General features: G+C 74.5%; 83 protein-coding genes and 4 pseudogenes (1 of these 87 running past the window's edge). 49 read left to right on the top strand and 38 right to left on the bottom strand.

Translation table 11 applies throughout. The features are described 5' to 3' along the window. Positions 1–184 precede the first annotated feature (184 nt). From PUR56_RS12255 to PUR56_RS12195, 13 genes and pseudogenes are all read left to right on the top strand, one after another. A complete protein-coding gene (locus PUR56_RS12255) occupies positions 185–1,072 on the top strand; it encodes a 2-hydroxy-3-oxopropionate reductase (RefSeq protein ID WP_329948904.1) in 888 nt (295 codons plus the stop codon). Between the two features lie 366 nt (positions 1,073–1,438). Continuing rightward, complete coding sequence (locus PUR56_RS12250) at positions 1,439–2,581, top strand: glycerate kinase (RefSeq protein ID WP_329948903.1); 1,143 nt, start codon at positions 1,439–1,441, stop codon at positions 2,579–2,581. 111 nt (positions 2,582–2,692) lie between these two features. Continuing rightward, positions 2,693–4,138 (top strand): allantoinase AllB, encoded by a 1,446-nt coding sequence (gene allB, locus PUR56_RS12245; RefSeq protein WP_329948902.1) that lies wholly within the window; start codon positions 2,693–2,695, stop codon positions 4,136–4,138. Further along, a pseudogene (gene alc / locus PUR56_RS12240) lies at positions 4,135–5,190 on the top strand (allantoicase); the annotation flags it as partial. The gene allB and the pseudogene alc, both read left to right, overlap by 4 nt. Positions 5,191–5,605: 415 nt before the next feature. Beyond that, positions 5,606–7,066, top strand: coding sequence for a catalase (locus tag PUR56_RS12235; RefSeq protein ID WP_329948900.1), 1,461 nt, complete (start codon positions 5,606–5,608; stop codon positions 7,064–7,066). A 347-nt stretch (positions 7,067–7,413) separates the two neighbouring features. Further along, a complete protein-coding gene (locus PUR56_RS12230) occupies positions 7,414–8,193 on the top strand; it encodes an IclR family transcriptional regulator (RefSeq protein WP_329948899.1) in 780 nt (259 codons plus the stop codon). Positions 8,194–8,426: 233 nt separating this feature from the next. After that, a complete protein-coding gene (locus PUR56_RS12225; protein WP_329880486.1) occupies positions 8,427–9,341 on the top strand; it encodes a metal-dependent hydrolase in 915 nt (304 codons plus the stop codon). Between the two features lie 96 nt (positions 9,342–9,437). Continuing rightward, positions 9,438–10,571 carry a PDR/VanB family oxidoreductase gene (locus PUR56_RS12220; protein WP_329880484.1) on the top strand — a complete coding sequence of 378 codons (1,134 nt, stop codon included), beginning with the start codon at positions 9,438–9,440 and terminating at the stop codon, positions 10,569–10,571. Between the two features lie 30 nt (positions 10,572–10,601). Beyond that, the gene (locus tag PUR56_RS12215; RefSeq protein ID WP_329948898.1) at positions 10,602–11,498 is read left to right on the top strand and encodes a M24 family metallopeptidase; all 897 of its coding nucleotides are present in this window, start codon (positions 10,602–10,604) and stop codon (positions 11,496–11,498) included. Further along, complete coding sequence (locus tag PUR56_RS12210; RefSeq protein ID WP_329948897.1) at positions 11,495–13,291, top strand: SDR family oxidoreductase; 1,797 nt, start codon at positions 11,495–11,497, stop codon at positions 13,289–13,291. Before PUR56_RS12215 ends, PUR56_RS12210 begins: the two co-directional genes overlap by 4 nt. Before the next feature lie 72 nt (positions 13,292–13,363). Then, complete coding sequence (locus PUR56_RS12205) at positions 13,364–13,561, top strand: type II toxin-antitoxin system VapB family antitoxin (RefSeq protein ID WP_329880480.1); 198 nt, start codon at positions 13,364–13,366, stop codon at positions 13,559–13,561. Between the two features lie 58 nt (positions 13,562–13,619). Then, complete coding sequence (locus PUR56_RS12200) at positions 13,620–13,751, top strand: hypothetical protein (RefSeq protein WP_329948896.1); 132 nt, start codon at positions 13,620–13,622, stop codon at positions 13,749–13,751. A gap of 100 nt (positions 13,752–13,851) precedes the next feature. After that, entirely contained in the window at positions 13,852–14,481 is a 630-nt protein-coding gene (locus tag PUR56_RS12195) for a LysE family translocator (RefSeq protein WP_329880477.1), read from the top strand. Positions 14,482–14,491: 10 nt separating this feature from the next. Here PUR56_RS12195 and PUR56_RS12190 read toward each other — a convergent pair whose 3' ends face one another. Next, the gene (locus PUR56_RS12190) at positions 14,492–14,785 is read right to left on the bottom strand and encodes a hypothetical protein (RefSeq protein WP_329948895.1); all 294 of its coding nucleotides are present in this window, start codon (positions 14,783–14,785) and stop codon (positions 14,492–14,494) included. A 158-nt stretch (positions 14,786–14,943) separates the two neighbouring features. On the opposite strand from PUR56_RS12190, the gene PUR56_RS12185 reads away from it, so the two are divergent. Further along, positions 14,944–15,240, top strand: coding sequence for a hypothetical protein (locus PUR56_RS12185; protein WP_329880474.1), 297 nt, complete (start codon positions 14,944–14,946; stop codon positions 15,238–15,240). Positions 15,241–15,300: 60 nt separating this feature from the next. On the opposite strand, the gene PUR56_RS12180 is transcribed toward PUR56_RS12185, so the two are convergent. The 5 genes from PUR56_RS12180 to PUR56_RS12160 all read right to left on the bottom strand — a co-directional run bounded on the left by PUR56_RS12180 (position 15,301) and on the right by PUR56_RS12160 (position 22,196). Then, positions 15,301–16,500 carry an XdhC family protein gene (locus PUR56_RS12180; protein WP_329948894.1) on the bottom strand — a complete coding sequence of 400 codons (1,200 nt, stop codon included), beginning with the start codon at positions 16,498–16,500 and terminating at the stop codon, positions 15,301–15,303. Between the two features lie 151 nt (positions 16,501–16,651). Beyond that, the gene (locus PUR56_RS12175; protein ID WP_329948893.1) at positions 16,652–18,142 is read right to left on the bottom strand and encodes an NCS2 family permease; all 1,491 of its coding nucleotides are present in this window, start codon (positions 18,140–18,142) and stop codon (positions 16,652–16,654) included. Positions 18,143–18,430: 288 nt separating this feature from the next. Then, complete coding sequence (gene pucD / locus PUR56_RS12170; protein WP_329948892.1) at positions 18,431–20,827, bottom strand: xanthine dehydrogenase subunit D; 2,397 nt, start codon at positions 20,825–20,827, stop codon at positions 18,431–18,433. Then, complete coding sequence (locus PUR56_RS12165; protein ID WP_329880469.1) at positions 20,824–21,312, bottom strand: (2Fe-2S)-binding protein; 489 nt, start codon at positions 21,310–21,312, stop codon at positions 20,824–20,826. Before PUR56_RS12165 ends, pucD begins: the two co-directional genes overlap by 4 nt. After that, entirely contained in the window at positions 21,309–22,196 is an 888-nt protein-coding gene (locus PUR56_RS12160) for an FAD binding domain-containing protein (RefSeq protein WP_329948891.1), read from the bottom strand. The genes PUR56_RS12165 and PUR56_RS12160 overlap by 4 nt, the downstream gene beginning before the upstream one ends. Positions 22,197–22,617: 421 nt before the next feature. Here PUR56_RS12160 and PUR56_RS12155 point away from each other — a divergent pair, with 421 nt between their 5' ends. Next, the gene (locus PUR56_RS12155) at positions 22,618–24,210 is read left to right on the top strand and encodes a PucR family transcriptional regulator (RefSeq protein WP_329948890.1); all 1,593 of its coding nucleotides are present in this window, start codon (positions 22,618–22,620) and stop codon (positions 24,208–24,210) included. Positions 24,211–24,351: 141 nt separating this feature from the next. Here PUR56_RS12155 and PUR56_RS12150 read toward each other — a convergent pair whose 3' ends face one another. Further along, complete coding sequence (locus PUR56_RS12150; protein ID WP_329948889.1) at positions 24,352–25,479, bottom strand: alpha/beta hydrolase; 1,128 nt, start codon at positions 25,477–25,479, stop codon at positions 24,352–24,354. A 355-nt stretch (positions 25,480–25,834) separates the two neighbouring features. On the opposite strand from PUR56_RS12150, the gene PUR56_RS12145 reads away from it, so the two are divergent. From PUR56_RS12145 to PUR56_RS12115, 7 genes are all read left to right on the top strand, one after another. After that, complete coding sequence (locus tag PUR56_RS12145) at positions 25,835–26,851, top strand: substrate-binding domain-containing protein (RefSeq protein WP_329948888.1); 1,017 nt, start codon at positions 25,835–25,837, stop codon at positions 26,849–26,851. Further along, positions 26,848–27,879: an ABC transporter permease gene (locus PUR56_RS12140; RefSeq protein ID WP_329948887.1), complete on the top strand. Its 1,032-nt coding sequence runs from the start codon at positions 26,848–26,850 to the stop codon at positions 27,877–27,879. Before PUR56_RS12145 ends, PUR56_RS12140 begins: the two co-directional genes overlap by 4 nt. Beyond that, entirely contained in the window at positions 27,876–28,838 is a 963-nt protein-coding gene (locus PUR56_RS12135; RefSeq protein WP_329948886.1) for an ATP-binding cassette domain-containing protein, read from the top strand. The genes PUR56_RS12140 and PUR56_RS12135 overlap by 4 nt, the downstream gene beginning before the upstream one ends. Beyond that, entirely contained in the window at positions 28,835–29,941 is a 1,107-nt protein-coding gene (locus PUR56_RS12130; RefSeq protein WP_380519551.1) for an ROK family glucokinase, read from the top strand. Before PUR56_RS12135 ends, PUR56_RS12130 begins: the two co-directional genes overlap by 4 nt. A gap of 463 nt (positions 29,942–30,404) precedes the next feature. Next, a complete protein-coding gene (ggt, locus tag PUR56_RS12125; protein WP_329948885.1) occupies positions 30,405–32,207 on the top strand; it encodes a gamma-glutamyltransferase in 1,803 nt (600 codons plus the stop codon). A gap of 151 nt (positions 32,208–32,358) precedes the next feature. Then, entirely contained in the window at positions 32,359–33,162 is an 804-nt protein-coding gene (locus PUR56_RS12120; RefSeq protein WP_329880456.1) for an exodeoxyribonuclease III, read from the top strand. 153 nt (positions 33,163–33,315) lie between these two features. Continuing rightward, positions 33,316–33,930 carry a hypothetical protein gene (locus PUR56_RS12115; protein WP_329948884.1) on the top strand — a complete coding sequence of 205 codons (615 nt, stop codon included), beginning with the start codon at positions 33,316–33,318 and terminating at the stop codon, positions 33,928–33,930. 101 nt (positions 33,931–34,031) lie between these two features. Here the strand turns inward: PUR56_RS12115 and PUR56_RS12110 are convergent, their stop codons facing one another. Continuing rightward, complete coding sequence (locus tag PUR56_RS12110; protein ID WP_329948883.1) at positions 34,032–34,793, bottom strand: lysoplasmalogenase; 762 nt, start codon at positions 34,791–34,793, stop codon at positions 34,032–34,034. Between the two features lie 222 nt (positions 34,794–35,015). Between PUR56_RS12110 and PUR56_RS12105 the strand changes: the two genes are divergently transcribed. Then, on the top strand, positions 35,016–36,929 hold the full coding sequence (locus PUR56_RS12105; protein WP_329948882.1) for a DUF2398 family protein: 1,914 nt from the start codon (positions 35,016–35,018) through the stop codon (positions 36,927–36,929). A 174-nt stretch (positions 36,930–37,103) separates the two neighbouring features. Here the strand turns inward: PUR56_RS12105 and PUR56_RS12100 are convergent, their stop codons facing one another. The 4 genes from PUR56_RS12100 to PUR56_RS12085 all read right to left on the bottom strand — a co-directional run bounded on the left by PUR56_RS12100 (position 37,104) and on the right by PUR56_RS12085 (position 40,592). Then, positions 37,104–37,283, bottom strand: coding sequence for a hypothetical protein (locus PUR56_RS12100; protein ID WP_329880451.1), 180 nt, complete (start codon positions 37,281–37,283; stop codon positions 37,104–37,106). A 148-nt stretch (positions 37,284–37,431) separates the two neighbouring features. Next, a complete protein-coding gene (locus tag PUR56_RS12095; RefSeq protein WP_329948881.1) occupies positions 37,432–39,075 on the bottom strand; it encodes a BCCT family transporter in 1,644 nt (547 codons plus the stop codon). A gap of 194 nt (positions 39,076–39,269) precedes the next feature. Further along, positions 39,270–39,644, bottom strand: a complete 375-nt coding sequence (locus tag PUR56_RS12090; protein WP_329948880.1) for a MerR family transcriptional regulator — start codon at positions 39,642–39,644, stop codon at positions 39,270–39,272. Positions 39,645–39,794: 150 nt separating this feature from the next. Then, the gene (locus PUR56_RS12085; protein ID WP_329948879.1) at positions 39,795–40,592 is read right to left on the bottom strand and encodes an alpha/beta fold hydrolase; all 798 of its coding nucleotides are present in this window, start codon (positions 40,590–40,592) and stop codon (positions 39,795–39,797) included. 591 nt (positions 40,593–41,183) lie between these two features. Between PUR56_RS12085 and PUR56_RS12080 the strand changes: the two genes are divergently transcribed. Then, positions 41,184–42,557 carry a sulfite oxidase gene (locus PUR56_RS12080; protein ID WP_329948878.1) on the top strand — a complete coding sequence of 458 codons (1,374 nt, stop codon included), beginning with the start codon at positions 41,184–41,186 and terminating at the stop codon, positions 42,555–42,557. Between the two features lie 37 nt (positions 42,558–42,594). Here PUR56_RS12080 and PUR56_RS12075 read toward each other — a convergent pair whose 3' ends face one another. Beyond that, entirely contained in the window at positions 42,595–43,245 is a 651-nt protein-coding gene (locus PUR56_RS12075) for a TetR/AcrR family transcriptional regulator (RefSeq protein WP_329948877.1), read from the bottom strand. Positions 43,246–43,383: 138 nt separating this feature from the next. Continuing rightward, positions 43,384–44,292: an acyl-CoA thioesterase gene (locus PUR56_RS12070; protein WP_329948876.1), complete on the bottom strand. Its 909-nt coding sequence runs from the start codon at positions 44,290–44,292 to the stop codon at positions 43,384–43,386. A 159-nt stretch (positions 44,293–44,451) separates the two neighbouring features. Between PUR56_RS12070 and PUR56_RS12065 the strand changes: the two genes are divergently transcribed. The 5 genes from PUR56_RS12065 (at position 44,452) to PUR56_RS12045 (ending at position 50,912) form a co-directional block, all read left to right on the top strand. Next, positions 44,452–45,936 (top strand): SWIM zinc finger family protein, encoded by a 1,485-nt coding sequence (locus PUR56_RS12065; RefSeq protein ID WP_329948875.1) that lies wholly within the window; start codon positions 44,452–44,454, stop codon positions 45,934–45,936. Next, positions 45,933–48,698: a DUF7824 domain-containing protein gene (locus tag PUR56_RS12060; RefSeq protein WP_329948874.1), complete on the top strand. Its 2,766-nt coding sequence runs from the start codon at positions 45,933–45,935 to the stop codon at positions 48,696–48,698. Before PUR56_RS12065 ends, PUR56_RS12060 begins: the two co-directional genes overlap by 4 nt. Positions 48,699–48,773: 75 nt before the next feature. Beyond that, positions 48,774–49,361: a TetR/AcrR family transcriptional regulator gene (locus PUR56_RS12055; RefSeq protein WP_329948873.1), complete on the top strand. Its 588-nt coding sequence runs from the start codon at positions 48,774–48,776 to the stop codon at positions 49,359–49,361. A gap of 58 nt (positions 49,362–49,419) precedes the next feature. Then, positions 49,420–49,776, top strand: coding sequence for a hypothetical protein (locus tag PUR56_RS12050; RefSeq protein ID WP_329880434.1), 357 nt, complete (start codon positions 49,420–49,422; stop codon positions 49,774–49,776). Between the two features lie 182 nt (positions 49,777–49,958). Continuing rightward, entirely contained in the window at positions 49,959–50,912 is a 954-nt protein-coding gene (locus PUR56_RS12045) for a DUF389 domain-containing protein (protein ID WP_329948872.1), read from the top strand. 108 nt (positions 50,913–51,020) lie between these two features. Here PUR56_RS12045 and PUR56_RS12040 read toward each other — a convergent pair whose 3' ends face one another. The 3 genes from PUR56_RS12040 to PUR56_RS12030 form a co-directional block, all read right to left on the bottom strand. Further along, positions 51,021–52,280: an MBL fold metallo-hydrolase gene (locus PUR56_RS12040; protein ID WP_329948910.1), complete on the bottom strand. Its 1,260-nt coding sequence runs from the start codon at positions 52,278–52,280 to the stop codon at positions 51,021–51,023. A gap of 338 nt (positions 52,281–52,618) precedes the next feature. After that, on the bottom strand, positions 52,619–53,071 hold the full coding sequence (locus PUR56_RS12035) for a MaoC family dehydratase (RefSeq protein WP_329880431.1): 453 nt from the start codon (positions 53,069–53,071) through the stop codon (positions 52,619–52,621). Between the two features lie 205 nt (positions 53,072–53,276). Next, entirely contained in the window at positions 53,277–53,708 is a 432-nt protein-coding gene (locus PUR56_RS12030; protein WP_329880430.1) for a pyridoxamine 5'-phosphate oxidase family protein, read from the bottom strand. 244 nt (positions 53,709–53,952) lie between these two features. Here PUR56_RS12030 and PUR56_RS12025 point away from each other — a divergent pair, with 244 nt between their 5' ends. From PUR56_RS12025 to PUR56_RS11950, 16 genes are all read left to right on the top strand, one after another. Further along, positions 53,953–54,915: a hypothetical protein gene (locus PUR56_RS12025; RefSeq protein ID WP_329948871.1), complete on the top strand. Its 963-nt coding sequence runs from the start codon at positions 53,953–53,955 to the stop codon at positions 54,913–54,915. A 138-nt stretch (positions 54,916–55,053) separates the two neighbouring features. After that, complete coding sequence (locus PUR56_RS12020; RefSeq protein WP_329948870.1) at positions 55,054–55,677, top strand: hypothetical protein; 624 nt, start codon at positions 55,054–55,056, stop codon at positions 55,675–55,677. 233 nt (positions 55,678–55,910) lie between these two features. Continuing rightward, complete coding sequence (locus PUR56_RS12015; RefSeq protein WP_329948869.1) at positions 55,911–56,612, top strand: hypothetical protein; 702 nt, start codon at positions 55,911–55,913, stop codon at positions 56,610–56,612. Between the two features lie 135 nt (positions 56,613–56,747). Beyond that, entirely contained in the window at positions 56,748–57,644 is an 897-nt protein-coding gene (locus PUR56_RS12010; protein ID WP_329948868.1) for an SAF domain-containing protein, read from the top strand. Between the two features lies 1 nt (position 57,645). Further along, the gene (locus PUR56_RS12005; protein WP_329948867.1) at positions 57,646–59,127 is read left to right on the top strand and encodes a hypothetical protein; all 1,482 of its coding nucleotides are present in this window, start codon (positions 57,646–57,648) and stop codon (positions 59,125–59,127) included. A 70-nt stretch (positions 59,128–59,197) separates the two neighbouring features. Beyond that, positions 59,198–60,757: a CpaF family protein gene (locus PUR56_RS12000; protein ID WP_443034481.1), complete on the top strand. Its 1,560-nt coding sequence runs from the start codon at positions 59,198–59,200 to the stop codon at positions 60,755–60,757. Continuing rightward, complete coding sequence (locus PUR56_RS11995; RefSeq protein WP_329880422.1) at positions 60,754–61,809, top strand: type II secretion system F family protein; 1,056 nt, start codon at positions 60,754–60,756, stop codon at positions 61,807–61,809. The genes PUR56_RS12000 and PUR56_RS11995 overlap by 4 nt, the downstream gene beginning before the upstream one ends. Beyond that, on the top strand, positions 61,806–62,684 hold the full coding sequence (locus tag PUR56_RS11990) for a type II secretion system F family protein (protein ID WP_329880421.1): 879 nt from the start codon (positions 61,806–61,808) through the stop codon (positions 62,682–62,684). Before PUR56_RS11995 ends, PUR56_RS11990 begins: the two co-directional genes overlap by 4 nt. Positions 62,685–62,742: 58 nt before the next feature. After that, positions 62,743–63,021 (top strand): hypothetical protein, encoded by a 279-nt coding sequence (locus PUR56_RS11985; protein ID WP_329880419.1) that lies wholly within the window; start codon positions 62,743–62,745, stop codon positions 63,019–63,021. Between the two features lie 38 nt (positions 63,022–63,059). Next, positions 63,060–63,437 (top strand): TadE family protein, encoded by a 378-nt coding sequence (locus PUR56_RS11980; RefSeq protein ID WP_329880418.1) that lies wholly within the window; start codon positions 63,060–63,062, stop codon positions 63,435–63,437. Continuing rightward, complete coding sequence (locus tag PUR56_RS11975) at positions 63,434–63,967, top strand: TadE/TadG family type IV pilus assembly protein (protein WP_329948866.1); 534 nt, start codon at positions 63,434–63,436, stop codon at positions 63,965–63,967. The genes PUR56_RS11980 and PUR56_RS11975 overlap by 4 nt, the downstream gene beginning before the upstream one ends. A gap of 192 nt (positions 63,968–64,159) precedes the next feature. After that, complete coding sequence (locus PUR56_RS11970; protein ID WP_329880416.1) at positions 64,160–64,609, top strand: hypothetical protein; 450 nt, start codon at positions 64,160–64,162, stop codon at positions 64,607–64,609. Beyond that, entirely contained in the window at positions 64,609–68,610 is a 4,002-nt protein-coding gene (locus PUR56_RS11965; protein ID WP_329948865.1) for a LysM peptidoglycan-binding domain-containing protein, read from the top strand. Before PUR56_RS11970 ends, PUR56_RS11965 begins: the two co-directional genes overlap by 1 nt. A 93-nt stretch (positions 68,611–68,703) precedes the next feature. Then, on the top strand, positions 68,704–68,955 hold the full coding sequence (locus tag PUR56_RS11960) for a hypothetical protein (RefSeq protein ID WP_329948864.1): 252 nt from the start codon (positions 68,704–68,706) through the stop codon (positions 68,953–68,955). Positions 68,956–69,288: 333 nt separating this feature from the next. Continuing rightward, a complete protein-coding gene (locus PUR56_RS11955; protein ID WP_329948863.1) occupies positions 69,289–71,475 on the top strand; it encodes a hypothetical protein in 2,187 nt (728 codons plus the stop codon). 113 nt (positions 71,476–71,588) lie between these two features. Continuing rightward, on the top strand, positions 71,589–72,215 hold the full coding sequence (locus tag PUR56_RS11950) for a hypothetical protein (protein ID WP_329948862.1): 627 nt from the start codon (positions 71,589–71,591) through the stop codon (positions 72,213–72,215). Positions 72,216–72,329: 114 nt separating this feature from the next. On the opposite strand, the gene fabG is transcribed toward PUR56_RS11950, so the two are convergent. The 3 genes from fabG to PUR56_RS11935 form a co-directional block, all read right to left on the bottom strand. Beyond that, a complete protein-coding gene (gene fabG, locus PUR56_RS11945) occupies positions 72,330–73,088 on the bottom strand; it encodes a 3-oxoacyl-ACP reductase FabG (protein ID WP_329948861.1) in 759 nt (252 codons plus the stop codon). Between the two features lie 158 nt (positions 73,089–73,246). Beyond that, positions 73,247–74,434, bottom strand: coding sequence for a thiolase family protein (locus PUR56_RS11940; protein WP_329880405.1), 1,188 nt, complete (start codon positions 74,432–74,434; stop codon positions 73,247–73,249). Between the two features lie 108 nt (positions 74,435–74,542). After that, positions 74,543–75,706, bottom strand: coding sequence for an acyl-CoA dehydrogenase family protein (locus tag PUR56_RS11935; RefSeq protein WP_329880403.1), 1,164 nt, complete (start codon positions 75,704–75,706; stop codon positions 74,543–74,545). A 123-nt stretch (positions 75,707–75,829) separates the two neighbouring features. On the opposite strand from PUR56_RS11935, the pseudogene PUR56_RS11930 reads away from it, so the two are divergent. Then, positions 75,830–76,453 (top strand): annotated as a pseudogene (locus tag PUR56_RS11930) (TetR/AcrR family transcriptional regulator); the annotation flags it as partial. Between the two features lie 122 nt (positions 76,454–76,575). On the opposite strand, the gene PUR56_RS11925 reads toward PUR56_RS11930, so the two are convergent. The 7 genes from PUR56_RS11925 to PUR56_RS11895 all read right to left on the bottom strand — a co-directional run bounded on the left by PUR56_RS11925 (position 76,576) and on the right by PUR56_RS11895 (position 85,048). After that, positions 76,576–77,928 carry a nitric oxide synthase oxygenase gene (locus PUR56_RS11925; protein WP_329948860.1) on the bottom strand — a complete coding sequence of 451 codons (1,353 nt, stop codon included), beginning with the start codon at positions 77,926–77,928 and terminating at the stop codon, positions 76,576–76,578. A 119-nt stretch (positions 77,929–78,047) separates the two neighbouring features. Then, entirely contained in the window at positions 78,048–79,484 is a 1,437-nt protein-coding gene (locus PUR56_RS11920) for a sugar porter family MFS transporter (RefSeq protein WP_380353366.1), read from the bottom strand. Between the two features lie 146 nt (positions 79,485–79,630). After that, entirely contained in the window at positions 79,631–80,602 is a 972-nt protein-coding gene (gene egtD, locus PUR56_RS11915) for an L-histidine N(alpha)-methyltransferase (protein ID WP_329948858.1), read from the bottom strand. Between the two features lie 90 nt (positions 80,603–80,692). Then, on the bottom strand, positions 80,693–81,442 hold the full coding sequence (egtC, locus tag PUR56_RS11910) for an ergothioneine biosynthesis protein EgtC (protein ID WP_329948857.1): 750 nt from the start codon (positions 81,440–81,442) through the stop codon (positions 80,693–80,695). Continuing rightward, entirely contained in the window at positions 81,442–82,941 is a 1,500-nt protein-coding gene (egtB, locus tag PUR56_RS11905) for an ergothioneine biosynthesis protein EgtB (RefSeq protein WP_329948856.1), read from the bottom strand. The genes egtC and egtB overlap by 1 nt, the downstream gene beginning before the upstream one ends. Further along, positions 82,938–84,227 (bottom strand): ergothioneine biosynthesis glutamate--cysteine ligase EgtA, encoded by a 1,290-nt coding sequence (gene egtA / locus PUR56_RS11900; protein WP_329948855.1) that lies wholly within the window; start codon positions 84,225–84,227, stop codon positions 82,938–82,940. Before egtA ends, egtB begins: the two co-directional genes overlap by 4 nt. Before the next feature lie 356 nt (positions 84,228–84,583). Beyond that, positions 84,584–85,048, bottom strand: coding sequence for an SRPBCC family protein (locus PUR56_RS11895; protein WP_329948854.1), 465 nt, complete (start codon positions 85,046–85,048; stop codon positions 84,584–84,586). 218 nt (positions 85,049–85,266) lie between these two features. On the opposite strand from PUR56_RS11895, the gene PUR56_RS11890 reads away from it, so the two are divergent. Together PUR56_RS11890 and PUR56_RS11885 are read left to right on the top strand one after the other, a co-directional pair. Further along, a complete protein-coding gene (locus PUR56_RS11890; protein WP_329880389.1) occupies positions 85,267–86,073 on the top strand; it encodes an SAM-dependent methyltransferase in 807 nt (268 codons plus the stop codon). Next, positions 86,070–88,190, top strand: coding sequence for a putative bifunctional diguanylate cyclase/phosphodiesterase (locus PUR56_RS11885; RefSeq protein ID WP_329880388.1), 2,121 nt, complete (start codon positions 86,070–86,072; stop codon positions 88,188–88,190). Before PUR56_RS11890 ends, PUR56_RS11885 begins: the two co-directional genes overlap by 4 nt. 130 nt (positions 88,191–88,320) lie before the next feature. Here PUR56_RS11885 and PUR56_RS11880 read toward each other — a convergent pair. The 11 genes and pseudogenes from PUR56_RS11880 to PUR56_RS11830 all read right to left on the bottom strand — a co-directional run. Next, positions 88,321–88,650, bottom strand: a pseudogene (locus PUR56_RS11880) (GTP cyclohydrolase); the annotation flags it as partial. Positions 88,651–88,972: 322 nt separating this feature from the next. Further along, positions 88,973–89,362 (bottom strand): hypothetical protein, encoded by a 390-nt coding sequence (locus tag PUR56_RS11875; RefSeq protein WP_329948853.1) that lies wholly within the window; start codon positions 89,360–89,362, stop codon positions 88,973–88,975. A gap of 59 nt (positions 89,363–89,421) precedes the next feature. Beyond that, entirely contained in the window at positions 89,422–89,982 is a 561-nt protein-coding gene (locus tag PUR56_RS11870) for a hypothetical protein (RefSeq protein ID WP_329948852.1), read from the bottom strand. Positions 89,983–90,497: 515 nt separating this feature from the next. Then, positions 90,498–90,734 carry a hypothetical protein gene (locus tag PUR56_RS11865; protein ID WP_329880386.1) on the bottom strand — a complete coding sequence of 79 codons (237 nt, stop codon included), beginning with the start codon at positions 90,732–90,734 and terminating at the stop codon, positions 90,498–90,500. Next, positions 90,727–90,927 (bottom strand): hypothetical protein, encoded by a 201-nt coding sequence (locus PUR56_RS11860; RefSeq protein WP_329880385.1) that lies wholly within the window; start codon positions 90,925–90,927, stop codon positions 90,727–90,729. Before PUR56_RS11860 ends, PUR56_RS11865 begins: the two co-directional genes overlap by 8 nt. A 246-nt stretch (positions 90,928–91,173) precedes the next feature. Beyond that, the gene (locus PUR56_RS11855) at positions 91,174–92,022 is read right to left on the bottom strand and encodes a helix-turn-helix domain-containing protein (RefSeq protein WP_329880383.1); all 849 of its coding nucleotides are present in this window, start codon (positions 92,020–92,022) and stop codon (positions 91,174–91,176) included. A 13-nt stretch (positions 92,023–92,035) separates the two neighbouring features. After that, positions 92,036–92,554, bottom strand: coding sequence for a DUF6879 family protein (locus PUR56_RS11850; protein ID WP_443034480.1), 519 nt, complete (start codon positions 92,552–92,554; stop codon positions 92,036–92,038). Beyond that, positions 92,535–92,804, bottom strand: a complete 270-nt coding sequence (locus PUR56_RS11845) for a hypothetical protein (protein WP_329880381.1) — start codon at positions 92,802–92,804, stop codon at positions 92,535–92,537. The genes PUR56_RS11850 and PUR56_RS11845 overlap by 20 nt, the downstream gene beginning before the upstream one ends. A 119-nt stretch (positions 92,805–92,923) precedes the next feature. Then, positions 92,924–93,256: a hypothetical protein gene (locus PUR56_RS11840; protein ID WP_329880379.1), complete on the bottom strand. Its 333-nt coding sequence runs from the start codon at positions 93,254–93,256 to the stop codon at positions 92,924–92,926. A gap of 16 nt (positions 93,257–93,272) precedes the next feature. Further along, entirely contained in the window at positions 93,273–93,740 is a 468-nt protein-coding gene (locus tag PUR56_RS11835) for a helix-turn-helix transcriptional regulator (protein ID WP_329948851.1), read from the bottom strand. A 186-nt stretch (positions 93,741–93,926) separates the two neighbouring features. Further along, positions 93,927–94,337, bottom strand: a pseudogene (locus PUR56_RS11830) (hypothetical protein); the annotation flags it as partial. Between the two features lie 408 nt (positions 94,338–94,745). Between PUR56_RS11830 and gdhA the strand changes: the two are divergent. After that, on the top strand, positions 94,746–95,593 hold the 5' portion of the coding sequence (gene gdhA / locus PUR56_RS11825) for an NADP-specific glutamate dehydrogenase (protein WP_329948850.1). It continues 532 nt past the right edge of the window; 848 of the gene's 1,380 nt are visible here — the first part of the coding sequence; its start codon is at positions 94,746–94,748; its stop codon lies beyond the right edge, outside the window.

Raw genomic sequence — 95,593 nt, 5'->3', positions numbered from 1 at the left:
CTTCGCCCGGCTCACCGCCGCCGGCTACACCGGCCCGATCGGCCTCGAGTACCGCCCGTCCACCGGCGTCAGCGCCGACAGCTTCGGGTGGCTCCCGCGCGAGCACCGCGCAGCCTAGGCCGTGCCCGGCCGCGCCGGCCGCCCACCCCACCCTCCCCGCTCCACGGACAGAAGGAACGACGCGATGAGCCGCAAGATCGCCTTCATCGGCCTCGGCATCATGGGAAGCCCGATGGCCGCCAACCTGGTCGGCGCCGGCCACCACGTCACCGGCTACAACCTCACCCGGCCGCAGATCGACGCCCTGGTCGCGGCCGGGGGCCACGGCGCCACCAGCATCGCGGACGCGGTGCGGGACGCCGAGGTCGTGATCACCATGGTCCCGGCCGACCCGCAGGTCGAGCAGGCCGTCCTCGGCGAGGGCGGCGTCCTGGAGAACGTCCGGCCCGGCACGCTCGTCATCGACATGTCGAGCATCACCCCGCAGACCTCGATCAGGGTCGAGGCCGCCGCCCGGGAGAAGGGCGTCCGTGCGCTGGACGCCCCGGTCTCCGGTGGCGAGGCGGGCGCGGTCGAGGCCGTTCTCTCGATCATGGTCGGCGGCGCCGCCGAGGACTTCGCCGAGGCCAAGCCGCTGTTCGACGTGCTCGGCACCACGGTGGTCCACGTCGGCCCGGCCGGGGCCGGCCAGACGGTCAAGGCCGCCAACCAGCTGATCGTCGCCGTCAACATCCAGGCCGTGGCCGAGGCCGTGGTCTTCCTGGAGAACGCCGGCGTCGACCTCGGGGCCGCGCTGGACGTGCTCGGCGGCGGCCTGGCGGGCTCGACCGTGCTGAACCGCAAGAAGACCAACATGCTGAACCGCGAGTTCGCCCCCGGCTTCCGCATCGACCTGCACCACAAGGACATGGGGATCGTCACCGAGGCCGCCCGCGCCGTCGGCGCCGCCCTCCCGGTCGGCGCGGTCGTCGCCCAGCTGGTCGCCTCCGCCCGTGCCAACGGCGACGGCTCCCTCGACCACTCGGCGCTGCTGCGCGGCGTCGAGCGGCTCTCCGGCCGCGAGGTGAAGTAGCCCTCCCGGCCCCTCGACTCCTCCCGGTGGCGTGTACCTGTCCGGTCGTGCCCGCGCCACCGGGAGGTCGCCACCTGCCGCTCCGGCCGCGTGCGCACCCGTGCGGCCGGGGCGGCGACCGGCCCGACCGGCGGGCGGTGCGGGGCTCATCCGCCCGCCCGCCGGTCGACCGGACGGTGACGCGCCCACCCTCCAGGGGCACTCCGGTCGTGCCGAGCGGCGCGTCGCCCGGCTCCCTCCCCCGTCGAGGGGAGTCCCTCGCCCTCCGGAAGCGGGACGAGGGGAACGGCGGGGAGGGAGCCGCCCCGGGCCTGCCGGGGCCCATGCTTGACGGACCATCGCCAGACCAGAAGTGAGGCCCACGCCATGCCCCCCACCTCCCACCAGGGCCATGTGGTCGTAGCTCCCGACAAGTTCAAGGGCACCCTGGAGGCCGCCGAGGCCGCCGCCCGGATCGCCGCCGGCATCCGCCGTGCCGCCCCCGGTACCGAGGTCCGCGAACTGCCCGTCGCCGACGGCGGCGAGGGGACCCTGGCCGCCGCGCTCGCGGCCGGCTTCGCCCGCGTTCCCGCCAAGGTGGCCGGCCCGACCGGCCTGCCGGTGGACGCCGCGCTCGCCGTCCGGGGCGACACCGCCGTGGTCGAGCTGGCCCAGGCCTCCGGGCTGGCCCGGCTCCCCGGCGGCCGGACCGCCCCGCTCGCGGCCGGCTCCTACGGGGTCGGCCAGCTGATCGGCCGGGCCGTCGGGCTCGGGGCGAAGCGGATCGTGCTCGGCCTCGGCGGAAGCGCCTGCACCGACGGCGGGGCCGGGATGGTCCAGGCGCTCGGCGTCTCGCTGCTCGACGGCGAAGGCGTCGAACTCCCGCCCGGTGGAGCGGCGTTGAGGCGCCTGGAGCGGATCGACCCCGGACGGCTCGCCGGCACCCTGGCGGGCGTCGAGATCGTGGTCGCCTGCGACGTCGACAACCCGCTGCTCGGTCCGCGCGGCGCGACGGCCGTCTACGGCCCGCAGAAGGGCGCGAGCGGGGAGGACCTGCTGGTCCTGGAGGAAGCTCTGACCCGGTTCGCCGACGCGGTCGGCGCGACGGTCGGCCGCGAGGTGCGCGACGCCCCCGGCGCGGGGGCCGCGGGCGGGGTCGGCTTCGCGGCGCTCGCCCTGCTGGGCGCCACCATGCGACCCGGCATCGAGCTCCTGCTCGACCTGCTGGGTTTCGACGCGGCCGTGCGTGGGGCACGCCTCGTCGTCACCGGCGAGGGCTGCCTGGACGCGCAGACGCTCCACGGCAAGGCCCCCGCCGGCGTCGCGGCGGCCGCCGCCCGGGCGGGGGTCCGGGTGGCCGCCGTGGCGGGACGGGTGGAACTGTCCGAACGCGAGTGGCGGGCGGCCGGCTTCGCCGCCGCGTACGCGCTCAGCGAGTTGGGCGAGCAGCCCGGTGACGGCCTGACCAGGGCGGGAGAGCTCGCCGAGGTCGCGGGGGAGCGACTGGCGGCGGAGTTCCTCCACCGGTGACCGGCGCGGACCCTCGTAGTTTCCTCCATTGACGATTTGTTGAAGGCGGCCCTAGGCTCCGGGCCATCCTTCGGCGCACCCCACCCCTCGACCAGGTTTCGGAGGTCCCCCATGCCCATCAGCGAGACCGCGGTGATCCGCTCCCGCCGGGTGGTCCTGCCGGACGGCGAGCGCCCCGCGGACGTGCTGGTCCGGGACGGGAGGATCGCGCGGATCGCCGCGCACGGCTCCCTCCCCGCCGGTGGCCACGCGCTCACCGACCTCGGTGACACCGCGCTGCTCCCCGGCCTGGTCGACACCCACGTGCACGTCAACGAACCCGGCCGCACCGAGTGGGAGGGCTTCGCCACCGCCACCCGGGCGGCCGCCGCCGGCGGTGTCACCACCGTCATCGACATGCCGCTCAACTCGGTGCCGCCCACCACCACCCCGGCCGGGCTGGAGGTCAAACGGAAGACCGCGGAGGGTCAGGCCTGGGTCGACCTCGGCTTCTGGGGCGGGGCCGTGCCCGGAAACCTCGCCGACCTCGAACCCCTGCACCGTGCGGGCGTGTTCGGCTTCAAGTCCTTCCTGGCACCGAGCGGGGTCGACGAGTTCCCGCACCTCGAACAGGCCGATCTGGAGGCCGCCCTCGCCGAACAGGCCCGAATCGGCGCGCTCGCCATCATCCACGCCGAGGACCCGGCCGTCCTCTCCGCCGCACCGCAGCAACCCGGCGTCCACTACCGGGACTTCCTCGCCTCCCGACCCGCCGGTGCGGAGACCGCCGCGGTGGCCCGGCTGCTCGACACCGCCCGGCGCACCGGCGCCCGGGTGCACGTCCTGCACGTCTCCTCGGCCGCCGTGCTGCCGCTGCTCCGCCGGGCCCGCGCGGACGGTGTCGAGGTCACCGCCGAGACCTGCCCGCACTACCTGACCCTCACCGCCGAGCAGGTCCCGGACGGCGGCACCGCGTTCAAGTGCTGTCCGCCGATCCGTGACGAGGCCAATCGCGACGCCCTCTGGGAGGCCCTGGCCGCAGGGGAGTTCGCCGCGGTCGTCTCCGACCACTCGCCGTCCACCCCCGACCTCAAGCTGCTGCCCGAGCGCGGCGGCAGCGGGGACTTCGCGGCCGCCTGGGGCGGCATCGCCTCGCTCCAGCTGGGCCTGCCCGCGGTCTGGACCGAGGCCCGGCGGCGCGGTCACACCCTCTCCGACGTGGTCCGCTGGATGTCCGCCGGCCCGGCCGGGCTGGCCGGCCTCACCGGGACGAAGGGCGCCGTCGCCGTCGGCCACGACGCCGACCTGGTGGCCTTCGACCCCGACGGCCGCTTCGCCGTGCACGCCGCCGACCTGCACCACCGCAACCCCGTCACCCCGTACGCGGGCCGGACGCTCACCGGCGCCGTCCGCACCACCTGGCTGCGCGGCCGGGTCGTCGACGTCGCCGGCGAGCCGTTCGGCGTCCAGCTCACCCGCCCGCGGCCCACCGGCTCCGGGCCCACCGGCCCCGTGTCCACCGGTCCCGGGCCCGCCCGGTCCACCCGTCCGACCCCCGGCCCCGAGGAGTCGCAGTGACCACCGTCCCCACCCCGAACGCCCCGTTCACCGAGCTGGTCGACCTGGCCTCCCGCCGGCTCGGCGCCGGTGTCGTCGCCACCAACGAGGACACCTTCGCCGACGCCGAGAACCTGCTGGTCGCCGAGGCCGCCGTGTTCCGCCCGCACACCTTCGGCCACAAGGGCCAGATCATGGACGGCTGGGAGTCCCGGCGGCGCCGGGGCACGGGTGCCGAACAGCCGCACCCCACCGACGAGGACCACGACTGGGCGGTCGTCCGGCTCGGCGCCGCCGGAGTGATCCGCGGCCTGGTCGTCGACACCGCGCACTTCACCGGGAACTACCCGGAGAGCGCCTCCGTCGAGGCCGCCTCGATACCCGGCCACCCCTCGCCCGCCGAGGTCGCGGCCGCCGCGTGGGTGGAGATCCTGCCGCGCACCCCGCTGCGGGGCGACACCGCCCACGCGTTCGAGGTGAGCAGCGCCACCCGGTTCACCCACGTACGGCTCAACATCTTCCCGGACGGCGGTGTCGCCCGGCTCCGCGTCCACGGCGAGGTGCTTCCCGACCCGCGCGAGCTGGACGGCCTCACCTTCGACCTGGCCGCCCAGGAGCACGGCGGTGTCGCGGAGGCCGCCTCCGACCGCTACTTCTCCTCCCCGCACAACCTGAACGCTCCCGGCCGCGCCTCCGTCATGGGTGAGGGCTGGGAGACCCGGCGTCGGCGTGACAAGGCCAACGACTGGGTGCGGATCGCCCTGGCCGGGGGCGGCGAGGTCCTGGCCGCCGAGGTGGACACCACCCACTTCGTCGCCAACGCCCCCGGCTGGGCCGACCTGGTCGGCTACGACGCCTCCGCCGGCGGTGACCCCGCCGCCGACCCGGACGGCTGGTTCGCGCTCCTGCCGCGCACCCGCCTCCAGCCCGACACCCGGCACCGCTTCCGGCTGGACCCGGCCCGCCCGGTGACCCATGTGCGGATCAACGTGTACCCCGACGGTGGCCTCGCCCGCCTCCGCCTCACCGGCCGCCCGACCGAGGCGGGCCGGGCCGGTCTCGCGCTGCGCTGGTTCGACGCCGTCCCGGTCGACGAGGCCGCCGCGGCCCTCGTCGAGGCCGGTCTCACCGCCGGGGAGGCCGCCGAACTGGCCGCGGCCCGCCCGCTGGTGGACGCCGACGCCGCCCGCACCGCCGTCGCCGCGCTCAGCCCGGCCGACGGCCCCGACGGCGAGCACTCCTCCCGCCGCCGCTCGGCCGCCTGGCGCCTGCTCGGCATCTGAACCGGCGCCCGAGCCGGCGTCCCGACCGGCGCCCGAGCCGGCGTCCCGACCGGCGCCGGAGCCCGTGTCCCGACCGGCGCCGCCGCAGGCCGGGGGCCGCGGCCGCGGTGGCTCCGCGCCACCCGCGGAGCCCTCCGGCCGCGGCCCGGGGCGGCGCCGCATTCCCCCAAGCGTCACACCCTTATCGACATCCGAAGGACCCGTCATGTCCAAGATCCTGACCACGGAGTCCGGCGCCCCGGTCGCCGACAACCAGAACTCGGCCTCGGCCGGCGCCTACGGTCCGCTGCTGGTCCAGGACCAGCACCTGCTGGAGAAGCTCGCCCGGTTCAACCGTGAGCGCATCCCGGAGCGCGTCGTGCACGCCCGCGGTTCCGGCGCGTACGGCTACTTCGAGGTCACGGACGAGGTCTCGCCGTACACCCGGGCCGCCTTCCTCGGCGAGGTCGGCAGGCGCACCGAGGTGTTCCTCCGCTTCTCCACGGTCGCGGGCAACCTGGGCTCGAACGACGCCGTCCGCGACCCGCGCGGCTTCGCGCTCAAGTTCTACACCGAGGAGGGCAACTACGACCTCGTCGGCAACAACACCCCGGTCTTCTTCATCAAGGACCCGCTGAAGTTCCCCGACTTCATCCACTCCCAGAAGCGCGACCCGTACACCGGTGTCCAGGAGGCCGACAACGTCTGGGACTTCTGGGCCCACTCGCCCGCGTCGACCCACCAGATCACCTGGCTCTTCGGCGACCGCGGCATCCCCGCGTCCTACCGCCACATGAACGGGTACGGCTCGCACACCTACCAGTGGGTCAACGAGCAGGGTGACGCCTACTGGGTGAAGTACCACTTCAAGACCAACCAGGGGATCCGCTCGCTGGACGCCGCCCAGGCCGCCGAGGCGGTCGGCGGCGACGCCGACAGCCACCAGCGCGACCTCCACCAGGCCATCGAGCGCGGGGTGTTCCCGTCCTGGACCCTCTACGTCCAGCTGATGCCGGTCGCCGAGGCCGCCGACTACCGGTTCAACCCCTTCGACCTGACCAAGGTCTGGCCGCACGCCGACTACCCGTTGGTCAAGGTCGGCCGCCTGGTGCTCAACCGCAATCCCGAGAACGTCTTCGCCGAGGTCGAGCAGGCCGCGTTCTCGCCGAACAACTTCGTGCCCGGCATCGGCCCGTCCCCGGACAAGATGCTCCAGGGCCGCCTGTTCGCGTACGCCGACGCCCAGCGTTACCGCCTCGGGGTGAACCACACCCGGCTGCCGGTCAACGCCCCGCGCGCGACCGAGGCCGCCAACTACGGCCGGGACGGCCTCGGCGCGCTCAACCCGGCCGGCCGTGCCCGCAACTACGAGCCCAACTCCTACGACGGGCCGGCCCAGACCGGCGCCGCGCTCGCCGCGCCGACCGGGCTGAGCGGCTGGACCGGCACCCACACCACCCCGGCCCACACCAAGGACGACGACTTCTTCCAGGCCGGTGAGCTCTACCGGCTGATGCCGGAGGCCGAGCGGGCCCGCCTGATCGACAACCTGGCCGGCTTCCTGGCCCAGGTCTCCCGCGACGACGTCGTGGAGCGGAACCTCGCCCACTTCCACGCCGCCGACCAGGAGTACGGCGCCCGCCTGGAGGCCGCCGTCACCAGGCTCCGGGCCGGCGACGAGGGCTGATCCACCGGACCACCCTCCCCGGCCGCCGGGGCCCGCACCCCGGCGCCGCCCCCCGACCGGGCCGTTCCCCCAGGCAGTGGGGGAGCGGCCCGGTGCCCGTCCGCCGCCCGGACGCCCGCCACCGCCCGCCGCAGGCGCCCTGCCGCCGATCGACGGTCAGGAACGTCCGCCGCTGCGCCACCCGGCGGGCGGGGGTACGCGGGGGCATCGGCGGGGCATATGCCCGTCAAGTGCTTCACCGCACCTGCACGAAAATCCGCAGAGGGGCGGATGGCGGTGTACAGCGGTGGATAGGCTGGACACCACCCGCCGGTCACACCTGCGGGGGGACATCGGAAGGGGACGACATGTCGACACCAGCCCCCGGTCGCCACGCCGCGCCGGCCCAGGGCCTGCCCGGTCCGTTCACCTCCCTGCAGCACGCCCTCAGACTGCTGGAGGCGGTCGACCGGCACCCCGGAGGGGCCACGCTGGTCACGCTGGCCAGGGAGACGTCCCTCGGGCTGCCGACGGTCCGTCGGCTCGCCGAGATCCTGGAGATCGAGGGCTACCTCATGTGCCAGGACGGCGGTTGGGTGCTCGGCGGCACCTTCGCGCTGCTCGGGCAGCAGAACCGGGAGCAGCTGGTGCGGGTCCGGCTGGATCGCAAACTGGAGGAGCTCCGGGACGAGTTGGGCGCGGCGGTGTACTTCAGCCGCTATCACGACGGCGAGCTGTCGGTGGAGGCGGTGTCGGCGGGCGACCACGCGCCGGCGGTGCAGGAGTGGGTGGACTTCCGGGCGACCGCGCACGCCAGCGCGATCGGCAAGTGCCTGCTCAGCCAGCTCGACCACGACGCGCGCCGGGACCACTTCGCCCGGCACCCGGTGGCCCGGCTGACCTCCCGGACGGTCACCGACGCGGACCAGCTGATGCACCGTCTGGAGCGTCAGCCGGCCACCATTCCGGTGCTGGACATCCAGGAGTACGCGCTCGGCACGGTCTGCGCCGCGGTCCCGGTCACGGCCGGCAGCACGGTCGGCTGCCTGGCCACCTCGATGCCGGTGGACAACGTGCACCGGCTGAAGGCCGCCGCCGAGCTGCTCGCCGTCCGGGCCGCGCCGCTGATGCTGGCCATGGCCGTCTGAAGCACCGCGGAGGATCGCAGGACCCCGTCGCGCCGCGGCGGGGTCCTCGTGTTTCCCGGGGTGCCGGGCCGTCGGCCCCGGGTGTTTCGCCGGGCCCGCCGCGGTGCACATCACTTATTAGACTCGATGTCGATAAGAGGTGTCGAACCTCTTGTGGCGCGCACTACCCGCGAGTACGTTTTGCCGGGTCGAGCCGCCACGAGCCGCCACCCGCAGGTCAGGAGGGCCCCGTCATGCCCAGCCCCACCCCCGTTCCCGCCCTCGCCGCGCCGGCCGTCCGGGTGCACGAGAGCCTCGTCCTGGAGCCCCGCGACGTCCGCTTCGACTGGTCCGGACTGCCGCTGCACTGGATTCCCGACGAGCCGATGGCCACCCACGTCATCAACGTCCTGCACCTCCTCCTCCCGGAGGGCGAGCGCTGGTTCGTCAAGGTGTTCAAGGACGCCCTGCCGATGATCCGGGACGAGCAGCTGCGGGACGAGGTGCTCGGCTTCATCGGCCAGGAGGCCATCCACGCCGAGGCCCACCAGGAGGTCCTCGACCACCTGCTCGGGCAGGGCCTCGACCCCCGCCCGTACGTGCGTCAGATCTCCTGGCTGTTCCAGCGGGTCCTCGGCGACAAGCCCGGGCTGACGCCCGCCCGGCAGCGCGAGAACATCATCGAGCGGGTCGCGTTCGTCGCCGCCATCGAGCACTTCACCGCCTTCCTCGGCAACTGGGCGCTCAACTCCCCGGGCCTGGACCGGGCCGAGGCCGACCCGACCATGCTCGACCTGCTGCGCTGGCACGGCGCCGAGGAGGTCGAGCACCGCAGCGTCGCCTACGACCTGATGGTCCACCTCGACCCCGGCTACCTGCGGCGGATCCGCGGCATGGCGATCTCCGGGCCGCTCCTCGTCCACCTCTGGGTGCGCGGCGCCCGCTTCCTGCTCGCCGCCGACCCGACCCTCGACGGCCGGATCAGGCCCACCTGGCGCGAGGCCGGCCGGATCGCCAGGCGCGGACTGCTGCCCGACCCGCTCACCTCGATCCGCTCCGGCCTGCGCTACCTCCGGCCCGGCTACCACCCCACCCAGGAGGGGTCCTCCAGCCAGGCCCTCGGCTACCTCGCCACCTCCCCGGCCGCCCGCGCCGCCGCCGGCCGCTGACGGGGACGGCGGTCCCCGCCCCCGGGGCCCGCCGCCGGCCCACCCGCCCCCGGCCCACCCGCCGCCCAGGACCCAAGGACCCAAGGACCCCGCCGGATGGATCTGCGCACCCCACCCCCCGACCTCTACGGCCGCCCCCGCGCCGACACCTTCTTCCGCTTCCTCACCGCCTTCGGCGACCGCTACAGCCCCGCCCTCGGCAGCCCGCTGCTCCGGCGCAACCCCCGCCGCCCGCCCGGCCGCCCCACCCCGGCGCTCCAACTGGTCGTCACCGCCCGGCGCCCGGCCGCCACCGACGTCGTCGAACTCACCCTCGCGGACCCCTCCGGCGGTCCCCTCCCGCCCTGGCAGCCCGGCGCCCACCTGCGGCTCGTGCTGCCGTCCGGCCGCGAGCGCCACTACTCCCTCTGCGGCGACCCGGCCGACCCCGCCGCCTACCGGATCGCGGTCCGGCACCTGCCCGCGGGCGGCGGCGGCTCCGCCGAGGTCCACGACACCCTCCACCCCGGCACCCGGCTCACCGCCCGCCGTCCCCGCAACGGCTTCGCCTTCTGCGCCGAACCGGCGGTCCTCCTGGTGGCCGGCGGCATCGGCATCACCCCGCTGCTCCCGATGGCCCGCGAGGCCCGGCGGCACGGCCTGGACTGGCACCTCGTCCACGTCGGCCGCAGCGCCGGTACCCTCCCGTTCTCCGAGGAGCTGCGGGCCCTCGACCCGCACCGGGTCCACCTGCGCACCGACGACGAGCACGGCGGCCCGCCCACCGGGGCCGAGCTCCTCGCCCGCGCCCCGCGCGGTGCGGCCGTCTACTGCTGCGGCCCGGCCCCGATGCTCGCCGCCGTCCAGCGGGCCCTCGACGGATCGCCCGCCGCCTCCCTGCACTTCGAACGGTTCGGCGCCGCGCCGATCACCGACGGCGAGCCGTTCACCGTCCGCCTCGGCACCGACGGACCGGCCCTCGACGTCCCGGCCGACCGCTCGGCCCTGGACGTGCTCCGGGAGGCCCGCCCCGACCTGGCGTACTCCTGCCACCAGGGCTTCTGCGGCACCTGCGAGGTCCGGCTGCTGGCCGGCACCCCCGACCACCGCGACCGCCGCCTCACCGCCGAACAGCGGGCCGCCGGCGCCCTGCTGCCCTGCGTCTCCCGGGCCGCCGCGGGCGAGACCCTGGTGCTCGACCTCGGTGCGCCCGGCCGGCCCCGGGCGCAGGACCCGTCCGACCGGCCGTAGGCCGCCGATCCCCCAGAAGGAGCCCCCGCCGTGCCGCGCACCCCCGCCTTCCCCTACACCGAGCACGACCTCGCCCGCTTCCGGGAGACCCAGCAGCTCGCCTACCACTGCGCCGAGGAGGTCGCCGCCTGGATCGAACCCGGGGTCACCGAGCGGCAGGCGACCGCCCGGCTGCGCCGCCGGCTGGTCGCGGCCGGTGTGCAGGACTTCTTCCACGTGCCGTTCGCCTGGTTCGGCGACCGGACGGCGTTCCGGCACTTCCACACGCCGCTGCAGTTCTTCGCCGGCAACCGCCGGCTGACGGAGGGCATGCCGTACGTGCTGGACTGTGCGCCCGTCGTCGACGGCTACACCGCCGACATCGGCTACGGCGGCAAGGTCGGCGAGAACCGCGTGTGGGACCGCCTCGCCGCCGACCTCCGGGTCTACCGCGAGCTGATCCTCACCGAGGTCCGCGCCCGCAGGCCGCTCGCCGACGTGTACGCGGCGGTCGACGCGCAGATCGAGGCGCACGGCTACGACAACCGCCACCGCGTCTACCCGGGCCGGGTGATCGGCCATCAGGTCACCCGGACGACCGCCCGCGGCCCGGCGGGGGTGAACGTGTTCGGCTTCGGGGTGCGTACACTCCAGACGCTCGGCCGCGAGCTGATCAGCGAGCGCCTGCACGGCCGCTCCCCGCTCTGGGCGGACGGCCGCTCCTCCCGGCACGCGCCCACCCCGGGCCTCTGGGCGGTGGAGCCGCACATCGGCTTCCGGGAGGTCGGCATCAAGTTCGAGGAGCTGCTGGTGGTCACCGAGGACGACGCGTACTGGCTCGACGACGACCTCCCGCACGTCCGCCGCTGGACCGCGGCAGGCGCCGCCGCGACCACCACGACCACCGCGACCGCGACCACCGCGACCGCTCAGGAGGCGACCCGATGACGACCAGCCGCGACACCGGACGCGCCGGGCACCCCGCCCCCCGGGTGCCGCACCGTGCCGCCTCCCGCCGCCGGACCGTCCACTCCGGGGGCCTGCCGCTCGCCGTCTTCGAGGACGGCGACCCGGGCGCCCCCACCGTCCTGCTGGTCCACGGCTACCCGGACACCCACGCGGTCTGGGACGACGTCGCCGCCGACCTCGCCCGCGACCACCACGTCGTCCGCTACGACGTCCGGGGCGCAGGCGCCTCCGGCGTCCCGGCCGGCCGCGAGGGCTACCGCCTGGAACAGCTGGCCGACGACCTGTTCGCCGTCGCCGACGCGGTCAGCCCGGACCGCCCGGTGCACGTCGTCGCCCACGACTGGGGCTCGCTGCAGTCCTGGGAGGCCGTCACCACCCCCGGTGCCGAACGACGGCTCGCCTCCTACACCACCATGTCCGGGCCCTGCCTGGACCACATGGGGTTCTGGCTCCGCGACCGCTTCCGCCGCCCCACCCCGCGCCACCTGAGGCAACTGCTCGCCCAGGGCGCCCACTCCTGGTACATCACCGCCTTCCACCTGCCCTTCCTCGCCCCCGGCGTCTGGCGGCTCGGCCTCGCCCGCGCCTGGCCCCGGGTGCTGCGCGACCTGGAGGGCGTCAGCCCGCGCCCCGGCCACCCGCAGCCCACGCTGCGCCGGGACGCGGTGCGAGGCATCGAGCTGTACCGGGCCAACATGCGGCCCGCGCTGCGCAACCCGCGCGAACGGCCCACCGAGGTGCCGGTCCAGCTGATCACCCTCACCCGGGACCACTACGTGGGCACCTACCTCTCCGAGGGCCTGGAGCGCTGGGTGCCGCGGCTGACCCGCCGGACCCTGCACGCCACCCACTGGTCCGCACTGCTGGAGAAGGGAACCGCCGTGGCCCGGATGGTCCGTGAACACGTCGCCCGCACCGAGGCCGGCCAGGACGCCCCCGAGGACCGCGCCGCCGCTGCCGCCGGGGACGGCCGGCTCGTCGTCGTCACCGGCGGTGGCAGCGGCATCGGCCGGGCCACCGCGCTCGCCTTCGCCGAGGACGGTGCCCGGGTGGTGGTCTGCGACCTCGACCTGGACGCGGCCCGCCGCACCGCCGAACTCGCCGCCCTGATCGGGCCGCCCGCCCACGCCTACCGGGTCGACGTCAGCGACGGCGCCGCGGTCGACGCCTTCGCCCAGCAGGTCGCCGCCGAGCACGGGGTGCCGGACGTGATCGTCAACAACGCGGGCATCGGCCACTCCGGGACCTTCCTCCAGACGACCGAGAAGGAGTGGCAGCGCGTCCTCGACGTCAACCTCTGGGGCGTCATCCACGGCTGCCGGGCGTTCGGCAGCCTGATGGCCGACCGCGGCGAGGGCGGTCACATCGTCAACCTGGCGTCGGCCGCCGCCTACCTGCCGTCCAAGGCGCTCACCGCCTACGCCACCAGCAAGGCCGCCGTCTTCATGCTCTCCGACTGCCTGCGTGCCGAGCTGGCCGGCCACGGCATCGGCGTCTCCACGATCTGCCCCGGCATCGTCAACACCAACATCACCCGCACCTCCACCTTCTCCGCGACCACCGCCGACCAGCAGGCCGCCAAGCAGGCCCGTGCCGCCAGGCTCTACGCCCGCCGCGGCTTCCCGCCCGAGAAGGTCGCCACCGCCGTCCTGCACGCGGTACGGACCGGGAAGGCCGTCGTCCCCGTGACGCCCGAGGCGAAGGCCGCCCGCTTCCTCTCCCGCCTCTCCCCGGGCCTGCTCCGCCTGGCCGCCCGCCTCAACGTGACCTGATCCCGCGGCCGAGATATCGGATACGGTGAATTTCGATATCACCACAGGCTCTTCGATCCCCGGAGGTCCGCTGTGACCCGCACGGTGATAGACGTCAAGGACGAGCTGCTGGCCGAGGCCGCAGAGATCTTCGGGACGACCACCAAGGTGGCGACGGTCAATGCCGCCCTGGAGGACGCGGTCAACCGTCGGAAGCGTGAGTCCTTCCTCAACTGGCTTGCCGAAGGGGGTCTGCCTGACCTCACCGGTTCGGCGGACCACGGTGAGTGAGCGCTTTCTGATCGACAAGTCGGCATTCGCGCGGTACCCGAAGCCGGCGGTTCGAGCGGTGATCGAACCGCTCCACAACGCCGGGCTGCTCGCCGTCTGCGGTGCTGTCGAGCTGGAGATCGTGCACAGCGCCCGTTCCAAGGCGGATGCCCTGCGCATTCGGGTCGTTCCACCCGGGACGGCCGACTGACGTCGTGCCCGGCGGGGAGCGGACGCTCGTCCGCCCCGCCGCCGGGGCCGCCGCGCAGGGCGTCCGTGTGCGGGCGGGGCGGCCCGTACGATCACGGACCATGGAGATGAGCACCGCACTCTGGTCCTTCGCCTTCGTCGTGGGGCTGCTGACCCTCACGCCCGGGCTCGACACCGCGCTGGTCCTGCGCACGTCCGCGCTGGGGCACCGGCGGCAGGCGTGGGGCGTGGTGCTGGGGATCCAGACCGGGACGCTGCTCTGGGGCACCCTGACCTCGGCGGGCGTCACCGCGCTGCTCACCGCCTCCCAGCTGGCGTACGAGATCCTGCGGTGGGCGGGCGCCGCGTACCTGGTGTGGCTGGGGATCGGGATGCTCCGGAGCAAGGGAGGCGACGCCGAGCCGGAGGAGGCGCAGCCGTCCGGCGGCGGGCTGGCGCACGGCTGGCGGCGCGGCACGCTGACCAACCTGCTCAACCCCAAGGTCGGCGTCTTCTACGTGGCGGTGCTGCCGCAGTTCATCCCGGCGGGGGCGCCGCACTTCGCCGCGGGCGTGGCGCTGACCTGCGTGCACGTCGCGGAGGGGCTGCTCTGGTCGGCGGTCCTGGTGGGCTTCGCCCAGGTGCTGCGCGGCTGGCTGCGCAGGCCGGCCGCGCGCCGGGCGATGGACCGGGTGACCGGGCTGGTGGTGCTGGGCTTCGGCGTGCGGCTGGCGGTCTCGGACACGCCCTAGCGTCGCCGGTTCAGCTGCCGAGACGGCGCAGGCCCTCGCGCAGTTGGTCGGTGTCCATGCAGAGGTGCACGTCGACGGAGGCGTTGAACTCCAGCCAGAACGGCTCGCAGACGGACGGCAGCGCGGCCTCGTCGGGTACGTCGATGACGGCGATCTGGCAGCGCCGGCCGTTGCGGGCGAAGGCGTAGACGGCCTCGGGCTTCAGACCGGCCATGATCCGGTCGAACTTCTCGGCGACGGCGCCGTCCCTGACGACCTGGTTGGCCGTCGCGGTGTCGAGCTCGATCTCCAGCAGGGCACGCATGGCGGTGCTCCTTCCGCAGGCTCGCGGTGAGTCCTCCTCTCCAGGCTCCCGCTGCCCCGGCGGCCACGCAACGTCACCCGGGCGGCGGCGCCGGATGGCCGCCCGGTGGGTCGCGGGCTGCACTGGGATCGCCACCCCGGCGCGGACAGGAGCACCTCATGGCGATCATCGTGACCTTCGACTTCCCCGAACTCTCCCAGGCGCAGTACGAGGAGGCGGTGGACCGGCTGACCGGCGGCGCGGGGCTGAACAGTCCCGCCGACTGGCCGGTGCGCGGGCTGGTGCTGCACGTGTCGGGGCCGAATCCGGACGGTCGCGGCTGGCACGTCACCGACGTCTGGGAGTCCCGGGAGGCGTTCGAGCAGTTCGGGACGGTGCTGCTGCCGATCCTCCGCGAGATCGGGATCCCGTCGGCGCCCCCGCTGATCTGCGAGGCCTACAGCGTGGTGACCTGACCGACCCGATCAGTTCCTGACCGGGCCTGACCTGTTCCCGACCCGATGCGGCCCGTCGGGTCAGGCCGCGTGCGGCTTCCGCACGCTCCCCGGCTCCGCCGCGTCCGCCGGGGCGTCCGCGAGCGCCAGGTCGTGGTGGATCGGCCCGTCCCCGGCGCTGAGCGGCAGGCAGCTGCCGCCCCTGCGGTGGGCGACGATCTCGGCGGCGACCGACACGGCGGTCTCCTCGGGGGTGCGGGCGCCGAGGTCCAGACCGATGGGGGAGCGCAGCCGGCCGATCTCGGCGTCGGACAGGCCGCTCGCGCGCAGCCGGGCCTCCCGGTCGCGGTGGGTGCGGCGGGAGCCCATCGCGCCGACGTAGCCGACCGGCAGCCGCAACGCGCGCTCCAGCAGCGGGATGTCGAACTTGGCGTCGTGGGTGAGCACGCAGAGCACGGTGCGGCCGTCGAGCCGGTCGAGCTGGGTGTCGAGGTAGCGGTGCGGCCAGTCGACGACGACCCGGTCGGCGTCGGGGAAGCGCTGCCGGGTGGCGAAGACGGGGCGGGCGTCGCAGACGGTGACGTGGTAGCCGAGGAACTTGCCGATCCGGACGACCGCCGCCGCGAAGTCGATCGCGCCGAAGACCAGCATCCGCGGCGGGGGCACGTAGGACTCGACGAAGAAGGTCACGGTGCCCCGGTCCTGCTCGTCGCAGGGGCGTCCGTCGAGGCCGAGCACCAGCTGTCCGGTGCGGCCGGCGTCGAGCATGGCCCGGGCCTCGGTGACCAGGGCCCGTTCCAGGGCGGCCACCGTGGAGGGGGCGGGGGAGAGGGCGCCGTGGTGGGTGTCGGCGGTGACGGTGAGGGTGGCGCCGAGCAGGGCGGCGGGGCCGGCGACGGCACGGGCGAGGGCGACCGGGGTGCCCGCGGCGACGGCGGCGAGGCCGGTGTCGAGGGCCGGGTCGGCGCCGGGGACGACCGGCTGGACGAAGACGTCGATGACGCCGCCGCAGGTCAGGCCGACGGCGAAGGCGTCCTCGTCGCTGTAGCCGAAGCGTTCCAGGACGGGCCGGCCGGACTCCAGGGCGGCCCGGCAGAGCTCGTAGACGGCGCCCTCGACGCAGCCGCCGGACACGCTCCCGATCGCCTCGCCGGCCTCGTCGACGGCGAGCGCGGCACCGGGGTCGCGCGGCGCGCTGCCGGAGACCCCGACCACCGTGGCCACGGCGAAGGCGCGGCCGGACGCGTGCCAGGCCTGCAGCTGCTCGGCGATGTCCTGCATGGCGGGAGCTCCTTGTCGCTTTCGAGGGTAGCCGGAGAGGGACCGGCGGGCGCGGACGGAAGGGTCACGGACGGAAGGGTCGGCCGACGGACCGGGCCGCCGTACGGGAGAACGATCCCGTACGGCGGCGGTACCGCTTCGGACGGGTCGGTCAGTGCACACCCAGCCAGGACTTGACCGGGGTGAGCGCGAAGTAGACGACGAAGAGGGCGGTCAGGATCCACATCAGCGCGCCGGGCTCGCGCCACTTGCCCCGGCCGGCCTTGATCACCGTGTAGGAGATGACGCCGGCCGCGACCCCGGCGGTGATGCTGTAGGTGAACGGCATCAGGACGCAGGTGAGGAAGGCGGGGATGGCCACGTCGCGGTCGGACCAGTCGATGTGCCGGGCCTGGCTCATCATCATCGAGCCGATGACGACGAGGGCGGCGGAGGCGACCTCGACCGGGACGATGCCGGCCAGCGGCGAGAAGAACAGCATCAGGGCGAAGAGCCCGCCGGTGACGGTGGAGGCGAGGCCGGTGCGGGCCCCGTCGCCGACCCCGGTGGCGGACTCGACGAAGACGGTCTGGCCGGAGGCGCCGGCCAGACCGCCGACCGCGCCGCCGGCGCCGTCGATGAACAGCGCCTTGGAGAGGCCGGGCATCCGGCCCCGCTTGTCGGCGAGGCCGGCCTCGGTGCCGACGCCGATGATGGTGGCCATCGCGTCGAAGAACCCGGCGAGGACGAGGGTGAAGACGGCGACCGAGGCACTGATCGCGCCCATGCCCGAGCCGCCGAAGGCGCCGAACAGGTCGACGTCGCCGAAGAGGCCGAAGTCGGGTGCGGAGACGGGGGATCCGGGCCAGACGGGCACGGAGTTGCGCCAGGCCCCGGCGGGTACGCCGGCCGCCTTGTTGACGATCACCGCGAGGACGGTGCCGCCGGCGATGCCGATGAGGATCGCGCCGCGCACGTTGCGGGCCATCAGGACGAAGATGGCGAGCAGGGTGACGCAGAAGACCAGGACCGGCCAGCCGGCGAGTTCGCCGGCCGGGCCGAGCGACAGCGGGGTGGGTCCGCCGGTGTGCGTGAACCCGGCCTTGAAGAGGCCGATGACGGTGACGAAGAGGCCGATGCCGATGGTGATGGCGTGCTTGAGCGGCAGGGGTATGCCGTTCATGATCTTCTCGCGCAGGCCGGAGACCACCAGCAGCACGATCAGCAGGCCGTAGATGACGCACAGGCCCATCGCCTGCGGCCAGGTCGTGTGCGGGACGACCAGCGCGGAGATGGCGCCGGAGACGGAGAGGCCGGCGGCGAGCGCGAGCGGGACGTTGCCGACCACGCCCATCAGGATCGTGGTGACGGCGGCGGCGAGCGCGGTGGCGGTGGTGAGCGCGGCGTGGTCCAGCTTGACGCCGGTGACGTCGGCGCCGCCCAGGATGAGCGGGTTGAGCAGGATGATGTAGGCCATCGCCATGAACGTGGTGACGCCACCGCGGAGTTCGTTGGCGAGGGTCGATCCCCGGGCGGAGATCTTGAAGTAGGCGTCCAGGGCGTTCCTGGGCGGGGCGGCCGCGGCCGGCGTGGGGGCGCCGTCCTCGGTGGACTCGGTGGGTCTGTCTTCAGTGGTGCCGGGCTCCGTGGGGATCCTGGTCATGTCCACTCCCAAGTGTCAAAGGGGGTTGGGGTGGGCGAGCCGACCTGACAGCCAGTCAACGAAGCTGTGGCACAGGGGGACGTTTCGACTCACTGGTGCGCGGGTGGTCCGGGCCGCCGCCGAGCCCCGGCGTGGGAGGCGGCGGTCCGTGCTGCGGTGACGCGAGGGTGCGGTGACGCGAGGGTGCGAGGGCGCAGGGGTGCGGTGGTTCGGTGACGTGCCGGTGGTGCGGCCCCGGGGCGGCGGGGAAGACGGTCGCCGCCCCGGGGAGGTCCTCGGGTCCGGTGGCTACAGCGCCCCGGGCCGTTCGGTGGTCAGGTGCTCGGGCCGGACCGGGATCCGGTGGAGCGCCAGGCCGGTGGCGTTGCGGATGGCGGCCACGATGGACGGCGTCGCCGAGACGGTCGGCGCCTCACCCACTCCGCGCAGCCCGTACGGCGCGTTGGGGTCGGGGAGTTCGAGGATCTCGACCGGGATCGGCGGGGTGTCGAGGATGGTCGGGATCAGGTAGTCGGTGAAGGAGGCGTTGCGCACCTTCCCGTCCTTCACGATGATCTCCTCCATCACGGCCAGTCCGAGCGCCTGGGTGCAGCCGCCCTGGATCTGGCCGACCACGGAGAGCGGATTGAGGGCCTTGCCGACGTCCTGGACGGCGGTCAGCTCGACCACCTTGACCAGGCCCAGCTCGATGTCCACGTCGACCACCGCGCGGTTCGCGCAGAAGGTGTACTGGACGTGGCCGAAACCCTGCCCGGTCTCCTTGTCGAACGGCACGGTCGGCCGGTGGTGGTGTTCCCGGGTGAGGTCGATCGCCTCGTCGCCGAGCAGGTCGACCATGGAGACCAGCGGGCCGGCCGACGCCGAGACCACCTTGCCGCCGACCAGCGTGATGTCGTTCTGGGACCAGCCGTAGCGGCCCCGGCCCTTCTCGATCAGTGCGTGCCGGACCGCCTCGGCGGCGAGTTTGACGGCGCCGCCGGTCATGTAGGTCTGCCGCGAGGCCGAGGTCGAACCGGCCGAGCCGACCTCGGTGTTGGCCGGCTGGATGGTGACCTGCTCGACGCCGAGCTCGGTGCGGGCGATCTGCGCGTGCACGGTGACGCCGCCCTGGCCGACCTCGGCCATCGCGGTGTGCACCAGGGCGACCGGCTCGCCGCCGATCACCTCCAGCCGCACCCGGGCGGTCGAGTAGTCGTCGAAGCCCTCGGAGAAGCCGACGTTCTTGATGCCGACGGAGTAGCCGACGCCGCGCACGACGCCCTCGCCGTGCGAGGTGTTGGAGAGCGCGCCGGGCAGCTGCCGGACGTCCAGGTCGTCGAGGTCGAGCGGCGGGGGCAGCGGCATGTCCTTGACCCGCCGGAGCAGTTCGGCGACCGGTGCGGGCGCGTCGATCTCCTGGCCGGTGGGCATCAGGTCGCCCTGCTGCACCGCGTTGAGCTGCCGGAGTTCGACCGGGTCCATGCCGAGTTCGGCGGCGAGCCGGTCCATCTGGGTCTCGTAGCCGAACGCGGCCTGGACGGCGCCGAAGCCGCGCATCGCCCCGCAGGACGGGTTGTTGCTGTACAGCGCGACGGCGTGCATCCGCACGTTCGGGATCACGTACGGACCGTGTCCGAGCGAGGCCGCGTTGCCGACCACGGCGGGCGAGGCGGAGGCGTACGCGCCGCCGTCGAGCACGATCCGGGCGTCGGCGTAGACCAGCTTGCCGTCGCGGGTGGCGCCGTGCTCGTAGAACATCCTCGCCGGGTGGCGGTGGACGTGGCCGAAGAAGGACTCGTCCCGGGCGTAGACGATCTTGACCGGCTTGTCGGTGCGCTGGGCCAGCAGGCAGGCGTGGATCTGCATCGAGAGGTCCTCGCGACCGCCGAAGGCACCGCCGACGCCCGCCAGGGTGAGCCGGACCTTCTCCTCCGGCAGGCCGAGCACCGGCGCGATCTGCTGGCGGTCCACGTGCAGCCACTGGGTGGCGACGTAGAGGTCGATGCCGCCGTCCTCGGCGGGCACGGCCAGCCCGGACTCCGGGCCGAGGAAGGCCTGGTCCTGCATGCCGACCTCGTACGTGCCGGTGACGACGACGTCGGCGAGCGCCCGCACCTCGTCGGTCACGCCGCGGCCGGAGACCAGCCGCTGCTCGTGGCAGATGTTGCCGTGGGCGTGCGACTTGTACTCGTGCGGCTCGTGCACGTAGCCGTGCGTCTCCGGGTCGAGGCACTGCTCCTCGGTGACGATCGGGGTGAGCACCTCGTACTCGACCTTGATCTTCTTCATCGCGCGCCGGGCGGTCTCCGGGTGGTCGGCCGCGACCAGCGCGATCGCCTCGCCGTGGTAGCGGATCTTGTCGATCGCCAGCGCCGGCTGGTCGGCGATCTCCAGTCCGTAGTACTTGGTGCCGGGGATGTCCTCGTGGGTGAGGACCGCGTAGACGCCGGGCACGGTGAGCGCCTCGGAGACGTCCACGCTCAGGATGGTGGCCCGGGGGTGCGGCGAGCGCAGCGCCGTGCCCCAGAGCATGTCCTCGTGCCAGAGGTCCGAGGAGTACGCGAACTCGCCGCGCACCTTCAGCGTGCCGTCGGGACGCAGCGGCGAGCCGCCGATGCCGTCCTTGCTGGACTGCCGGATGTCCTGGAGGTTCTTCTGCCCCTGGATGCTGCGCGCGGCGTTCCGCGCGCTCGAACGCGTGGTCATTCCGCGACCGCCTTACCCGCGCACTTGCGGGCGGACGCCAGCCGCACCGCGTCCATGATCTTCTCGTAGCCGGTGCAGCGGCACAGGTTGCCCGACAGCGCCTCCCGGATGTCGGAGTCGGACGGCTGCGCGTCCTCCTCCAGCAGCGCGTCCGTCTGCACCAGCAGGCCGGGGGTGCAGAAGCCGCACTGGACGGCGCCGGCGTCGACGAACGCCTGCTGGACCAGGCCCAGCTCGCCGTCCTCGCCACCGAGCCCCTCGACGGTGCGCACCTCGCGGTCCTGCACCTGGCCGGCCGCGACCAGACAGGAACAGACCGGCACCCCGTCCAGGTAGACCGTGCAGGAACCGCACTCGCCCTGCTCGCAGGCGTTCTTCGAACCGGGCAGGCCGACCCGCTCGCGCAGCACGTAGAGCAGGCTCTCGCCCTCCCAGACGTCGTCGGCCTCGACCGGCCGGCCGTTGGCGGTGAAAGTGACCCTCATGCCGCGCTCCTGATCTGCTTGCGGTAGTCGTTCCAGGTCCAGGTGAGGGTGCGCCGCGCCATCACGGCGAGCGCGTGCCGCCGGTAGTCGGCGGTGCCCCGGACGTCGTCGATCGGGGAGGCGGCGCCCTTGACCAGCTCGCCGAACCGCTGGACGACCTCGGCGCCCAGCAGCTCACCGGTCTCCCAGAGGCCGCGTTCGGCGAGCACGTCCCGCAGGTACTCCTCGGCCTCGACGGCGCGGCGCGGCGTGGGGGCGGCCGAGCCGATCCCGGTCCCGACGGTGCCGGTCCCCGGGTGCAGGGCGAAGCCGAACGCGCAGACCGCGATCACCATCGCGTTGCGGGTGCCGATCTTCGAGAACTGCTGGGGGCCGTCCGCGACCGGGATCCGCACGGCGCGGATCAGCTCGTCGGCCTCCAGGCAGTTGCGCTTCACCCCCACGTAGAAGTCGTCGATCGGGATCAGCCGGGTGCCGCGCACCGAGGCCGCCTCGACGAACACGTCGCGGCCGGCGGCCAGCAGCGCCGGGTGGGAGTCGCCGGCCGGCGAGGCCGCGCCGAGGTTCCCGCCCACGCCGCCCCGGTTGCGGATCTGCGGCGAGCCGACGGTGTGGGCGGCGAGTGCGAGACCCGGCAGCGGGCCGGACAGCTCGTCGATGATGCGGCTGTAGGGGACGGCTGCGCCGAGCCGGACGACCTCGCCGTCGTCGGTCCACTCGGTGAGCTCGGTGACGCGGTTCAGGTCGAGAATCGCGGGTGGCCGGTGCACGTCGAAGTTCATCTCGACCATGACGTCCGTGCCGCCCGAGATGGGCAGCGCGGCCGGGTACTCGGCCTTCGCCGCGAGCGCCTCGTCCCAGGTGGCGGGCCGAAGGAACTCCATGCGGGTGTCTCCTCAAGTCGTTTCCGGCCGGACGGGTGGGCACAGTGCCCGGACCGTGTGTTCGGGCCGTGCTCGCCGCGTCGTTCCCTCCGCGTCGGGCCCCGGTCACCGGAGTGTGTCCGGCGGCGTGTGGCCAGTGAACCGCTGTGACGGGGCCCACTGGCAGTCACCGATGGCATGAAGCCCCGGCTGTGGTCCCGCCCGGCATCCTGTACGTTCCTCTAAGGAGAACGACGTCGCAGCCCAGCCGTGCGCCGAGTGCCACCCACGACCGTGATCCGGCCGTGATTTCCGAGCCGCGACCCCGTGATCCGGGCACCCGTTGGGACGTAACACCGAGCACGCGTGTTCGGGCACACTGTCACCCCGGACCGGACGCCCGGTCCCGTTCCCCCACCCCCAGCCCGTTAGGAGCCCGCGGATGCGTGTCCGTGATCTGCTCGCCCCCGGCGCCCCGCGCCTGCGCCTGCTCGCGGCCGAGGACGAGCTGGACCGGCAGGTCAGCGGTGTGATGACGACCGACCTGCACGACCCGGGCCGGTACCTGCACGGCGGCGAGCTGGTCCTCACCGGCATGCTCTGGCGCACCGGACCGGCCGACTCCGAGCGGTTCGTACGGACGATCGTGGCGGGCGGGGCGGTCGCCCTGGCGGCGGGCGAGGCCGAGGTCGGGCCGGTCCCCGAGGACCTGGTGGAGGCCTGTCGGCGGCACCGGATGCCGCTGCTGGCCGTACCCGACGACATCGCCTTCGGCACCGTCACCGAGTTCGTCGGCCGCCAGGTCTCCGCGGACCGGGCCGCCGACCTGTCGGCCCTGGTCGACCGGCACCGGCTGCTGGTCTCCGCCGCGGGCGGCGGCGGCCTGGACGCCGTCCTCGACCTGCTCGGCGGTGACCTCGACCTCGACTGCTGGGTGCTCACCCCGACCGGCGCGGTGATCGCCGGCCCCGCGGACCGGCTCCCCGCGGCGGACCGCGACCAGTTGGTCCGCGCCCATCTGGCCGCGCAGCGCCAGCGCCGCCGCCCGCCGCACCGGGCCCGGCTGGCCGTCGGCCCGTACTCGTTGCTGCCGGCGCCCGTCGCCCCCGAGACGCAGGCGCCGCTCGCCGACTGGGTGCTGGTGGTGGCCGGTGACGTCACCGAATGGACCGGCAAGCGCCAGCAGCTCGCCGAGAACCTGGCCCGGCTGGTCGCCGCCGAGCGGCACCGCCGGGACGAGGGGCGCCGGCTGCGCCGCCGCCTCGCCGACGAGGTGCTGACCCTGCTCCAGCGGGACGCCGACCCGGCGGAGATCAGCCGCACCCTGTACGCGTCCTCGGCGATGGCCGCCCGCTACGAGAGCCCCGAGCCCGGGCCGCAGACGCCGGACGGCTCCTGGCTGGTGCTCAGCGCCGAGGGCACCGGCCTGCCGGAGGGCGCGGTGCGCGCGATCCTGGAGGAAGCTCTCAACGGCACCACCGACCGCGCGCTGGTCGCCGGGGCCGGCACCGGCGCGGTGGTGGTGATGCCCGCCCTGGAGAGCGCGGTGCCCGCCGAGACCCTGCGCGAACTGCTCGCCCCGCTGGACGCCGGGCTCGGCTCGGAGGGCCGGATCACCCTCGGCGTCTCCGCCCCGGCCTCCGAGGCGGGCGGCCTGCGCGGCGCGCTGGAGGAGGCCCGGCACGCCCGCCGGATCGCCGCCGCCCGGGTCGGCCGGGTCTGCGTGGCCGGGCCGGAGGAACTCGCCTCGCACGTGCTGCTGCTGGCCGCCGTCCCGGACGAGGTCCGCCGGGCGTTCCGCAGCCGGCTGCTGGACACGGTGATCGCCTACGACATCGAGCACCAGGCCGACCTGGTCCGCACCCTGGAGGCGTTCCTCCGGTCGGACGGCTCGTGGACGCGGTGCGCCGCGCAGCTCCACGTCCACGTCAACACGCTTCGCTACCGGATCGGCCGGATCGAGGAGTTGACAGGCCGCGACCTGTCCCGGCTGGAGGACCGGGTGGACTTCTACCTGGCCCTCGAACTGGCCTGACCGGGCCGGCCGCCGCCCGGACGGAGACGAGGCCCCCGGAGCACCGTGCTCCGGGGGCCTCGCCATGACCGCGTGTTCGTCGTGTCCGTCGTGTCCGGGTGTCCGTCGTGTCCGCCGGGCGGACCGTGACCCGTCGGGGGGCTACTGGACCGGGATGACGCCGGTCAGCCACTCGAAGACGCCCGGCACCATGTCCTTCCAGACGTCGCTGGAGTGCGGGCCGGTGGTCTCGACCGCCTGGACGGTGGTCGGCGCCTTCGCCGCCGCCGCGATGGCCTGGCCGTCCTCGAAGCCGTCGCCCTTGTTGCCGGAGACGTAGAGCGCCACCTTCGGCGGCTGGGCGGCGTGCTTGACGATGGTGACCGGGTTGTTGGCCTCGCGCAGCGCCGGGTCCTTGCCGACCAGCGAGTCCTTCTCGGTCGCCGGGTCGTTGTAGCCGGAGAGGCTGATCCCCGCCCGGTAGCGGTTGGGGTGGGCCAGCGAGAGCTTGGAGGCGCAGTGCGCGCCGGCCGAGTACCCGGCGATCGCCCAGCGGTCGGCGGACGGGTCGGCCCGGAAGTTGTCCAGGATCATCTGCGGGACGTCACGGGTCAGCCAGGTGTCCGCGTTGACCTTGCCCGGGATGTCGGTGCACCCCGCGTCGGTGCGGTTGCCCAGCAGCAGCGTGCGCGGCGAGACCAGGATGAACGGCGCCACCTTGCCCTGCTGCATCAGCGGCTTGAGCTGCTCGGAGACCTTCAGCGTGCCGTACCAGGTGGAGGAGGAGCCCGGGTAGCCGGGGATCAGCTCGACCACCGGGAACTTCTTGTCCTTGAACGCCGGGTCGTTGTACTGCGGCGGCAGCCAGACCAGCACCTCGCCGTCGACGCCGGAGAGCTGGCCCTTGAGGTCGGTCTTCTGGACGTCGCCCGGCACCTTCGGGTCGTCGACGCCGCGGAAGGCCTGCTGGACCTTGGTGGCCGGCGGCTTGGCGTCCCCGCCGCCCGCCGGTGCGCCGGTGGCCCCGGGGGTCGGGGCCGGCCCGGTGCCGTTCGCCGCGCCCGGGTCGGCCGGCGGGACGGCGGGCACCGCCCGGACGTGCTTGCCGGTGCCGAGCAGGTCGTCCCAGCTGCCGTAGATCAGGTTGGCGTTGTTGACCATGACGAAGACCATGATCACGGCCGTGACCTGGCAGAACACGAGCATCGCGAGCCTGGACAGGACACGCACCGGCTGCGGCCCTCGGACCTTGCCCCAGAGCAGCATCGCCACCGCGATGGAGATCGGCACGAGAATGACCGTGCAGATGAAGAATGGCGTACCTGTCAGTTGCATGAAGTTCTCGTATCCGGGTTGGAAGCCGCCCGGGCCCCACTCGCCCGGAACGCCACCTCAATGGCATCAGACGGCCTGAAACGGGGATCGGTTGCCGTCCGAATCTGTGCGAAACCTGAGAGGAACATCACGTTTACGCGCTGCTCCCTTTTCGGGCCCGCCCTAGTCTGCCACCCTGGCAGCCTCTGCCCGGACGTCGCGTCCAGCGGACTCCCAGGAATCCCCCGCAGGGCACGATACCGCCCGTACGGATCCGGTCGCCGGGCGAGGCGGTGCGAAGCCGCGTCCGCCGGGCAGCGAGACTAGGGGGATGAGCACAACCCGCACTGGTCCCCTCCGCCGGCTCCTGCCCGCCTGCGCCGTCCTGGCCCTCCTGGTCGCCGTCGCCGGCTGCAGCAGCACCGGAGGCAGACGCGCCGAGCAGGCCCGCGCCCAGGCCTCGGCCGCCGGCGGCGCCGTCACCACCCCCCGCTGGAAGGTGGCCATGGTGACCCACGCGGGCGCCGGCGACGCCTTCTGGGACACCGTGCGCAAGGGCGCCGAGCAGGCCGCCGCCAAGGACAACATCACCTTCCTGTACTCCAACGACGCGCAGACCCAGAACCAGGTCCAGCTCGTCCAGGCCGCCATCGACCAGCGGGTCGACGGCCTGCTGGTCACGCTCGCCAAGGGCGAGGCGATGGCCGACGTGCTCGGCAAGGCCAAGGCCGCCGGCATCCCGGTGATCACCATCAACTCGGGCCAGGAGTACTCCGCCCGGTTCGGCGCGCTCACCCACATCGGCCAGGACGAGTCCACCGCCGGCCAGGCCGCCGGCGCCGAGCTGGCCGCCCGCGGCCGCAAGAACGTCCTCTGCGTGATCCACGAGCAGGGCAACGTGGGGCAGGAACAGCGCTGCTCCGGTGCCCAGGCCAAGTCCGGCGGCCCGTTCCAGGTGCTCTACGTGGACGGCGTCAACATGCCGGACGCCCGCGCGGCGATCTCCGCCAAGCTCCAGTCCGACCAGGGCATCGACACCGTGCTCACCCTCTCCGGCCCGATGGCCGCCACCGGCCTGCAGGCCGTCCAGGACGCCCGCCGCCAGGTCGAGCTCGACACCTTCGACCTGGGCACCCAGGTGGTGTCCGGCCTCAAGTCCGGCTCCGTCGGCTTCGCCGTCGACCAGCAGCCCTACCTCCAGGGCTACGAGGGCGTCGACCTGCTCTGGCTCTACCGCTCCAACCTCGACATGCTCGGCGGGGGCAAGCCGGTCGCCACCGGCCCGCAGATCCTCACCCGGGAGAACGCCGACGCGCTCGCCGAGTACGTGGCGAGGGGGACGCGTTGAGCACCTCGGACGTCCTGGCCCAGGACCGCCCGGCGGCGCTGCGCAGGCTGGCCGCCCGGCCCGAACTGGGCGCGCTGATCGCCGCCGCCGCGGTCTTCCTGGTCTTCGCCGCGGTCGCCGAACCGTTCCTGCGGGTCTCCTCGCTGGGCACCGTGCTGTACGCGGCCTCCACCATCGGGATCATGGCCGTGCCGGTCTCGCTGCTGATGATCGGCGGCGAGTTCGACCTGTCCGCCGGCGTGCTGGTCACCACCGCCGCGCTCACCTCCTCGATGGTCTCCTACCAGCTCACCGCGGTGACCTGGGTGGGCGTGCTGGTCTCCCTGGGAGTGACGCTCTCCGTCGGCCTGTTCAACGGCTGGATGCTGGCCCGCACCAAGCTGCCGAGCTTCATCGTCACGCTCGGCACCTTCCTGATGCTCACCGGCGCCAACCTCGGCGTCACCAAGCTGGTCTCCGGCACCGTCTCCACCAAGCCGATCTCCGACATGGAGGGCTTCGCCTCCTGCCGCTGGCTGTTCGCCTCCGAGGTGACGGTGGGCGGCCTGACGATCAAGGCCACCGTCTGGTGGTGGCTCGGCCTGCTGCTCGTCGGCAGCTGGATACTGCTGCGCACCCGCTTCGGCAACTGGGTGTTCGCGGTCGGCGGCGACGCGGACGCGGCCCGCGCGGTCGGCGTCCCGGTCGCCCGCACGAAGACCGTGCTCTACCTGTTCGTCGGCTTCGGCGCCTGGGTGCTCGGCCAGCACCTGCTGTTCTCCTTCGACACCGTGCAGTCCGGCGAGGGCGTCGGCAACGAGCTGATCTACATCGTCGCGGCCGTCATCGGGGGCTGCCTGATCACCGGCGGCTACGGCTCGGTGGCCGGCTCCGCGCTCGGCGCGCTGATCTTCGGCATGGCCAGTAAGGGCATCATCTACGCCCAGTGGAACCCGGACTGGTTCAAGTTCTTCCTCGGCGGGATGCTGCTGCTCGCGGCCCTGCTCAACTCCTGGGTGAAGCGCCGTGCCGAACGGGGGCCGCGATGAACGTGCCTGACACGACGACGGCGCCCGCCCCGGGCACCGAGCTGCTCGCCCTCGAAGGCGTCGGCAAGACGTACGGCACGGTCCGTGCGCTGGAGGACGTCTCGCTGACCCTGCGGTCCGGCGAGATCAGCTGCGTGCTCGGTGACAACGGCGCCGGGAAGTCCACGCTGATCAAGATCATCGCCGGGCTGCACCGGCACGACGCGGGCACCCTCACGGTGGGCGGCGAGGAGGTCCGCTTCGACTCGCCGCGCCAGGCCCTCGACCGCGGCATCGCCACCGTCTACCAGGACCTCGCCGTGGTGCCCCTGATGCCCGTCTGGCGGAACTTCTTCCTCGGCTCCGAGCAGGGCTACAAGCGCTGGGGCGGGCTGCGGCTGGACGCCGACGGCATGCGCGCCACCACCCGGAGCGCGCTCGCCGACATGGGCATCGACCTGCCCGACGTCGACCGGCCGATCGGCACCCTCTCCGGCGGCCAGCGCCAGTGCGTGGCGATCGCCCGCGCCGTGCACTTCGGCGCCAGGGTGCTCATCCTGGACGAGCCGACCGCCGCGCTCGGCGTCAAGCAGTCCGGAGTGGTGCTCAAGTACGTCACCGCCGCCCGGGACGCCGGTCTCGGCGTGGTGCTGATCACCCACAACCCGCACCACGCGTACCTGGTCGGTGACCACTTCACCCTGCTCAGGCGCGGTCGGATGGCCGGCAGCCACGCCAGGGCGGAGATCGGCCTCGAACAGCTCACCACCGAGATGGCCGGCGGCTCCGACCTCGCCGAGCTCTCCCACGAGCTGGCCCGGCCCACCGCCCCCGGCCCGGCCGCCGATCCCGCGCCCGGCGACCCGCGGTCCCCCCGCCCCGCGTCCGCCGATCCCGCGTCCGGCGACCCGCGGTCCCCTCGCCCCGCGTCCGCCGATCCCGCGTCCACCGACTCAGCCGAGGAGCGCCCGCAGCCGTGACCAGCCCCCAAGGCACCACCCGGCCTCCGGTCCTGCCCACCCTGCTCGGCCTCGGCCCGCGCGCCGAACGCCGCCGCCGCTCCCTGCCCGCCGGCCTGCTGAGGCTGCCGACCATCGGCGTCGACATCGGCGGCACCAAGGTCGTCGCCGGCGTGGTCGACGGCGAGGGCAAGGTGCTGGAGAAGCTGCGCACGGACACCCCGGACAAGTCCAAGAGCCCCCGGGTGGTCGAGGACGTCATCGTCGAGCTGGTGCTCCGGCTCGCCGACCGGCACGACGTCCACGCGGTCGGCATCGGTGCGGCCGGCTGGGTGGACGCCGACCGGGCCACGGTGCTCTTCGCCCCGCACCTGAACTGGCGCAACGAGCCGCTCCAGCAGGCGCTCAGCGAACGGCTGAGGTTCCCGGTGATCGTCGAGAACGACGCCAACGCCGCCGCCTGGGCCGAGTGGCGGTTCGGCGCCGGCCGGGGCGAGGACCACATGGTGATGCTCACCCTGGGGACCGGCATCGGCGGCGCCGTCGTCCGCGACGGCTTCGTCGACCGGGGCAGGTACGGGCTGGCGGGCGAGTTCGGGCACATGCAGGTGGTGCCCGGCGGTCACCGGTGCCCGTGCGGCAACCGGGGCTGCTGGGAGCAGTACTCCTCGGGCAACGCGCTGGTCCGCGACGCCCGCGAGCTGGTGGTCGAGGAGTCCCCGGTGGTCCAGCCGCTGCTGGCGCGGGCCGGCGGCGTGATCGAGGGCATCACCGGCCCGCTGGTGACCGAGGCCGCGCGGGCCGGCGACCCGACCGCCACCGAACTGCTCTACGAGGTCGGCACCTGGCTCGGGGTCGGCATCGCCAATCTGGCCGCGGCCCTCGACCCGGGCCGCTTCGTCATCGGCGGCGGCGTCTCCGAGGCCGGTGACCTCCTCCTCGGCCCCGCGCGGGACACCTTCCGCCGCGCCCTGACCGGCCGCGGCTTCCGCCCGGAGGCGACCATCGTGCACGCCGCGCTCGGCAACGAGGCGGGCCTGGTCGGCGCCGCCGACCTCGCCCGCCAGGTCGCCCGACGCTTCCGCACCATCAAGCGGCGCCGGGTCGAACGCACCCTCCCGTAGGCCCTGCAAGGCGGCCGGGCGGCGGGCCGGAGCACAGGAAGTCGGCCCGGCCGACTTCCTGCTCAGGGAGCGCCCCGCAGGGACGCGTCAGCCGGCCGAGGAACTGCCCGGGGTGGTGGAGCCTCCGCCCGTCGTGGTGGTCCCTCCGGCCGACGTGCGCCCCGCGCCGATGCCACCAGGGGCGCGGGGCAGGACGGGCGGCGCCGGGGAGCGGCGGCGGCGGGGCCGGGTGCACGGAGGGGCCGCGCCCTTCGTGCCGGGATTCGACGGGTACGCGCGCCGGCCACCGGCCGCACGGGCGGCTGCCCGTGCGTTCCGGCGGACCGGAGCCGAAGCGTGCCCGTCCGTCTCCTCCGGGCCGGCCGCCGCGCGTCAACTACCCGTTGGTAGCGCCGTGGCCCTGTTGTCGGGGTCATGGCTCCTGTGAAACAACGGAGTTGACGCCTATTCAGGAGGATTTCGGATGAGAGCGCTGGCTCGAATCGCCCCGCCGTTGCTGCTTGCCACCGCCCTGGTGTGCTCGGTCGCCGGCCCTGCCGGGGCGGCCGGGCCGCCGTCGGCGACACCGGCCAAGGTGCCCGAGGCCGTGGGCCGGGGCGGGGCGGTGGCCAGTGTGGACGCCGACGCCACGGCCGCCGGGATCGAAGTCCTGCGCAAGGGCGGGAACGCGGTGGACGCCGCCGTGGCCGTCGCCGCGGCGCTCGGCGTCACCGAGCCGTACTCGGCCGGGATCGGCGGCGGCGGGTACTTCGTCTACTACGACCACGACACCGGCCGGGTGCACACCATCGACGGCCGGGAGACCGCCTCCCGGACCGCCGACGCGTCCCTGTTCCTGGAGGACGGCAAGCCGCTGCCGTTCGCCGACGCCGTCACCAGCGGCCTCTCCGTCGGCGTGCCCGGCTCCCCGGCCACCTGGGAGACCGCCGTCCGGCTCTGGGGCAAGCGCCCCTTCGCCGAGGCGCTCGCACCCGCCCGGCGGATCGCCGAGCAGGGCTTCACCGTCGACCAGACGTTCCAGGACCAGACCGCCCTCAACCAGGCCCGGTTCAAGGACTTCCCGGACACCGCGAAGCTCTTCCTGCCCGGCGGCGGCCTCCCGGTCGTCGGCTCGACGTTCCGCAACCCCGACCTCGCCGCCACGTACGCGCAGCTCGGCCGGGAGGGCGTCAAGGCGCTCTACCAGGGAGACCTCGCGGCCGACATCGTCCGCACCGTCCAGCACCCGCCGGTCGACCCCGCCTCCGGCCGCGTCGCCAGGCCCGGCAAGGTGGACGCCGTGGACCTGGCCGGCTACCAGGTCCGCCGGCAGCAGCCCACCCACGTCGCCTACCGGGACTACGACCTCTACTCGATCGCCCCGTCCAGCTCCGGCGGCACCACCGTCGGCGAGTCCCTCGGCATCCTGGAGGACGGCGAGGTCGGCGACTACGACGCCACGCAGTACTACCACCACTTCCTGGACTCCACGCGGATCGCCTTCGCCGACCGCAACCGCTGGGTCGGGGACCCGGCGTTCAACGACGTCCCGGTGCGGGAGCTGCTCTCCGCGCGCTACGCCGCCTCGCGCGCCTGCCTGATCAGCCCCGACCGCGCCCTCACCAGCCCGCTCCCGCCCGGCGACCCGCGTCACCCCGCCGACTGCGCGAGCGAGGGCGTGGCGCCCACCGCCGAGCCGTACGAGGGTCTGAGCACCAGCCACCTCACCGTGGCCGACCGCTGGGGCAACGTCGTCTCCTACACCCTCACCCTGGAGCAGACCGGCGGCAGCGGCATCACCGTCCCCGGCCGCGGCTTCCTGCTCAACAACGAGCTGACCGACTTCAACTTCACGCCGCTCGTCCCCGGCGTTCCCGACCCCAACCTGCCGGGCCCCGGCAAGCGCCCGCGTTCCTCGCTCTCGCCGACCATCGTGCTGCGCGACGGCGAGCCCGTGCTGGCGGTCGGATCGCCCGGCGGTGCGACCATCATCACCACCACCCTCCAGGTGCTGCTCGGTCGCCTCGACCGGGGGCTGAGCCTGGAGCAGGCGATCGCCGCACCGCGCGCCAGCCAGCGCAACACGGCCGCCACCCAGGCCGAGCCGGCCTTCCTGGCCCTGCCCGAGCGGGCTCGGCTGGAGGCGCTCGGCCACGTCTTCGCGAGCACGCCGGAGATCGGCGCCGCGACCGGCGTCGAGCGGCTGCCGGACGGCCGCTGGGTCGCGGCCGCCGAACCGGTGCGGCGCGGCGGCGGTTCGGCGGCGGTGGTCCGCCCCGCTCCCTGACCTGCCCCCCGACCCGGGCCCGACCAGAGCCCGACCAGGGCCCGGGCCCTGCGGCCGGGCCGGATTGTCGGTGCCGTTCGGTAGATTCGGGGTGGACGCCTGCCAGGGCGTCCACCCCTCGTCCGTACCGCCATCGGGAAGGCCGCCCGCCGTGACCGTCCGCATCGCCACCTGGAACATCAACTCCGTCACCGCGCGGCTGCCCAAGCTCCTCGAATGGCTGGAGAGCGCCAAGCCCGACGTGCTCTGCCTCCAGGAGCTCAAGTGCGCCGCCGACGCGTTCCCGTACGAGCCGGTCCGCGAGCTGGGCTACGAGACGGCCGCGCACGGCACCGGCCGGTGGAACGGCGTGGCGATCGTCTCCCGGATCGGCCTGGAGGACGTCGTCCGGGACCTCCCCGGCCAGCCCGGCTACCTCGCCGACGACGCGCTGCTGCCCGACGTCGAGCCGCGCGCCGTCGCCGCCACCTGCGGGCCGGTCCGGGTCTGGTCGGTCTACGTGCCCAACGGCCGCGAGGTCGACCACGCCCACTACCGGTACAAGCTGGAGTGGCTGGAGGCGCTGCGCCAGGCCTCGCTGGAGGACGCGGCCGGCAGCCGCCCGTTCGCCGTCCTCGGCGACTTCAACATCGCCCCGGCCGACGAGGACGTCTTCGACGTCGCCGCCTTCGAGGGCCTGACCCACGTCACCCCCGCCGAGCGGGCCGCGCTGGCCGCCCTCGGCGAGGCCGGCCTGCACGACGTGGTGCCCCGCCCGCTCAAGTACGACCACCCCTACACCTACTGGGACTACCGGCAGCTGGCCTTCCCGAAGAACCGCGGCATGCGGATCGACCTCACCTACGCCAACAAGCCCTTCGTCGACGCCGTCACCGACAGCTACGTCGACCGCGAGGCCCGCAAGGGCAAGGGCACGTCGGACCACGCCCCGGTCGTCGTGGACCTCGACCTCTGAGTCACGGTGGGTGACGGCCGGTCGCTCGAACGGCTCCGAGCGGTGGCCGGGCGGGGGAGAGGTGCCTACCGTCGGTGAGTAACTGGGTGTAGTTGTTCGATCACGTGGACATCCGAGTCCGCGGCTGCGCCCGAGAATCCCGGAGGTTCCGGCATGCGCCCCACGCGTACGGCCGCCGCCGCCCTGATCGGCGCAGCGGTGCTGACCGGCCTGACGGCTCCCACCGCGCTGGCCAAGGACGGCGCCGCCACGGTCAGCCCGACCCAGGCCGCACCGGGCCAGACCGTGACGGTCACGGTCTCCTGCGAGAAGTCCGACAAGCCCGAAGCCAAGACCATCACCGCCAACTCCCCGGCCTTCGAGGGCGGGCCGGCCACCCTCACGCTCGGTTCGGACGGCAAGCACACCGGCTCCGCCCGGCTGGCGGGCAAGCACAGCGGCGACAGCAAGGTCGACGGCACCTGTCCGGACGGCGGGGCCTTCGCCACCACCGTCACCGTGACCACCGTGACGGTCTCGTCCTCCGGCGCCGGATCCACGCCCTCGGGTCTGGGCGGGTGGAGCGAGGCGGCCGGCGAGTGGGCCGGGTCGCTCGGTCAGTCGGGCGCGGGCAGCCAGCAGGTCGCCCCGCACGGCGCCGTGAAGACCGGCCTCGGCGGCTCGGTGGCGGCCGACCCGCTGGAGCTCGCGGGTGGCGCGCTGCTGATCGCCGGCGGCGTCGGCGGCTTCTGGCTGCTGCGGCGGCGGGCCGGTACCGGGTCCGCCTGAAGACGTGCCGGCCCCGGAGGGGTTCGCGCAGAGGTGCCGCCGGACGGTCCGTCCGGCGGCACCTCCGTGTCCGTCAGGGCGTCAGGCCGGCGGGGAGGGGGTCAGACCGTCTGCGGTCGACCGGCGTGTCCGGCGTCCTCCGCGCTGTCCGCGTCCTCCGGCCCCCGGGCGTCCCCCGCCTCGGCGGCGGCCCTGAGCGCACCACTGGCCAGCAGGTACTGCGCCAGGACGTACGTCGCCATGATCCAGAACTGGTGGCCCGGCAGCTCCCGCCACTTGGCCAGCTTGGTGGCGATCAGCGTGTCGGAGAGCAGGAACAGCGCCCCGCCCAGCCCGGTCCGCAGGCCCAGCCCGGCCGAGGTGACGGCCGTCGAGGCGAGCAGCAGGCTGTACCCGGCCACCGGCACCCGCAGGTCCCCGAGGTCCGGCCAGAGCCGGCTCACCATCGTCGCCCAGGCCGCCGCGTACGCCGCCGCCACCAGCAGCGCCCGTCGCCGCTCGGTGAGCGCCCCCTGCCCGACGAACATCGTGACGTAGCAGACGTGCGCCGCGGCGAACGAACCCATGCCGGCCAGGAACGCGGTGTCGTTGCCGAGCTGGAGCAGGACGTCCCCGCCCGCGCTCAGCAGCAGCGCAGGCGTCAGCAGCCTGGGCGCCTCGCGGCCGGCCGCGGCGGCGGCGACCGCGCTGTGGGCGGCCAGCAGCGGCATCAGCGCCGGCTTGGTGGCGTGCCGGAGCACCTGAGTGTCGGCCAGGATCGCCCCCAGGTGGGCCGCCGAGGTCGTGGCGTAGCCGGTGAGCAGCCCGGTGGCCGAACGCAGGCGGCCGCCGAGAACGGCGCGGGTGGTCGTACGGATGCTCATGCGGCGGTGTCCTCCGGGGGATGGGGAGCGGGTGGCCCGTGCTGGGCACCCCGGGCGACCGGAGCGGGGTCCGGGAAGGACAGGTTACCGACGCGTAGGTTCCGGCCGGGCGGCGGTGGGGCGACGATCGCCGGGCGACGCGCGGTGGGGCGCGGTTCGGTGCCCACGGGACCCGGCAGCTGCCAGCGGGGGCCGCGCCCACCGTCTAGTCTGGTCCACGACATGGAGCAGCAGGAGGACGTGACCGGCGCCGCGCTGGCGGCCGGTGGCGCGTCGGACGGGCGTACGGGCGGAGCGGGGCGGAGCACCCTCGACGCCGTCGTCGCCGTACGCGAAGCCGTGTCCGCGGCCGTGCCCGGGTCCGCGCGCGTTGCCGTACGTGCGCCGGGGACTGACGACCCGCAGGAGGTGGACGTGGAGGTGGACGTGGCCGAGGTTGCCGGCCCCGCACCGACTCCGGTTCCGCCCTCCGCACCGACTCCCGCACCGACTACTCCCGCACCGTCTTCCGTGCCGACTCCGGGGCTCTCGCCGGATCCGGGACTGCTCCGGCTCGCCGAGTGGTTCGCGCAGGCCGACGCCGGTACCGCCGACGACCTCTGGGCGGCCTCCTTCGGGCTCTACCCGGCCCGGCACTTCGGCGCGCCGGCCGAGCCGGGCCCCGTCGGACCGGGCCCCGTCGGACCGGGTCTGCCCGGGTCCGCCCCCGCCGAACCGGCGTCCGACGTCAGCTGGTGGCACGGCCCCACCGCCCACACCCCCGTGCAGCAGCGCACCCGCGAGGCCCGCCCGGTCCGCGGCCTGCGCCGGGCCCGCCGGGACGCCGGCGCGCTGCCCGTCGTCCTCTCGGGCGCCGAGCCGGGCAGGCCGGGCAAGCACCGCAAGCCCGAACGCTCCCGGACCGCCACCGTCGGTGCTCAGGACCGTTCCGCCGCCGCCACCGCGGCCGAGCGGCGGATCGCGGCCCGGCTGCTGCTCGCCCACCCCCTGGTCACGGCCTCCGGGCCGCACGCCGACGGCTTCCCGCTGATCCGCCGTCATCGTGACTGGCTCACCGAGCGCTTCGACACCCTGCTCGGCTACCGTCTGCTCGTCGGCCCCTGGCACGCCCGCCTGCACAAGGCCGGCCTCGGCCCCGGAGCCGCCCGCCGGCTCGAACACCCGGCCACCGGTGCCCCGTTCACCCCCGGCGGGTACGCCCGCTTGGCGCTCGCGCTGGCCCTGCTGGTCGACGCGCCCGAGCAACTGCCGCTCGGCCGGCTGCGGGCCGCGATGCGCACGGTCGGCCCGGAGGCCGCGCCCGCGCCGGACGCCGCCCGCGCCGACCTCTGCATGGCGCTCGCCGTCCTGGCCGACTGGCAGGTGCTGCTCGACGTCCCCGTCGATCCGGCGGATCCGGCCGGTGACGAGACCGTCCTGACGGTCGACCGGGAGCTCGCGCGGGCCGTTCCGGCCGCCCCGCCCGCGCGCGCCGCCGACGCGGCCGACCTGATCCGCCACGCCGCCGAGGCCGAGCCCGGCACCGCCGTACGCCGCCGGCTCGCCGAGACCCCGGTCGTCCTGATCGCGGACCTGTCGGAGGAGCGGCGGGACTGGCTGCGTGACCACCGGATCTCGGGCCCCGCCGCCCTCGCCGACTTCCTCGGTCTGGAGGCGGAGCACCGCGCCGAGGGCGTCGCCCTGCTCGACCCCGCCGAGGAGCTCACCGACCTCGCCCTGCCGGGCGCCGGAACCCTGGCCCAGGCCGCGCTGCTGCTGGTCGAACGCCTGGTGGAGGAGGTGCGGCCGCTCCCCGGTGAGTCCACGGACGCCGACGTGCCCGTCCCCGACGCGCTGATAGACGGCGTCCTCGGCGACATCGCCGACGAGTACGGGCTTCCGGCGGGGTGGCGCCGTGACTACCTGGCCGACCGGACGGCGCTGCGCCGTGACTCCCTCGACCTGCTCCACCGGATGGGACTGATCGTCCGCGCACCCCGCGGTACCCGCCCCCCGGGCTGGCTCCTGCGCGCGCCCGCCGCCCGCTACGCCCCCGCCCACCTCCTGCCGGAGCCCGGCACCGGCCGGCACTCGCGCCGGGACCCGGAGATCACCATCCCGGCCCCGGCCGCCCCGAAGGCGGAACAGCACGCCTGAGGCTCGGAGCCGGGCCACCTCGAGCCGCCCGTCGGAGATCCGTAACGACTGAACTCACGGGGGCCGACCCTCGCGCGAATCTGCTCGGCGAGTGTTCCGGGCAGGGTCACGGCGTACTTCTTGGTGGTGGCCGTACCGCCGACCGTGCCGTCGCGGCGTGTGGCTCCGACCACGTCATCTCCGGGTGGTGGCCGTGGCCACGGTGCCGGGCTGGACGGTCTCCACGGTGGCGCCCACACCGAGGGTGCCGAGGGTGACGGAGGCGAGGACGGCGGCGCAGGCCAGGAGTCGGCGGTGGCGCTTGGGCAGGGGGAAGCGCGGGTCCTGGAGGGTCGCCGGAGGGTTGGCGTTCATGACAGGGAGGTTTCCAGGGCGGCGTTAACGGTCGCTACGTGCGGGTGAAGTCCGGATGGGGGGCGGGCGTCGGGTTGGGCGGAATACGCAACATCCCAGGTCACACCCCACCCGCCCGACCTCCTCGGGCGGGTCCGGCGTCACCGGTTCACTCGGGCGGGGGGCGCCGGTCGCGCCGTCCGGCGTCGGCGAGGGCGTCGCCGACGGCGACCCGTACGGCGTCCCGCAGGCCGTGGGCCGGGTGGAAGCGGGAGGGACCGGCGGCGGGGTCGGTGCGCAGCTCCTTCACCAGCGCGACGCAGAGCAGCAGCATCACCACGACGAACGGCAGGGCGACCAGGATGGTGGCGTTCTGCAGCGCGGTCAGCCCGCCGGCGAGCAGGAGGGCGGCGGCGACCCCGCCCATCAGGACGCCCCAGACCACCACCAGCCACGTGCGGGGGTGCAGCGAGCCGCGGCTGGAGAGCGAGCCGAGGACGAGGGAGGCGGAGTCGGCGCTGGTGATGAAGAAGAGCATCACCAGCAGCACCGCGATCACGCTGGTCACCGAGCCGAGCGGCAGCGACCGCAGCATCTCGAACAGGGACGCCTCCGCGCCCTGCGGGATGGTCTCGACGAGGTCGGCGGCGCCGGTGCTGTCCAGCCGGATGGCGGTGCCGCCCATCACGCAGAACCAGATCACGGTGGCCCCGCTGGGCACCAGCAGCACGCCGATCAGGAACTGGCGGATGGTGCGGCCCCGGGAGATGCGGGCGATGAAGGTGCCGACGAACGGCGCCCAGGAGAGCCACCACGCCCAGTAGAAGATGGTCCAGGAGCCGAGCCAGCTCTCGTCGGTGAAGGCGCCGGTCTGGGTGGACATGGCGACCAGGTCGGACAGGTAGCCGCCGACGGTGGACGGGATCGCGTCCAGGACGAAGACGGACGGGCCGATCACGAAGACGAAGAGCATGATCAGCGAGGCCAGCACGACGTTGGCGGTGGAGAGCCACTTGACGCCCTTGTGCACGCCCGAGAAGGCGGAGACGACGAAGGCGGCGCTCAGCGAGCCGATGATGATCAGCTGGGTGCGCTCGGTGTTCTCGACGGAGGAGACGTAGCCGAGGCCGTCGGCCACCTGGAGGGCGCCGAGGCCGAGGCTGGTGGCCGAGCCGAAGACGGTGGCGAACACGGCGAGCATGTCGATGGCCCGGCCGGTCCAGCCGTCCGCGCCGCGTTGCCCGATCAGCGGGACGAAGGCGGAGGAGATCCGGTTGCCCCGGCCCTTGCGGAAGGTGGTGTAGGCGAGTGCGAGGCCGCCGACCGCGTAGATCGCCCACGGGTGCAGGGTCCAGTGGAAGAGCGAGAACTCCAGTGCCTGCTGGGCGGCGGCCGCGGACTGCGGTTCCAGGCCGGAACCCGGCTGCGGGGTGGCGAACAGCTGGAGCGGCTCGCCGACGCCGTAGAACATCAGGCCGATGCCCATGCCGGCGCTGAACATCATGGCGACCCAGGAGAGCGTGGAGAACTCGGGTTCGTCGTCGTCACGGCCGAGACGGATCCGCCCGAAGCGGCTGAGGGCGAGCAGGACGGTGAGGACGAGGAAGACGTCGGCGGCGACGACGAAGAGCCAGCCGAAGTTGTGCAGGACCCAGCCGAGGGCGCTGCTGGAGGTCCGGCCGAGGGAGTCCTCGGCGAAGATGCCCCAGGCGACCACCGCCAGGACGAGGACGGCGCTGATCCCGAACACCGCCCGGTCGACGGGGAGGGTGGCGGCGGGTTCGTCCGGCGGCTCGGGCGGCTGACTCGTCATGGGGGTACCTCTTCCGGCGTTCGCCCTGGGCGGTGACATGATCGTCAAAGGGATACATGTCGCACTATGTCCAGTTCCGGCCGGGAGGCGGGGGAGGGCACGCCGGGGAGGGCGGGGTGAGGCGGCGTCGGACGGGTGGACCGGCGGGTGTCCGGTGCGGCGGTCCGGCGGGTGTCCGGTGCGGCGGCGGGCCGTCAGGCGGCGGCGTACGCGCGGGCCGGGGGCAGGGCGGCGTCCAGGTAACCGGCGAGGGCGCCCCGGCTGCGGGTCAGCTCGCCGATGCGGGCGTCGAGCTCGGCCAGCTCGCCGCGGAGGGTGCCGAGCAGGTGGGGGCAGGCCTCCAGGGCGGGGATCGGTCCGTGGGCGCACGGGAGGATGCTCGCGATCACCCGGGTGGACAGGCCCGCCGCCAGCAGGCTGCGGACCTGTCGCACCCGGATCGCGTCCCCCTCGGCGTACTCGCGGTAGCCGGCGGCCGAACGCGCCGGCGAGAGCAGGCCCTGCTCCTCGTAGTACCGCAGCAGGCGGGTGGACACCCCGGTCAGACGGGCGAGCTCTCCGATGCGCATGTCCGGGCGAACGCCGGGCTCCGCGGGGGTGTTCCCCCGGAGCGTCCGGCCGTTCACGGATTCGGCAGGTGGGCGGGGGCCGGGGCGTCGGGGGTGACGCCGGCCGGCCACCCGGCCACCGGCCGGCGGTAGGGCTGCTCGACCGTACGGTCATCCGGCGGCCGGGTGGCCGGTGAGGAAGCCGAGCACCAGCTGCCGCAGCTCGGGCAGCTGTTCCACCATCGGCAGATGGCCGGCCGTCAGCTCGGCCAGGCGGGCGCCGGGGATGCCCTCGGCCAGGGCGCGGTGCTGCTCCGGCGCCACCAGGGTGTCCTCGGTGGTGGAGATCACCAGCGTGGGCACGGCGATGCCGGCCAGTTCGGCGCGGACGTCGGCGCGGGCGGCCAGCTCGAACTGCCGGCGGAAGCCCGCCGAAACCGGAGTGGCGGCGAGGGCGGCCCGCAGGTCGGCGAGCCGGTCGGCGGGCAGGGCGTCGACCCAGGTGCGGCCGAACACCACGGTCAGGGCCTGGTCGGCCAGCAGGGCCGGCTGCCCGGCGAGGGTGACGGCCTGGTCGGCCAGCAGCCGGAACCGCTGGGATCCGCCGGCCACCCCCGCGAGCAGCAGCAGGGAGCGGACCCGCCCGGGGTGGCGGGTCGCGGCCCGTACGGCGACGGCGGCGCCGAGCGAGTAGCCGGCCAGGTCGAACCCGGTCAGGCCCTCCTCGTCGGCGACCGCCACCAGCCGGTCCGCCAGTTCGTCGAGCGAGGGCTCGCCCGGCTCGTCGGGGCTGTCGCCGGAGCCCGGGTAGTCGGGGGCGACGACGGTGCGGTGGGCGGCGAGGTCGTCGAGCAGCGGACCCCAGTTGTCGCGGGCGCTGCCGCCCGCGCCGTGGGCGAGCAGCAGGCCGGGGCCGGAGCCCCGGACGATCCGGGCGAGCGGGGCGGGGGCGGGCTTCGGCGCGGTCATGGCGGTGCTCCTGTGCGGGAGGGCGGGACGGCCGGTCGGCCGCCCCGCCCCGCACGGTAGGAGTTGACATCGGTGTGAAGGTCAAGCCGCGGTCCCGTCCGCCGGGGCCGGTTCGCCCGGATCGCCTGACGCGGCGTCGGGGTCGGCCCTATGATCCGCATCGTGACCGGGACGCCCCGTGCAGTGAGGACCACCGGACGGTTCGCCGTCCGCGCCGTCACTCGTGCCGCCGCCCATGCCGCCACCCGTGCCGCCTGCGCCGTGCGCGGGGCCGCCGGTGGACCGGTCGGCGCACCCGGGTGCGCCGCTCCTTCCTGTCGCCGTCACTGTCGCTGTCACAGCTGCTGTCGAAGCTGCTTGCACTGTCGCTGTCGCTGAGCCCGTCCGGCCGCCCGGGGTGAACCCGGGCTCCTCGGGGTCACCCCCGGCCGCCCGACGGCCGCCGCGGCGCCGTGCCGACCACGGCCCCGGCCGCCCCTCGCGCTGACCGCAGCCCCCCGCGCCCGCAGGTCCGCGTTCCGACGGCGGACCGGCGCGCCGCCCGCAGGTCCATGGTCCGACCGTCACCACGATCCGAACGGAAGTGTGCCCATGCCCGCCGAAACCCCCTCGGAAGCCGCGTACGACCGGCTCCGCCGCCGCCAGTGGCTGGCCGGCGAGGCCCGCGCGGACGGCGTCGACCGCCGCACCCTGCTGCGGATGCTCGCCGCAGCGGGGGTGCTCGCCGCCCCGGCCGCCGGCGGGCTGCTCGCCCCGGCGGACGCGCTCGCGGCTCCGCCGTCCGCGGGCGGCGCCGAGCCCGTCGCGCCGTCGTCCGCCGGCCTCGCCGCCGCCGCTCCCACCGCCGGCCCGGTGCCCGGGATCCTCAAGCCGCTGCCCGCCGAGTGGTTCGTCCCGCGCGGCACCAACGCCGAGATGCGGTTCGACGCGCTGCGCGGGAGCGCGGACGGCGGCCCGGTCGGCCGTCACGTCCCGGTGGAGCGGTTCTTCGTCCGCAACCACACCAGCACGCCGCTGATCGACGCCGGCAGCTGGCGGCTGCGGCTCTTCGGCAGCGGCCTGCGCGGCGCACCCACCGCCGACCGGCCGGTCGAGTTCTCCCTCGACGACCTGCACGACCTCCCCGCGCACTCGATCAGCGCCCTGGTCGAGTGCGCCGGCAACGGCCGCAGCTTCTACACCGGCCAGCAGCACCAGACGGTGACCGGCACCCAGTGGACGCTCGGCGGCATCGGCTCGGCCCGCTGGTGCGGGGTCCGGCTGGCGGACGTGCTCCGCCGGGCCGGGATCAGCCGTCGTGCGGTGGACGTGCTGCCCAGCGGCCTCGACGCGGAGTTCGTGTCCGGCGGCGTCAGCCTCGGCCGGGTCCGCCGCCCGCTGCCGGTGGCGAAGGCGCTGGACGACGTACTGCTCGCCTACGAGATGAACGGCGAGCCGCTGACCCCCGACCACGGCGCGCCCGTCCGCCTGGTGGTGCCGGGCTGGATCGGGATCGCGTCGATCAAGTGGGTCGGCACGGTCGAGGTGGCCGACCACCCGCTCTACTCGCCCTGGAACACCGACTTCTACCGCCTCTTCGGCCCCGACCACCCGGCCGGCGGCAGCGCCCCGCTCACCACCCAGGTCGTCAAGAGCGCCTTCGAGCTGGCCCGCGGGGCGGTGCTGGCCGCCGGTCGCCGGCACCGGCTGTACGGCCGGTCCTGGTCGGGTGCGGCGGCGGTCCGTACGGTCGAGGTGTCCACCGACGGCGGCCTGCGGTGGCACCGGGCCGAACTGCTCGACGAGCCCCGCGCCGACAACTGGACGCGCTGGAGCATCGACTGGCGTCCGGAGCGGCCCGGCCCGTACGAGCTGCGGGCCCGGGCGACCGACCGCCGCGGCAACACCCAGCCCGAGGTGGCGGTGTTCAACCGCGAGGGCTACCTCTTCGACGCGGTGGTGGTCCACCCGGTGACGGCGGCCTGACTCCGCCCGGGGTCCGCCGCAGCCGCCCCCACCGGGCTCAGGCGCTGGACGGGACCTCGTACGGGGCCGGGTAGGGCGTCTCGTACGGGGCCAGCACCAGCCGCACCACGTCCTCCAGCCGCCGCCGGGCGTCGCCGAGCGTGGTGCGGCCGGTCACCCAGGCCGTCAGCTCGCCCTGCCAGGCGTGGCCGACGATGTGCCGCACCAGGTCGCTCGTGGCGGCCGGGACCTCGGCCATCACCGCCTGGAGCGCGGCACTGTCGGCCCGGGCCATGCCCTGCAGGGCCTCGCTGGCGAAGGGGTCGGTGGAGGCGGCGACGGCCACCCGGAGCCGGGCCAGTTCGGGCTGGCGCTGGTAGGCCCGCATCCCGCCGCGGACGAACCGCACCACCCGGTCGGTGGCGCCCAGGCCGGCGCGCGGTCCGCGGAGCTCCGCCACCAGGTCGGCCAGCAGCAGGCGGTGCCACTCGGCGATGGCGGCCGCCAGCAGGTGGTCCTTGGAGGAGAAGTAGCGGTACGCCGTCCCCAGGGCGACTCCGGACCGCTCGCAGACCTGCTTCATCTGCAGCCGCTCGACGCCGATCTCGTTCACCAGGGCGAGCGCTGCCGCGATCAGACTCTCGCGGCGTTCGAGTTGACGCGGAGACATCGCCTCCACCGGCCGTGGTGACAGGTCAACCTTGGTCACCCGCACCATGATACGGGCCGTGGCCGCTCAGGAATATGACGCCGACAGGCCGCCCGCCGTTCTCCCCCCGGTCACCGGGGCCGGCCCGCGGGCCGGCCCCGCCCCGGTGACCGCCCCGCCGTCGGCTCCGGGCCGTGGTCAGCGCGGTGCGGCCAGGCGTTCGCGGATCAGCGCCTCCTGCACGGCGGACGCGACCAGCCGTCCCTCCCGGTCGTAGAACTCGCCCAGGGACAGCCCCCGGCCGTCCGAGGAGGACGGGCTCCGCTGGGCGAACAGCAGCCACTCGTCGGCCCGGAACGGCCGGTGGAACCACATCGCGTGGTCCAGCGAGGCCATCAGCAGCCGGGGCGGCTCGGTGCGCTGGAAGAAGTTGGGCTGGAGGTGCAGCCCGGCCGTCGAGGCCAGCGTGAGGTCCGAGAGGTAGGTGAGCGCGCAGACGTGCAGCAGCGGGTCGTCGGCGGGCAGCGGGGAACCGGCGCGCAGCCAGACGAACTGCTGCGGCATGCCCGGGACGGCGGGCGGCACGCCCGGGGCGTCCGGCGGGACGAACCGCAGCTCCAGGGCGCCGAAGCCGCTGCGGGCGAGCGCCGCGCGGGCCTCCTCGTCCCAGGAGGAGAAGACGTCCGGCAACTCCTCGGGGCCCGGCATGGACGGGATCTCCCGGTGCCGGTCGGTGGCCCGCTCGGGGCGTTTGAAGGACGCGGAGAGGGTGAAGACCGCCTCGCCCTTCTGCATCGCCGTCACCCGGCGGGTGGCGTACGAGGAGCCCTGGCGCACCTGGTCGACCCGGTAGTCGATCGGGTGGGCCGGGTCCCCGGCCACCAGGAAGTAGCCGTGCAGCGAGTGCACCGCGCGGTCGGTCCCGACCGTCCGCCCGGCCGCCACCAGCGCCTGTGCGGCGACCTGGCCGCCGAACGCGCGCATCGGCGCTCCGGCGTGGCAGTGGCCGCGGAACGTGTTCTCGTCGAGCCGCTCGATCAGCAGCAGCTCGGCGAACGGGCCGACGGTGTCGGTCGCCCGTCTCTCCTGTTCGGTCAGCTCGGTCACGGGCCCATAGTGACAGAAGCCGCCCGCCGACCGTTGTGACCTGGGTAACCCTTTCGGGGGAACCTCACGGGTAGAACCTGTTCCAGTCGGGACCGCTCGGGACGGGTGGGGGAGGGCGCCGGAGCCCGACTGTCAGTGCCCTGACCTAACGTGTTCGGCATGTCGCAATCCGCACACGCGTACGCCTATCTGCGCCCGTCCGCCGTCCTCGACGGCGCGGCCGGCCGGCGCCTCGCCCTGGAGACCTCCGGCGGCGCCACCCCGCTCGGGGCGGCCACCCACCCCCGCTTCTTCGCGGGCTTCCTGGCCGAGCCCGCACCGGCCGCCGCCGCGCTGCTCGCGGTCGCCGACGTCGCCGCCGCCCGCTACTACCAGCCGCAGCTGCGCGCCTCGCTCGACCCGGTGGTCACCGCCAACGGCGACCGGCTCCGGTTCGAGTCCTTCTCCGGCTGCTGCGGCGTCTACGCCCGCCTCGACGTGCTCGCCGCCGGCCTGGACGGCGACGAGATCGGTCACGGCACCACCAACGTCGACGTCAACAACCCGCTGCGCGAGGCACTCTCCCGGATCGGTCGGGCCGAGCCGCTGCACCTCGCCGTCGGACCGGACGCCCTGGAGGTCACCACCTTCGACGGGCCGGTCGTCGAGAAGAAGGTCCCGCTGCCGGAGCGCTGGCTGCGCGGCTTCGCCGAGACGCAGGTCACCGCGGCCGGGTTCGACCTGCGGGCCGAGCTGCCCGCGGCCGAGGCGGTCCGCTTCCTGCGGTCGCTGCCGCGCGGCGGCGGCCGGGCCGGTGCCCGGACCGCCCTCTGGGTGGTCGCGGCCGGCCGGACGCTGCGCCCGACCACCCGGCCGGTGCCCGGTGCCGTCTGCCTGCCCGGCCCCGAGCGGCTGGCCGCGCTCCAGCGGGTGCTGCGGCACGCGCTGGCGCTGCGGGTGTACGGCCCGGTCGCGGGTGACGGCCCGGCGGCCTCCGCCTGGGAGGTGGTGCTGCCCGGGATGCGCCTGACGCTCACCCTCTCACCGGACGCCTCCCGGGGCTTCTCCGGCGAGGGCGGGGTGCTCGGCGCGCTGGCCACCGACACGGCCGAGCCGGACGCCGACCTGGTCGCGGCGCTGCTCGCCTGGGAGCCGCGGATCGAGGTCGCCGACCTGGCCGAGCAGTCCGGGCTCACCCCGGCCCGGGTGCGGGCGGCGCTCACCCGGCTCGGCACCGGCGGGCAGATCGGCTACGACGCCGCCGAGGCCGCCTACTTCCACCGCCAGCTGCCGTACGACGCGGGGCGGGCCGAGGACCGGAACCCGCGGCTGCGGGCCGCGCGCGCCCTGGTGGCGGCGGGGGCGGTCCGCCAGGAGAGCGGCGCGCTCGCCACCGTGACGGTGGACGACCACGTCCAGCGGGTGCGGACGGACGCGGCGGGCGTGCTCGGCTGCACCTGCCTCTGGTGGGCCAAGTACCGCGGCGGGCGCGGGCCGTGCAAGCACGTCCTGGCGGTCGGGATGGTCCGGGAGGCGGCCCTCCGGGGCGGCGCGCCGGAGAACGGCGCGGTGGAGGGCGGAGCCGCGGGGAGCGGGACCGTGGAGAGCGGGACGGCCCTCGGCGGGGCCGGTCACGACGGGATCCTTCGGGAGGGGACGCGATGAGCGGGACGGACACGATGAGCGCGGCGCGGGCGACGGACGGGACGGGCGCCGCAGGCGTCACGGGCGGGGCGTCGGCCGCGGTCGACGCGCTGCTGACGGCGGTCCGCGAGGGGCGGGTCCCGCAGGTGCCGGGTCTGGTCGCCGCGCTCGGCCCGGCCGAGCGGCGGTCCTGCGTCCCGGTGCTCAAGGAGATGCGCAAGGAGGCCCGCAGCGACTGGTCCAAGGCGGCCAACCAGCGGATGGGCGCGCTGCTGGTCGCCGGAGCCGGCTGCCACGTCGGTGCGGCGGGCGCCGCCACCTGGATCGGCGGACGCGACTTCACCGGCCGGTCCTGGGCCCGCCACCCGGCGCTCGGCGCGGTGGTCGAGGCCCAGCCGGAGGAGTGGCAGATCGAGGTGGTCGGCCGGCTCGCCGCCAAGCGCGGATCCGGCTGGAGCTGGGACCTCTTCCCGCTGATCGAGCGGGTTGTCCGGCGGACGGGCTGCCGGGTGCCGGCCTCCGACGACTTCGTCGCCGAGTGGGTGCGCTCGGCCGCGGGCGCCGAGACCGGCCCGCGGGGCACCAACGACACGCTGCTGGAGCGGCTGCGGGCGGACACCTTCACACCGGTGCTGCTGCCGCGGGTGTTCGAGCTCGACGACGTCGCCTGGCCGTTCGACTCCCGGTACAGCACCCGGCCGGGGGACTCCTGGCCGGAGGCGGTCGCGGGGCTGGCGGGCGGCCCGCACTTCGACCGCGCCGAGCTGGTCGACCTCTGCGTGGCCCGGCTGGTCCGCGGTGGCCGGCCGGCCGACCAGAAGGCCTTCCTCGCCGTCCTGGTCGCCCTCGCGCCCACGACGGAGGAGTACGCCTCCCGGGTCCGGGACCTGGTCGCGGTGCTGGACGGACTCTCGACGGTGGCCGGCCACGCCCAGCAGGTGCTCACCGGGCTGGACGAGGCCGGACTGGTCGGACCGGAGGTGCTCGTCGAGGCCTCGTCGGTGGTGCTGTTCCGCAGCGAGAAGAAGCTGGTCCGCGCCCAGCTGGCCTGGCTGGAGCAGGCCGCCCGGCGCTCGCCCGAACGCTCCGGCCCGGTGGTGCTGGCCGCCGCCGAGGCCTTCGGCCACCCCGACACGGTGATCCAGGAGCGCGCGCTCAACGTGGTGGCCCGCCGGCTCAAGGCGGCCGGCGAGGCCGTCCTGCCCGAGCTGCGGCTCGCCGCCGAGGCCCTCAACCCCGCCCACCACGCCCGCGCCGGTGAGCTGTTCGGCGCGCCGGTGGGCAGCGGCGAGGACGACGACACCGCGTGGAGCGAACTGCTCCCGCCGGTCCCGGTGCCCGCCCCGCTCGGGGACCCGCTCGCCACCCCGGCCGAGGTGGCCGAGGAGCTGGCCGTGCTGCTGGCCTCGGGCCGGCCGGACGTCGCCGTCTTCGAACGGGTGCTGGACGGCCTGGTCCGGCACGCCCACCTGGACCGGGCGGCGCTGACTGCGGCGCTGGAGCCGGTGCTACGGGTGAACCCGTGGCGCGAGGGCAGCCGGTGGAGCGACTGCGGTCCCGGCGAGGTGCTGTACGTCGCGGCGGCCGTGGCCGGTCTGGTCGACCCCCACCGGCGCGGCTCCGTCTTCAAGGACAAGGGCCGCCACCCGCTGCGCGGCCCGCACAACACGGTGTACGGCGAGGCGATCGCCGCCCGGCTCGCCGAGGCGGCCGAGCGGGTCACCACCGACCTTCCGCCGCTGCTGCTCGCCACCCCGACCGATGCGACCGGTGCGGTCGCGGCCGAGGTGCTGGTGGAGCGCCTGGCCGTCCACGAGGCGGCCGGCGTCCCGGTCGGGAGGGCCGACCTGAGCGCCGCCCTGCTGCGGGTGGCCCCGACGACCGACGCGGTCGTCCGGGCGGCTGCCGACCGGCTGACCTCGCCCGCCGGCCGCTGGGCGGCCCGGTGGCTGCGTGAGGGCGGCCTGCCGGCGCAGCCCTCGGCGCGGGTGGTCTTCGCGCCCGGCCCGGAGGCCCGGACCGGGCAACGCTACTGGGACCGCTGGTGGGAGACGGTGAAGCGGGTGGCGGTCACCCAGACCGGCAGCGGGGGCGGACCCGTCGGCCCGGCCGGCGAGCGCCTGGAGGCGGAGTTCTGGGCGCTGCTGGACGGCACCGAGCCCACCGTCGACCGGGCCCGCAAGCAGAACGAGTGGCAGTGGGAGCCCAGCCCGCACTGGGCCGCGATGCTCCCGCACCATCGCGAGGAGCAGGCGGCCCGCTGGCTCGACTGGTTCGCCGACTCCGCGGACCGCGAGCGGCGCGGTGCGGGGCGGATGCTCGTGGTGCTCGCCGAGGGCGGCGGTCCGGCCGGGCTCTCGCTGCACCTCGCCGTGGCCTACGGCCTCGGGGCCCGGTTCCCCGACGACCGGACGGCGGCGGTGGACGCGCTGCTGGTCCTCGCCGCCCGGGGCGACCTGGACGGCGCGCTGCTCGGTCGCGAGCTGGGCGAGCTGGTCACCCTCGGCACGGTGAAGCCCAACCGGCTCGCCCATTCCCTGGTCACCGTCGCGGACACCGGCGCCTACGGCACCGTCTGGTCGGTGCTGGCCACCGTCCTGCCCGCGCTCCTCGGCGGTGAGGGGGTGCGCGGCGCGGCCGACGTGCTGGCGGTGGCGGCGGACGCCGCGCGCCGCTGCGGTGCCCGCGGCGAGGTGCCGGGGCTGGCGGAGGTGGCGGGCCGGCCGGGGTCGAGCCGACTGGTGAAGCACGCCCGGGCCCTGCGGGAGGTGCTGGCCGGCTGACGGAGCGAGGGGAGGAGGAGGGTTCAAGAACGTTCGTTCTTGACCGGGCGTTCTTTAACTCCTAGAGTCATCGCCATGGGAAGACCACGCGCCTTCGACGAGGACCGAGCTGTGGAGACGGCGGCGGAGCTGTTCGCCCTCCGGGGATACGAAGGGACTTCGGTGGACGATCTGGTCACCGGTCTCGGAGTGCACCGGGGCAGCCTCTACAAGGTGTTCGGGAGCAAACGAGGCCTCTACCTGGCCGCGCTGCGCCGCCACCTCGACCAGGAGGTGCTGCCGCTCGCGGCGGCGCTCGGGACCGCCGACGGCCTGGCCGAGCTGCTGGTGCAGGCGGCAGCCGGATTCGACGGCGGCCCGGCCGGCGGACTGCTGCTGTCGGCCGCCGTCGAACGGGCCGGGAGCGATCCGGAGGTCGGCGCACTGGTCGCCGAGGGCCTGGCCGCGCTCGACACCGCGGTCGCCCGGGCGGCCGGGCCCGCTGGGGGCGAGGGCGCCGGGCCCGGGGGCGCGGAGATGCTCGCCGCGACCGTCCTCGGCCTGCGGCTGCGTGCCCGTGCGGGCGTGGGCGGGCCGTCGGCCGCGTCGCTCCTGGCCTTCGCCGGCCGGTTCGGCGGGACAGGCGCGGCCGGCGGGGCCGGCGGGGCCGAACCCACGGGTTGAGCAGGTCCTCACCCGGAACAACCAGAGCATCGTCGACCACCAGCAGAGGAACACCTCCATGGCCCATGTCAGCGTCACCGACCACACCCTCGTCGTCGAGATCGAGGGCCTCGACCGCCTCTGGGCGATCAGGAGCCGGATAGAGATCCCGATCGGCAACGTCCGGGGCGCCACCGTCGACCCCGGGATCTTCCGCGAGCCCAAGGGGATCCGGGTCGGCGGAACGCACTTCCCGGGGCTGATCACCGCCGGAACCTTCCGCTCGGGCGGCGAGTGGGTGTTCTGGGACGTCAAGAACCCGGAGAAGGCGGTGGTGATCGAGCTCGCCGACGAGCGGTACAGCCGGCTGGTCATCGAGGTCGCCGACCCGCGCGCCACCGTCGACCTCGTCGAACTCGCCAAGCGGCCCGCCTGACGGCTGGTCCGCCCGACGGCCGGCCCGTCTGACGGTCGGTCGGGTCGGGGGTCGGTCCGGTCGGGGGTGGCCCGGTCAGTGGGCGTGCCGTGCGACGGACCGGCAGCCTCGGCGGGCCGTCGGACGGGCGGCCGTCTATGGTGATCGGGTCTCCCCGCCGCCGCATCCCGTCCGGAGCATCCGTGCTGCACCTGCGCCTGATCGTTCCCGCCGACCTGCGCGACACCGTGCTGAAGTGCCTGGACGACTGCGTGGGTGTGACCCACGTGGTGCTGCTCCCCGACGCGGCCGTCCGGCCGCCGGGGGACGTGGTGCTCTGCGACGTGGCGCGCGAGTCGGCGGACGAGGTGCTGGGCGCGCTGCGGGCGACGGGGCTTCCGGCGCGCGGCGCGATCGACGTCGAGGAGATCGAACTGACCCTCTCGGCAGCGGCCGACGAGGCGGAACGGCTCGCTCCCGGCGAGGGGGCGGACGCGCTGGTCTGGGAGGCCGTCTCCGAGATCACCCACGAGGAGTCCACGCTCACCGGCGTCTACCTGGCCTTCCTGACCGTGGCGACGATGCTGGCGGCCTGTGGCGCGGTGCTGGACAGCGCGATCCTCATCGTCGGCGCCATGGCGGTCGGGCCGGAGTTCGGCCCGCTGGCCGGGCTCTGCGTCGCGCTGGTTCAGCGCCGGTCACGGCCGGCCCTGCGCTCGCTGAACGCGCTGGTGGCGGGGTTCGCGGTGGCGATGGCGCTGACCGTGGTGTTCTCGCTGCTGATGGACGCGGCGGGGTTGTTCAGCCAGGAGAGGTTCGACGGGGCGCGACCCAACACCTCGTTCATCTGGCAGCCGGACGCGACCTCGTTCGTGGTGGCCTTCCTGGCGGGCATCGCCGGGCTGCTCTCGTTGACCTCGGCCAAGGCCGGGATGCTGGTCGGCGTGGCGATCTCGGTGACCACCGTGCCGGCCGCCGCCAACGCGGCGGTCGCGCTCGGGTACGGCGACTTCCGGCAGTTCTCGGGCTCCAGCCTCCAGTTGCTGCTGAACATGGCCGGAATCGTGGTGGCGGGGGTGCTCACGCTGCTGGTGCAGCAGGGTGCCTGGCGGCTGCTCCGCCGTCGGGCCGAGGAGCGCGCGGCCTCCGCCTCCTGAGCGCCCGGCGGGACCGTACCCGCGGTCGGCGCCCCGCGGTCCCCGTCCCGCCGGGGCCCGGCGCCCACGTCCGCGCCGGCCCCGCCCGTGGTCCTGCCGCCGGCGGGCTCAGACCGGCACGCCGTCGTCCTCCGCCGCCTTCGGCCGGCCGCCGCGCCCCGTGGTCTTCCCGCTGCCCGCCTTCCCGTCGACCGTCTTCGGGTCGGCCGCCGCGCGGGCCGCGTCGTCGGGTACCACCAGCGGCGCGCCGTCCTGCGGAAGCGCGGCCACGGCCCGCCACCAGAGCCGCAGGGTGGGCGGGTCGGCCGGTTCGAAGGGCTTGCCGGGGCGCGGCACCGCCAGCTGCGCGCCCAGCGCCCGCGCGGCGGCGACCACCCGCTCGGCGGGCTCCTCCCAGGGGTGCGGGGCGAGGTTGAAGGTGCACCAGTGGATCGGCAGCAGCACGTCGCCGCCGAGGTCGAGGTGGGCCCGGACGCCCTCCTCGGGCGTCATGTGCACCTCGGGCCAGAAGTCGCTGTACGCGCCGACCTGCATCATCGTCGCGTCGAACGGGCCGAGCCGGCGGCCGATCTCCGCGAAGCCGGGGAAGTAGCCGGTGTCCCCGCTGTGGAAGATCCGCCGGCCGCCGCCGGCCACCACCCAGGACGCCCACAGGAAGAGCGCGCCGGTGCGCGGGCCGCGGCTGCAGTAGTGCCGGGCGGGCGTGGCGGTCAGAGTGAGACCGGCCACCTCGGCCGACTCCCACCAGTCCAGTTCGACGATCCGCCCGGCGGGCACGCCCCAGTGCTCCAGGTGGGCGCCGACCCCGAGGGGGACGGCGAAGGTCGCGCCGGTGCCGATCAGCGCCCGGACGGTCCCCATGTCGAGGTGGTCGTAGTGGTCGTGGGAGATGACGACGACGTCCACCGGGCCGAGCTCGTCGAGCGGCAACGGCACCGGGTGGAGCCGCTTGGGCCCGGTCCAGGCGAACGGCGAACAGCGCTCGCCCCAGACCGGGTCGAAGAGGACCCGACGGCCGTCCAGCTCGGCCAGCACGGTCGCGTGGCCGAGCCAGGTGAGCCGCAGGCCGGAGGCGGGCGGGGCGGCCAGGTCGACCGGGAGCAGCCGGTGCAGCGGCACGGCGGCGGCCGGGACCCGGCGGGTCCGGTCGGCGGCCAGCTGGGCGCGGGTGATCTCCAGCGGGCTGCGTTCGTACACCAGCCGGCGGGTGGGCACCGGATTGCGGAAGGCACCGTCCGAGAACTGCGGCGAACGGTGGATCCGGGACAGCCGGTCGCCGCGCGGATCGGCCCCGAAGGCGTCCGTCCGGACCCGGTGCCAGGCCGTGCGGGGCAGCCCGCTGAGGCGGCCCGGGGGAGCGGTGAGCATCGAGGTGAGGCCGGGGACACGGGTGTACCAGGGGGCGGCTGGGCGGGGCACGGCACCTCCAAGGACGGCTATGGATACCGGGCATGCCGGGGCGCGCACCGCCGGCGACGGCACCGGTGCGGTACGACAACCATCTCGTCGGAGATTACTCGTCGTCGGCCGTTCGGACCCGGCGAGCGACCCGGCACGCGCCGTTCGGCGTACCCGCCAGGGCGCGCGCCCGGGCGTCCGCCGGTCCGGCCCGCCCGGCGGGAGTCGGTGAGGTCGATGAGATCGACGAGGTGGGTGGGATCGGTGAGACGGGTGTACTGCCCGGTGACCGGCGGATTCCCCGGGGATCAGGCGTAGAAACGCGTGATCGTCTCCGCGACGCAGTGCGGCTTGCCGCTGTCCGCGCTGGTGATGGTGAACCGGACCACCGCCTGCACGCCCCCCGCCACCTCGGTGGCGGAGACCAGCTCGGCCGTCGCCCGGATCGCCGTGCCGACCGGCACCGGCGCCGGGAAGCGGACCTTCTCTGAACCGTAGTTGAGCGCCATCCGGACGCCCTCGACGCCGTAGCACTCCTTGGCCAGCACCGGGATCATCGACATGGTGAGGTAGCCGTGCGCGATGGTCGAGCCGAACCGGCTCTCCTCGGCCCGCTCCGGGTCGACGTGGATCCACTGGTGGTCGCCGGTGGCCTCGGCGAACAGGTCGATCCGTGCCTGGTCGACCGTGTGCCACTGGCTGGTGCCCAGCTCGGTGCCGACGGCGGCGGTCAGTTCGGCGAGGGAGGCGAAGGTCGTCACGGTGCGCTCCTGAGGGGCGGCGGCGAGGGCGGGATGCGAACTCCGCAGAGTATGCCTACTCGCCGGTCACCTGTCAGCGATCGCGCCGGTGCCGGTGCCCGCGGTCGTACCGGTCGCACCGTCACACGGGGTCGGGCGGTCGGGGTGGCGGGGCCGTCAGGAGTGACGGGGGCGTGGCCTCCGCTCCGGGGCGGGGACCACCGCGTCAGGAACGTTGCACCGAGCGGCCGGACCGTAGCAGCCGGCGACCGCTGACCAGCTCGGGCACCAGTGACACGAAGAGCGGGTCCGAATCGCCGACCCACGGCCGCAGCCCCGAGCGGAGCGCCCGTCGGACCTGCTCCGGCTCGCGCACCAGATCGGCCCGGCCGTGCACCAGGACGCTCCAGCCGGTCCGGGTGACCGGGTCCAGCCGGTCGGCCTGGAAGGCGACGACCGTGCCGTCCAGACAGCGCGCGGTGGCACTGCCCCGGCGCACCGCCAGCAACAGGCGCCCGTCCGGGGTGACGTCGAAGGAGACCGGCAGCACGGCCGGCAGTGCGTGCTCGGTGTACACCACGCGTCCGACGGGCACGGTGCTGAGCAGCCGCAGGCACGCGGCCTCGGTCAGGGCCTCCAGCTGGTCGTCACGGTCCATGGGTCCGATCGTCCCGCTGCCGGGAGCGGGCCGATAGGGCCCATGGTCCCTGAGCGGCAGGGTCGGGAGCCCCGTCGGTGGGCGCGCGGGACGGTAGCCTGCCCGGCGGGTGGCACCGGGGCGCGCGGGGCGTGCCGCAGCGCGCGGGTGCCACGGACATCGGCGAGCAGTGCGTGGCCGGGCATCGACGGACGGTGGCGCGGCGGGCGGTCCCGGGACGGCCGGGGACGGGCAGGAGGGGGCGGTGCGGATGGCAAGCGGGGTCGATCTGGTGGTGATCGGGGCGGACGGCGGGCCGGACCGGGGCTTCGGCGGCTCGGCGCAGGCGGCGGAGGGCGCCCGGCTGCTGGCAGGTGTCCTGCCCGGCATGTGCTTCGACGCCGGCGCGGCCGGGAGCCGGGTCACGGTGGTGGAGCCCGGGGCGGACGCCAACACGATGCTGACCGCCGTCCGGGAGGCCGCCGCCCGCCCGGGCCGGTGGCTGCTGGTCTGCCTGGTGGGCCAGTTGGCGGCCGACCCGCGCGGGCGACGGCTCGCCCTGGTGACCGGCGGTTCCACCACGGACAACGCCTACCGGCGCGGGCTGGCCTGGGACTGGGTGGTGAGCGCGATGGTGCACGGCGACCAGGAGGAGGCGCTGCTGCTGGTCGACGCGGTGGTCGACAAGGACACCTGGACCGCGCTGGAGCGGAGCGCCGGCGAGGACGGTCTCGGTGAACTGCTCAACTACTCGCGGGTCCCGCTGTGGGGCCGGATCGGCCGCTACGCCCCGGGCCGCTACACCCCCGGCAGGCGTGGTCGGGACGCCGTCCTGCCGGGCGGCGCGGGCTCGTTCAGCCAGGCGCTCACCACGGTGCTCCAGCAGGGTGTGCCGGGCGCACCGGCCGCCGTCGGCCCGCTCGACCTGCAACCGGCCGTCGGCGCACTCCTCGACGGCGGTGGTGGTGGCGGTGGTGGTGGCGGTGTTGGCGCGGCGGGCGGAGGGCCGGGCAACTCCGCGGGGGGCGGGCCCGGTGGTGCCGCCGGTACGCCGGCGAACCACGGTGACGCGCCGGGTGTGCGCCTGCTCGTACCGCCGGAGGGAGGGCGTCTGTTGATGCGCAATCGGGCCGCGGTTCGGGGTGCATTGGCCGGATTGTCGCTTTCCGAAGAACTGTTGGCCCTTCTGTGGCGGGAAAGTGCCCCGACGGATCCGCCTTCCGCGTAAGGTCAGGGGGCCCTGGGTGTTGCCGTGAAGGACCGGTTTGGCGAAGAATCGATGCCCTCGGGGGCAACATCGGTGGGACGGCGGAATTCTTTGGCGGCCACGGGCCACACGCGTGGTCGGCTGCGACGAGGTGGGGCGATGCGGCAGCGCGGAAATGTGTTGCGCCCTGGGGCGGTTGGGGTCGGCGGACTGGTACTGGCGTTGCTGCTGAGCGCCTGCGGGAGCAGCGGTGACGGTGGTTCCGTGGAGCGTCTGGGGACCAGTGCGCCCACGGTCGCGGCGGTGACTCCGGTAACCCCTTCGGGTGGTTCGCCGAACGTCGGTAACGCGCCGACGGACGGACCCGAAGGAGCGGCCGCCCGGGACGCCCTGAGCGCCTATCAGGACTGGTGGCAAGCCCAGGTGGAGGCCTACGGGCGGACGGATTCGGACGGATCGCGACTGGAGACCTTCTCCTCCGGGAAGGCACTCACCGATGCCCTGGTCAATCTCAAACAACTTCACGACGCCAAACTGGTGATGACCGGCGGACCGCGGAATTCGCCGGTGGTGAAGAACCTCGATCTGGCCGCCGATCCGCACACCGCCGTGATCGAGGACTGCCTCGACGTGTCGGGCTGGCACCAGGCCGACGCCACCACGCGCGCGGTTAAGGACCCGCCGAACCGGCTCACCCGGTACCCGGCGACCGTTTCCCTACGACAGTTCGAAACGCGTTGGCTGATCCACGAGTTCAAGCGGGAGGTGCAACGAACATGCTGAAACCGGTACGGCGATTGGTGCTCGGTACGCCCTTGTTCACCGCATTGCTGTTATCCCCCGGAACCGTCGCGGCGGCGGAGCCGACCCCCACCGGGGGTGCCACCCGCTGCGAGGTGAACGTGATCTGCTCGGGAACCGAGGACCCGGGCACCAAGCCGACCCCCGGGGGCGGCGGGGGGGCGGGGGGCACCGGGGGGAGTTCGAGCGGCCCTCAGGTGTGCTCCTGGAACGGGATGCCCCTCGCGTGCAGCGATCCCGAGCTGGGCTGGTTCAGCCCCTCGCGGGGCTGTTACTTCCGGGTGATCAGCCCACAGCCTCCCGCGGGCGATCCGCGCTGGCAGGGGCACGATCCCTCGGAGGGCTCGGTCTACAACGTGACCTGCCTCGACAGTGCGGGCTCGCAGACCCCGGCCCCGGCGGAGTTCGCCGCCCAGGCGCCCGCCGGGCCGCCGCCGGACAACCCGGCCCAGCTGGCCCGTCAGGCCAGGGACCGGATCGCCTTCCCCAAGCCGAAGCCCGTCACCGCCCCCAAGGGCGACTCCGTGGTGGGCGCGCCGGTCTGGCTCTGGCTGGAGGGCTCGCAGCCCCCGGCCCCGGTATCGGTCTCCGGCAACACCCTCACCGTGACGGTCACCCCGCGCCTGGACTGGGTGGAGTGGAAGTTCGGGGACGGGACGAAGGAGCGGTGCGAGGGGAAGGCCGCGGCCGGCACCCCGTACGACCCCAAGTACGGCGCCAACGCCTCGCCCACCTGCGGCCACGTCTTCAAGTCCGGTTCGGGCCGCACGACGGACGGCCTGTTCCACGGGACCGTCACGGCCCACTGGGTCGGTGTGGTCACGGTGACCGGGGGGACCCAGCAGGTCGACCCGATCGAGCTGCCGCTGACCGAGGCCGTCCAGTTCCGGGTGGCCGAGGTGCAGGTCCTCAACTAGCCGGTCCGCAAAAGCCGGTTCTCAACTACCCGGACCTCAACTACCCGGACCTCGACCGGCCGGCCGGACCTCGACCGGCCGGACCGGCACACCGCACAGCAACCCGACGAACGACGCGAGAAAGGCCGAAGCCCGGTGGAGAACCGTACCTTTGCCACGCCGGGGTCCGGCACGTCCGCCACGGCGACCGCGACCGCCGGGTCCGCCTCCGTGGCCGTGCCGGAGCAGGGACGCGGCGCGCCGCACGCCCCCGGGCGGACGCTCGGGGCGCGGCGCCGTCGGCCCGCCGTACTGGCGATGGCGGTGGCCCTGATAGCCGCCGGCGGGCTGGGTGGCGCCGTCCTCTACAACAGCACCGGCCAGCGGGTCGCGGTGCTGGCGCTCGCCCGTGACGTGCAGTGGGGGCAGACGCTGACCGCCGCCGACCTCGTGGTGGTGCGGATCGCCGGCGATCCGGCGCTCACCCCGCTGGCCGCCGCCGACCGGGACAAGGCGGTCGGCATGCGGGCCACCACCGACCTCCACCGCGGCGGGCTGCTCACCAAACGGGACCTGGCCCAGACGCTCGTCCTCGGCCCGGGACAGCTCCTGGTCGGTGTCTCGGTCAAGCGCACCCAGCTGCCGGCCACCAGGCTCCAGCCCGGCATGCCGGTCCTCGTGGTGAACACCGCGGACGGCAACCGGATCGAGTCGCTCTCCGCCACCGTGTACACGGTCGGCCGGGTGGAGGGCGACGGCAGCCAGGTCTTCGACGTGGTGGCCGCCGAGGCGGAGGCCAACCGCCTGGCGGCGTGGGTCGCGAGCGGACGCATCCAGATCGTGGTGGCACCGCGCCCCGCCCCGGGGGCGGCGCCCTCCGCGGCGGGTTCCGCGGCTCCGGGGACCGGAGCGACACCGTCGGGTTCGGCGCCGTCGGGAGCCGCGCCCTCGGGAGCCACGCCGTCCGCGGCCCGGGTCGGGACGCCCGCACCGACGGGCGCGGCGTCCTCGGGGGCCGCGAGCGGTGCGCCGTCCGGGGCGGGTGGGGCCTGAGATGGCGGTCATCGCGGTGGTCGGCGGCCCGGGGGCACCCGGCGCCACCACGACGGCGCTGGCGCTGCTGCTGGCCTGGCCGCTGCGGCCCGGCCGCCGCGTCCTGCTCGTCGAGTGCGATCCGGACGGCGGCGCGGTGCTGGCCGGCGCCCTGGAGGGCCGGGTCGAGGCGGTGTACGGGCTGCGCAACCTCGCCGTCGCCGACCGGCGCGGGCTGCTCGCCCAGGCGCTGTGGGAACAGCTGATCGACCTCTCGCCGGAGGGCAACGCCGAGCGCCTCCTGCTGCCGGGTCTCACCGACCCCACCCAGGCACCCGGGCTCGCCTACACGTGGGAGCCGCTGATGGAGGTGCTGCACGGGCTGGAACCGCAGGGCTACGACGTCCTCCTCGACCTCGGCCGCTCCGGCGCGACCGGCACCAGCGCGGTGCTGGCCCGCCGGGCCGACGTGGTGGCGGCCACCGTGCGCACCACCCTGCGCGGGCTGAGCGCGTCGCGGCCCCGGCTGGCCGCGCTCGCCGAGGACCTCGGCACGGCCGGCACCGGGGCGGACGCGCTGGGCCTGCTGCTGGTCGCGGAGGGGCCGTACTCGGGGGCGGAGGTGTCCCGCGAGTTCGGGCTGCCGGTGCTCGGGGTGCTGCCGCACGCGCAGCGCACCGCCCGGGTGCTCTCGGACGGCGGCGACGTCACCGACCGGCGGTTCGTCCGCTCGGAGCTGATGCGGACGGCGCGTTCGGCGGCGGACGAGCTCCAGCTGACGGTGCGCCGGCGGCGGCAGCGGCTGGCGCCCACCTCCCAGCCGGCCCCACCCGCACAGCTCGCCCCGGGAACGGGGCCCGCCCCGGACCGGGGGCCGGCGGCTGCCGGTCCGTCGGGGACGGCCGGACCGGCGCCGGAGCCGGCCGACGGGCCCGGCTACGCGTACCCGCCGCCGCAGGCACCGCAGCCCGCCCAGCCGTACGGGCCCGTGCCGCCGGTGATCACCACCGGGCCGGTGGCCCCGCTCGCGGGGCTGGCACCGCAGCCGGCCGCTCCCGCGTCCTTCCCGGGGCACGGCGGCACACCCGGGGAGCAGGCGCACCAGACCCAGCAGTACGGCGGCCGGCACTCCGCCCCGCAGTACCCCCAGAACCCCGGCCGGCCCGACGCCGGCCAGCCGCACGGAACGCAGCCGTTCGGAACGCAGCCGCAGGCGACGCAGCCGTACGGGACCCCGGACGACGGGACCCGGAACGGCGCGACGCAGCGGCACGCGACGCAGCCGTACGAGGCCCAGCAGTTCCAGTCCCAGCAGTCCGGCGCCCCGACGTACGGGTCGCCGTCGTCCGGCGCCGCGCAGTACGGCGCCCGGACCGCAGCCCCGCAGCACGCTGCCCCGCCCGCCCCCGGCACGCCGGAGCAGCCGACCGGGCCCGCGCACCAGCCGTACGGCACCGCATCCAGCGACCCCCTCGCCCAGACGGAGGTGCTCCGTGCGCGGTAGCCCCCTGCACCAGCAGCCGGCCACCGACCCCGCCGCGCTGCCCTGGTCGACACCCCTCCCCGGCCCCGTCATGCCCAACCCGGTCACGCCGGGTCCGGTGACCGCAGGCCCGGTGGGGCCCGGCCCGGCCGCCCCGGCGGGTGCCGCGCCCGTGCCGCCGGGAGCCCAGCAGGGCGGCGCCGCGACGGCCACCGCCGTCCCCTCCCAGCTGCCCTCGCTCGACCGGCGCGGCGCCGGCACCCGCCCGGCCGTCGACCCGCAGGTGGCGCGCGAGCTCAAGCGCCAGGTGGCCGCCGAGCTGCACCAGCAGATCCTCCGGCTGACCGCGGGCTCGGGAACCGAACCCGACCGCGCGACCCGCCGCCAGCGCGGTCGCGCGCTGATCGAGGAGGCCGTCGCCCGCTGGTCCGACGCCTACGCGCAGACCCACGGCATCCCGCCCACCCGCGACCAGGACCGTGCGCTCGCCGAGGCCGTCTTCGACCTGCTCTTCCGGGCCGGCCGGCTCCAGCCCTACCTCGACGACCCGGAGATCGAGAACATCCTGATCAACGGCTGCGACGACGTCTGGATCTCCCGGGTCCACCAGCCGCTGCGCCAGGTCCCGCCGGTGGCCGACAGCGACGCCGAACTCGTGGAACTGCTCCAGGACCTGGCCCGCCAGCACGGCGGCGGCGAACGCTCCCTCTCCACCGCCAGCCCGACCCTCGCGCTGCGCCTGGAGGGCGGCATGCGCCTCCAGGCGCTCACCGAGGTCACCCCGCGCCCCTACGTGGCGATCCGTCGGCACCGGGTGGCCTCCGCGACGCTGCCCGAGATGGTCCGGCTCGGCACCCTGGACACCACCCTGGCCTCCTTCCTGGCCTCCGCCATCCGGGCCCGGAAGAACGTGATGATCACCGGGACCCAGGGCGTCGGCAAGACCAGCCTGCTGCGCGCGATGGCCGCGGAGATCCCGCCCGACGAGCGGATCGGCACCCTGGAGTCGGAGTTCGAACTCTGGCTGCACACCCTCGGCCACCTGCGCCAGGTCGTGCCGATGGAGGCCCGGGAGGGCAACGGCGAACGCGTCGAGGGCCGTTCGGCCGGCGAGCTGACCATCGGCGACCTGATCCCGGCCGCGCTGCGGATGACCCTCTCCCGGATCATCGTCGGCGAGGTCCGCTCCGGCGAGGTCGTCCCGATGCTGCGGGTGATGACCAACGGCGAGGGCGGCTCGATGTGCACCCTGCACGCCCGCGGCCCGCACATGGTGGTCGACCGCATCGCCGAACTCTGCCTGGAGTACGGCTCGCACATGACCGACGCGCTCGCCTACCGGCTCACCGCCAACGCGGTCGACCTCATCGTGCACGTGGCGATGGTCGACGAGACGCCGGTCGGCGGACGCCGGCACCGGTTCGTCTCGCACGTCCTGGAGGTGACCGGTCTCGGCGAGAGCGGCCGGCCCGCGCTGAACACCGTGTTCGGCCCGCGCCCCGAGCTCGGCGAGCCGCGCGCCGTCCCGCACACCCCGCCGCAGTGCCTGGACGACCTGCGCCGGGCAGGCTTCGACGCGTCGCTGCTCGGCTCCCGGTACGGCAGTTGGGCCGCACCGCTCCAGCTCCGGATCGGCGGTGGCGCCCGATGATGCCGCTCTTCGTGCTCTGCGGCCTGCTCGTCATGGGCGGCCTGGTCGCCCTGGTGGCCTGGGCCCGCGGCAGCGACCCGGCGGCCGAACCGGACGGGGACCGCGAGACCTCCAACCCGCTCGGCGGCCGGCTGCACGTCTTCTGGTACGGCGCGCCCGGCACCGCCTCGGGGCGGATCGTCCGGCTGCGCCGGATCCAGCTGCCGCTCGCGCTGGCCGGCGCGCCGCTCGGCTGGCTGTTCACCGGCATCCCGCTGACCGCGCTGCTCGTCCCGCTGGCGGTCTTCGGCCTGCCCTGGCTGTTCGACACCACCCGTTCGGACACCGACCGGATCGAGCGGCTGGAGGCGCTCTCCGAGTGGACCCAGCGGATCGCCGACGTGCTGCTGCTCGGTGTCGGCCTCAACCAGGCCATCGTCACCAGCCGCCGCACCGCGCCCGCCGCGATCGAGGGGGAGGTCGGTGAGCTGGCCGCCCGGCTGCAGGCCCGCTGGCGGCCCGAGGAGGCGCTGCGCGCCTTCGCCGACAGCATGGCCGACGCCACCGCCGACAAGGTGCTCGCCGCGTTGCTGCTGCGCTCCGGGGACAGCGGGCCCGGGCTGGCCCGGGCGCTCTCCGACATGGCCGAATCGGTGCGCGAGGAGGTCCGCCAGCGCCGCACCATCGAGGCCGACCGGGCCAAGCACCGCACCACCATCCGCTGGCTGGTCGGCATCATCGTGCTGGTCGTCACCATCGGTTCGTTCAACACCGAGTACACCCGCCCGTACAGCACGGTGCTCGGCCAGAGCGTCCTCGCCGTGGTGGCCGCGCTGTTCGTGGCGGTGATCGCCTGGATGCGGGCGCTGGCCTCGCATCCACCGGTCCCGCGCCTGCTGGAGCTGGACCGGCGCAGCCGGACCGGCCGGGCCGCGCGGCGTGCTGACGCACCCGAGGGCGGTGCGGGCGGCCGGGCCGCCGAAGGGCCCGGTGGCCCGGGTGGCGCCGCGACCGGCGGTGCTGCGACCGGCGGTGCCGACGTCGGCGCCCGGCTGTTCGGGGAGGCACGATGATCTCCCCGTGGTCCGTGCTGGCCGGCGCCGCGGCGGCCGGCGGCATCGCCCTGCTGATCGCCGAGCTCCGCCCTGCCCCGCCCGACCTGGGCCAGGCGCTGGACCGGTTGCACCGCACCCCCGCCGACCGGACCCCCGACCCGGAGGAACGGCCGCGCTGGTTCGACCGGATCGGCGAGCGCTCGATCAGCCTGCGCGGGGTGCGCATCCCCGAACGCGACCTGGCGCTGATCGGCCGTACCCCGGCCCGGTTCATGGCGCACAAGCTGATGTTCGCCCTGATCGGCCTCGTCCTGCCGCCCTACCTGGTGGTGGCGGCGATGCTGCTCGACATGAGCCTGCCGTTCGTGCTCCCGCTGCTGGTCGGCCCGCTGCTGGCCGGGCTGTTCTGGTTCCTCCCGGACGCCATCGTGCGCGGCGAGGCGAAGGAGGCCCGCGTCGAGTACCTCCACGGCGTCGCCGCCTACCTGGAGCTGGTGGCGATGGAACGGGCCGCCGACCTCGGTCCGGCGGAGGCGCTGCGGCGGGCCGCCGCGGTCGGCCGGGGCGCGGTGTTCCGGCGGATCAGGGACGCACTGGACCGCGCGGCCACCGACCGGCTGCCGCCCTGGGCCGGACTGGACGCGCTGGCGGTCGAGTTGGGGCTGACGCCGCTGCAGGACGTGGCCGACATCATGCGGATCTCCGGCACCGACGGCGCGGCCGTCTACGACACACTGCGGGCCCGGGCCAAGGGCCTGCGGGGCGAACTGCTCGCCGAGGACCTCGCCCGGGCCAACTCCGACAGCGAGCGGATGGTCGCTCCGGGGGCCGCGCTGACCCTGCTGATGACCGTGCTGATCATCTATCCCGCGTTGCACAAGATGCTCAACTGAGGTACCCCTCGCGGAGGTCAGCAACCTCCGTCACCACGACGCACCCTGGGAGAAACTGATGAACACCCACCTCACGTACCTGGTGGCCCGATTGGCGGGGCCGACCCTCCTGCCGGTCCGGTTCGCCCTGCTGCTGTTCCACTTCCGGATGGGCCGCGCGAAGGCGGCCCGTGCGCGTGGTGACCGGGGCGCCATCAGCATCGAACTGGCGCTCGCCGTCATCGCGCTGGTGTTCGTCGCGGGCCTCGTCGCGACCGCGCTCTACAGCCTGAACAAGAAGGTCGTCGACAAGGTCAACGAGGACCCGAACCTGCCCGGGAGCGGCGCCACCCCGTGATGAGAGGTCGTCGTCTCCGCCGTTCCGACCGAGGGTCGTTGAGCCTGGGCCTGGCCATCGTCTTCCCGGTCGTGCTGATCCTGATCCTGTCCGTCGCGCAGACGGGCCTGTGGTGGTACTACCGCCAACTCGCCCTCACCGCTGCCCGCGAGGGCGTCGACGCGGGCCGCGTCCAGGGCAATCGGAGCGACGAGCTGAAGAACGAGGCGGCGCGGAAGCAGGCCGAGGCGTTCCTCGGCCGCCAGGGCAGCGAGGACCACGCGATCAGCACCGACGGCAGCACGCCGGTGCTGATCCGGGTCACGGTGGAGGTGACGGCGCCCGTGGTCATCCCCTTCGTCACGCGGCCGACCGTGACCCAGCGCGCCGAGGCGCCGCGCGAGCGGTTCGTCCCGCCGCAGGTGGTGGGACCGTGAGCGGGCGGTTCCGGTGGCGGACCGGGAAGTCGGCGGACCGGCCGTCCGGGTGGGCGGTCGGACGGGCGCGCGGGTTCGCCGCGGCCCGGTCCGCCCGGTCGCCGTTCGGCCGGGACGGCGGCGGTTTCGCGGTCGAGGCCGCGATCGTCGCGCCCGCCGTGGTGGGACTGATCCTGGTCACCGTCGCGGCCGGCCGGGTGCAGACCGCCGCCGGCACGGTGGAGGCCGCGGCCCGCTCGGCCGCCCGGACCGCCTCGCTGGCGCGTGGCGTCGACGCGATGGACGCGGCGGCGAAGAAGTCCGCCGTGGAGGCGATGGAGCAGCAGGGCGTGCACTGCGCGAGCAGCAGGGTCACCGTGGCGCACGGGGAACTGGTCAGTCACGGGACCACCATGGCGACGGTCACGGTGTCGGTCCGGTGCGAGGTCGGACTGTCCGACCTGCTCGGCGGGCCGAATCTGAACGGGCCGGTGTCGAAGACGCTCACCGGCAGCTTCGTCTCGGTCGTGGACCGCTACCGGGGCGGGTGAACGGGCGTGCGCCGGAGCGAACGGGGCGGGCCGGAGCCCTCCCCGGACAGGGATGTGTCGGGCCGTGGGGCGGGCGGTGGCGAGGTCGTGACGACGAGGTACCCGGACGGGGATTGGGGACGCCCCGGGCGGGGGAAACGCAAGCGGAGAGCGCCCGGGGGAGGGTGGACGGGCATGTCGGGAGGGGGCGCCATGGCGCGCGGACGCGGGGCACCTCGATTCCGTGCCCGTTCGGACCGGGGCACGCTCTCGATCTTCGTCGCGATCTGCTCGGCGTTCGTCGCCGTGGTCATCGCCCTCATCATCGACGCCGGCGGCAAGCTGCGCGTCGCGGAGAACACCGACGCCTACGCGCAGGAAGCCGCCCGGGTGGCAGGCCAACAGCTCGACGAGGCCGCGCTGTTGCGCGGCGAGGGGTACCGGGTGAAGCGGGAGTACGCCGAGGAGGCCGCCAACAGCTACCTCGCGCTGTACGGTCTGGCCGCGAAGTTCGTGGAGTTCTCGCCTGACGGGGCGGCCGTCACCATCACGGTGGAGACCGAGTACCGGCCCGTCCTGCTGACCCAACTCGCCAACAGGAAGATCACGGGCAAGGGAAGCGCAGCCCTCGTCCACGGAGTCAAGGAAGCGGAGACCGACTGATGGCCGCGCCACGCGCCAAGGACCAGACCCGTGCCGGGCGTCCGGCCCGGGGTGTGCCCGCCACTCCCGCGTCCGGCCGGCGGCCGTCGTCGCGGCCGTCGCACCGCGGCGGCAGCGGCGGCCGCCGGGGCCGGGGCGGCGCCGTGCTCGCCGCGATCGCGGCCCTGATCACCCTGCTGGGACTGCTGCTCGGCGTCCCGGCGCTGCTGCTCTACGGCACCCGCGCGGTCGCCGACATGGGCCCGCTCGCACCGGACGGCCTCGGCGCGCTGCTGACCAGCCCCGACGACGGGCAGCTGTTCCTCTGGCTGCTGGTCGTGGTCGGCTGGGTCGGCTGGGCCTGTTTCGCGCTCTCCGTCCTGCTGGAGATCCCGGCCCAGCTCCGCGGCCGGGTGGCCCGGCGGATCCCGGCGTTCGGCTGGAGCCAGCGCGCCGCCGCCGGCCTGGTCGGTGCGGTGATCGCGCTGGTGCCGGTGGCCGGTTCGGCGTTCGCCGCCACCCCCGAGCGCCCCCAGGTGGCGACCGCGTCCGTCCAGGCGGGCGCCGCGGCGCAGCGGGCCGCGCTGCCCGCCGCGCAGGCCGCACCCTCCCTCGCCCCCGCCGCCGACCAGCAGTCCACCTACACGGTGCGGGACAGCAGGCCGGCCGACAGCCTCTGGTCCATCGCGGAGCGCCAGCTCGGTTCGGGCGAGCGCTGGACGGAGATCGCCAAGCTCAACGACGGCCGGGTGATGGACGATTCGGGCAACCGCTTCGACGCGGACCGGCCGATCCACCCCGGCTGGGCACTGGTGATGCCGGGCGACGCCAAGCCGGACGAGGCCGGGACCCCGGCTCCGGCTCCGGCTCCGGCGCCCGCGACCGGCACGACGCAGGCGGGTACGCCCGCGAGCGGCGCCCAGGGCACCGGCACCGTCACGGTGAAGCCCGGGGACAGCCTGTCGGTCATCGCCGAGCGCGAGCTGGGCGACGCCGAGGCCTGGCCGAAGCTGTTCGACGCGAACAAGGGCGTCCAGGCACCGGACGGGGAGCGACTCACCGACCCGGACGTGGTGGTGCCCGGGATGGTGCTCAGCCTGCCCGGCGCGGCGACGCCCGCCCCGGCCCCCGCCCCGGCGCCCGAGCCCGCCCCCGCCCCGGCACCCGCGCCGGCGGCGGAACCGGCCCCGGCCCCGGTCCCTCCGCCGCCCGCACCGAGCACCCAGGTGCCGGCACCGGCACCCGCCACCCAGGCGCCCGCCCAGACCCCCGCTCCCGCACAGGCCCCGGCGCCCGGGCAGACCCCGGCCCAGACGCCCGCCGCGCACGCCGAGGACGCCCCGAGCGACGACTACACCGTCGCCCTCGCCGCCTCCACCGTCGGCGTGCTGCTGGCGGCCGTCATGGTCGGCGCCGTCGCCCGCAAGCGCGGCACCCAGCTCCGGGGGCGGCGGCCCCGGCACCGCATCGCCCTGCCCACCGCCCCCGCCGCCGCCTTCGAGGCCGAACTGAAGGCCCGCCAGGACGAGGCCGGTCTCGACCTGCTCGACCGCGCCCTGCGCAGCATGGCCCGCAACACCGTCCGCGGCGGCAAGCGGCTGCCCGCCGTCGTCGCCGCCCGGATCACCCCCGGCCGGACGATCGAGCTGCACCTCTCCGGCGCGGCCGCCCCGATCGCCCCGTTCCGCGCCGCCCACGCCCCTGACATCTGGTGGTGCGCGGCCGACTCGGACGGGCTGCTCTCACGCGCCCAGGCCCGCAAGACCGCCGCCCCCTACCCGGCCCTGGTCACCCTGGGCTCCTCGCCCGACGGCTCGGTGATCCTCGCCGACCTGGAGACCGTCCGGCTGCTCCACCTCTCCGGCCACCCGGACGACGCCCGCGACGTCCTGCGCACCCTCGCCCTCGAACTCGCCCACAGCCCGCTCGCCGACCGCCTCCACCTGCACCTCGTCGACCTCGCGGAGGAGATTCCGATCAGCGGCCCGGCCGCCGAGCGGATCCACCGTCACCCCACCCTGGAGGCCGCGCTCGCCGCCCTCGGCCCGCGCACCGCCAAGGCCCGGGCCACCCTGGTCGCCGCCGAGGCCACCAGCCCCCGGGAGGCCCGCAGCCGCGGCCAGGCCGACGAGTCGTGGACCCCCGAGATCGTGCTCTGCGGCCACCAGCCGGGCGGGGACGTCCCGGCCGAGCTCGGCCGGCTCCTCGACGGCCGCCCGCGGACGTGCGTCGCCGTGGTCACCCGGGCGCCCGAGCGCGGCACCGGCCCGGTCGCCCGCTGGACCCTGCCGGCCATCGGACAGGCCACCATCCCCGGCCTGCACCTCACCCTGGAACTGCAGCGCCTGACCACCGGCCAGTACGAGCAGGTCGCCGAGCTGCTCCGGGCCGCCGACGACCAGACCCAGCACCCCGCTCCCGCCTGGACCCTGGACGGCCCCGGCCTCGACGACCTCGAACCGGCCGAACTCCCGCCCGTACCGGTCCTGGTCGGCGTGGGGGCGTCGGGCGGTCCCTCCGGCGGATTCCTGATGGGATCGCCGGACGAGCCCGACCTCGGCGACGGCACGGGCGGTGACGCCCCCGAGGCGGCCGGCCCGCGCCTGCTCGCCCGCGTGATCGGCACGGGCGCCAGCCCGTTCGCGGGTACCGACCCGGCGGCGCCCGCCGCGGCCAACGGGTCGGCCGGTGGGTCGGCCAACGGCGCCTCCGCCGGGTCCACCGTCTCCGCCGTGCCCGCTCTGCCGGCCGCCCCGGCCGTGGCCGTCCCGCCGTCCGCGGCGGTGGCCGTCGTCCCCGGTCCGCGGCACCTCGTCAACGGCCTCGGGCGACAGGCCGCCACACCCGCCGCCCCGGCGGGCCCGGCCGCCGGCTTCCCCGTCGGCCCGGACACCGGCACGACGTCCGGGGGAGAGGACACCACCCAGAACCTCCGGGTGCCCGATGGGACCGGGACGCCCACCGGTGCGGTCGCGCCCGTCCAGCCGGTCACGCCGGTCACGCCGGCACCCGCCCCGGCCGGGAAGCCGGTGCCCGCCCCCGAGCCGCTGCCGACGCACGACCCGGCGCCCGCGCCCACCGGTGCCGATCCGCGGCTCCCCGCCCGCCCGGAGCCGTCCCCCGGGTCGCCCGTGCCGTCGGTGGCCCCCGTCACGGAACCCGGACCGACGGCCGTCGCCCCGGTGGCCCGCACCACCCCCGGCCGCAGCGACAGCGACGACCTGCTCGCCATCCTGCGATCCCCGGAGGCCCACGCCACCCGGACCGCGCCCCGGATCCGTCTGCTCGGCCCGGTCGACGTGGCCGGCACCGGCGGCCCGGCCGAACCCGCCACCGTCCTGCGGCTCACCGAACTCGCCGTCTACCTGGCCCTGCGCCCCGGCGCCGACCACCACGCCCTCGACCACGACCTGCACCCCGGCGCGGCCCACCTCGACCCGCACCCCACCGCGGCCGACGCCCGGAGTCCGCTGCCCGAGAAGCTCGCCGACCTGGCCTCCTGGTTCGGCTCCTCCTCGGACGGCCGGTCCTTCCTGGTCACCGACTCCTCCGACGGCTACGCCTTCGCCCCCGCCGTCACCTGCGACTGGGACGAGTTCCGCGGCCTCTACCGGCGCGGCATGCGCAGCACCAGTGCCACCGCCGACGCCGCCCTCGCCCACGCCCTCGCCCTGGTCCGGGGCGCCCCGTTCGCGGAGGCACCGCCCGCCGCGTTCGGCTGGGCCGAGTCCGAACGGCAGGACATGATCGCCGCGATCGTCGACACCGCCCACGAACTCGCCGCCCGCCGCCTCCAGTACGGCGACCACCGCAGCGCCGAGGCCGCCGTCTTCCGCGGCCTCGCCGTCGCCCCGGACGTCGAACTCCTGCACCGCGACCTCTTCTACGCCTACGCCTCGGCCGGTGCCCGCGACCAACTGCTGCGCGCCGTCAACCGCCTGGACGCGCTCAGCCGCCGCACCGGCCGGGACCTGGACGCCGACACGGTGGCCCTGCTGCGCGACCTCCTCGCCGGCTCCTGAGCCGGTGGCCGGGCAGCCCACGACCCCGTGGGCACGGCCGGCGGACCGGCCTTCCGCCCCTGGACGGTACGGGTGCTCCGTACCGTCCAGGGCATGACGGTACGGAGCCCGGTGAAGGGCGTCGTCGAACGCGGGGGAACCGCGGCACCGCTCCCGGTCGAGGCCGATGACGGCTATGCCTTCGAGCTGGACCGGTCGCTGTTCCTGGCGGCCGGGGACCGGATCGGATGCGAGGGCACCGGGCTCACCGCCGTCCGCGCCGACGGCCGACGGATCCGGCCCGCCGGCTCCTGGTCCACCCGCTGCAGGATCGGACGGCGCCGAGCCGTAGTGGCTTCCGGCTGAAGGCTGCGACCGTGAGCCGGTCACCGTGCGACTGCACCAACGTGCCCGCGTCGCCCGGATTCCGACGTGTCCGCAGGAGCCGGTGCGCACGGAGCTCCGGACCCTGGACGAGCGGGGGCCCGGACCGCCGGGACCTCGCCACGCCGCGGGCGGTCGGCCGAGGGCGGGCCGGACGTGTGCCCGAGGTGTGTCCGACCGGCGTCGATCGCCGACCCGGCCTGGCTCGGGTGTGCCGGGATCTCGTAGGGTGGCGCAATCGGGTGTGGTGGAAGTCGCCACGCGGGGCAAGGCAGCGACGCCGCTGAGCGGCGGGGCAGGGCGGGTGACCTGGAGATGGCGGAGACGACGGCGGTCCCCGGAGGTCCGGACCCGGCGCCGGACGCGGGCCCCCAGGACGACCTGCCGCCATGGCTCCCGCGCAACGCGTACGAGGACCATCCGCCCGGTCCCGCCGCGCTGTACGAGCCACCGGTCGACGCACCCGCACCCGGCCCGGCCGCGCTCTACGAGCCGCCGACGGCCGCACCTGCGGCCGTCCCCGTGACGGCGCCCGAGCCGCCGGTGCCGTCCACCGGATGGACCGTCACCGGCCTGCCGGCCATGGGCGGTGCGGCGGGAGCCGACGGCGCAGCGGGCGCAGGCACGGCCCCGCCGCCGCCCTCGGCGACCCCGCCGCCGTTCGCCGGGCCCGGAGCCACCCCCGCGCAGGGCGTTCCGGCGCAGGGTGTGCCGGCGCAGGGTGTGCCCGGCGCCGGAGTGCTGCCCGGCCCCGGCAGCCTGGGCGCCGCGCCGCGCGGGCGGATCCTGGTCGTCGAGGGCGGCTACGGCAGCTCCGGCCGCCGTACCTGGGGGCGCGGCGGAACCGCGCAGGCCCCGGTCCTCTCCGCGATGCTCGCCGCAGTCAGCCCCCAGGTGCTGCTCGCCGCCGATGCCGTCGACGCCGTCCACCTCCCCGCCGCCAGTGACCCCCACACCGTCCTCGCCCATCTGCGGGCCGCGGCCCGCCACCCCGGACCGCTCCTCGTCCACCTGGGCGGCCACCTGCTCGCCGACCGGCGCAACGGCCAACTCCACCTCACCCTGCGGGACTCCAAGCCCGGCAGCGTGCGGCAGGACGGCCTCCCCTGGCAGGCGGTCGCGGCCGAGCTGCGCCACCGCCCGACCGACTGGCAGACCCTGGTCATCGCCGACCTGAGCGCCGATCAGAGTGCGTGGCCCTTCCTCCAGGGCGCCGTCTCGCCGCTCGCCGAGGGCATGCCGCTCTGGGCGGTGGTCAGCCCCGACCCCGAGCAGATCGGCACCTTCACCCGTGCGCTGATCGAGGCCCTGCACGGCGGTCGCCCCGGTGCCGAGGCCGTCCTCGCCCCCGAGCAGCTGCGCCAGCAGGTCTACTCGGTGCTCCGCCCGGACGTCGTCATCGTGGCCACCCACGCGCCCGACCGGCCGTTCTTCCGCAACACCGCGCGCCGCGGCGACGGTTCCGCCGCGGACCCCGTCCTGTACGAGGGGGCGAGCCCGGCCGCCGTGCTGCCCCGCCCGGCCGCCCCGGAGGAGGTGCCCTGGGACGACCTGCCGCAGGACGCCGTGCCACAGGACACCCCGCCGCAGGACGCCGCGCCTCAGGACACCCCGGTGCAGGACGCCCCGCCGCAGGACGCCGTGCCGCGGCCCCGGCGCGCCGTCACCCTGGACAAGCCGGCGGCGGCCCTCGAACCGTCAGGCTCCGCGCCCCTTCCCGCTCCCGCCGTCGCCGCGGCGGAGCCCGACGGCCGGGTGGGCCTGCTCAAGGCCGAGGTGCCGCCCACCCCGCCGCCCGCGCCCCGTCCCGTCGACCTGCTGAAGCCCTACGCCTGGCAACCGCCGACCGTCGACACCGTGGTGGCGGAGGAGGCCCCGGCGGCGGACGAGGTGCCGGTGACCGACGCGCTTCCGTCCGACGCGGCTCCGGTCGGCGCCAGGCCCGGGGACGCCGCCGACGAGCCCCAGACCGAGCCCCAGACCGAGGCCGAGGCCGAGGCCGAGCCAGAGGCCGAAACCGAAACGGGGGCCGTGCCGACGCCCGACCCCTTCCAGTCCCGCGCCGACTACCGGGAGGTGATCGGCCGCATCGTCCGCAGTGCCGAGGCGGGGGACCACGCGGCCGCCACCGACCTGGCCTTCGCCCTCGAACTGGAGGCGATCGGCGAACACGGCTCCGTCTCCGCGCCGGTGCTGCAGGTCCGCCAGGTCCGCGCCCACATCTGCCGCCTCGCCGGGCGGACCGTCGAGGCGGCGGACATCTACCGCGAGGTGGCCCTCACCCTGCTCCGTGCCCAGGGGCCGGACCACCCCGAGACCCAGCAGGCCGCGACCAACGCGGAAGCCTGCTGGCGCGCGATCCCGGACCGCGCCGAGGCCCTTCGGATCGCCCCCGAGATCATCGAACTGCGGGCCTACCTCCCCGGCCCCGACGGCCGGAAGCTCCGTGCCGCCGAGCGCCACCTGGCCCACCTCGCCGCCGCTCAGCCCGACCGCGTCTGACGGGTGCCGCCGGCGTTCCGCGACGCCCCGTCCGGGCGTCGCGGAACGCCGGCAGGCCACCGGGGCGGGACCGTCCGCCGGTGTTGTCCGAGGCCACCGCTACGGTCCTGCTCATGGAACAGGAACGTGCCGAGCACGTGGACCCGCTGCCCGACCGGGTCGGCCACGTGGCCGGCGTCGAGTCGCTCACGCTGGACGGCCACCGCTACTACTTCGGCTTCGACCACCGGAGCGACCTGGTCGTCTCGCCGCTGGTCGACGACCCGGGCACGATGGCGGCCTTCGCGGCCGAGCACATGCGGCAGACCGACGGCCGGCACGACGAGGCCTTCTGGGCGGAGCTCGTCGCCCACGCGGTCGAGACGTCGGCGCTGGTGCCGGAGGACACGGACCGGGAGTTCACCACGGCGGGTCTGCGCGCCGGCCTGCCCGACCCGGGGAGTCACCTGCTCTGTCTGCTGGGCGCGACGGGCGAGTGGGACGACGCGTCCACCCTGTCGCCGGAGGTTCAGCGGGCCTGCGCACGGCTGGGGTTCGACGAGGACGACGTCGCCGAGGCGCTGGACGCATGTCTGCGGGCCGTCCTGGAGGACGGCGCGGGCGGCCGGCCCGACGAGTGGGCGGTCGTGCGCGGCGTCCTCACGTCCGCGCTGAGGGACCTGCCCGGCAACTGGGCCCTGCTCTTCTCCCCGCTGGCAGAGGCCGTCGCCGGTCACGCCTGGGCGCCGGGTCACGCCTGAGCGCCCGGTCACGCCGCAGGGGGCGGCGGCCGGGAACGCCGTGGCCGTCCCGGGTGAGGGGGGCGCCCACCCGGGACGGCCGTCCGCCGCAGGGCCGGAGCCCGGGCGCGCCCGTCAGCGCGCTCCGCCGTTGACGTACAGGGTCTGCCCGCTGACGTAGGAGGCGTCCTCGCTCGCCAGGAACGCGACCACCGAGGCGACCTCCTCGGGCTGCCCGACCCGCCGGAGCGGCGTCCGGGCGGCCACCTCCGTCCGGTGGTCCTCCGCCGTGGCGCCGACCCGCTCGGCGGTGGCGGCGGTCATCGGGGTCGCGATGTAGCCGGGGGCGACGGCGTTGACGTTGATGTTGAACGGGCCCAGCTCGATCGCCAGGGTCGCGGTCAGGCCCTGGATCCCGGCCTTGGCGGCGGCGTAGTTGGCCTGGCCGCGGTTGCCGAGGGCGGAGCGCGAACTGAGCGAGACGATCTTGCCGTACTTCTGCGCCACCATGTACTTCTGGGCGACGTGGCTGCAGTTGTAGGCGCTGGTGAGGTTGACCGTCAGCACCGCGTCCCAGTCGGCCCTGGGCATCTTGAAGAAGAGGTTGTCCCGGGTGATCCCGGCGTTGTTCACCAGGATGTGCAGGCCGCCGAGATCCTGCGCCACCTGCGCGAAGACCGCCTCGACGGCGTCGTAGTCGGCCACGTCGCAGCCGTACGCCCGGGCGGTGCCGCCCTTGGCGGTGATCTCCTTGACCGTGCCGGCCGCCCGCCCGGCGTCGAGGTCGACCACGGCGACCGCCGCGCCCTCCGTGGCCAGCAGCCGGGCGGTGGCCGCTCCGATGCCCTGCGCCGCGCCGGTGACGACGGCGACCTTGCCTGCAAAACGAGTCACAACGGTTCCTTCGGTAGCTCTTCGGGAGGGGGTCGGGAAGCCGGCGGACGGGGTGCCGACAGCTTCCCGTCGTCTGTCGTCAGTCGTCAGTTGTCAGGCGTCATTCGCCCGTCGTCAGGCGCCAGGCGCAGGGTCGTCCGAGTCCGCGCGGCAGGCCGTCAGGCCGACTCGACGAGGACCGCCGTCCCCTGGCCGACGCCCACGCACATGGCCGCGAGCCCGCGGCGCCCGCCGGTGCGGCGCATCCGGTGCAGCAGGGTGGTGAGGATGCGGGCGCCGGAGCCGCCGAGCGGATGGCCGAGCGCGATGGCGCCGCCGGTCGGGTTGACCAGCTCCGGGTCGAGGCCCAACTGGTCGACCGAGGCCAGGACCTGGGCCGCGAAGGCCTCGTTCAGCTCGGCCTCCTCGATCTCGCCGAGCGACCAGCCGGCCCGGGCGAGTGCCTTGCGGGTGGCGGGCACCGGGCCGATGCCCATGACGTCCGGGTGCACGCCGGCCGAGGCGCCGGCCACGTACCGGCCGAGCGGCCGGAGGCCGAACTCGTGCAGCGCCTCCTCGCTGACCAGGACGAGCCCGGCCGCGCCGTCGTTCATCGGCGAGGCGTTGCCCGCCGTCACCGTGCCCTCGGGGCGGAAGGCGGGCTTGAGCCGGGCGAGCTTCTCCGGACCGGTGTCCTCGCGGATCGACTCGTCCGCATCGACGATCACCCCGTCCGGCCGCTCGACCGGGATCAGCTCGGCGTCGAAGTGCCCGTCCTTACGGGCGGCGGCGGCCCGTCGGTGGCTGCGGAGCGCGAAGGCGTCCTGGCGCTCACGGCTGATGCCGTAGCGGGTGGCGACCTCCTCGGCGGTCTCGCCCATCGACAGCACACCGTGCAGTTCGGGCATCCGCGGGTTGGTGAGCCGCCAGCCGAGCCGGGTGTCGTAGGTCTCGATCCGGTGCGGCAGCGCCTCGTCGGGGCGGGGGAGGACGAACGGTGCCCGGGTCATCGACTCGCAGCCGCCGGCCAGCACGACGTCCGCCTCGCCGGAGCCGATCGCCCGGGCGGCCATGGTGACCGCCTCCAGGCCGGAGGCGCAGAGCCGGTTGACGGTGGCGCCGGGGACGCTGTCCGGCAGGCCGGCGAGCAGCACGGCCATCCGGGCGGCGTTCCGGTTGTCCTCGCCGGCCTGGTTGGCGGCGCCCCAGTAGACGTCGTCGATCCGGGCCGGGTCGAGGGCGGGCAGATCGGCGAGCAGGGCGCGCAGCACGGTCGCCGAGAGGTCGTCGGGGCGGACCGTGGCGAGCGCTCCGCGCAGCCGGCCGATGGGTGTGCGGCGGGCGGCGGCGAAGTAGACAGGACGCACGACGTCGGGCTCCTTGTCGGGAGGGAGGGGGCAGCCGGCCGGAGTGGTCGTCAGGCCGGGAGGTGTGGTCGGAGGGATCGGGTCGGAGGGATCGGGCCGGAGGGGCGGTCAGAAGGCGTTGACGCCGGTGAGCGCGCGGCCGATGAGCAGTTGGTGGATCTGACTGGTGCCCTCGTAGAGGGTCATCACCCGGGCGTCGCGCAGGTACTTGCCGACGGGGTACTCGTCGATGAACCCGTAGCCCCCGAAGACCTGGAGCGCGTTGTTGGCGGCCCGGACGGCGGCCTCACTGGCGAAGAGCTTGGCGACGGAGGACTCGGTGGCGAACGGCAGGCCGCGGTCGATGTGGTCGGCGACCTTCCAGGTGAGCAGCCTGGCGGCCTCGACGTCCACGGCGATGCCGGCGAGCAGCTGCTGCACCAGCTGGTGGGAGGCGATCGGCGCACCGAACTGCTCGCGTTCGCCCGCGTACCGGACGGCGGCGTCCAGGCAGGCCCGGGCGATGCCGACGCAGCCGGCGGCGACCGACATGCGTCCCTTGGCGAGCGCGGCCATGGCGACGGTGAAGCCCTTGCCGGTCTCGCCGAGCCGGGCGCTGTCGGGCACCCGGACGGCGTCGAAGGCCAGTTCCGCGGTGGTCTGGCCGCGCAGGCCGAGCTTGCCGTGGATCTCGGTGCGGGTGAAGCCGGGCAGGTCGGTGGGGACGAGGAAGGCGGTGATGCCCCGGTGTCCCCGCCGGTCGGGGTCGTCGCCGCCGGTGCGGGCGAAGACGAGGGCGACGTCGGCCCAGGTTCCGTTGGTGATGAACATCTTGGCGCCGCTGATCAGCCAGTCGTCGCCGTCGCGGACGGCACGGGTGGTGAGGTTGGCGGCGTCCGAGCCGGTGCCGGGTTCGGTGAGGGCGAAGCAGCCGAGCGCCTCGCCGGCGGTGAGCCGGGGCAGCCAGTGCCGCTTCTGTTCCTCGGTTCCGAAGGAGTTGATCGACTTGCCGACCAGGCCGAGCGAGACCGAGACGATGCCGCGTACGGCGGAGTCGCCGCGGCCCAGTTCCTCCAGGACCAGGCAGTAGGCGAGGTGGTCGCCGCCGCTGCCCCCGTACTCCTCCGGGAGGGTCAGGCCGAGGAAGCCGAGCGCGCCGAGTCTGGCGATGATCGCGCGGTCGACGGACTCGGCGCGGTCCCACGCGGCGGCGTGCGGCGCGATCTCGCGGTCGGTGAAGGAGGCCGCGAGGTCGCGGACGGCGGCCTGCTCCTCGGTGAGCTCCAGGTTCATGGCGACCCCGATAAACTAGCGCTGCAAGTTTTACGAGGGGACTGTAGCCCCGACCGGGCGCGCTGGGAAGGGGCACCTGCCAGAATCGGTCCCCACACCCACCCGACCGGAGGAACCGCGCCGATGGCCCGCCCCCGAACCCCGCTGCTCAGCCGCGAGCGCATCGTCGCCGCCGCTCTGCGGCTGGTCGACGAGGAGGGGCTGGCCGCCCTCTCGACCCGCCGCCTGGCCACCGAGCTGTCCGTGAGCGGGCCGTCCCTCTACAACCACTTCGCCACCAAGGACGAGTTGCTGGACGCGGTGGTGGACGGGGTCATCGGCGAGGTCGACCTGTCGATGTTCGGCGCGGGTGCGCCCTGGCCGGAGGCGCTGCGCGACTGGGCCCGCTCCTACCGCGCCGCGCTGGCCGCCCACCCCCACATCGTCCCCGTGCTCGCCCAGGGCCCCGGGCGCCGGCCGAACGCGCTGCGACTGGCCGACGCCGTCTTCGGGTGCCTGGTCGAGGCGGGCTGGCCGCGCGGGCAGGCGACCCGGATCGGCGCGCTGATGCGGTACTTCGTCACCGGCTCGGCGCTGGCCTCGTTCGCGGCCGGGTTCCCCGAGGACGCCGGGCTGTACGACGCCGCCGACTACCCGCACCTCGGCGAGGCCCACCGGCTGGCCGAGCACCGGACGGCGATCGACGAGGGCGCCTTCGAGACCGGCCTGGAGGCGCTGCTCGACGGGCTCGCCCTGCGCTACGAGCGCGGTCCGGCCGCCGCGGGCGCTACGGGCGGACCGGGTGCGGCCGGTCGCCCGGACGCCTCCGACGGCCGGGCCGGTTCCGACGGTTCCGACGGTCCGGGTGGTTCCGCCGCACCCGACCGTGCTCACCAGGCCGCGCGGGTCACGAACGCGGGCCGCAACGAGGAGTCCACCGGGTCGTAGTACCGGTGGTAGACGGGGGTCAGCCCGCCCGAGACCGGTGGCACGATCCAGCTCCAGTCGGCCGGGGTGGGCCGGCCGAGCCGCCGCTCCTGCGCGACGTGCCGGAGGAACCGCTCCGACTCGGTGTGGTGGTCGGCGATGGTCACCCCGGCCTCCTGGAACGAGTGCAGCACCGCCACGTTGAGCTCCACCAGCGCGCGGTCCCGCCACAGGGTGCGGTCGTGGGAGGTGTCCAGCCCGAGCCGCCCGGCGACAGTGGCGAGCATGTCGTAGCGGTCGGCGTCGGCCAGGTTGCGGGCGCCGATCTCGGTGCCCATGTACCAGCCGTTGAACGGGGCGGTGGGGTAGCGGACACCACCGATCTCCAGCGTCATGTCACTGATCGCCGGGACGGCGTACCAGCGCAGGCCCAGCTCGGCGAACCACGCGTGGTCGGGGTGGACGAGGTCGACCTCGAGCGTGGTGTCGTCCGGCAGTTCGTACCACTCGGGCCGCTCGCCGGGCCGCTCCTGCACCAGCAGCGGCAGCACCTCGAACCGTTCCTCGCCGCACTTCCACCCGAGGTCCCGGGCCCGGGCGGCGAGCCGGGCCCCGGCCGGGTCGCCCGTCCACCCGCCGTCCGCCGTCGGGTGGCCGGCGTACCGGACGAGCTGCTGGTTGAGGATGCGGGCCGCCGGACGGCCGGGCCGGTCGGGGGCGAACACCGAGACCACCGGGCGGATCCGCCCGCCGTTGGTGGCGGTGCGCAGGTGCTCGAAGGACTCGGCGGCGATGTCGTCGGCGGAGCTCAGGTGCCGCAGGTCGCGGACCACGAGGCTGCGCCAGTACAGCCGGCCGATGCAGCGGGCGGCGTTGCGCCAGGCGAGCCGGGCGCCGTGGGCCAGCTCGGCGGGCGTGTGCTCGTAGGTGCCGGTCCGGTCGATCTCGTCGAGGACGGCGCGGACGCGCGGCTCCGGGTCCCCGGCGGCGGGCTGCTCGCGGTGGAACTGCCGGACGAAGTCGGCGGCCTGCCGGGGGTCGGTGAAGTGGTCCGCGGGGTCCGCCGGGCTCGCGGGGTCGGCCGGGTCCGCGGGGTCGGCCTGGTCCGCCTGGTCCGCGGACCAGGCGGCGTCGGGGCCTTCAGGCCCTTCCGGGCCCTCGGCGTCGGCCGACGGGGGCGCCCCGCCGGGAGCCGCCGCCTCCTCGGGCACCAGGTGGCCGTGGACGTGGGCGTGCGAGTACGGGCAGGTCCCGCCGTTCGCGGCGGTGGGTCTGCGGGCGCTGCGGGTGCGAAGCCGGTCGAAGATCAAGGACATCCCTCCTGCCGTCCAGGGATACCGGAGGTGTCCGGTGCGCCGCAGAGAGTGAACGATTCGGCCCCCGCACCCGGGCTCTTGGCGCTAGGGTGCGGGGGCCGGGGAGGTTCGGCGGGGGCTCAGCCCATGTCCTCCAGTCGCACGCCCTTGGTCTCCTTCATGAACTTCGCCACGAAGACGATCGACAGCGCCGCGAAGACCGCGTAGGCGAGGTACGTCGCGGAGAGGTTCCAGCGCGAGAGCGCCGGGAACGAGACGGTGACGGCCCAGTTGGCGAGCCACTGCGCCGAGGCGGCCACCGAGAGCGCGGCGGCGCGGATCCGGTTGGGGAACATCTCGCCGAGCATGACCCAGACCACCACGCCCCAGGAGAGCGCGAAGAACAGCACGAAGGCGTTGGCGGCGATCAGCGCGACGGTGCCCTGGAGGTCGGGCAGCGTGACGTCGTCGCCGGTGCCGGTGGCGGAGGAGAACGCCCAGGCGCAGGCGCCCAGTGCGACGGCCATGCCGGCCGAGCCGATCAGCGCGAGCGGCTTGCGGCCGATCCGGTCGACCAGAAGGATCGCGACGGCGGTGCCGAGGATGTTGATGACCGATCCGATGAAGCTGATCAGCAGCGAGTTGGTCTGGTCGATGCCCACCGACTGCCAGAGGATCGACGAGTAGTAGAAGATCACGTTGATGCCGACGAGCTGCTGGAAGACCGAGAGCCCGATGCCGACCCAGACGATCGGCAGCAGACCGAACCGTCCGCCGAGCAGGTCGCGGAAGCGCGGACGGTGGTCCGTGTCGATCAGTCCCCGGATCTCGGCGATCCGGGCGTCGGTGTCGGAGTCCTTGCCCTCGACCTCGGCGAGCACGGTGCGGGCCTCGTCCAGGCGGCCGGCCGAGATCAGGAAGCGCGGGGACTCGGGGATGGTGGAGGCGAGTACGAAGTAGACCGCGGCGGGCACGACGCAGATCCCGAGCATCCACTGCCAGGCCTCCAGGCCGAGCAGGTGGCCGCGGGTCTCACCGCCGGCCGCGTCCGCCAGCACCCAGTTGACCAGCTGGGAGACGGCGATGCCGAGGACGATCGCCGCCTGCTGGAACGAGGCCAGCCGGCCGCGGTACTTCGTCGGCGCGACCTCGGCGATGTAGGTCGGGGCGATCACCGAGGCGATGCCGATGGCCGCTCCGCCCAGGACCCGCCAGAAGGCGAGGTCCCAGGCGGAGAACGGCAGCATCGAGCCGACGGCGCTGACCGCGAAGAGCAGCGCCCCCGCCTTCATCACGGTGATCCGGCCGTACCGGTCGGCGAACCGCCCGGCCAGCGCGGCGCCGACCGCCGAGCCCAGCAGCGCGGAGGAGACGATCAGCCCGGTCACGCCGTCACCGACGCCGAACTTCTCCTGGATCCCGGAGACGGCCCCGTTGATCACGGAGCTGTCGTAGCCGAACAGGAAGCCGCCGAGGGCCGCGGCGGCGGTGATGAAGACGACGAAGCCGAGCCGGCCGGACGACGGCCCGGTCTCGGCCGCCGAGGGCCCCGCGGGCTGCTGGGTGACGCTCACGATCTTGACTCCTGGTACTCAACGCTGAGCTTGGTAGCCGAGATCGTAACCCCTCAATGTTCAAGTGTTGTACGTGGGATGCCCGTAGCCCCCGGCCTGGATTAGTAAGGTGAACGATCAAATCGGAGGGACCGGCAGGGCTCCACCGATCAGGCGGGCCGGGCCAGCGAGAGCCCGAACCGGCCCTCGTCGTCGGTCCACCACTCGGTGAGCCGCATGCCCGCCGCCGCCAGCTCCTCGGCCACCCGCTCCCGGCGGAACTTGGCCGACACCTCGGTGCGCAGCTCCTCGCCCTCGTCGAAGTGGACCGGCAGGTCCAGCTCCGGGATCTTCACGGTCTGGTCCCGCAGTGACCGCAGCCGCATCTCGATCCACTCCCGCTCCGGGTCCCAGAGCGCCACGTGCTCGAAGGCCTCCGGGTCGAAGTCGGCGGCCAGCTCCCGGTTGAGCACGTTCAGCACGTTCCGGTTGAACTCCGCCGTCACCCCGGCCGCGTCGTCGTAGGCGGCGACCAGGACCGCCGGGTCCTTGACCAGGTCGGTGCCGAGCAGCAGGAAGTCACCCGGGTCGAGGGCGGCGCGCAGCCCGCGCAGGAAGGCGGCGCGCTCCGCGGGCAGCAGGTTGCCGAGGGTGCCGCCGAGGAACGCGACCAGGCGGGGTCCGCCGTCCGGCGGCAGGCCGAGCCGGGCGGTGAAGTCGGCCAGCACGCCGTGCACCGCCAGCCCCGGGTACTCGGTGGCGAGCGCCGCGCCGGCCGCGCCCAGCGCGCTCTCGCTGACGTCCACCGGCACGTACGCGTCCAGCGTGCCCAGGTCGCGCAGTGCGTCCAGCAGCAGCCGGGTCTTCTCGGAGGAGCCCGAACCCAGCTCGACCAGGGTGCGGGCCCGGGTGACGGCGGCGATCTCGCCGGCCCGGGCGGTCAGGATGGCCCGCTCGGCACGGGTCGGGTAGTACTCGGGCAGCCGGGTGATCTCCTCGAACAGCTCGCTGCCCCGGGCGTCGTAGAACCACTTGGGCGGCAGCGACTTGGGCTCGGAGGTCAGGCCGTGCTGCACGTCGTACCGCAGGGCGGTGCTGAAGTGGTCGGCGGGCAGCAGTCGGGTGAGATCGAAGGTGCTCATGGCAGATGGATCCTCTGTTCAGGAAGTGAAGAAAGGAGGAGATCTTCAGGAGAGAAGGCTTCAGGAGAGAAGGCTTCGGGAGGGAAGGATTCAGGAGGCCCGGGCGAGAGGGGTGACGGTGACCCCGGCCGGGCCGGCCAGCAGCAGCGACCGGTCCGGGACGGCCGTCCAGTCCGGGTGGTCGTCGGAGGGCTCGGAGGCCACCAGCACGCCGAGGCCGGGCACCGTTCGGTGGTGCAGGGTGTCGCCCCAGGCCGTCGCGGCGACGGCCCGCCCGTCGGTGAGCAGCAGGTTGAGCCGCCCGTCCGTGTGGGCGGTCACGTCCGCGACGGTGCCCGCCAGCGCCTCGCCCAGGCCCGCGCCCCCGCGCAACCGGTGCAGGGTCAGTGCCCAGAGCAGTGCCGAGTCGGTCCGCGCCACCAGCCCCAGCAGTTCGGCGGGCGGCAGCAGCGATGCCACCGCGCCCAGCCGCTCCGGCCAGCCGGCCACCGCGCCGTTGTGGCTGAACAGCCAGGGTCCGGCGGCGAACGGCGCGGCGGCCTCCTCGCCCGCCGCGCAGCCCTCGGTGGCCGAGCGGACGGCCGCCAGCAGCGCCCGGGTGCGCAGGACCCGGGCGAGATCGGCGAAGGAGGCGTCCGCCCAGACCGGCCCGGCCCGCCGGTAGCGGGCCGGGACGTCGTCGCCCTCCGCGTACCAGCCGAGGCCGAAGCCGTCCGCGTTGACCGTGCCGTACTGCTGGACGCGGGGTGCCCAGGACTGCCGGTAGAGCCCGAACGGCGGTGCCACCAGCAGCTCCCGGGGCGCCACCGGTTCTCCCAGGTAGGCGAGGTGACGGCACATCAGCCGGAATCCACGTCGGCGGCGGTGCGGAACCCGGCGAAGATCTGGCGCCGGATCGGGTAGTCCCAGTTGCGGAAGGTGCCCCGGCAGGCGACCGGAGCCACGGCGAAGCAGCCGCCGCGCAGCACCTTGTGCTCCGGCCCGAAGAAGACCTCCGAGTACTCCCGGTACGGCCAGGCGCGGAAGCCCGGGTACGGCCGGAAGTCGCTGGACGTCCACTCCCAGACGTCGCCCATCAGCTGCCGCACCCCGTACGGGGACTGCCCGGCGGGGTAGCTGCCGGCCGGGGCCGGGCGCAGGTGCCGCTGGCCGAGGTTGGCGTGCTGCGGGGCCGGTGACGCGTCGCCCCAGGGGTGGCGGCGCGAGCGGCCGGTGGCCGGGTCGTGCCGTGCGGCCTTCTCCCACTCGGCCTCGGTCGGCAGCCGCCGCCCGGCCCACCGTGCGTAGGCGTCCGCCTCGTACCAGCTGACGTGCAGCACCGGCTCGTCGTGCGGTACGGCCTCCAGCACGCCGAAGCGCCGGCGCAGCCACTGGTCGCCGTCCCGGCGCCAGAACAGCGGGGCGGTGAGTCCGGCCTGCTGCCGGTGCTCCCAGCCCTCGGGCGTCCACCAGCGCGGTTCGTCGTAGCCGCCGTCGGCCAGGAACCGCAGGTAGGCGCCGTTGGTGACCGGCGTGGTGTCCAGCCGGAAGGCGGGCAGGTCGACCCGGTGGGCGGGGCGTTCGTTGTCCAGTGCCCACGGTTCGGTGTCGGTGCCCATGGTGAACGGCCCGGCCGGGACCAGCACGTCGGCGGGCAGCCCGGCCGCGTCCGCCGGGGCGGGCGGCGGCGGGGGAGCGGCCAGGGCGGGCTCGCCCCGGCGGAGCTGATGGGTGATCAGCATCGTCTCGTCGTGCTGCTGTTCGTGCTGGGCGATCATGCCGAAGGCGAAACCGGCGTCCAGCAGGGGTGCGCCCTCCAGCGGGCTGGCGGCGAGCAGGTCGAGCACCCGGCCGCGGACGTCGTGCGCGTACGCGCGGGCCTCCCCGGGCGGGAGCAGCGGCAGCCTGGGCCGCTCGGCCCGCGGGTGCTCGAACGCGTCGTAGAGCGGGTCGATCTCGGGGTGCATCGGGTCGCGGCCGCCGATGTTGCGCAGCAGCCAGAGCTCCTCCTGGTTCCCGATGTGCGCGAGGTCCCAGACCAGCGGGGACATCAGAGGGGAGTGCTGGGCGGTGAGGTCGTGCTCCCCGACGCAGTCGGTCAGTGCGGCGGTGCGGGCGCGGGCGGCCAGCAACTCGGAGGCGATCGTCTCGCGCAGGGTCTCCAACGGCAGCGAGTCCACCGGCAGCGAGTCCAACGGCAGAGCGTCCAACAGCAGCGCGTTCGTCGGCAGCGCGCCCGGCGACAGGGGGGTCGGGGAGGGAGCGGTCGGCTGTCCCGGTGCGGGCGTGCCGGCCGGGCGGGCGTCGCGCACGGTCCGTGCCGCGTGCGCGTCAGCGGCGGTGCGGGCGTCGTCGGTCATGGTGCGGCCTCCTCCGGGGGAGTGCGTAGGCTGCCGGAGCGCAGGGCGTCCAGCTGGTCGTCGGCCGGGCAGCGGCCGCGCGCGGGGTAGCGCTCGGCGAACTCGGCGACGACGGCGCGCAGCCGTTCGGCCCCGGGCATCCGGCCCAGCGCGGCGTCGGCGGCGGCGAAGCAGGTCAGGGTGGCGCGGCGCAGCTCGGGGTCGGCCACGGCCAGGGTGGCGGCCCGGCGCCAGACGTCGCTGCGCGGCGGGCGCGGTCCGTCCGGGCACTCCAGCGGCTCCAGCGCGGCGAGCGCGGCGTCGGCGGCCACCGGGTCGTCCAGCAGGGCGGTGGCCAGGGCGGCGGGGACGATCCAGCCGTCGCCGGGCTGGGCGTCGATCATCCGCAGCTCCAGGTAGCCGTGCGGGCGGACCGGCGGGAAGAGCGTGGTGCGGTGGTAGTCGAGGTCGGCCAGGGTGGGCGGGCGCTCGCCGCGGCCGCGCAGCCAGTCGCGGAAGGTCAGCCCGGCCGGCGCGGTCCACGGGAGGCCGTCGTGACGGCGGACGCAGAGGACCTCGGCGTCCAGCACGTAGCGGGTCCAGGCCTCGCGCGGGTCGCCGTGGTCCGGTGACGGGGCGAGCGTGCGGCTGGGGTCCATCCGGGACCAGACGGTCTGGCGGGTGGACCGGTGGCCGGTGGGCCGGCCGTCCAGCAGCGGAGAGTTGGCGAAGGCGGCGACCAGGACGGGGCCGAGCCGGTGGGCGAGGCGCCATCGTCGGTCGAGCGAGTGCGGGCCGCTCTCCGCGCCGGAGTCCAGGCAGACCTGGAGGGAGGCGGTGCCGGTCATCATGATGCGGCCCCAGGGACCGGCCGAATTGAAGAACCGTTCCATCGCCACGTAGCGCGGGTGGTCCAGCACCATCTGGCGGGGTCGGGCCAGGGGGTCGGTGCCGGTACCGGTGAGCCGCAGGCCCTGTGCCGCGAAGGCGGCCCGCAGGGCGGCGAGGTCGCGCCGGGTGTCGGCGACGCAGCCGGTGAGGCTGTCGGCGGGCGGGGAGCTGAGCTCTACCTGGCCGCCGGGTTCGAGGGTGAGACGGGAACCGGAGGGGAGCGAGGTCCCGTCGGGGCCGCCGAGCGGCAGTGCGTTCAGTGCGGCGTGCAGTCGTTCCGGAAGGACGGGGTGGGTCGGACATCGGTCGTCGTGGACGAACCACTCCAGCTCGACGCCGACCAGGCGGGGCGGCCCGATCTTGAAGCAGACGCCGGCCATGTGGCCGCGCGCCTCGGACTCGGTGAGCGGGGTCACCGTGGTGGGGCTCCCACCGGGGCGGAGTGCGCCTCCGGGGGGTCCGGCGGCGGACGGCCCGCCGCTCTGCCGGTCGGGCGGGCTGGTCGGTCGAACGGGTATCACCGGACTCACCATCCTCGGGATCACGATTGCGGCCCGGTCTACTCTGCCCAGTCTGCTACGGACCATGCGGAGTCGCCCCACAAACATCTGCTGCAGAGGATTCACCGCAGGTCAGAAGGGGTACGACAGGGTGAATCAGGCCCGGTGCCGGGCCTTCGGCGGCTCCCCGAAGCAGCCGTTCCGCAGTCGTTCCGCCGCCGTGCGGCCGCCGTGCGTGGCCGTCCGCCGACCTCGGCCGCCGTGCCTCGCCGTCAGGCCCCGTCCGCCGGACCGGCCCCGAGGTGGGCGGCCAGGCCGCGCCGGCCGCGGTGCATCATCACGGCGTGGTTGGCCCGGAACAGCAGGTGGGCGGGGACGGCGAGGCGGCGCAGCAGGGCACTGGCCGGGCGGGCGTCCTCCTCGAAGAGGACCTCGGAGCCGCCGGCGCCGTCCGCCGTGACCGTCCAGCGCGACCAGCCGATCAGGTCGGCGTCCATGGCGGCCTCCAGCACGCCGGCCCCGTGGTCCCGTCGGGTCGTCGTGAGCCGGATCACCAGCCGGTACGGGAGCAGGGCGCGGACCAGCACCTCCCCGCTGTCCGGGCCGGTCTGCCGGACGTCACGGATGTCGGGCCACCAGCGGGGGTAGCCCGGTACGTCCTCCAGGGCCGCGTACACGGCGCCCGGCGGTGCGGCCAGGCGCCACGTCCCGCGGAACCGGTAGTGGTTGAGATCCACGGGCGCACTCTAGTCCGGGCGGGTCCCGGCCCGGTCCGGGTTCGGCAGGTTCGCCGGGTCCGGCGGGTCCGGCGCGAACTCGACCGGGAGGACCACGGCACTCCGCTTGCACGCATTCGGCGTGCGGAGGAGGATCTTTTGTGCTTGTAGTCTCATCAGTCACAGCCGCCCCTCCAGGCGGCCGGTCCACCGGAAGACGAAGCGAAGGAGTTCCGAGGATGCGGCGACCGAACTGGGTACCGGAAGGCACGGACCTGGACAAACCGAACGCCGCGCGGGTCTACGACTACTACCTCGGAGGCTCGCACAACTTCGAGGTCGACCGGGAGATGGCCCGCAAGGCGATCGCCCTCTGGCCCGAGCTGCCGCAGATCATGCGCTCCAACCGCGCCTTCCTGCGCCGCGCCGTGCAGTTCACCGCCGAACGCGGCATCACCCGCTTCCTGGACATCGGCTCCGGCATCCCCACCTTCGGCGCGGTCCACGAGATCGCCCGCGCGATCCGCCCCGAGGCCCAGGTGGTGTACGTGGACCGCGACCCGGTCGCCGTCGCGCACAGCCGCCTGCTCCTGGAGGGCGACGAGGGCTGCTCGGCCGTCCAGGCCGACGTCCGCGACATCGACGACCTGATGTCCCGCCCCGAGGTGACCGACCTGCTGGCGGCGGGGGAACCGGTGGCCGTCCTGCTGGTCGCGGTCATGCACTTCGTCGAGGACCAGGACAACCCCTGGAAGCTGATCGAGGTGATCCGCGACGCCCTCCCGCCGGGCAGCGCCCTCGTCCTCTCGCACGCCTCCCTGGAGGGCCGGCCCGACCAGGCCGAGGACCACCAGCGGCTGTACAAGATGACGCCCACTCCGCTCACCATGCGCACCCACGAACAGATCACCACCATGTTCACCGGCTTCGACCTGGTCGAGCCGGGCGTGGTCTACCTGCCGCAGTGGCGCCCCGAGCAGCCGGAGGCCGTCGGCCGCAACCCCGAGCGGATGACCGGAGTGGCAGGCGTGGGGTTCCGCCCGTGATCGGAGCACCGGAGCCGAGCAGCAGCGCCGAACGGTTCCACGCGGACTGGGCGCGCCTGCTCTCCGGTGACCACGGCACGGCGGTCCATCCCGGCCTGGTCGGCCGGCTCGTCTCCCGGACCGCCGCGCTGCTCCACCGCGCCCAGCTGGAGGAGCCGTTCGAGCCCCAGCTGGCCGCCGAGGCCGGGGCCCACCTGGTCGAGGCGCACTTCATCGACCCGGTGGTGCTGGCCCGGGCGGTGGAACTGCTCCAGCAGCAGCCGACCCCCGACGGCCGCGGACCCGCCCTCAGCGGTGCGTTCGCGGCCGGCTGGGCCGCCGCCCTGCGCGAGCGCACGCTGCGCGAGCAGGAGGCCATCCGCACCGCCGCCGACGTGGCCCGCAAGGAGGCCGAACGGGCCCTGCGGGCCTCCGAGGCCCGGTTCCGGGCGCTGTTCGAGAGCGCCGCGATCGGCATCGGCATCGGCGACACCGACGGCAACATCCTGGCCGTCAACAAGGCGCTCCAGGAGCTGTTCGGCGCCGGCCCGGAGGACATGACCGGCCGCCGCGTCGGCGACCTCGTCCACCCCGAGGACGCCCCGGGCGTCTGGGAGGCGTACGAGGACCTGATCAGCGGCAAGCGCGAGTACTTCCAGTTCGACAAGCCGTACTACCGGCAGGACGGCGAGGTGGTCTGGACCCACCTGACCGTCTCGCTGATCCGGGACGACGACGGCGTCCCGCAGTACCAGGTGGCGATGCTGGAGGACGTCACCGACCGCTACCGGCTCCAGGAGCGGCTGCGCCACCAGGCCACCCACGACCCGCTGACCGGCCTGCCCAACCGCGCCGCCTTCTTCGAACGGCTGGAGAAGCTCTTCGAGGACCCGGACCCGGGCGCCCGGTTCGGCCTCTGCTACGTCGACCTCGACGGCTTCAAGGTGGTCAACGACAGCCTCGGCCACGACACCGGCGACCAGTTGCTCGCCGCCGTCGCGGCCCGGCTGAAGGCCGCCCTCAGCCCGCTCGGCCACCTGGTCGCCCGGCTCGGCGGGGACGAGTTCGTCGTCCTGCTGGAGAACAGCCGCGGCGAGCAGGAAGCGGTGGCCGCCGCCAAGACCGTGCTCAAGGCGCTCGCCGGGCCGGTGCTGATCGGCGACCACAAGCTCGCCGTCGGCGCCAGCGTCGGCGTGCTGGAGCGGAGGGTCTCCACCACCACCCCCGGCGCCGCCGTCCGCGCCGCCGACCTGACCCTCTACCGCGCCAAGGAGGCCGGCCGGGGCCGCTGGACCCTCTTCGACCCCAAGGAGAACGCCCGCGCCGTCTCCCGGTACGCGGTCTCGGTGCGGATGCCCGCGGCCCTCGACCGGGGCGAGTTCTTCATCGACTACCAGCCGCTGTACGCGCTGGCCGACGGCCGGCTGGCCGCCGTCGAGGCACTGGTCCGCTGGCGCCACCCGCAGCTCGGCGTGCTCGGCCCGGACGAGTTCGTCACCACCGCCGAGGAGACCGGGCTGATCATGCCGCTCGGCCGCTGGGTGCTGGAGCAGGCCTGCGGCCAGGCGGCCGAATGGATCAAGCGGTTCGGCGACGCCGCCCCGCAGCTCAACGTCAACCTGGCGGTCCGCCAGGCCCGCAGCGCGGCCCTGGTCACCGACCTCGGCCGGATCCTCGACACCACCGGCCTCGACCCGGCCCGGCTCCAGCTGGAGATCACCGAGTCCACCGTGGTCGGCCCGGAGGACGAGGCGCTGCGCACCCTGCACGGGCTGGTCGGCCTCGGCGTCTCGCTCGCCGTCGACGACTTCGGCACCGGCTGGTCGAACCTCGCCTACCTGCGCGACCTGCCCGTCTCCGGCCTGAAGATCGCCGGCTCCTTCGTCGGGGACCTGCACGACCCGGCCAAGGACGAGTCGACCGGCTGGCGGATCGTCAGCGGTCTGGTCTCGATGGCGCACGCCCTCGGGCTGACCGTCACCGCCGAGGGCGTGGAGACCCGGCGGGACGCCGAGCGGCTGCGCCGGATCGGCTGCGACTGGGCGCAGGGCTGGCACTTCGGCCGCCCGGTCCGCCCCGCCGAGATCGCCCGCCGCATCGTCGAGGAGCCGCAGGGCCGCCCGGTCCCGCCAGCCTGAGGCGGCGTCCGGCGCAGCTCCGGGCGTCGAGCTGCGGACGTCCCGTCCTGCCCGGCCTTGCCCGGCCCTGCCCGGCCGGCCGACTGTGCGCGGCCCGACCCCGCCCGGCTGCCCGGCCCCGTCGTGGTCCTCAGCCCACCAGGCGGGAGAGCTCGATCGAGTGTCCCGTCCGCTCCACCTTGGCCCGCAGGTAGCGGACGTTGGAGGGGGACAGGTGGACGCCGGTGGGCACCCGGTCGTGGACCGTGACGCCCAGGCGGGTCAGCTGGGCGGCCTTGTCCGGGTTGTTGCTCAGCAGGTCGATCCCGGTGACGCCCAGCGCGCCGAGCATCTGGGCGGCCGCGGTGTAGTCGCGGCCGTCCTCGGGCAGACCGAGCGCGGTGTTGGCGTCGTACGTGTCCAGGCCGGCATCCTGGAGTAACGGTACACCTCTCCACCTTGTGCCCGACCTGCGTAAATGGGTTGAGGTAGCCGCCTATGTACCCGTCTCATCGGCCGTGGCCCGAGCCTTGCTCAAAGCTTCACGCCGGGCTTCGTTCGAGTAGGAGCGCAGTCGGGCCATGGTCAACTCGGCTTCAGCTAGCTCTTCAGTCGGCACGTAGACCACCCGGTTCTCTGGGCCCTCCCCGACTATTCGGACTTCGAGCCCGATCAGGCCACGCTGCGGTGTCGGCATCATGCGGTGATCTTAGGCAGTGATCCACTTTGGGGTTCGGGGCGGCCTCGTGGGACATCCGGGATTCGGGGTGCGCCGCAGCTGCTACTTCAGCAACAGGTGCGTGTCACGGGAACAGGCGGTAGGCGTCGAGGGCTCGTGCCTGGGTTTCCCGGCGGGTGCGCGCGGTGTGCTGGGCGGCCTGCTTCCCGGTGCGCAGGGGGACGTCCCAGGCTCGTAGGCGGCGCTTGACCCGGTCCGGGGTGACGCCGTAGAGCTGGGCCAGCGCCTGGGCGGACGTACCGTCGTTGTAGAGCCGGACAGCCTCCTCGCGGTCCACCCGGGGGTCGTTGGTGGCGGGGCCCTTGGTGGCCCCCCAGGTCCGGAGCCACTTGGTCATGATGGCCTCGGAGACCCTGTGGTTCTTCGCGAGTGTGCGCCCCGGGGTTCCGGTGGCGTAGGCGGTGATCAGGTTGGTGCGGGCCTTGCCGGTGGGTTCGGGGATCTTGGGTGGCACGGGTTCCGTTCGGGCATAGAAGGTCCCGCCACGCGCGAGCAGCGAGGCGGGATTCGGTCTCAGGGTTCGAGCGGCCGGGCGTAGACCCCGTCGGTAAGTGGTGAGAAGCCGTGGCGTTCCCAGGCCCGGCGGAGCTTGTCCATGGCCTCCTCGTCGGGTCGGCGGACCTCGGGGTCGTCCGAGTCGAAGCTGCACGGCTCGTCCGGCCCGTGTTCGTGGATCGGGGCCGGGTAACAGATTGCAAGCGTTCCTGGAACGGCCAGGCGGCGGAGGGCCTCGACCGCCAGGCGCATCCCGACGCCCTTCCCGCGCCACTCGGCCGAGACCTCGACCGACTCCAACAGGAGCAGCAGCGACGGCCGCAATTCGGCGAGTGCCGGGGCGAGCCCGCCGTCCTCGGTGAAGGCAACCCGCGGAATGCGGTCGAGAAGGCCCGGGTCCAGCGCCAGCGCTTCGCGGGGGTTCGGCGTGACACCGGGGATGACGCGGGTGATGTCGGCGGTGCCGAAGATCTTGGATCCGTTCTCGTAGAAACTGGCCCGCCAGCGGTCCGCGTTCCTCGACCAGTCCGCGTCGGCGAAGTGGCGCGACTCGTACGAGATGACCAGACGGTCGGCCATCGGTGCTCTCCCTTGCAGTGGGGGCAGGCCCCTCGCGCGTGCTGGCGAGGGGCCTGCCGTTTGCTGGCAGCCGCTACTTCGACGGCGTGGCGGGCTTCTCCTCGGCGGGCTTGCCCGCGTGCTTCGGCGGCGGCTTCTCGTTGCCCTTGTGCTTGGACACGATGATCTCGATGCGCATGGCAGGTTCCTCCTACTCGGCGGGGGCGGTGTCGGCGGCGTCCGGCGGCGTGGGGCCGGGTGGCCTCTCGGGCTGCTTCTCCGGGTCGTGGCCCATACTGATGACTCCTCACACTGCGGGGTTTCCGGTCACCGGCAGGTGCCGGGGTCCTTCGGTGTTGCGGAACCCGCTCCGGCCGGCCGCCTGCCAGGGATGACGGCCGGAGCAGGAATCTGGGTGGCCCACAAGGGCCGGTGCTGCACCCACCAGGGAACCGGCGGCGGCAGGCCGCCCCACGCCCGCCGCCGGCCCGCCCACAGGCCGCCGATGCCGAACACCGGAGCCGCGTAGGGGTCCATCAGCGCAGCCGGGGGTGGTTGGCCTCGCGCACCCGCGCCAGCAACCGGGCGCGGCGAACCCTGTCCCCCTCCGATAGGGGCGCCTCGCCGAACTCCTCCGGCGTGAGGACCGGCCGGGGCCCGGACGCCTTTCCCGCAGGCCACCGGTGGGCCTTCAGCCAGGCGAACGGATCCACCGGCCCCAACTCCTCGGCGGTGCTGTCCAGGGCCGCCTGAACCTCGTCCTGGTCACTCACCGGCCACCCCCGACGCCACGCACTCCCCGTCCTCGACGTGCCGGGCCCGGTTGCGCGCGAGCATTCGCCCGATCGTCGGGTGCTCGGCCTGCGGGTACTGCGCCTCGGCCCGGTCGAAGAACGCGCACCCCGGACACTCGTCGGCGTCCGGCGGTACGTCGTGCGGACGGGCCGCGACCTCACGAAGGCTCACGCCGCGCCCCTGTCCGGACACACGTCCCTGCCGCAGGTGCAGGGCGGCCACTCCCGCAGGATGGCGACCCTATCCGGGACGGAATCCGCGGTGACGCGGTCGGCTTCCGTCGGTTCCTGTAGATCCGTCGTCTGCGACATTCGCCGTGGCTCCCGTCTCCAGCCCTGATTCGTAGTCAGAACGGTAGGAAGTGCAGCCAGATCACGGCCACGAAGTTCTACGGGATTCCACGCGAACTGACGGGGATCACCCAAGTAGCGCAGCGGCTGATGTGATCAACTCCCGGGCGGCGGCACCATAGACCGCCAGCTCGGCCAGTTCGCCGAAGGTCTCGGCGTACAGCTTGATCTCACTGGGTTGGGTGATCGTGAGATACCCGGAGACCAGTTCAACATTGACCTGGGCGTTGTCGAAGATCCAGAAACCCTCGGCCGGCCAGCGCATCCGGTCCGGCCGCATTGGCACAACTCCCAGACTGGCGTTGGGAAGTGAGCCGACCGTGGTCAGGTGGTGCAACTGGTCGCGCATCACGCCACTGCCGCCGATGCCGCAGCGCAGAACCGACTCCTCAACCAGGAAAGCGAATCGGCGATCACCCGCGTACAGCACCTGCTGGCGCTCCATACGGGCCGCAACAGCTGCCTGTACATCGTCGACCAGCCCTCGGCGCTGCCGGATCGCCTGGAGCACCGCCGTTGTGTATCCCGGAGTTTGAATCAGTCCGGGCACCAGCCACGATGAGTAGGACCGGAACCGATGGGTGCGCTCGTACAGGGGCAGCCGGGCTTCCTGTGCGGCCTTGAGACCCGCGCGCTCCAAGCGCCGCCACTCGATGAACATGCCTTCAACGGCCCGCAGAGACGCCACCAAGTCCGCTGCACGCTCATCCGCGCCACAGGCCCGGCACCACTCCCGGATGTCATCCTCTGATGGCGGCGTGTGGGCGTTCAGCAGTCGGGAGACCTTGGACGGGTACCACCCGCACGCCGACGCCAACTCTCGCCCTGTTAGCCCAGCGTCCCGCTGAATCTCGCCGAGCCTGTCAGCGAGATTCTGGCGGGCGCGCTGGACGCTTGAAGATGCGGAGACAGCCATGAACAGCTACCGATCAGGCGGGACGGTACTCCGCATGGGGAGTCGCCCGTTCCCAAGCTGCTTCGTAGGCCGTCAGGTACCGCTTAGCCAGCTCCGGATCGGTCCGGACCTCCATCTTGCCCTCGGCCCACTGTCCGTTGCCCGTGAAGTGGTGCAGGATCACCACCTCGTCGTCCATCACCCAGCCGTCCAGGCCGGGCAGCAGAAGGTCGCCAGCGCGGGAGCGTGGCAGCCACCGCACATCCTCGCCCGCCGCGACATTCGGGAACGTCACGTCGTACTCGTATCGGATGTAGTCGGTGACCGGCTCGGAGACCACGCGCAGCCGCCGCATCACGACTCCTCGGCCGGTCGCCTCAGCAACGACGTCCAGCCAGGACCGCCACCAGGATGCGCGGTCGGCGGGGTCAAGACGCTTGCCGTCCTGCCAGGCGATGAACTCCGGGTCGTCGAGCATGTAGCTGTCCCGCATCTCCAGATGAACCGCAGAGCGCTGGGCCTTCGCCAACTGCTCACGAACCGCTGTTGCCACCGCTGTTGTCCTCGTCCTCGGGCCGGGGGATGAACTGGATCATGTTGGCGGGCAGCCGGATCATGAACTCGTGGTCCGGGATGTCCGTGGTGTGACCGGGGACCGAGCCGACCTCCTGCGCGGCCCTGATGTCGTCCTCGCTGGCCTTGTACGACTGGATGAGCAGATCCCCGGTCTCCGTCTCCCGCCAGATGGTCGGGGAGCCGTCGTCCGGAGTGTTCGGGTGGATCCCCAGGAACTCTAGAGCCATGACTGCCTCCGATGTCGATCAGGTTCTACGTAGTTCCAAGGGTGCCGGCCCGGCGTGCTCCCGTCAGGCGAATGTCCCAGTCCTCAAGGTGTTGGCCGGATCATCGAACACTCGGGCGGTCAGATGCGGTTGCCCCAGCGGTGGGCGGCGAGGCTGCGGGCGGCGTTGGAGCGGCCCGCCGGGGGCTCTTCGGCGGGGAGGCGGACGCGGGCGATCAGGCGGCCCGCTTCGGCGCGGAGCTGGCGGGCCTCGGCGATCAGGGGGTGGGCGACCATGACGCCGTGGCGGGTGCCTCCGGCGATCGGGCGACCGTTCGCGCGGACCTGGTCGTCGCAGTGCGCGGCGTCGCGTAGGTGGTGTTCGGCGAGGCGGAGCGCGGCGTCCTCTTGGGGGTCTAACTCGATCTCCAGGGCGGCGAATCCGGCGCGCAGGTCGGTGATGATCTCGTTCACGGGAAGACTCCTTTCGCTACTGTGGGTGGATGGGCGTGACGCTGTGCACATGAGGGTTGGTCCATGCCCATGCGCATCGGTGCTGAGCTGCTATGACGCCCCGGAGAAGAAAGAAGCGCGCCTCACCGCTCATGAAGTACTGGTCCCCCGCGCGACGCAGGCGCAGCAGGGTGGAGAGGAACAGGAACTCGGTGTCCGGGTTGGCCTCCCATGCTTCGTGGTTGACCACGTCGCGGTAGGTCAGCCCGAGGGCGTTGCACCACGTGAGGTAGTGCGCGGGGGTAGGGGTCTTGTCCTCGGCCTCCCAGGCGTCGACGGTGGCGAGGTGGACGCCGACGCGGTCGGCGACCTCGGCGACCGTCAGGTCCAGGGCCTTGCGGCGGGCGTTGAGGGTGATCGGGTGGGCCGGGCGACGCCGGGCTTGTACGCGGACAGGTTCTCCCGGAAGATCCGGCCGACCGCGAGACGGTTGCGGCGGGCCCATTCCCGGCCCTTCGTCTCCTGCGCCTTGAGAGACAGGATGTCGTGCTTGGCCACCCCGCGGACCACCTGCGATTTCCGCAGCAGCAGGTTCACCGTGGGAAGGCTCTTGGCCTCGCGCGCCATGCGATCACTCTCCAGTCAGCGGCGCGCACCCGCACCTGGAGAGGTGCCAGGCTGATTACGCGCTCCGCAGGGCGTACGCGTCGAGCTTGTTGTACAGCCCGATGCCCCGGCCCTCCTGCCGCAGGTAGAGCAGGTACCCGCCGGCCGTCGTGATCCGCTCCACCGACTCGCGCAACTGCGGGCCGCAGTCGCAGAGGTCCGAGCCGAACACGTCCCCGGTGAGGCACTCCGAGTGCAGCCGCACGAGCGGTGTGCCGCCCGCCGGCACCTCGCCGAGGGCCAGGGCGAGGTGCTCCGCGCCGTCCGCCGGCCCGTGGAAGGTGGACACCTCCGCGTCGGCCCGGTACCCGTCCGGGAACGTCAGCGGGATCCGGACGCGGGACCGCACGGTGGCGGCACCGGTCTGCGGCGGACGGGTTCCCGCGGGTCGTGAGTTCCACTCCGGTCTCGGACGGAATCGTTTGTGCGCGGCCATTTCCCGCCGTGCGTGCGTGCGGAATGTGACGAGATTTCGTTCGTGCCCGAGGAGAACCGCTTCGGGATATCTTCGGCGGGCGGTGACGGTGCTCCCGGCCCGGGCCCGGGTGAATTCCTTTCGGGAGAATCCCGGGCGCCGGTCGAAGGCCCGGTCACGGCGGTGGGGGCGGACGGGTCGGTGCTTCGTGTGGTTCCGGTGCGTCTGCGACCGGTCGACCGGGTTGCCCGGAATGCGGAAGGCGGCGGACAAATGCGGCCGACGGTGGGAGACTGACCCCCGTGTGAGCGGTCCGAGCTTGCCGCACCGGTGCATGTCGCACCGTGACGCCCTCAATGGCGAGGGGGACCGCCGGCGCTTCCCCGGAGCGGGAGCGCCCTGTCTGTCGACCACGGAAGGTCCTGAGAGATGCCGGCTACCCCTGTGTCCGTGGCGTCGCATGACGCCGGGAACCCTGTCATCGAGTCGCTCTACGCCGAGGTGCTGCGGCGGAACCCGGGAGAGCCGGAGTTCCACCAGGCGGTGCGGGAGGTGGTCGAGACCCTCGGACCGGTGCTGGAGCGGAGGCCCGAGCTGGTCGACGCCCGGATCGTCGAGCGGATCGTGGAGCCGGAGCGGCAGCTGATGTTCCGGGTGCCGTGGACGGACGACCAGGGGCGGATCCACGTCAACCGCGGGTTCCGGGTGGAGTTCAACAGCGCGCTCGGGCCGTACAAGGGCGGGCTGCGGTTCCACCCGTCGGTCAACCTCGGGATCGTCAAGTTCCTCGGCTTCGAGCAGATCTTCAAGAACGCGCTCACCGGGCTGGGCATCGGCGGCGGCAAGGGCGGTTCGGACTTCGACCCCAAGGGGCGGTCCGACGCGGAGATCATGCGGTTCTGTCAGTCCTTCATGACCGAGCTGTACCGGCACCTGGGCGAGCACACCGACGTCCCGGCCGGGGACATCGGCGTCGGCGGCCGGGAGATCGGCTACCTGTTCGGGCAGTACAAGCGGATCACCAACCGCTACGAGTCGGGCGTGCTGACCGGCAAGGGCATCGGCTGGGGCGGTTCGCAGGCGCGCACGGAGGCGACCGGCTACGGGTGCGTGCTGTTCACCGCCGAGATGCTGCGGGCCCGGGGCGAGGACCTGGACGGCCTGCGGGTGGCGGTCTCCGGCTCCGGGAACGTCGCCGTGTACGCGGTCGAGAAGGCCCAGCAGCTCGGGGCCACGGTGGTCACGGTCTCGGACTCCGCCGGTTACGTGGTGGACGA

The sequence above is a fragment of the Streptomyces sp. BE303 genome (assembly GCF_036290945.1).
Taxonomy (GTDB): Bacteria; Actinomycetota; Actinomycetes; order Streptomycetales; family Streptomycetaceae; genus Kitasatospora.
This window is presented reverse-complemented; position numbering and strand designations above follow the sequence as displayed.

Excerpts from the sequence above, each read along its gene's own strand:
- PUR56_RS11955 (WP_329948863.1), top strand. The coding sequence starts at position 69,289 with ATGGCGGAGACGACGGCGGTCCCCGGAGGTCCGGACCCGGCGCCGGAC.
- PUR56_RS12065 (WP_329948875.1), top strand. The coding sequence starts at position 44,452 with ATGTCGCAATCCGCACACGCGTACGCCTATCTGCGCCCGTCCGCCGTC.
- PUR56_RS12040 (WP_329948910.1), bottom strand. The coding sequence starts at position 52,280 with ATGCTCACCGCTCCCCCGGGCCGCCTCAGCGGGCTGCCCCGCACGGCC.
- egtC (WP_329948857.1), bottom strand. The coding sequence starts at position 81,442 with ATGTGCCGTCACCTCGCCTACCTGGGAGAACCGGTGGCGCCCCGGGAG.
- PUR56_RS12190 (WP_329948895.1), bottom strand. The coding sequence starts at position 14,785 with ATGCGTGCCCTGCTGGAGATCGAGCTCGACACCGCGACGGCCAACCAG.
- PUR56_RS12250 (WP_329948903.1), top strand. The coding sequence starts at position 1,439 with ATGCCCCCCACCTCCCACCAGGGCCATGTGGTCGTAGCTCCCGACAAG.
- egtD (WP_329948858.1), bottom strand. The coding sequence starts at position 80,602 with ATGAGCACCTTCGATCTCACCCGACTGCTGCCCGCCGACCACTTCAGC.
- egtB (WP_329948856.1), bottom strand. The coding sequence starts at position 82,941 with ATGACCGACGACGCCCGCACCGCCGCTGACGCGCACGCGGCACGGACC.
- PUR56_RS12085 (WP_329948879.1), bottom strand. The coding sequence starts at position 40,592 with ATGACCGCGCCGAAGCCCGCCCCCGCCCCGCTCGCCCGGATCGTCCGG.
- allB (WP_329948902.1), top strand. The coding sequence starts at position 2,693 with ATGCCCATCAGCGAGACCGCGGTGATCCGCTCCCGCCGGGTGGTCCTG.
- PUR56_RS11935 (WP_329880403.1), bottom strand. The coding sequence starts at position 75,706 with ATGAACCTGGAGCTCACCGAGGAGCAGGCCGCCGTCCGCGACCTCGCG.
- PUR56_RS12235 (WP_329948900.1), top strand. The coding sequence starts at position 5,606 with ATGTCCAAGATCCTGACCACGGAGTCCGGCGCCCCGGTCGCCGACAAC.
- PUR56_RS12180 (WP_329948894.1), bottom strand. The coding sequence starts at position 16,500 with ATGCAGGACATCGCCGAGCAGCTGCAGGCCTGGCACGCGTCCGGCCGC.
- PUR56_RS12105 (WP_329948882.1), top strand. The coding sequence starts at position 35,016 with ATGGAGCAGCAGGAGGACGTGACCGGCGCCGCGCTGGCGGCCGGTGGC.
- PUR56_RS11870 (WP_329948852.1), bottom strand. The coding sequence starts at position 89,982 with ATGGCCGACCGTCTGGTCATCTCGTACGAGTCGCGCCACTTCGCCGAC.
- PUR56_RS12230 (WP_329948899.1), top strand. The coding sequence starts at position 7,414 with ATGTCGACACCAGCCCCCGGTCGCCACGCCGCGCCGGCCCAGGGCCTG.
- PUR56_RS12145 (WP_329948888.1), top strand. The coding sequence starts at position 25,835 with ATGAGCACAACCCGCACTGGTCCCCTCCGCCGGCTCCTGCCCGCCTGC.
- PUR56_RS12160 (WP_329948891.1), bottom strand. The coding sequence starts at position 22,196 with ATGGAGTTCCTTCGGCCCGCCACCTGGGACGAGGCGCTCGCGGCGAAG.
- PUR56_RS12080 (WP_329948878.1), top strand. The coding sequence starts at position 41,184 with ATGCCCGCCGAAACCCCCTCGGAAGCCGCGTACGACCGGCTCCGCCGC.
- PUR56_RS12000 (WP_443034481.1), top strand. The coding sequence starts at position 59,198 with ATGCCCAACCCGGTCACGCCGGGTCCGGTGACCGCAGGCCCGGTGGGG.
- ggt (WP_329948885.1), top strand. The coding sequence starts at position 30,405 with ATGAGAGCGCTGGCTCGAATCGCCCCGCCGTTGCTGCTTGCCACCGCC.
- PUR56_RS11845 (WP_329880381.1), bottom strand. The coding sequence starts at position 92,804 with ATGGCTCTAGAGTTCCTGGGGATCCACCCGAACACTCCGGACGACGGC.
- PUR56_RS12020 (WP_329948870.1), top strand. The coding sequence starts at position 55,054 with ATGCGGCAGCGCGGAAATGTGTTGCGCCCTGGGGCGGTTGGGGTCGGC.
- PUR56_RS12255 (WP_329948904.1), top strand. The coding sequence starts at position 185 with ATGAGCCGCAAGATCGCCTTCATCGGCCTCGGCATCATGGGAAGCCCG.
- PUR56_RS12155 (WP_329948890.1), top strand. The coding sequence starts at position 22,618 with ATGCGTGTCCGTGATCTGCTCGCCCCCGGCGCCCCGCGCCTGCGCCTG.
- PUR56_RS11890 (WP_329880389.1), top strand. The coding sequence starts at position 85,267 with ATGCGGCGACCGAACTGGGTACCGGAAGGCACGGACCTGGACAAACCG.
- PUR56_RS12015 (WP_329948869.1), top strand. The coding sequence starts at position 55,911 with ATGCCCCTCGCGTGCAGCGATCCCGAGCTGGGCTGGTTCAGCCCCTCG.
- PUR56_RS11995 (WP_329880422.1), top strand. The coding sequence starts at position 60,754 with ATGATGCCGCTCTTCGTGCTCTGCGGCCTGCTCGTCATGGGCGGCCTG.
- PUR56_RS12185 (WP_329880474.1), top strand. The coding sequence starts at position 14,944 with ATGGCGATCATCGTGACCTTCGACTTCCCCGAACTCTCCCAGGCGCAG.
- PUR56_RS11965 (WP_329948865.1), top strand. The coding sequence starts at position 64,609 with ATGGCCGCGCCACGCGCCAAGGACCAGACCCGTGCCGGGCGTCCGGCC.
- PUR56_RS11855 (WP_329880383.1), bottom strand. The coding sequence starts at position 92,022 with ATGGCTGTCTCCGCATCTTCAAGCGTCCAGCGCGCCCGCCAGAATCTC.
- PUR56_RS11985 (WP_329880419.1), top strand. The coding sequence starts at position 62,743 with ATGAACACCCACCTCACGTACCTGGTGGCCCGATTGGCGGGGCCGACC.
- PUR56_RS12175 (WP_329948893.1), bottom strand. The coding sequence starts at position 18,142 with ATGACCAGGATCCCCACGGAGCCCGGCACCACTGAAGACAGACCCACC.
- PUR56_RS12090 (WP_329948880.1), bottom strand. The coding sequence starts at position 39,644 with ATGCGCATCGGAGAGCTCGCCCGTCTGACCGGGGTGTCCACCCGCCTG.
- pucD (WP_329948892.1), bottom strand. The coding sequence starts at position 20,827 with ATGACCACGCGTTCGAGCGCGCGGAACGCCGCGCGCAGCATCCAGGGG.
- PUR56_RS12225 (WP_329880486.1), top strand. The coding sequence starts at position 8,427 with ATGCCCAGCCCCACCCCCGTTCCCGCCCTCGCCGCGCCGGCCGTCCGG.
- PUR56_RS12220 (WP_329880484.1), top strand. The coding sequence starts at position 9,438 with ATGGATCTGCGCACCCCACCCCCCGACCTCTACGGCCGCCCCCGCGCC.
- PUR56_RS11960 (WP_329948864.1), top strand. The coding sequence starts at position 68,704 with ATGACGGTACGGAGCCCGGTGAAGGGCGTCGTCGAACGCGGGGGAACC.
- PUR56_RS12030 (WP_329880430.1), bottom strand. The coding sequence starts at position 53,708 with ATGGACCGTGACGACCAGCTGGAGGCCCTGACCGAGGCCGCGTGCCTG.
- PUR56_RS12115 (WP_329948884.1), top strand. The coding sequence starts at position 33,316 with ATGCGCCCCACGCGTACGGCCGCCGCCGCCCTGATCGGCGCAGCGGTG.
- PUR56_RS12100 (WP_329880451.1), bottom strand. The coding sequence starts at position 37,283 with ATGAACGCCAACCCTCCGGCGACCCTCCAGGACCCGCGCTTCCCCCTG.
- PUR56_RS12195 (WP_329880477.1), top strand. The coding sequence starts at position 13,852 with ATGGAGATGAGCACCGCACTCTGGTCCTTCGCCTTCGTCGTGGGGCTG.
- PUR56_RS12210 (WP_329948897.1), top strand. The coding sequence starts at position 11,495 with ATGACGACCAGCCGCGACACCGGACGCGCCGGGCACCCCGCCCCCCGG.
- PUR56_RS12050 (WP_329880434.1), top strand. The coding sequence starts at position 49,420 with ATGGCCCATGTCAGCGTCACCGACCACACCCTCGTCGTCGAGATCGAG.
- PUR56_RS12165 (WP_329880469.1), bottom strand. The coding sequence starts at position 21,312 with ATGAGGGTCACTTTCACCGCCAACGGCCGGCCGGTCGAGGCCGACGAC.
- PUR56_RS11925 (WP_329948860.1), bottom strand. The coding sequence starts at position 77,928 with ATGTCCTTGATCTTCGACCGGCTTCGCACCCGCAGCGCCCGCAGACCC.
- PUR56_RS11970 (WP_329880416.1), top strand. The coding sequence starts at position 64,160 with ATGGCGCGCGGACGCGGGGCACCTCGATTCCGTGCCCGTTCGGACCGG.
- PUR56_RS11990 (WP_329880421.1), top strand. The coding sequence starts at position 61,806 with ATGATCTCCCCGTGGTCCGTGCTGGCCGGCGCCGCGGCGGCCGGCGGC.
- PUR56_RS12060 (WP_329948874.1), top strand. The coding sequence starts at position 45,933 with ATGAGCGGGACGGACACGATGAGCGCGGCGCGGGCGACGGACGGGACG.
- PUR56_RS12135 (WP_329948886.1), top strand. The coding sequence starts at position 27,876 with ATGAACGTGCCTGACACGACGACGGCGCCCGCCCCGGGCACCGAGCTG.
- PUR56_RS12095 (WP_329948881.1), bottom strand. The coding sequence starts at position 39,075 with ATGACGAGTCAGCCGCCCGAGCCGCCGGACGAACCCGCCGCCACCCTC.
- PUR56_RS12110 (WP_329948883.1), bottom strand. The coding sequence starts at position 34,793 with ATGAGCATCCGTACGACCACCCGCGCCGTTCTCGGCGGCCGCCTGCGT.
- PUR56_RS11950 (WP_329948862.1), top strand. The coding sequence starts at position 71,589 with ATGGAACAGGAACGTGCCGAGCACGTGGACCCGCTGCCCGACCGGGTC.
- PUR56_RS12055 (WP_329948873.1), top strand. The coding sequence starts at position 48,774 with ATGGGAAGACCACGCGCCTTCGACGAGGACCGAGCTGTGGAGACGGCG.
- PUR56_RS11835 (WP_329948851.1), bottom strand. The coding sequence starts at position 93,740 with ATGGGCCCGCCGCAACCGTCTCGCGGTCGGCCGGATCTTCCGGGAGAA.
- PUR56_RS12005 (WP_329948867.1), top strand. The coding sequence starts at position 57,646 with ATGGCGGTCATCGCGGTGGTCGGCGGCCCGGGGGCACCCGGCGCCACC.